This window comes from Myroides odoratimimus (assembly GCF_004337635.1).
Classification (GTDB): domain Bacteria; phylum Bacteroidota; class Bacteroidia; order Flavobacteriales; family Flavobacteriaceae; genus Flavobacterium; species Flavobacterium odoratimimum.
Window position 1 is genome coordinate 1,741,273 of the sequence record NZ_CP037427.1, and the last position, 115,343, is coordinate 1,856,615.

Sequence of the window (115,343 nt, forward strand, 5' to 3'; positions counted from 1 at the left end):
ACAATACGTTTCTAGGTTAATCTTTACCTTCCAAGTGGAACAAAAGTTAAAATACTTCGGAGCGATATTCGGAGGAGTAGCTATTACTGCTATTACTTTCTTTATCTTGGTAAAAGGATTAAAAGGTGCAAGTTTTATTACAAAAGAAACTAGTAACTGGATTGGAGATAATCAGTTAACTATTATAGGGATTAGTTTAGTGTTTTGGACTATATTCTCTCAATTACTGATGAGTATCTTTAAGTTAAATATACTTAGAGTAATTATCGTTATCGGAACATTTGCATTAGCATTGGCTTTTGCAGGTAATGACTTAGTGAACTTTATAGGTGTGCCTATTGCCGCATTCCAGTCATTTGAATTCTTTATGGCATCAGGTCAGTCTCCAGATACTTATATGATGAATAAGTTAGCGGAAGAGAGTGTAGTAGCTCCTTTCTATTTCTTAGCTATCGCAGGTATTATCATGGTGTATACTTTATGGACATCGAAGAAAGCGAAGAATGTAATCGAGACAGAGATGAGCTTAGCAAGACAAGATACAGGGAGTACTGAGGAGAAATTTTCACCTAATATTCTGTCTAAAGTTATTGTAAGAGGTATGGTGTTAATCGGTATGGGAGTGAATTACTTCTTACCAAAATCACTACAGCTTAAAATGGATAAGCGCTTTGAGATTCCTAAGAAACCAAAGAGTAAGACTCCAAAAGACGAACCAGCATTCGATATGGTACGTGCTTCAGTAAACCTTATTGTGGCGAGTATCTTGATCTCTATTGGTACTTCTATGAAATTACCACTATCAACTACTTATGTGACTTTCATGGTGGCGATGGGTACATCATTTGCGGATAGAGCATGGGATAGAGACTCAGCAGTGTATCGTGTAGCAGGGGTGTTTAATGTGATAGGTGGTTGGTTCGTAACTGCTATTGTAGCATTTATCGCTTCTTTTGTAATCGCTTATGTATTAAAAATAGGAGAAATCTATGCTTTAGTAGGGATGTTAATTCTAGTGGGAATTTTATTATACAGAAGTAATAAAATGTATAATAAGAAGACAAAAGAAAAAGCAGATAATGAGGCAAAGTTAGATAGTGTTGATATTATGACTATCCAAGGGGTAGCTTCAGAAAGTTCTTCTCAAATCGCTAATGTGATTACAAGAGCGAATGAATTATATACTTCGGTGATAGATGGTGTGGCTCTACAAGAATTGACAGAATTAAAGAAAAGTAGAAAGCAGCTTAAGAAGCTAGAGAAAGAAGTGGATAACTTACGTGGTAATGTGTACTTCTTTATTAAAAATCTAGATGAAACTTCTGTAGAAGCTAGTAAATTCTATGTATTGACACTGGGATATCTACAAGATATGATTAAGTCTATCAATTTTATTGCTCAGAATAGTTATACGCATATTGACAATAACCATAAGAAACTGAAGTTTAATCAAATTAGAGATTTAAAACTAATAGATAAAAAGCTTCAAGTATTATTCGATAAAGTAATCATATTATTTACAGAAGAAAAATTCTCTGAGATAGAAGAAATCCTACAGGAAAAAGATGATTTAATCGCTACTGTAGATAAGTTAATCCAGAAACAAATCATTCGTATACGTACGACAGAGACAAGTCCTAAAAATAGTAAGTTATACTTCTCTATTTTATTTGAGACTGATGATCTAATCAAGTCTACAATTGGATTGTTAGAATTGTTTCGAGATTTCGAAATTGATGTTAAGAGGAAGTCATTCAAAAGAATGAGCTAATCTATATTTAATTTAAGTGAAGAAATGAGGTTGCCTAGGCAACCTCATTTTGTTTTTATGATATTTAGGAGTGTAATGAAGTAGATTTCTGATTTTCTACCTTCTACTTAGATAATAAAGCACAAAAAAGGTAGCATTTATAATGCTACCTTTTTCTTTATATCTAGTTGTTTACTATCCGTTATAAGCTTCTACAATGATTTTCTCATCGTTAAGCATATGTCTTAGCATTCCTTCTATACCATTCTTTAAAGTGAATGTAGAAGAAGGACATCCGCTACATGCTCCTTGTAAAAGTACATGTACAATATTAGACTCCTGGTCATATTTTTGGAAAGCGATATTACCACCATCAGCTTGTACAGCAGGTTTTACGTTTTCTTCAAGGATATTAATGATGCGTTGAGACTTTTCATCTAAAGAGTCAAAGTGTTCGTCAGCTGCCGCCTCAATTGCTTTAACATCATGAATAAGCGATTCGTCTACTGCTAGATTACCATTTTCTAAGAACTCTTTGATAAAGGCACGAGTAACCTGTACTAATTGATCCCATTCGAAAGAGTCATATTTAGAAATAGAAACATAGTTCTCATCAATGAATACTTCTTTAACGAAAGATTGTTTAAAAAGCTCTTTAGCAAGAGGAGAAGCACTAGCTTCATCTATATTTTTAAACTCTACACCTTTTTTTGTTAATAATTTATTGGCAACGAATTTAATTACTGAAGGATTTGGTGTTGATTCAGCGTAAATAGTAATTGGTTGCTTTTTTATTTCTTTTTTAGAATCTATTAAGATTTTCTTACCTTTAGCCAAGAATAGTTCTATCTGATCTGCAACGGTTTCTTTTACATCATCCCACTCGACAATTGAAAATTTTTCGATGGCGATAAAATTATTTGAGATATAAACCGTTTTAACAAAAGGAAGATAGAATAATTCCTTCGCTAAAGGTGATTCTGCAGTCTCATCAATATTTTTGAACTCGTGGTTTTCCCCCTTAGCTATAAAATCTGGTAAAACAAATTTTATAATTGTTGGGTTTGACGTATTTTGAATTTGTATTTTTGACATGTTAATTTAGTTTTTTTCAAAATTAGCAAAGAAAAATGCTAAGCGTCACGAAGATAAGATTTTTAAACAATTAATTAACATTAGTAAGCACTAACAATTTAATATAGCGATAAAATGGGCAAAAGAATGTGGCTTTCATTATTTGTATTTTCAGGAGTTCTGTCAGTAGGAGCTGTAGCTGGAGGTATAAACCCTTTTGAATATCTAGTTAATAGAGAGATAGTTGAGGTATATAATGACCAAGATGAGCCAAAACCTGAGGTGAAAGTTGGGAAACCTCATGATATAGAACAGGCTCTTCCAAAGAATAGCACATCAGGGAATTTTAGAGTATTCTTAGGTGAGGCAATAAAAAACAAAACAACTGGATTAGTTGTAGATGCTGAAGGAAATGCTATTGTTCCTGAAGGATATATCTATAGTTTTCACAACACTCAAGATGAAGCTAATCGCAATACTAATAAGCAAAAAGAAATCCTTTATGTAGATAAGTTTAATCCTACTACAGCACCATTGACTAGGTTTCTTAGAGTGCAATCTGTAGTAGATGCTACTAAAGTAACGGTTAGCCCATTTTTAATTAAAGTGAAGCCAGAAGAAGGAGCTACATTAAATGATAGAGTTACAGGACGTCCTGATCAGTATCAAAATGCTGATAAAGAAGGTAATGCTACATTTGTTTTGTTAGAGGATAAAAACCAGTTGTACTACGGAAATTCTAATACAGAGCTTTTCAAAGTAGATGGTACTAGTAAAACTAAGCTAACAGATGCTGAGATTAATAAGTTTACTACAAATAAGAACCAATTAATTGAAGCGAAGATCGTTCTTGATGGAGAGACTGCTACACGTCAGTTCACACTTTTTGTAGAGAAGTTAAAGGTGAGTGGCGTTAACCCAGTATTAGAATCTGTAGAAACAAGAAAAGACGATACAAATAGATATGGTAATTACGACTTGAAAAAGACAATACCTGCTTTATTAGGCACTGGTGAAAATCCAGACTATTATACGATTACTTTTCACAAGACTGCTTATGATGCTCAGAGAAATGAGAATCCAATAGATATTTCTAAACCTTATGAGGGAGCGCATGGGACAGATGCTACTGCACGCATTTCTTATAAGTTGGCTAAATCAGCTAATCCTCTTGTATCAACAAGTCAGAAAGTAGTGTTTAAAGTAATAGATAAACCAATTATTCCTCCTCTTCAGAATGTTTCTTATTGTGATAGTAAGATTGCTTCATACAGTTTGACTATAGATGGTCAAACAAAAGTAATAGCTGATGGGCGTACCATAGCTACAGATGAAGAACAAGCAGCAGAAGGATTTGATCCTAAGGGAAAATATTCTATAGGATATTTTAATTCAGAGGAAGACGCAATCGCGAATACAAATAAAATAGTAGGAGTAGAGATAACAGTGAAGTTAAATGAGACTCGCAAGATATGGGCTCGTTTAACGAATTTAGAAGATAAGAATTTCAATACTGCTTTTTTCTACGCTTCTTTAGGATATGATAATTTAAAGACAGCAGAAGTGTCAACTCAAGTTTTTCATTACTGTCAAGTAGAAAATAATACAGGAGAATCTACTGTGAATTTAAGAAGATATGAGGGGACTGTAATGGGGAAAACTTCTATTACAAATACACCAAACTTAAATCCTACAGATAAAATAACAACTGTATATTATGAAAATGAAAAGGATGCAGAAGCTGATGTAAACCGTATGCCTGAGAGTAAAGTAACGGCTTACCCTATTAAGATGGGAGAAGTAAAAGGACCGATTTATACTAGAGTGATCATGACGGAAGGTTTCGATTGTAAGGCGGATAATTACTCTTCTTTTAAAGTTTCTCTTGGGGTAGAATTAGCTATAGATTATTTCCCTAAAGAAAGCACTCAACAACTTTGTATTAATACAGAGACGAATGAAATAGCTCCTGTCGTATTAAGTGTGGAGAATAAGGATGTAAAAGGTAGACCTATTGTTATAACATGGCAATATGAAGTAAGTCGAGAGAATGGGTGGATAGTGTATAATACAGTACCTGGAAGTGGGAACCAGACTTCGATTAAGATAGATAAATCTGGTAATTATAGAGCAATAGCAAGCTATGCTACTTCTCCTTATCCTGGAGTACAGTCTTGTTCAACAGAGACGATAGTATGGACAGTAAAAGCACCACCAGTAGCGGTAGTGGAAGGAGTAGATGCAACAGGAATGCTGAACAGTATGGAGATTGATGAAAAAGGAGAGACGATGGTGCGCTTAGGTGTATTAGATGGAGGAACAAGTCCTATTACAGATGGTTATGATTTTGCTATTGATAATAGTGCATTCCAACCTTCAAGTCAGTTTTATAATATACCAATCGGAGAACATATTGCTTATGCAAGAAATAGAGTAACAGGATGTTCTACATCAGTTAAATTCTCAGTGTTTGGTTATCCTAAGTATTTTACTCCTAATGGAGATGGATATAATGATACATGGAATATACCAGGTCTAAAAGGACACAATGAGGCTCGTATTTATATCTATGATCGTTCAGGTAGATTGTTAAAACAGTTAAGCCCACATACAGAGGGATGGGATGGAACATGGAATGGAAAACCGATGCCGTCTACAGATTATTGGTTCACTGTGGAGTTTGTAAATGATTTTAAAGCTCCGAATGATATGAATGGACGTAAGGTAAGTTATAAAGGACACTTTTCTTTAAAAAGATAATTAAGTTATGAATATAATAAAGAAGCGCTATTTAGCTATAGCATTATTGATTTCTCAAATTGGTTTTGCACAAGAAGGACTAACGGTAAATTCTGAATATTTAGCAGATAACTATTATCTTTTACATCCTGCTATGGCAGGTATTAAGAATAGTACGAATGTTAGATTGACTGTAAGACAGCAGTGGAGTGGTGTAGATGACGCTCCTCGTCTTATGACGATGAATGCTAGTACTCGTCTAACTGATCAATCAGCTATCGGAATTATCGGATTCAATGATAAGAATGGTTATCACTCACAGACTGGTTTTAAAGCGACGTATGCTCACCATATTACCTTTAGTGAATCACGTTATGATTTAAACCAATTGTCATTTGGATTGAGTGCAGGTTTTGCTCAGACGAAGTTAGATGAGAGTGAGTTTGGAGGATTTGACCCTAATGTAGCAGGAGGATTAGAATTAAAAGATTCTTATTTTTCAGTTGATTTTGGTGCAGCTTATCACTATCAGAATTTCTTCTCTATGTTTACAGTGAAGAATGCGGTAACGAGTTCTAGTAAATTATACTCGGATACAGAGAGCAATAACTTTAGAAAATATATTTTAGGTGCAGGGTATGCATTTGGAAATACGAGATATGGAACAGGTTGGATCTATGAGCCATCTATATTAGCTCAGTATACTGAAGAGCGTGAGGATTTTGCACTAGATGTTAATATGAAGGTTTATAGACAGTTTGATTTTGGTAAGATTTGGGCTGGAGCGTCTTTTAGATCTAACTTTAATGGAACAGATTATTTCGAGAATGGGAAGTCTAAAACACAACGTTATCAGTATATCTCTCCAATGCTAGGAGGAAACTATAAGAATGTTAGTTTTGCATACTCTTATACTAAACTAATGGGAGATCTTACTTTCGGTGATGGTGCTTTCCATCAGTTTACAGTAGGGTTTAATATATTTCCTAAACGTACAAGTTTAGAGTGTAATTGTCCAACTGCAAAAGATTAAATAATAAAAAAATCCCGATATTTATCGGGATTTTTTATTGCTATATATTATGATTATAAAAGAAATAAGAGGAAAATATCCTCAAATACCTGAGGACTGCTATGTGGCAGAGAATGCAACTATAGTAGGTGATGTTACATTCGGAGAGAAGTGTAGTGTATGGTTCAATGCTGTCATTCGCGGTGATGTGAATTCTATTACGATAGGCGATAAGGTGAATATACAAGATGGGGCTATTGTCCATTGTACCTACTTAAAGCATCCGACTGTGATCGGTAATAATGTTTCTATAGGGCATAATGCTATGGTGCATGGATGTACAATACATGATAATGTATTAATTGGTATGGGAGCTATTGTAATGGATAATTGTGTTGTACACAGCAATACAATAATTGCTGCTGGCGCTGTTGTCACTCAGAATACGGTAGTAGAGGCAGGTTCTATATATGCTGGTATGCCTGCTAAAAAGGTAAAAGATATAAGTGCGTCAGACTTTGGGGGTGAGGTAGAGCGTATAGCAGATAATTATGTGATGTATTCTAGTTGGTACAAATGATTAATTAAGAATTAAGAATTTGTACAATTAATATACAAGCTAGAGGTACTATAAATAATTGTTGGGAGTATAAATACGAGAAAGTAGTTGTTATAAAAAAATAAGTAGTATATTACAGTATATTAACTAAATAGTACTGTTTATGAAAAGAGAATATTCTAGATTTGAAATTTTTTGTTATCTATTTTGTGTGCTAACGATATTTACTTTCTTTGTTTATCATGTGTCTTATTCAATAGGTAAATTTGTAGCGTTTAATTTATAATTATATACTCTATGTTTACAAAAAGTATTATAGATTATAAGTCATGTAATGAAGAACCAATGCGTTTTAGAACTATATTTTATATATAAATAAAGGTCTAATGCTTTATAAGTATTAGACCTTTATTATAAATGATATTTTTGTGTTTATCCTAGGAACTCTTTAACGATATCGAAGAACATTTGTGGGTTCTCTGCATGTAACCAATGTCCTGTATTTGGAATCGTTTTAATGATTGCATTAGGGAAGTGTTCTTGGATAAGAACTTCATCCTTTTCTTGAATGTACTTAGAGTTTCCCCCTCTAATGAATAACGTGTCTCCTGTGTATTCAGCACCTTCTTCTACACCTTCACCTACTACATCTTCATTTTGATTAAAAGCATTCAGATTGAATCTGAAACCTAGTTGTCCTGGTTCTACCCAGTATAAACTTTTTAATAAGAATAGTCGTGTACCGATTTCGGGAATATGAGAAGCGATGATTTCTTCTACTTCTTTTCGACTTGGTTTAGTAGAAAAGTCAACAGCATTAAGCGCTGCTAATATATCCTGATGATGTGGGGCGTAGCTGCGTGGTGAAATATCTGCTACAATTAGTTTTTCTACTTTAGCGGGGTAACGAGTGGCTAACTTCATTGCTACTTTTCCTCCCATAGAGTGTCCTAATATGATAGCATCACATATAGCGTGATAATCCATATAACGAACGATATCCTCTACCATAAAGTCATAAGACCAATCGTCAGAATGAAAACTACGACCATGATTTCTAAGATCTAATAGGTGTACTTCGTAACCTATTTCGGCCATTTGTTTACCAAAAGTATTCCAGTTGTCAGACATTCCCATATATCCATGCATAACAATTAAAGGGATACCTTCGCCTTCTATTTTAGAGTATAATATATCTGCCATTATTGTAATTTTCTGATGTACATATTTACTACATTTTCTAATCCTAGGTAAAGAGATTCAGATATTAAGGCATGACCTATAGAAACCTCTAGTAGGTTAGGAATATTGTTTTTAAAGAATTCAATGTTGTCAAGACTTAAATCGTGTCCTGCATTAATTCCTAATCCAAGTTGGTTTGCTAATTCAGCAGCTTGAGTATAAGGTATGATAGCGTTTTCATTTCCTTTTGCATATTCAGCAGCAAAGTTTTCAGTATATAACTCAATGCGGTCAGCACCTACAACTTTAGCACCTTCTACCATTTCTAATACTGGATCTACGAAAATAGAAGTACGAATATTACGTGATTTACACTCTTGAATTACTTCTTGTAAGAATGCTTTGTGTTTAATGGTATCCCATCCAGCATTAGAAGTAAGTGCATCTACAGCATCGGGAACTAATGTTACTTGGGTAGGTTTGCACTCATATACTAAGTTTAAGAAGTTATCCATAGGATTACCTTCTATATTATATTCAGTGTAGACTACGTCTACTAAATCACGTGCATCTTGATAACGAATATGTCTTTCGTCAGGTCTAGGGTGTATAGTTACTCCTTGAGCTCCGAATTTTTGTACATCTTTGGCTACTTGCAATAAATTAGGAACATCTCCTCCTCTTGAGTTTCTTAGAGTAGCAATTTTGTTGATATTAACAGATAGCTTAGTCATAAAATTAAGTTTTAAAGACAAAAATACAAACTATAATTAACGTCTATTGTTTTATTTTTGATTATTTTGCACTTCTAAATAATAACCTTGAATTATGTTATCTCCTGACTTCTTTCTACTAACAGATTATCCGATCTGTAAATTGAATACACTGATTAAAGATATTCTGCCTTATCTAGAAAAAAGTAATTATTCTCATCTTCCTGTGGTGAATAAAGATGAAATCTGGATTGGCAATATCAATACAGAGGATATTTATACAGCTGATCTCGATAGCACTATTCAGGATGTTATGTATGATTTAGATAAGTTCTACCTTTTAGAGTCTTCGAATTTGAATCCTTTTGATTTTTTTGATTTGTTTAGTCAGTGTGATACGAATACTATTCCGCTATTAGACGAAGAAGGTAAAATAAAAGGAATATATTCTAAAGAATATTTGTTAAATGAATGGAGTAAAACAATGTTTTTTGATGAAAAGGGTACTACTTTTGTCATCGAAAAAGGACATTTAGATTACAGCTTCTCAGAAATAACACAAATAGTAGAAGGTAACAATGCTAAAATGATAGGCCTATTACTATTGTCTAACAATAATCATAATACTCAACTATTAGTTAAAACTAATAGTGTCAATACAAAGGTTATTTTAGATGACTTAAGACGTTATGGTTATGAGATAGTCAGTACACTTTCTGAAGATACGCATATTAATGATCTAAAGGAAAGAACAGAATACCTTAATAAATATCTAAACATATAATATGAAGTTTGCGATTTATGGACAGACTGCCAAACCTATAGTACAAAATATAGTACGTAGGTTATTTAACTTATTTCAAAAATACGAAAACACAGAGGTCGTATTTGAAGAAAAGTTTTACAGTCTATTGAATGAACAAGATATTCTTGATAAAGAATACCAAACGTTTGGAACGAATAATCCATTGACTAGTGAAGTGGATTTTTTTATTAGCGTGGGAGGTGATGGGACAATGCTACGCGCCGCTAATTTTATTAAAAATACGGATATCCCAATTGTGGGAATTAATGCAGGTAGATTAGGTTTTTTAGCTAATGTACAACACGATAATTTAGAGGAGCATATTCCTTTGTTGTTTGAAAATAAATTTAAGAGATCAAAAAGATCTTTGTTGAGCTTAAATTGTTTACCTGAAGAAAATAATGCTTTTGATATTCAGTATGCTTTAAACGAGGTGACTGTATCAAGAAAGAATACAACCTCTATGATTACAGTAGAAACTTATTTAGATGATGAGTTTTTAGCTACTTATTGGGCAGATGGATTGATTATATCTACACCTTCAGGGTCTACTGGTTATTCATTAAGCTGTGGAGGGCCGATAATAGAACCTGAGACGGGATGTTTTGTGTTAACTCCGTTGGCACCGCATAATTTAAATGTGAGACCGTTGGTTATCCGAGATAATTTGACAATTAAGCTAAAAGTTAGTTCTAGAGAGAAACAGTTCTTAGTGTCACTTGACACGACTACAAAAGCTGTGGACAACGATACAGAATTAATTATTACTAAAGCTCCTTTCACAGTAGATTTAGTGGAGTTTCCTACTCAAAGTTTTATTAAGACATTGAGAAATAAATTACTGTGGGGAGAGGATAAGAGAAATTAAAAAAGTCAACAAACTATATACTTTTTAAGGGTTTTCTACGTTTAGAACAAAATAGCTTAACCTCATTTGGGCAATCCGTGAGAAAAAAATAGATTTTGAAAGGTCTATATTACTATATTTGTAAATTATTTTAACAGAATGAATAAAATTCTTATATCTCTATTACTGCTACTTACAACAGTTATAGCTAAAGCTCAGATTCACGAATTCGGTGTAGGGCTTGGTGGTTCTAATTATGTAGGAGATATTGGTTCTACTCAATATATAGCACCAAAGGATATGGGGTACAATGTTTTTTATCGTTGGAATAGAAGCCCTAGGCACTCTTTTAGAGTTAGTTATTCTCACCATAAAATAGGAGGAGATGATGCTAAATCTGATATGGGAAGCCGAAAAGAAAGAGGATATAGTTTTACAAATACTGTTCAACAATTGTCGGTAGGTATTGAATTTAATTTTTTTGAATTCGATTTACACCAAGAGAATTTTGGTTTTACACCATACCTTTTTGTTGGCGTATCAGGTATAAGATATAACGATATTTACTTTAGACCAAGTACACCTGTAGAAGGATTTGAGTCGACAAGTGTAGATTTAGTAAAAGGAGGTAAGAAAAATTCAATGACTATACCTTTTGCGGGTGGGTTAAAATTAAGACTTACGCCTAAGATAAATCTGAATGCTGAAGTAGCTGCACATTATACTTTCACTAATAATTTAGATGGAAGTAGTCCTACAGAAGCAAATAAAAAGTCTTATGGTTTTGGTAAAAACGGAAATGATTGGTTTTTTTACTCAGGTATATCGATAAGTTATACTTTTGGAAATAACCCATGTTATTGTGCAGATTAAATGAATTTGAAAGAACAGATTAACACAGACAACTTACCTAATCACTTAGCCATCATTATGGATGGTAACGGTAGATGGGCAAAACAAAAAGGATTTCTAAGAACGCTAGGCCATGAGAATGGTGTTAAGTCCGTGCGTACTACTATTAGTACATGCGTTACGTTAGGAATTAAGCATTTAACTTTATATGCGTTTTCTACTGAGAATTGGAATCGTCCCAAATTGGAAGTAGATATGTTAATGAAATTATTAGTGAAGTCACTAAAAAAGGAACTCCCTACTTTTACGAAAAATAATATTAAACTTAATGCTATTGGTGATTTATCTTTATTGCCAGAAAAAGTACAAGCTCAATTAAGAGACGTATTGGATCAGACTAAAGACAATACTCAAATGACTTTAACATTAGCGTTGAGCTATGGTTCTAGAGCTGAACTAATAAAAGCTGTAAAAGAAATTTCATTTAAAGTTAAAAATAACTTAATTTCGGAGGCTGATATAGATGAATCAGTTATAAATAATCATCTTTACACGAGTGATCTACCTGATGTTGACCTATTAGTTAGAACAAGTGGAGAGCAACGAATAAGTAACTTTTTGTTATGGCAAATCGCTTATTCTGAGCTTTATTTTACAGAGGTACTCTGGCCGGACTTTACGGAAGAGGAACTTTATAAAGCCCTTCTTACTTATCAGAATAGAGAAAGAAGGTTTGGAAAAACAAGTGAACAAATAAAATAAAAAACGAATCTAATGTTTCAAAAAGGTACATCTCTTTTTGCACTGTTTATTGCTGGTCTAGTATACTCTCATGTGCATGCACAGGACAGTATAAAAGCTCCTTCTTTTGAAGCTCCTAAAATCTATACCTTAGGAGATATAACAGTGACAGGAAAATATAGCTTAAACCCACAAACGATAGTTACTTTTACAGGGCTTTCTAAAGGCCAAAAAATAGCTGTGCCTGGAGAAGAGCTTTCGCATGCTCTTACAAAGTTATGGAAGGTTGGTTCATTTACTGATATTAACTTCTACGAAACATCTGTTGTAAATGACACTATTAATCTAGAACTAACTTTAAATGAGCTGCCTCGTTTAAAAAGTGTAAAGATTAAAGGTTTTAAAAAGGCAAAGTCTGAAGCTCTTATCAAAGAAGCAAAACTGAATAGAGGTAAAATTGTTAATGATAACTTTCTGTCTACTACTAAGTATTTCTTACTAAATAAGTATAAGAAAGATGGTTATTATAATACAAAAGTAACGTTAAATACTATTCCAGCTGACTCGACAGGCCGAACAGTAGAACTATTAGTTGGAATAGATAAGGGGAAGAAAGTTCGTATAGAAGAGATAGCTTTTAGTGGTAATACGCAATTAAGTGATAAGAAATTGAAAAAAGCAATGAAGGAGACTAAGCAACGTAGTCCTTTCAATCCATTGCGCATTTTCAAACCTTCTAAGTTTATCAAAGCTAAATATGAAGAGGATTTAGATAAGCTTGTTAGTAAATATAAAGAGAATGGTTATAGAGATGCTCGTATAATTGCTGATACAACAAGTTATAATCCTGAAACCAATAGAATAAGTATAAATATTGATGTTACTGAGGGGAATAAGTATTACTTCGGTGATATTCGTTTTATTGGTAATACTGTTTATACAAATAGCCAATTAAAACAGGTATTGGGTATCGAAAAAGGAGATGTTTATAACGGAGTCTTACTGGATAAACGTATAGATGATAAGACTGATCCTGATGGGTATTATATATCAAATGTGTATCAGAATAATGGATATTTATTCTCTAACGTAAACCCAGTTGAGGTTAGAACAGCTAATGATACAATCGATTTCGAGGTAAGAATTGTGGAAGGACCTATCGCAAGGTTTAATAATATTACTGTTTCTGGTAATGATAATACACATGACCACGTAGTTCATAGAGATATAAGAACTCGTCCAGGGGAGATATGGAGTAAATCTTTAGTGATGGAAACAATCCGACGATTAGGAGGATTAAATATTTTTGATGCACAAGCTATTATTCCAGATGTGAAAAATGCTGATCCAAACTCTGGAACAGTTGATATCGATTGGCAAGTAACTGAAAAAGGATCAAGCCAGGTTGAGTTACAAGGAGGATACGGTGGTGGAGGATTCATCGGTACATTAGGACTATCATTTAATAACTTCTCGTTGAGAAATATATTTAATAAGAAGTCTTATAAGCCTTTCCCAATGGGAGATGGACAATCTTTATCACTACGTCTACAAGGAAGTACTTACTATCAAACCTATAGTATAAGTTTCTCTGAGCCATGGTTCGGAGGACGTAAGCCTATTAACTTCTTTGGTACAGTAGCATATAGTACACAGAATCTTTATGATTATGTGAATCGTCGTACAGATAGAAGTAGAGGATTTGATATTACAACATTGCAATTTGGTATTGCTAAACAATTAAGTGTGCCAGATGATAACTTTGTATTATCTCATACTTTGAGTTTTCAATATTATAATATGAAAAATTATAATACAGGATTATTTACATTCGGAGATGGAGACTCTCGTAACTTAGCTTATCAGATTGAATTAAGACGTGATAATCGTGGTAATGACCCGATTTTCCCAACGTTTGGTTCATTCTTTAGTGTTAGTGGTAAGTTTACTGCTCCATATTCGTTGTTTAACAATGTGGATTATAAAAATCTTGGTGATCAACAAGAATATAAATTAAGAGCAAAAGCAGGAGCGATAGATCCAGTAACTGGAGCGACTATCCCTGTAGGAACTTATTTAGATTCTAGCTATAGACCAGTTAATAATTGGGAAGATGCTACAGCAGATGTGGCTAAAGTAGACCAAAAGAAATTTAATTGGTTAGAATACTATAAATTAAAATTCAAAGGAGATTGGTATACAACTATCTATGATAAATTAGTAGTTCGTGCACTAGGAGAATTTGGATATATGGGAGCTTATAACAATAATAGAGGAGTAGTTCCGTTTGAAAGATTCTATGTAGGTGGTGACGGACTAGCAAATTATTCATTAGATGGTCGTGAGGTAATTCAGTTAAGAGGATACCAAAATCAGACATTAACTCCATATAATGATAGAGGAGAACAAATCGGAGGTACTATTTATAATAAATTTTCGTTAGAATTACGTTACCCTATTACATTAAAGCCAAGTGCATCAGTTTATGTGTTGACTTTCGCAGAAGCAGGGAACTCATTTGCATCGTTTAAAGACTATAGTCCGTTTGAATTAAAACGTTCTGCTGGTTTTGGTGTTCGTGTGTTCATGCCAATGTTCGGATTGTTAGGTATTGACTTTGGATACGGATTCGATTCTGTACCAGGTACTACTCAGAAGAGTGGATTCCAAACACACTTTATTCTTGGGCAATCGTTTTAATGTACTAGTTACATCATAAAACTTGATTTAGAATGAAAACGTATTTAACTTTATTATTTAGTATTTTTGGATTAGTATCGGTAGTGGCTCAAGGTGGTAGTGCTCGTGTAGCCTACATTGATATGGAGTATATCTTAAGTCAGACACCTGAGTATCTACAGGCTACTACCCAGTTAGATGAAAGAGCGAATACGTGGAAAGGTGATGTTGATAAAAAGAAGGCTGAAATCAAAAAGCTAAAAGATAACTTAGCTGCTGAGCGAATTCTTCTAACTAGAGATTTGATAGAAGAGAAAGAAGAAGAGATATCAATATTAGAGGAAGAACTTTTTCAATATCAACAAAAAAGATTTGGAACGTCAGGTGATTTGATAACACAGAAAATCATGTTGGCTAAGCCAATACAAGATCAAGTTTTTGCTGTAGTGGAAGATATTGCTGAAGCTCGTAAATTTGATTACGTTTTAGATAAAAATTCTGAAGCTACTATGGTGATTGCTACAAAAAAACACGATATTAGCGACTTAGTTTTACGTAGACTAGCTACTGCCCGTAGAAAGCAAGGTATGACTAAATCAGAAGCACAAGCTGTCGAAGAAGAAGAACAGAAAGAGGATGCAATGTCTCTAAGGCAGAGTAGACGTGAAGAGCAACAGAGACGTAAAGAAGAAGCTGAACGTATCATGCGAATTGAAGAGAAGAAGAGAAAAGAAGAGCTAGCAAACGATGTTAACTATCAGAAAGAGCAAGAACTTAAGAGAAGAAAAGAGGAACAAATCAAACAGCAGATAGAGAAGCAAGAGAAGCTGAAACAAGAAAAAGCGGATAAGATCGAAGCTCAGAAGAAGTTGATTCAAGAGCGTCAACAGCAAGCAGAGGATAAACGTCTTCAAAATGAGAAGAACAGAGAGCAGGTAACTCAAGAGCGTCTAAAAATGATGGAGGAGCAACAAGCTGAGTCAGATAGACGTAAAGCAGAAAGAGATAGACTGATACAAGAGGAGTTAGAGAGAAGAAAACAACAAGCTTTAGATCAACAGTCGAAAAAATCTTCTGTGGATATCGAGAAATTACAAGAAGAACGTAGAATAGCTCAAGAAAAAAGAGAAGCAGAGCAAAAGCGTAAGCAGGAAGAGGCGTTGAAAAGGAGACAAGAGTTAATAGATGAGTCTCTACGTAAGCAAGAAGAGCGAAGACAGCGTATCTTAAAGGAACAAGAGGACCGAAAGTTATTAATCTTGCAAAAGCAAGAAGAAGCGAGAAAGAAAGCTGAAGAAGCTAATAAAAAGTAGAATAACAATAAAATATAAATCAAAAATCGAGAAAGATGAGAAAAATGAAATCTTTATTAATTGCAGCTACAATGTTTTTCGGAGTTAGTACTACAGCGGTAATGGCTCAATCTAAAGTAGCACATATCGACGTAAGAGCTTTAATGACAGAATTACCAGCGATGAAAAATGCTAATGCTGAATTAAAGAAAATAGGTGAGGGATACGAGAAAGAAATTTCTACAATGATGTCTACTTACCAAACTAAGATTCAACAATACCAAGCAGAAGCTGCTACTGCAGGAGATGCTAAAAATGAAGAAAGAGCTAAAGAAATCGATGAATTACAACAAAGAATTCAACAATTCCAAACAACAGCTCAACAAGATTACGGTAAGAAAGAATTAGAGTTAACTCAACCTATCGTAGAAAAAGCTTTGGCAGCTATTCAGAAAGTAGGAAAATCTAAAGGATTTGACTATGTATTAGATTCTTCTAATGGTTCTGGAGTTTTATTAGCTGGAGGTGCAGACCTTTTAGCTGATGTAAAAAAAGAATTAGGAGCTAATTAATTTTAGTTTAACTAGATAATCATAATCAAAACCGCTCTTGTTAAAGAGTGGTTTTTTTTATATTTGTATATGACTAAGAACAACCCTATAGGTTTATTTGACTCTGGAATAGGAGGAACAACTATCTGGCAAGAGATTAATCTCTTAATGCCAAACGAAGACACCATCTTTATAGGTGATCAGCTTTATGCTCCTTATGGAATCAAAACAAAACAAGAAATAATAGATTTATCTCTTAAAAATGTTGAGTATTTAGTCTCTCTGAATTGTAAGATTGTAGTAGTAGCATGTAATACGGCAACGACCAATGCAATAAGCGAGATGAGAGCTAGATGTCATATTCCTATTATAGGAATTGAGCCTGCTATAAAACCAGCTACTATCTTAACGAAGACTTCTAAAATAGGTATATTGGCCACTAAAGGAACAATTACAAGCGACTTCTTTACTTCTAAGGTTAAGATGTATCCTGATATAGAGATCATTGAGCAAATAGGTTATAATCTAGTTAATTTGATAGAAAATGGAGGAATTCATTCTCAAGAGATGAAGGATTTACTTCGTTCTTATTTAGAACCAATGGTAGAGAAAGGAATAGATACTCTAGTTTTAGGTTGTACACATTATCCTTATCTAATTCCTATTATAGAAACTATTATTCCTAAAGAAATAAAGATTATAGATTCTGGTAAAGCAGTTGCTAAACAAACGAAAAAAATACTTGAAGAATTAGACTTACTTACAACACGAGAAAGTAAAGGAACTAATTACTTTTTTAGTAATACAGATACCTCTATTCTTAAAACATTTGTTCCTAGTAATGGGATAGTGGAATATAGAAGTTTTTAGTCTATGTAGATTAAGAAATATTGTAAAAAGAGATATACCGAGTGTATATCTCTTTTTTATTGACTGTTTTTGTTGTTAGATAATCAGTGGTTTAATAAAAATGCAAGATGTTGTTGATTTTTAAATATATGTGCTGTTAATGTATGCATGCATAATTCTTTTAATTTGTTAATTGTATTGTATTAAAATGAGTTTATTTGAGTTATATTTTAATAATAATTAAAAAGTAAAAATATGAATGTTAAAAATAGGCTTAAATATTTGTAAAACTAATAGAACTGTATATATTTGAGATAAACGAATTATAAATAACAGTTAATTATGATAAGAAAAATATTATCACTGTCTCTACTTACTTTGATATCGACTTCAGCCTTTGCTGGAGGATATAGAGTTGCAATGCAAGGAAATAAACAACTTGCAATGGGACATACGGGAGTAGCAGTCATAAGTAGTGGTGCGGAATCTTTATTCTTTAACCCTGCTGCATCTGTTTATTTGGAAGATAAGTTTAATTTTTCAGGAGGTGTTAGCGTTTTAGTCGCTGATACTAAATTTCAGAATAAAACTTATGGATGGGAGAATGAAACTCGTAATCCAGGAACACCATTCTACGCATACGGTACTTATAAGGCTACTGATTGGATGACAGTTGGTCTAGCTATCTATTCGCCATATGGTAGTAAAGTGGAATGGGATAAAGATTGGCAAGGTTCACACTTAGTTAATAATATTGATTTAAAAGCAATCTATTTTCAACCAACGGTAGCTATTAAAGTTAGTAAACACTTCAGTTTTGGTGGAGGACCTATTTTCGTAAATGGTGGAGTGACATTTAATAAAAACTTGTCTCGTAGCATGACTGATGAGCAAGGGAATAGAACGAATGTAACAGTAGAAGCTAAGAACGTTACTGCTTGGGGATGGACAGCTGGATATATGGTGAATGTAGATGATCATCTAAGATTAGGATTAAACTATCGTTCTAAAATTGTCATGGATGAAAAGAGTGGTAAGTCAAAATTCTATGATGTACCAGGATATGGTCAAGGATTGTTTAAAAACGGTAAAATTAAAGCAGAAATGCCTTTGCCAGCAGAATTGGCAGTAGGAGCGTCTTATACTTGGAATAAGTGGTTATTTGCTTTTGATTATAATAGAACATTCTGGAATGCCTATAAAGCATTAGAGATAGAATTTGTGGATAACCCTACAATTGGAACATCTGTAAATCCACGTAACTATAAAGATTCAAGTACATATCGTTTAGGATTACAGTATACAATGAATGATCAGTTAACACTTAGAGCTGGTTGGTATTATGACGAAAGTCCTGTACAAGAGGGATACTTTGCTCCAGAAACACCACGTAATGATTCTCGTGCTTATACAGGAGGATTTAGTTATAAGTTTAAGAATGGTATAGCAATCGATATGTCATTGACTTATTTACACTTTAGTGATACAAATAGTTCTTATGATTATTTTATGGAAGATGGTCAGAATGTGTCTTTTGGAGGAACTTATAAGTCTTCTGTGATTAGTGGAGGCCTTGGTGTGAGCTATAGTTTTTAATTTAATTAAAAAGAAATCATGAAAAAAAGATATTTATTATTATTACCTGCCATTGCTTTATTAGCATCATGTGAGCCTTCTATCAAAGATGAAATAGATGGAGGAACATATTATGCAGGAGAAGCTGACTTTAGTTCGTATGTAGCTGTTGGAAACTCTCTTACTGCTGGATTTATGGACGGTACTGTTTTCAAATCAGGACAGAAGAACTCATTTCCAAATATATTAGCAACCCAATTTAAAATAGTAGGTGGTGGCGAGTTTACTCAACCATTATTTGAAGATGATATGAATGATGTCGGAGGTTTATTATTTGCAGGGCAAGAGAATCCGGGCTTTCCAACAAGAATGATTGTTAATATGATGCCTGGAGCAGATGGACAAGCTATAGGGCCTCAGAATATTGATAGAGCAGTAACTATAGAAGCAACTAAGCAACAGAAAAAAGCATATCACAATGCTGGTGTACCTGGTGCTAAGACTTTCCATTTAATAGCGCCTGGTTATGGTAATCCATCAGGGTTATTAACTACTCCTGCTACCGCTAACCCATACTTTGTACGTACGGCTACAGCTGATAATGCGACAGTATTAGGTGATGCGATGAGCCTAAAACCGACATTCTTTACGAACTGGATTGGAGCTAATGATGTATTAGCATATGCTACTTCAGGAGGAGAAGGTGTGGATCAAAATAAAGCAGGGGGAACTAATCCTGCTATGTATGGTTCAAATGATATTACTCATGCAGGAGTGTTTAAGCAAGTATACGAGCAAATTACAAATACACTAACTTCTGAAGGTGCAAAAGGTATAGTAGCTACTATTCCTGATGTGACCGCTATTCCATTTTTCACTACAGTACCTTATAATCCATTATCTCCTAAACTTATCGGTGAAGGGAATATAGATCAACTAAATAGTCTAATAGGATTATTAAAGCAAATTTTAGCAAAAGGAGGTCAAGGGGATAGACTTCAGTTGATATCTAAAACTTCAGCTAACCCACTTTTGATTCAAGATAAAACTTTGGCAGATATGTCTGCTTTATTAGAAGGAGGGGTAACACAAGTAGTAGGGGCAGGTTTGTTTCCTGTAAAATTAACACCTGAGCAAATCAAGTTTATCGCGATGTCTTATGGACAAGCTAGACATGCTACTGCAAAAGACTTAATGCTGTTAACAAGTAAGGCACAGATTGGAGCTTCATTACCTCAATCAACGGGAAATCCTACAATGGATGCTATGCTGAAAAAAGGAGTTAGTTTCCCTATCAGTGATTCTTTTGTACTTAACCCTACAGAACAAGCAAATATCAAAGAAGCTACAGTTCAATTTAATAGTATTATTAAAGCAACAGCTACTAGTAAAGGATTAGCTGTAGCTGATATGAATGATATCTTAAATAAAGCAGTTTCTGGACTTAGAGTAGAAGATGGTCAAATCTATACAGCTAATTATTTCCAAGGAATGGGGAATTTAAATACGGTTATGTTTTCATTAGATGGAGTACATTTAAATGGAAGAGGATATGCATTTATAGCTTCAGAGATTTTAAGATCTATTAATAAACATTATAAGGCTAGTATACCATTAGTTAATCCTGCTGTATACCCTGGGCCAACATTAATGGTTGGTAATAAGTAAAATTCTTTTTAATTTTAAACAAAAAATTAAATATGGGATTTATCATTAGATTATTAATTACTACTGGTTTAGTTGTTTTATTAGCAAATATTTTACCAGGAGTTTTTGTAGAGAGTTTTACTACTGGACTATGGGTGGCAGTAGCGCTAGGGATATTAAATATGTTTTTAAGACCTATTTTAGTGTTTATGACATTACCTGCGACTATTGTTACTATGGGATTGTTCTTACTTGTAATTAACGCAGTTATCATACAGTTAGCAGCCTATTTTGTCAATGGATTTACGGTAAGTGGATTTTGGACTGCATTACTATTTAGTGTTGTCTTGACATTTTGTCAATCTGTAGTAAATGGGTTTTTACAAAAAGATGAGCCTAGAAGAGGATAAAAAAATTAATAGTTGAAATACAATTACTTAAAAAGTTGTTTGGGTTGTAAAAATAATATATTTTTGCAACCCAATTTTATATGTAAATACATCAAAAATGAATATTACAAGAAATAATGTAGATGCTCTTAATGCAATCGTAACTATTGAGCTTGCAAAAGAAGATTACCAAGGTAATGTAGATAACGTTTTATCTAACTACAAAAAGAACGCAAACGTTCCTGGATTTAGAAAAGGTGCAGTTCCAATGAGTTTAATCGTAAAACAATATGGTAAAGCTGTATTGTTCGAAGAAGTAAACAAAATTTTGCAAGAAAAATTAAGTAACTATCTTGTAGAAGAAAAATTAGATATTTTAGGAAATCCATTACCAGTAGCTAATGATATTAACTGGGATGCAGATGTATTAAAATTTGATTTTGAATTAGGATTAGCTCCTGAGTTTTCTTTAGACTTAGAAGGTAAAAATAAAATCAAGAAGTTCAAAGTTGTAGCTGATGATGCTATGCTTGACGAGCAAGTTGAGTTTATTCAAAAACAATACGGAAAAATGATCTCTAAAGAGGTAGTAGAAGAAACATCAGAAATGGTAGGTACTTTCGCTAACGAAGAAGAGGGAATCAATAATGAAGTTAAGATTGCTGTAAGCGATATCAGAACTAAAACAAACCAAAAGAAATTTATTGGTAAAAAAGTAGGTGACCAAGTTACTGTAAGTACTAAAGGTTTATTCGAAGATGACCATAAATTAATGGAAGTTTTAGCTGTTGATCATGATAAAGTTCACGGATTAGAAATTGATGTAGTATTTACTATCAACGAAATCAATGAAACAGAGAAAGCCGAATTAAACCAAGAGTTATTCGATAAATTGTTTGGAGAAGGAGTTGTTACTTCTGTTGAGCAATTAAAAGAAAAAATCAAAGAAGATGCTGAAAAGCAATTTGCTAGTCAAGCAGATCAAAAATTCTTAAACGATGTTTACGAACATTTATTAGAGAATACTTCATTTGAATTACCAGCTGCTTTCTTAACTAAATGGTTAATGGATGCAGGTGAGACTCCAATGACTGCTGAAGAAGCTGCTGCTGAGTACACAAAATCAGAAAAAGGTTTACGTTACCAATTAGTAGAAGGAAAAGTAATGTCTCAATATGACTTACAATTAAACTTCGAAGAAATTAAAGAATATACTACTAAGTTGATTAAAGATCAAATGGCTCAGTTTGGACAAATGGATCCTGAAGCTAAAGTAGTTGAAGATATTGTTGCTAGAGTAATGACTAACCAAGATGAAGTTAGACGTATTTCTGAGCAAGTAATGAATGAAAAAGTATTAGCTTTATTTAACGATAAAGTAAAAGCTGAAGTAAAAGAAGTATCTTACAAAGATTTCGTTAAGGAAATGTACGGAGAATAATATCCGGAAAAAAATAAGTATATTTGAGCGTCTTTCTGTTAAAGAGAGGCGCTTATTTTTTTATATAGTATTTAAAATAAATTGAAGAAGAATATGGATTTTGGTAAAGAGTTTCAAAAATTTGCTACAAAGCACCAAGGAATAAATAGTATGTACTACGATAAAATCGTTAGTAGTATGACTCCTTACATTATAGAAGAAAGACAGATGAACGTTGCTTCTATGGATGTGTTCTCACGTTTAATGATGGATAGAATCATCTTTATGGGAACAGCTATTGATGATTATGTAGCGAATATTATACAGGCGCAGTTATTATTCTTAGAAAGTGTAGATAACGAGAAAGACATTAGTATCTATGTGAACTCTCCTGGAGGAGGTGTTTATGCTGGATTAGGTATCTATGATACAATGCAGTTAATCAAACCTGATGTAGCAACGATTTGTACAGGTATGGCAGCATCAATGGGAGCTGTGTTATTATGTGCTGGAGCTGCAGGAAAACGTTCTGCATTACCACATTCACGAGTGATGATTCACCAACCATTAGGAGGAGCACAAGGACAAGCTTCTGATATCGAAATTACAGCTCGTGAGATATTAAAATTAAAAGATGAATTATACGAAATCATCTCTAAGCACTCTGGACAATCTATGGAGAAAGTACATCATGATAGTGATCGTGACTACTGGATGATTGCACAAGAGGCTAAAGAATATGGAATGATTGATGAGGTTTTAATTAGAAAATAATTTATGGCTAAAGAAGAAATGTCATGTTCATTCTGTGGGCGTGCTAAATCTGATACAAATATTCTAATTGCTGGTATAGATGCTCATATTTGTGACCGTTGTGTAGAGCAAGCTTATGGTATAGTATTAGAAGAACAACAGTCAAAACATTTAAGTGATTTGTCAAGTGATTTATTACTTAAGAAACCAATGGAAATAAGAGCGTTCTTAGATGAGTATGTCATAGGACAAGATCAAACTAAGAAAGTAATGTCTGTAGCTGTTTATAATCACTATAAACGTCTTCTACAAGAAATGAATGGCGATGATCAAGATATCGAAATCGAAAAGAGTAATATCTTGATGGTGGGACAGACAGGTACAGGTAAAACATTAGTAGCAAAAACAATTGCTAGAATGTTGAACGTACCATTAGCTATTGTAGATGCGACAGTATTAACAGAGGCTGGTTATGTAGGAGAAGACGTAGAAGGTATTCTTACTAAACTTTTACAAGCTGCAGATTACGATGTAGAAAAAGCAGAACGTGGTATCATCTTTATAGATGAGATAGATAAAATCGCGCGTAAGAGTGATAACCCATCTATAACACGTGATGTATCAGGAGAAGGAGTTCAGCAGGCTTTATTAAAGCTTCTAGAAGGAAGTATAGTAAATGTACCACCTAAAGGAGGAAGAAAGCATCCAGATCAGAAGTTTATTGAAGTAAACACAAAGAATATTCTTTTCGTAGCAGGAGGAGCTTTTGACGGAATTGAAAGACTTATTTCTAAACGATTAAATATGCAAGCTGTAGGATATAAGTCTACAGTAGAAGGAGATCAAGTAGATCGTACTAACCTAATGCAGTATATTATTCCAAAGGATATTAAGGACTATGGATTAATCCCTGAGATTATTGGAAGGTTGCCTGTATTAACGCATATGGATCCATTAGATAAGACGACATTGCGTGCAATTCTTACGGAACCTAAAAATGCTCTAATAAAACAATATGAAAAGCTATTCGAAATGGATGGTATTAAGTTCTCTATTACTGATGAGGCATTAGATTATATTGTGGATAAAGCACTAGAGTATAAGTTAGGTGCTAGAGGATTGAGATCGTTATGTGAAGCTATTCTAACAGACGCTATGTACGAGTTACCTAGCCAAGATGGAGTAAAAGAGTTAAATGTAGATAAAGACTACACGGCTCAGGCATTAAATAAAAACTTATTGCAACGATTAGAAGTTGCATCATAATAAAAAAGCAGGAAAGATCTTCCTGCTTTTTTTTATTGAGTAAATTGTTTTCTCAATTTCATATATTTCTTAAGTTGGTTGGATGTTATTCTGTTCTGATTAATTAATAGATTTAATTTATTATCTAATACATTAATATCTAACATGAGATCAGAGTATCTTTTTAAGGCCTCTTTATTACCATATAGCGCTTTCGGGTATATTTCTGAGTAGATAGAAGCATGTTGACTGTAAATAGTCAATATAGAGTCTATTTCTACTTGGTAAGCTTTATCTTCTTCTGTAGGCTCCATTACTGTATATCGCCCTTCATTACAACCAGAAAAAAGAAGAAAGAAAGAGATAACTAATAGATAAACATATTTTTGCATAATACAGCATGATTTATGGAAGGTAAAAGTACTGGCTAAAAATGACAGTGTTTTACGGAAAACCTCATTTAGTGAATATTTATGTCAAAATGATTGATGAGTATTAGAGTTTACTGTAGTATTTAGCTAATGGAGGAGAGTCCGGGTTTAAATGATTCCCATATCTTTTACAATACCAATAAGGTGTGTTGTGTTTTTAGCATTAAAAGAAACTCTTAAACGGCTTATTCTCTTTTCGATACTACTTGTACTTGCTATCGATAAATTATCTTCTTTAAACTTATGGCTCATTTCACTTTGAGAGTACCCTTCTGCTAGTAGACGGAGAATAGTTAAATCTTCCTCTTGAAGTACTAGTGTGACAGGATTATCTTTTACATCCTTGATATCTGGTGATAGATAAGGTTTTTCCTCTTGTTGGATATAGGTGATAGCCGCTAGTAGTTCTTTAATACTATTTCTCCCTTTGCTGATATAAGCATTGACTTTTAAATCATCTATTAATTCACTTACTTCTATAAATCTGTTTTCTATAGAATAGACAATGATTTTAAGATTGTCATCTTGTTCACGTATTAATTTGATTAAGTCTGCTCCTCCCTTTAGTTTAGTTTCTCTATAGTCTTCTTGAAAAGACAAGTCAGAGATGATTAAATCAAACGGTGAGTTATTGTTCTTAGCACCTTGAATTTTTAGCCAAGCATCATCACAGTATTTAGTACTGTATACTTCGACCTGCGGAATGTTGTCACTTAGGGCTTGTACAATACCAATATTGATACTATCATAATCCTCGACAACTAATATCTTTTTAAACATAATTTTTTTTCGGTAATTGGATATTATACTTTACACCCAGTTTATTAGTTGAATCAAATATAAATGTTCCTCCAATATTAGTAATACGGTTTTCCACATTTGAAAGCCCATTTTTTGATTTAATATCCTCCTGTATGATTCCTACACCGTTATCAGAATAGAATATTTTAAAGTGTTTTTTATCTTCACTGAATTTGAACACTACTATAGTAGCCATACTATGTTTCTTCATATTGACTAATAATTCTTGTATTACTCGATAGATGGTTATCTTTTGATTCTTATCAAGTAAAGAAAAATCAAAGTTGTCAAGCCCTGAGATGATAATCTGGCAGTTAGCAGTAGTGTATTCATTGAATAAATTAGTCAAATGGGTAACAAAGGTTTCATCCGTTGCAATAGAGCTATGTTGCAGAGAAATATTTCTTGCTTTTTTATAGATAGACTCCAGATCAGATAGTAAATGATTCTTTGTTTCTGGAGTTTGAAGATTAAAGTTCTGTGTATACGTTAATGCATTGAATACATCATTCGCTAATTCGTCATGTATCTTTTTAGCAATTTTAGTTTCTGTTAAGTAAGACTGTTGAATCTTATCTAGTCTATGACGATGTTTTATTCTTCTGTAAATAAAAGATGTAATCACTCCACCTGCCAATAAACAAAGAAGACTCACATAAAGAGCATTTTTACTTCTAGCAGATACTAGTTCACTGTGTTGTAAATCAAGTTTTAGCTTAATGTTCTCTTGTTCATGTTGTTCAAAGTCATAACGTATTTTAGCGAATTGATTCTTCGCTTGTTGAGTCTCCGTAGCGATTTCTTTAGAAAGGTCTATATAATCTGCATAATACTTAGAGGGACTGTCTGTACTTGACTTGATGAGGTATTCAAGTGCTTGTAGTTTGTCTTTTTTATTTTTATTAGTTGTAGTGATTTCATAAGCCTTTAAGGCATAGTCATGTGCAGAGTGATAATCTTTATTTAAGGTATAATATTCTGCTAGGTTGATATAGCTTCTATAGATGTCATTTTGATTGATATCGTTTAGTCTTATAGCTAAGGCTTCTTCTAATTCTTTTAATCCTTGTGATTTGTCTTGTAAGTAAAGGGCTTTTCCTAAGTTGTTCAAACATCTTGCTTGTTCTAGAGGCATTTCTTTAAATACATTAGAAGAAAGAATGTCTTGTAAAATATCAATTGCTTTAGTGTATTCTTTTAAACTAATATAATTAGAAGCTATATTGTTATTTATTATAGCTTTGGCTTCAACTGATATATTGGAAATTCTAAGTGACTTATAAGCATATTTATTGGATAAATCATAATCAATTAGCTCTGAGTAGCAGGTTGCTAAAATTGAATATATATAGTTTTTAAAAGTAGGAGATATATTATTAGTTTGGGAAATTTCATTAACAAGTATTTCTTGAGCACTATTGGGATCCCCTGCTATCAAGTATATAGTTGAGATCCTTAAATTATTATAAGTAATACTTTCTGTTTTAGCAAGATGTTTAAATAACTGATTTGATTTTAAATAATTATTAAAAGCGCTGTCTAGTTGATTTAAGTGATAAAGGCTATCAGCTTTTTGCTGATAGTGATATGCACTGTCTAATTTCTTTAAATCAATCACTTTAGTATCATCACTCTTATTACAAGAGCATACTAAAAAGGATAAAATTATTATCCATAAAAAATTCGAGGAATAAGAAGTGAGTAAAGTTCTTTTCATTCTTCGAATTTATAGTTTTTATTTGATGCTTATGGTATTATTTTAGTCTTTTAATTGGTGTACTTCTCCAATCAATACATTCTTGTTCATTCATCCCTTTCGTTTTAACCTCTTTCTTCATCTGAAGTTGATTATCATCTTCATCAATATGCTTGTATCCAATAGTATTACTACTTTTACTGATGTATCATAAATTGGTGCTAATCATATAGTATAAACTATGTTTTAAAAATAAAGTTTAGAGAATAAAAGTTATTCTCTAAACTTGGTAAAATCATTACTGTTTTATAATATATTATAATTGTTTATTTTTCAGTTCATAATTTATTAAATAGTTATATTATTTATTATTTTCTTACAGGTGGTTTAATAGGTGGAACGCCCCAATCATCTTTTTCTATTTCTTGGTCGTTTATATTATTCATTGTTTTTCTTACAGGTGGCTTAATAGGTGGAACGCCCCAATCATCTTTTTCTATTTCTTGGTCGTTTATATTATTCATTATTTTTCTTACAGGTGGTTTAATAGGTGGAACGCCCCAATCATCTTTTTCCATCTCCTGATCCATTCCATTCACTTTAACCTCTTTCTTCATTTGAAGTTGGTTGTCATCTTTATCACAGCTTACCATTGATAATGTGATTACGCCTAATAGCATTGCTACTTTTACTGTTTTTTTCATCTTGTTTAATTATTAAGTTAGATGCGAAAAGCAGTAATACATGCTGAGGGAAGCGAGTTGTTTAAGTGACATAAAATGGCTTCCTTGTTATTTTAGTATCACGAGTAAACAACCCATATAAATGTTTCGTACTTTTGAAACATCACAACACGTATCTGATTTTCGACACAGCAAAGGAAAGGCGACTTTTAGAGTGCAATGTGTTGTAAATCTGATGATTCCGATGATTCTGATAATTCCGTTTTACATTGAATTATAATTATGACCTTACTAACGATTAATGACTATACAGATAGTTTAAAAAAACATATTAATAAAGTTCAAGATTTACCTCAGTACACAGTTCTGTTATCTCCATCACCTGCACAATTGAGAAATTATTGTATTGGACTGTGTAGAGAAGATTTATCTCCTGACGATAAAATAATTCTTAAAGATTTTTTTAGAGGTGATAGCACAGAGCTAAATGATATTGTTAATAGTATTAATAGATTTGAACTAGGATGGTTTAAACCTATTCAGAGTTTTTTAGGCAAAAAAACTGATACATCTAAGAACCATGCTGTACTAGAAATGGTGGCCTTAATGTATGATTATGAACCTAGACCGTATGGTAAGTTTAGAAAAAGTAGTGTAGAGATAGAAGAGGGGAGTGTAGCTGATAATCAAGCTGATTCAATTATTGTTGAAGAGAAAAGAGAAGCAGTAGAAGAGAAAACTATTGAAGATAATATACCACCTGTTCAATCATTTGCAGAATCTCTGCCTACTACTACACCGAAGAATAAATTTAAGCGCAATCTAGTAATTTTCACAGTGATTATAATAGGCTTATTAGGTGTTGGTAGTTTAGTGAGTAGTATGTTATCAAATGATCAATGTATGAAGTGGGAAGGAGATAGATATGTGGCTTATGACTGTGGTGAGGCTACAATAAAGAGTTTTGCAGGGGTAAGTAATGAGCCTGTCCCTTATGATAAAAGCATACTGAAGAATTTTAAACAAATAAGTGTTGATTGTGATACCGAGTTTTTTAGGAAAGGAAAACCGAAGGTATGGTTTGTCAAGACTGGAGAGGGAAAACATGATTATTTTAATAACCCAGGAACAGGGGTACATCCTATCTCTGGTAAGTCTTTAAGACCAATCACGCAATATCATCTAAATAAATACATCTACTCTAAGTGTAAATAAAAAAGAGGTTAGACATCACTAAAGACTGTCTAACCTCTTTTTATTGTAGATTCCGATTATTCCGATACATAATCACCTAAGTTTGATTAATAATTAGCTTTTTGTAAGTACAGAAGAAGTGAAATAAAAGTATTTTAAACAACGGAATAATAAAATCTCTCATTACCGAATTTAAAATAAAGTACTTAAAATTCTATTTCTGATCAGTGTTTATTGATGAGTTAAAGATAGTTTTGTTTTGATCTGCTAGGGGATTGCTTGAGGGGTTCTTGCACATTCCTTCGACAAAAGCACCTTCTAGGTAAGGAAACCCCTAGGAATGTGCTAGCAATCCCCTAAGAAGTGCAAGCGAAACGCTCTTTTCCTATTCATTAACAACGAAATTAAAACGTGTGTATTTATTTAAAGAATTTAATTTTTATTTCTGCTTTAACCTATTCATAAGGATTGAATACTCTAAAGTAAGTAAAAACACAGTATAGTAGAATCACTATTTATTCTTTCTCATCTCTAATGGACGTGTTCCTGTAAACTCACAGAACGCATTGCTAAATGCTCCTAGCGTAACATATCCTACTGTATTGGCTATTTCGCTGACAGAGTGCTCAGTCTTCATCAGTAGTTCTATGGCTTTCACGATACGCAATGCTTTTAAGTATTGTAAGAAGGAGATTTGTAATTCAGCTTGGAAGAGGCGTGATACAGAGCGTTCACTCATATTAAACTTGTTACTGATATCAGTCAATGTTAATGGAAGTCCAAAACTACTGTCTAGATAGTCTGTTATCTTAGTAATGCGTGGATTATCACTAAATGGAAGTTGTAACTGTATATTCTTATTGATAAAAGTGGGTAGAATATTTTTTAAAGCTTGTAGAAAAACAAAATTAGGCGTGTCTTGATTGACCATCTTATCATGCCAACACACCGTATAAGCTATCATCTCTATTAATAGATCTGAAGCGGCATATATCCCTAGTGTAGTATAAAAAGGATCTTTATCATCATCAGAGATATAAAAATACAAGGAGTGAAGAACAGTAGCAGAGTTACTTAATCTCAATATATGTGGTACTCCCTCAGGGATCCAAAAGAAGTACTTCGCTGGTACAACATAAGTGACATTGTCTACAGTCACATAAGTTATCCCTCCTTCTACATATGTGAGTTGTCCTTTTTGATGTTGATGTAAAGGATATCTTTTTGTCGATTTCTCATGATTGATAAATACGCCTTCTTCTATACTATCGATAAACTCTAAGGAATCGATGATCTTCATTGTAGTGTTTCTTTTTAATGAGCGCAAAAGTATATAATGATTTTGTCTGTTTTGAATAAAAAAATGACTATTTAAGAAATACAAGATATATCGTACTCATTTTACTTTTGTCCGATTTTAAAAACAACGTATGAAACTTGGGGATTTCCACTTATTAGCTGTACTCACCAGCTGTGTTACTATGGGGTATTGTCAGAGTACTACTCTATCAATTTCCAACAAGGATACAATACAACTCAGTATTCAAGAGATTTGGGAACAAACAGATCTTGGTAGTAAAAGAAGCTTGATTCAAGCCAAAGAACTACAGATTAGAAAAGAGAATACGGATGATGCACGCATCAGTAGATACCCTGTGTTTAATGCCTTCGGTAAAGCAGAAAAGGCAAGTAATATCCCTGTTTATACAAACGGAATATTTAATAAACCTGAACAACATGATGTGATACATACGCTCTATAATACAGGAGTGTCTATGTACTTAAATCTATATAGTGGCAATAGACAAAATCTAGAAATAGAAGAGCGAAAAACTTTAGAAGCTAAAGCGAATATCGAGGCAGATATGACTAAATCAGAAGTTCGGTTAGAGGCAATCAAGAGTTATTTGGCTTTAGCGAAGCTAACTCGTTTTAAAAAAGTGATTACACAAGATATTGCCGAACATAAAGAGCAGTTAATCGAAATAGAACATTTATATAAGAATGGAGTAGTGTTAAAAAGTGATGTTCTTCGTGCGACTATGGAAATCTCGAAGAGAGAAATGACCTTAGTACAACTCCAAAATGATCTCTCTATAGAAAACCAAAAGCTGGTTATATTGACAGGGCGTAAGGATACAGATTTTATTAAACCACAAGATTCCTTCAATGAAGAGTTATTCTTAGAATCTTATGATGAGGCTTTAGATATTGCCTTAGAACATGGGTTTAAACACCTGCTGTCAGAGGAGAGCTTGGTATTAAGTGAAATCGAACAGAAAAAGGTGAAAGCTAATACTAAACCTAGTATTGGCTTAATAGGAAACTTCACTATGGCTAATCCACAGATATTCTTGTATCCGTATAATCCTAGTTGGTACAGTTTAGGGACTATTGGAGTACAGGTATCATTTCCTATTTCTAATTTATATCAGAATGTACACAAGGTTCGCAGTCGTGCTTTAGAACATGAGAAAGAGGAGTTACAACATCAATATGTACAAGATCAAATAAAAGAAGAGGTACAACAGGCATATTTAAGATATCAAGAATCATTGGTACAGATAGAGGTGTGTACAAAGAATAAAGAATATGCGGCAGAGAATGCACGTATTACTAAGAGTACTTATTTTAATAAAATTTCTTTGCTTACAGATTTATTAGATGCTGATGTACAACATTTACAAACACAATTTGAACTAGAAGCTGCCAAGTTAGACAGCATTTATAAATACTATACTCTTCAATTCGCTAAAGGCTTATTATAATGGATATTAAAACTCGTATTAAAATTACAGATCGCCTAATCACACGTATTACGCGCTATCTAGCTTCTATTATTATTTTGATAGGAAGTCTTTGGGGAATTCACACACTATGGATGTATTGGAAATATGAACAAACCAATGATGCTCAAGTACAAGAGTATATTAATCCTGTTATTTCTAGAGTAGGAGGATTCTTAACAGAAGTGCGCTTTGAGGAGAATCAAATAGTGAATAAAGGAGATACACTATTAGTGGTAGATAATCGAGAGTACACTTATGATCAAGCGACTACTTCTGCTGAGATAGCGAAACAGTATGCATTGATAAAGGAATTAGATGCGCGACAATATACATTGTCTCAAACTGCTGCTGCTGCAAAGAGCCAAATCCAAGGGAGAGAATCTAAATATCATCAACAGGAGTTGGATTATCAGCGATATAAGAAACTCTATGAAGAAGATGCAGCTACTGCACAAATGCTAGAGGAGAAGCAGGCACAATTAAATATAGGACAGAGTGATTATAATACTAGTGTAGAGCACGCTCGAGCTGCTACAGCTAGTATAGCAGATATTGAAGCACAGAAACAAGTTTTATTAAAAGAGATTACTCGATTACAAGAACTTGAGAAGTATAAGAATCTGACTGTAGGTTATACCGTTATCACCGCACCTTATAGAGGGAGAATGGGGAAGAGGAGCATAGACTTAGGTCAGATGATTTCTGTAGGGCAGGTGCTTACCTATATCGTTAATGACGAAACACCGAAGTGGATTATTGCTAATTTTAAAGAAACACAAATACGCAATATACAGATAGGGCATCAGGTAGAGGTAGTCGCAGATGCCTATCCTGATAGGCAGTTTATAGGAAAGGTTATTTCTATAGCCCCAGCTACAGGTTCTAGTTTTTCTTTATTACCACCAGATAATGCCACAGGTAACTTTGTAAAGATTGTACAGCGTATTCCTGTACGTATAGAAATAATATCACCTGCTGATTCGGAAGAATTATTAAAAGCGGGGATGAATGTCAATGTTTTTATAGCTAAAAAACAATCTAATGCAAAATAACGAAGCGTCTCAGTTATTCGTTGATTGGATTCCAGAGTGGATGATACACGTCATTCTTTTTGTACTTTTAATGCCGAGTATTGTCTTGTTTTTTCTGCCAGCTGCTAATGCTACAGCAGCTGCAGGATACTTTGGATGTGATCCACGAGACATTCAGTTTTCTGTATCTCTATTGTATGCAGGTTTTGTCTCTTTTTATAGTTTAGAACGACGTTTCTTTACGTATTTAGCGACTAAAGAATACTTTATTCTATTTAATGTATTACAGATAGTAGGCTGTATAGTACTGTATAATGTACAAGCGCTATGCATTGTTTTTCCTGTTCGCTTTTTACAAGGAATGTTATTTGCTAGTACAGTTAATCTATCTATTTCTACATTATATGTCCGTTTAGATAGTTCTAAAGCTAGGGAGATTAGCTTCTCGTGCTTCTACGGTATTTTGATTTGTGCAACACCCTTTAATCAATTAATTACTTCAGATTTAGTTGATCAGTACGATTATTCCTTTTTGTATAAGATAGCTTCTTTTTCTTTTATACCAGGGTTAATATTAATTATGCTGACTATGCGCTTTGTACGTCTCCAGCGTAAGTTGCCATTGTATAGCTTAGATTGGGAGAGCTTTGTGTTATTTGCTGTAGTGGTAGTACTGTTCGGATATCTTACTATTTATGGGCAACAGTATTATTGGTTTGCTGATCGCGATATTCGTTTAATAGGATTGACGATCTTGATTACCTTATTCTTCTTTGTATGGAGACAAAAGCATCTGAAGAGACCTTATATTAATTGGCATGTATGGAAGTACCGCAACTTTAAGATAGGGTTATTCTTATTGTTTATTCTTTATATCTGTCGTTTTGCATCAGGGATTACAAATACACATTTTATTAACTCACTTCATTTAGACCCGAGACACCTTTCTTATCTAAATAGCTTTAATCTAATAGGACTTGTGACAGGAGTGATACTTGCATGTGTTTGGTTGATTAATCGTCGCCCTATGCGCTTTATATGGAGTCTAGGATTTATTGCGCTGTTTTTGTTTCACGTGGGGATGTATATGCAGTTTGCCCCTAGTGCTAATCCAGATGATTATTATCTTCTTTTGTTTTGTCAAGGTTTAGGAGTAGGAGTGTTAATGGTGCCTATTATAGTTTATTGTGTTACTTCAGTACCTGTATCACTTAGTGCTTCTGCAGCAGCTGTATGTTTAGGTGTACGCTACTTTGGTTATACATGTAGTATAGCGATTATGAATTATTATAGTTTGTACAGTTCTAATCGTCATTTAAGTCGTTTCTCAGATTATTTAAATATAGCTAATCCTATACTAGAGACTAAGCTTACTCAGAATACTATGAAGTTAAAAAGTAGAGGTATGCCCAGTTCTATAGCTGAGAAAGCAAGTGAAAAGATAATGTTATCTGATCTTAGCAAACAAATAGAGTTGAGGTATGCAATGGATTATTTCGAGATACTTAGTTTACTTTTATTAGTGATTATAATCTTAGTACTCTTCACGCCTTATTTAAGTAAAACATGGGTTTACTTAAAATCAAAAAGTGTTTCACCCTTTTAGTTTTATATTTTTTTTCAAAAAAGTAGGAGAGTCGTCTAGTACTCTTCTGCTTTTTAGTTATGGTCAAAAAAAAAATCCTAAGCGTTAACTTAGGATTTTTTTGTACTCGAGGCGGGACTTGAACCCGCACGGGCATTACTACCCACTGGATTTTAAGTCCAGCGTGTCTACCACTTCCACCACTCGAGCGTCTTCTGTAGACTGCAATACTACTTCTGTATTGCGAGTGCAAATGTAGAATATTATTTTTTACTATACAACTAATAAAAGATGTTTTTATAAATAAAAAAGATTAAAATATTCTTATTTGTTGATTAATAGATGGTTATTAAGTGTTCTTTTTGAAAATAATTTAATAAACAGAAATTGAATTCTAATCATGATTACTGATGTATTGGAATTAGTAAGGCGAAAGAGTGTTCGCTCTATGAAATCAATACTATTGTAGTATTGCGTTTTCTATCGGATGTCGATATTGAGATCAGGGTATATAAAATAAAAAATCCCAAGCGTTAGCTTGGGATTCTCTGTACTCGAGGCGGGACTTGAACCCGCACGGGCATTACTACCCACTGGATTTTAAGTCCAGCGTGTCTACCACTTCCACCACTCGAGCGTCTTCTGTAGACTGCGATACTATTTCTGTATTGCGAGTGCAAAAATAGAGTATTGTTTTTTAGTGTGCAAGAAAAATAGAGTGTTTTTTACTGAAAATTATTCTACTTTGTTTTTCCATTCTTCTAACTCATTTACTGTAAGTTTAATGAGTTTTTAATATATGTATTTTGCTAATGCCTTTTCGCAACTTGAATGACTAGTTTGATTTGAAATGATGTCTACAATTTTTTCTTTTTCATTAAAAATATTACTTGGGCTATATTTCACATAAGCAGAGTAACAACTTTTAGATTGATGCTAGTAGAAGGGAGGTTATAAGATGATCTAGGGATCAACGTTAAAAGTTGGGGAGGAAAGTGTAAAATAATATCTTTGTGCTATGATGGATAGCCAAGAAATACTAAAACTAATCTTACCTACTTACTTAGTAGAACACTTCAATATTACCAAAATAGAAGAATTAGAGACCAAACTACATATCTACTTTGAAGAGAAGAATGATTACGGAAATCAATGTGCTGAAAGACAGCTTATTTCTAAAGGTTTCCATAGTATGATTACTATTGAAGACTTCCCGTTACGAGGTAAATCAGTTAAACTACACGTACAACGTCGTCGTTGGACAGATAAACAAACAGGAGAAATTATATCACGTGATTGGAATATCATCGCAGAAGGAACACGAATGACTACAGAGTTCTCGGAGTTCTTAAAAAAAATTGGCCGATACTAAAGTACTTAGCTGTAAGGCTATTGGTGAATTATTTGGAGTTAAAGGTGAAAAGTTTCAACGCCAATACAAACATAAAACTAGTGGTTTCAAACAATGGGATCAACAAGAACATGCACAAGACTGGCTACTCTACCCAGAAAATATAACTGAACAACTCTCCATAGATGAAGTATGTTTATCTATGGGAGAATTGTACACTATACTGACTTCTAAAGCAGGTAAAGGTCAGAAAAAGACCATTGTAGCGATAGTTAAAGGAACAAAATCAGATACTGTAATAAAGCATCTATCTAAACTACCTAAAAAACTTAGAGATAAAGTTACCGAGATTACTTTAGATATGGCAGGGGCTATGAAACAGATAGCTAAGAAGTGCTTCCCTAAAGCTGTGCAAGTAATTGATCGTTTTCATGTACAAAAGCTTGTAAGTGAAGCTGTACAAGATATTAGAATAAAATATAGATGGGCTGAGCTTGACGCTGAGAACACTGCTGTTTTAAAGGCTAAGGAAGAAGGCATTATATATAATCCTGAAATACTTAGTAATGGAGATACTAAGAAGCAACTTTTAGTTCGCTCACGTTCTCTACTTTATAAAAACCAAATTAATTGGACATCTGACCAACAAGAAAGAGCTAAGATACTATTTGAATTATACCCAGAGATTAAACAAGCCTATCTACTTGCTAATAACCTTAGACAGATATATAATCTACAAATAGATAAAGAAATAGCTATGACTAAGCTAGCTCATTGGTTTAATGATATTGAAAAAGCTTCACTCAAACACTTTAGTACTGTTTTAAAGACGTTTAATGTACACTATAACGAAATCATCAATTACTTTATTAATAGAAGTACAAATGCTTCTGCGGAATCATTTAATGCCAAAATTAAATACTTCCGTATGATGTATAGAGGTGTTAGAGATAAGAAGTTTTTCCTTTTTAGATTAACTAGACTTTTTGGAATCAACGTTAAAAGTTGGGGAGGAAAGTGTAAAATAATATCTTTGTGCTATGATGGATAGCCAAGAAATACTAAAACTAATCTTACCTACTTACTTAGTAGAACACTTCAATATTACCAAAATAGAAGAATTAGAAACAAAACTACATATCTACTTTGAAGAGAAGAATGATTACGCAAATCAATGTACTGAAAGACAGCTTATTTCTAAAGGTTTCCATAGTATGATTACTATTGAAGACTTCCCATTACGAGGTAAATCAGTTAAACTACACGTACAACGTCGTCGTTGGACAGATAAACAAACAGGAGAAATTATATCACGTGATTGGAATATCATCGCAGAAGGAACACGAATGACTACAGAGTTTTCGGAGTTCTTAAAAAAAATTGGCCGATACTAAAGTACTTAGCTGTAAGGCTATTGGTGAATTATTTGGGGTTAAAGGAGAGAAGTTTCAACGCCAATACAAACATAAAACTAGTGGTTTCAAACAATGGGATCAACAAGAACATGCACAAGACTGGCTACTCTACCCAGAAAATATAACTGAACAACTGTCCATAGATGAAGTATGTTTATCTATGGGAGAATTGTACACTATACTGACTTCTAAAGCAGGTAAAGGTCAGAAAAAGACCATTGTAGCGATAGTTAAAGGAACAAAATCAGATACTGTAATAAAGCATCTATCTAAACTACCTAAAAAACTTAGAGATAAAGTTACCGAGATTACTTTAGATATGGCAGGGGCTATGAAACAGATAGCTAAGAAGTGCTTCCCTAAAGCTGTGCAAGTAATTGATCGTTTTCATGTACAAAAGCTTGTAAGTGAAGCTGTACAAGATATTAGAATAAAATATAGATGGGCTGAGCTTGACGCTGAGAACACTGCTGTTTTAAAGGCTAAGGAACAAGGCACTATATATAATCCTGAAATACTTAGTAATGGAGATACTAAGAAGCAACTTTTAGTTCGCTCACGTTCTCTACTTTATAAAAACCAAATTAATTGGACATCTGACCAACAAGAAAGAGCTAAGATACTATTTGAATTATACCCAGAGATTAAACAAGCCTATCTACTTGCTAATAACCTTAGACAGATATATAATCTACAAATAGATAAAGAAATAGCTATGACTAAGCTTGCTCATTGGTTTAATGATATTGAAAAAGCTTCACTCAAACACTTTAGTATTGTTTTAAAGACTTTTAATGTACACTATAACGAAATCATCAATTACTTTATTAATAGAAGTACAAATGCTTCTGCGGAATCATTTAATGCCAAAATTAAATACTTCCGTATGATGTATAGAGGTGTTAGGGATAAGAAGTTTTTTCTTTTTAGATTAACTAGACTTTTTGCCTAGTCCCCAACTTTTGTCACTGATCCACTTTTTGCCTAGTCCCCAACTTTTGTCACTGATCCTGATCTAGTTGATAAATATAACTTTAATAACAAAAAAAATCCCAAGCGTTAACTTGGGATTCTCTGTACTCGAGGCGGGACTTGAACCCGCACGGGCATTACTACCCACTGGATTTTAAGTCCAGCGTGTCTACCACTTCCACCACTCGAGCTCAATTGGCATTGACTGCACACGTTTTTTCGTGATTGCGATGGCAAATATAGAATGTTTTTCCATTAAATAAAAAGACTTTTTTAGTTTTTTTAAAACTATTCTATGGAGTCTTGTAAATCAGTTTTTTATAATAACTAGATTATACTTACTCTGCGTCAAATATATCTTCTGAAGGAAAATTTCCAAAGATATCTAGAGATAAATCTAGTATTTCAGCGTTAGCAAAGTTTGACTTAATCTCCTCCATTGCCTTTTCGAATCTTAGTTCGGTATTAAATCTTCTACTGTTGGCATAGATCTTTTTGTCTATTGCGAGTCTGAAGTAAGACTTACCTGATGGGGTTTTAAACTTAATGAAGTTTAGAGAATCATAGTTGGTTCTAAGGAACGATATAGTAGAATGAATAGCTTCTACACTAGGATACTCTACACTTGTCATTAATGTTTTACCTCTTCTGTGTTCAAAAGTGTACTTATACTTTCCGTTATCTTTTAAACTAATTACGAATGCACTCATATCAATTAAGAAACAAAATTAAAGAAATTTACTTTTTGTAGAAATATCTAAGGGGATGACATTTCTAAAGGGGCAAAAAAAAATCCCAAGCGTTAACTTGGGATTATGTACTCGAGGCGGGACTTGAACCCGCACGGGCATTACTACCCACTGGATTTTAAGTCCAGCGTGTCTACCACTTCCACCACTCGAGCGTGATATAGAGCGAAAAACGGGGTTCGAACCCGCGACCTCAACCTTGGCAAGGTTGCGCTCTACCAACTGAGCTATTTTCGCATAATGTTTTTTAAGAACTTCGCTTTACTTCTGTATTGCGAGTGCAAATATAGAACGTTTTTTTGTTTATCCAAATAAAAAGTAGCTAAAAAACAAAGATATTTTTTAACTCCTTGATTTACAAAGTCTGTGTTCATGCCTTTTTACAAAGGTTTTTACCAAAAAAGAGAAAGGAAGCTCATTCGAGCTTCCTTCTTTATATTATTTTAGTTTTTTCTTTAATTCATTTATCTTCATAATCGCTTCTATTGGCGTGATATTATTGACATCTATAGCAAGGATATCTTCTTTTAATTCTTCTAATAGAGGATCATCTAGATTAAAGAAACTTAGCTGTAGATCATTTTCTACTGCTTTCAGTGGTTGTTGATCTTTAGCATGTCCTTTTTCTAGTTGTTTTAGCATCTTTTCAGCGCGTTTTAGAACTGTAGTAGGCATACCTGCCATCTTCGCCACATGAATACCGAAACTGTGTGCACTACCACCAGGAACTAGTTTTCTCAAAAATAGCACATTGTCTTTAAGTTCTTTGACAGAGACGTTATAGTTCTTTATTCCGTCGAAGTTCTGAGACATATCATTGAGCTCGTGATAGTGAGTAGCGAATAATGTCTTAGGCTTACCTGGATGCTGATGTAGGTACTCTGCGATAGCCCAGGCTATAGAGATACCATCGTAGGTACTCGTACCTCGTCCGATCTCGTCTAATAGGACTAAGCTTCTATCAGAGATATTATTTAAGATAGAGGCTGTCTCGTTCATCTCCACCATGAAAGTTGATTCTCCCATAGAGATGTTATCTGATGCTCCCACACGTGTGAATATCTTATCTACTGGCCCCATACGTACTTCTCTAGCTGGAACGAAACTTCCCATCTGAGCTAACAATACAATAAGTGCTGTCTGTCTAAGAATAGCAGACTTACCAGACATATTAGGTCCAGTGATCATGATGATTTGTTGTTCCTTATTGTTTAGATAGACATCATTCGTGATATAAGGTGTGTCATACGCTAGTTGTTTCTCGATTACAGGGTGACGACCATCTTTTATATCTAGTTCATAAGAGTCATCTATCAGTGGTCTTACATAGTTATTCTCAAGAGCCTGTTGAGCGAAAGAGCTCAGACAGTCTAGCTGTGCGATAAGATTAGCATTTAGCTGTACAGGTTTGATATATTGAGCACACCAAGCTACGAACTGTTCAAACAATTCGTTCTCTAGCTTATAGATTTTCTCTTCTGCACCTAGTATCTTGGTTTCGTATTCTTTTAACTCCTCCGTGATATAACGTTCTGCATTCACTAGCGTCTGCTTTCTAATCCACTCTGCAGGCACTTTGTTTTTATGCGTATTACGAACCTCTATATAGTACCCGAATACGTTGTTAAACGATATTTTAAGCGATGGAATACCTATCTTCTCACTCTCTCTGATCTCCATAGCCTCTAGCAGTTCTTTACCAGAAGTAGAGATCTTGCGCAGTTCGTCTAACTCTGGGTGTACACCCTCTGCTATTGCATTTCCTTTTGCTATCGCTACAGGAGCATCCTCACTGATGGTACCTCTGATCTTTTCTCTAAGTAGCTCGCATCCATGTAGCTTATTTCCCATTTGTTTTAGAGAATCATTACTACTTTTTTGGGCAGTCTCCTTGATCGGAATAATAGCATCTAGAGAATCGTTCAGATAGATTAGCTCTCTAGGAGATACCTTACCAGTAGCGATCTTAGAGATTAATCGTTCTAAGTCAGATATCTTCTTTATTTGGGTTTGGAAGAGTGTTAGGAGTTCACTGTTCTCTTTTAGTATCTCTACGATATTATGTCTATCCGTAATCTTCTTGGTATCCTTAAGTGGTAACGCTAGCCAACGCTTCAGTAGACGACCTCCCATAGGAGATAAGGTCTTATCTATCACGTCTAATAGCGTTATCGCATTCAGGTTAGCACTGTTGTATAGCTCTAAGTTTCTGATCGTAAAACGATCCATCCACACATACGCATCTTCAGCGATACGCTGTATATTAGAGATATGCTCTAGTCTAGTGTGCTGTGTCTCTGATAGGTAATATAGTATCGCTCCACAGGCTATCGTCCCTTCTACTAAATCTTCTACCCCAAAACCTTTTAGGGAATTAGTTTTAAAATGAGTAGTCAAAGACTCAAATGCAAAGTCAGTCTTGAATACCCAGTCATCTAGTAAGAATAGATTATAAGTAGTCCCGTAGTTCTGTAAGAAGTGTGTCTTATTACTCTTCTGTACTAGAATCTCACTAGGGGCAAAGTTCTGTAGTAGTTTATCTATATAATCTTGATCTCCTTCAGTGGTCAAAAACTCTCCTGTAGAAACATCTAAGAATGATATACCGATTGTCTTTTTAGCAAAGTGTATTGCACATAAGAAGTTGTTAGATTTAGAATGTAACACTTCATCGTTTAAGGCAACACCAGGTGTTACTAACTCAGTAACGCCTCTTTTGACAATAGTTTTAGTTGTTTTAGGGTCTTCTAGCTGGTCACAGATAGCTACTCTTAGTCCAGCTTTGACTAACTTAGGTAGGTAAACATTAATCGAGTGATGAGGAAAACCTGCTAATTCTGTTTCACTAGCTGTACCTGCACTTCGTTTGGTTAATGTAATGCCCAATATTTTAGATGCTCTGACAGCGTCTTCACCGAATGTCTCGTAAAAATCTCCTACGCGAAATAATAGACAAGCATCAGGATACTTGGCTTTTATATCGTTGTATTGTTTCATTAATGGAGTTTCCTTAGGTGCTTTCGCTTTAGCAGTCATAATGTAGTTTTGTGTTTCAAATTACAAATATAACAGATACATTTTACAAACGCTATTTGCTTAATGAACTTCTAAGAGAGTGGTATTCCATAATACCTTTTTAGTCTGCGTATGATCATAGAGGTAAGTACTGTTATCGTCAGACCTATCACACACCCTAAGGTCACTGCTAAGCATCTAAACAGCGGAGTAGCCTCTACTGAGCTAGCAGTATGCGGCTGTACAAGGATAATGATAAGAGCTACTAAGGCTACGCGAGCCATATTTAATATCTTGAATAGATAACAGGTCATGATCGTTAGAAATACACCTAATAAACTAATGTAGAAATCAGGGCTAGGATGAATCTCTAAACAAACTAAACCAACAGCAGACCCCACTAGATTTGACTTAAATCGTTCTACAGATAGCTTTTTAGAATTCTGACCTTCTGGTGAGATAACTAGCATAATCGAGATTAAAGTCCACAGGATTTCATAGTTCGGATATTTTAAGAATAGTAGGTATCCGATGTAAAACCCGATAAAGCATCTGGTTGTATAGATAATGACTGGGGATGTTATAATTCTAGTTATGAGAGTTCTTACCATAGATTTTTTTTGAGTATGCAAAGGTAGGAACTCTCATTTGATATTGCAATAATATCTTATTTCTGTTTTTTATATAGCTAAAAAGAATGAAATAGTGTTAAAAAATAGTAAAAAAACAGGTAAAGAAGACGTATGTCGTTTTAGGTCTATATCAAGCTGAAAATTATGGAATACTAGCAAATGCAAAAAATATAACAGAGATAAAGGATAGAGCAATAGCTAATATTGGGAATTTTTGAACACTGATTTGTTTAGATTCTAATAACGTACAGATAATCGTAGGGAAGATAATGAGTCCTGTTAGACATAGTATCCATGCCAATTCGACCAAATGTATGTATTGAGGGCTCTGAGCAAAGTCAGCAATAAGGGACCCTTGATATATCACCACAAAGACAATATTGTTTAGTATGGTGAGCAGAGCCAGCTGATTGAGTAGTTTTTTAGTCATGGTGGTGTGGCTTTGTTGGTTTATAACAAAGTTAGCTATTGTATAGGAAGAAAGGGAGCACTACTTGGTGCAATCTTTGTTTTAAAAGTGTAATATCGAGTGTGTTATATTTGAATACTATTGCTTTTTTATTGTGTGTAATAATATTGCTTTTTTATTGTGTGTAATAATATTGCTTTTTTATTGTGTGTAATAATATTGATTAAGGTATAATTAGTTAAAAATAAAACCTAGATGAGAGTAATCCATTTGATAAATAGTATTTTTGCTAAAATTTTTAAGTCATGCGTAAATTAGCCAATAGCGAATTGGATCGTAAAAATGTAGAAGAGTTTAAAGCTTCTGAGAAAACACCTATTATTGTAGTTTTAGATGATGTAAGAAGTTTACATAATATTGGGTCTGTATTCAGAACGTGCGATGCTTTTTTAGTTGAGAAAGTATATCTATGTGGTATCACCGCTACCCCTCCAAATAAAGAAATACACAAAACAGCTCTAGGGGCTACCGAAACTGTAGAGTGGGAATATGCTAAGGATGTAGTAGAAGTAGTGAAGTCATTAAAAGAGAGTGGTGTATCTGTACAGTCTGTAGAGCAAGTAGAGAATAGCGTGATGCTAAATGACTTTAAGGTGACAGAAGGAGCGAAATACGCATTAGTATTCGGTAATGAGGTAAAAGGAGTTAATCAAGAGGTGGTAAACTTAAGTGATGGAGTGATCGAGATTCCACAGCTAGGTACGAAGCATTCTTTAAATATCTCTGTAAGTGCAGGAATCGTAATCTGGGACTTGTTCCAACAGATGTAATATCTTATCAATATTTATATATCAAGGAGCTACTTCTATACGAAGTAGCTTTTTTTATGTCTATGCAATAGAAATTATTGACCTATAATGCCCTCTAGTGGAGATAATGAATGATCATGGAGTTATTGCCCTTGTATGGAGAATATGATTTGTGTTAATTGGTTGATATATAGTTGTTTGTTTTGGTTTTTACTAGAATCGTTCGGGTAGTATTTGGGTAAAGCATTGGTTTTGCTCGGAAAAACACCTTTTTACCGAAGGATAGCAAAACTGTATCCGAATAACATTTGTATAAATATTGAATTTCATTGACTTAAGAATGGTAATAAGCTAGATAAAGCATGGTCATAAGTAACCAAAATAACCAAATGAGGGCAAGGTAATATGTATAATTTAATGATATTATCACGTTATAGTAATGGACTAAATAATATCTTTGAGATAAATAAAAGAGAAATAATGAAGGTATTCGAAATAGGAAGTGGACAGACCATTATAAAAGGGCCGAGTCATTATTATAGTTGTAATGATGGGGATAGTACTGTGATACTATACAGAGGCGAGCATGATGACGAGCCTCTGATTAGATTTAGTGTTATCTCTTTTACGAGAGCTGAGGGAGTGACACAGAAAGCCCTATTACAAGATTTTAAGGATAAAGCTCATCAGAGGAATACAGAGGCAGTGACGTATAAAGGAAAAAGTTATTTCTCTTATGATAATGAAGATCAGGAGGAGCTGTATATGCACATATTCGAGGTGATGTATGGTGATGATATTGTCATAGCATCATTGATTATAAATAAGGAGGATAGAGGGAGTGATGAGGTAGCTGTCTATCTAGAAGAGATAGAGGAGATGATCAGAAGTATAGATAGTCTATCTTCTCTACAGTTTCCATTACTAGAACCTAAGTATGATGACCTAGTACATCTAGAGACAGCGTCGGCTAAAGTATTAGGGATAGCGTCAGAAGACCTTCAGGCTTATCACGAGAGTGGTGACGCTATAACGAAGTTACAGGAGATACTGAATCTAAGAGAGTATGCCGTGAATGATTATGAATATCATCAGGCACTAGGTATCTTGTTCGGAGCTTGTTTTCAGTATCAGTACAGTGATTTTCATTGGATAGTAGTACATGATCAGTATGGTAGAGAGTTGGCGTTACAGTATCAAGACTACGCCTTGCAATGTTTTCCGATTTCGATGATTACTAAGCGAATTGAAGATGAGGTAGAGATCAATGTTATAGCCTTAATGGAGGAAGTGGTACAGCATATAGAGATTGGTATAGAGCGTGATAAAGGGTACACCCGACTAGAGTATAATTATTAATAAGAATAGTCATCAAGAGATTGACTTTCTTTTGACTTATATATAACTGTAACAGTCGTAGTGTGATAGCTACTAATTAATGATAATACATTAAAACGATTAGGATGAACACCAAGATACTATTATTTGTGATGATGTTATCTTCTGTTGTATTTGGACAAGAAATACAAGGATATAAGTTAGATCATTATTTAAACGAATTGTCTAAGAATAATACAGAAGCAGGCAGTCTCTCTATTTTTAAAAAGGGAGTAGAAGTCTATCATAAAAACTTTGGACAAGAGAATTTACCCGATACCTCGTCTGATGAGAATAAGATGTATCAGCTAGGATCGGTGACTAAGCTTTATACTGCTGTGATTATATTTAAGTTAATCGAAGAGGGCAAATTAGAGTTGACCACTAAGTTATCTGACTTCTATCCAGATATGCCCAATGCTGATCGTATCACGATTAAGAATCTGCTAGATCACAGTAGTGGACTAGGGAGCTATGTAGTCAAAAATGGAGAAGTGTGGGTGACAGAGAAAGTGACAGAACAGGAGATATTAAACTTGATTAAAGAACAAGGAGTGAAGTTCACTCCTGATACAGATCGAGCATATTCTAATTCGGCTTATTATCTATTGACTAAAATAATAGAAGAGGTGACTGATAAACCTTATCATTTATTAGTCAATCAGTATATCGTGAATCCATTGAGGTTAGAAAGTACATATTCTGCTAAATTGATGCCTATCTATGTACATAAACCATATCAATTCAAACACGGACAATGGGCAGAAATGATAGACATCAACCCGATGAATATTATAGGGGTGGGAGATTTGACCACGACGACTAAAGAGTTGAATATCTTTATTTATAATTTATTTCATGGTAAAGTAATTACATCAGCCTCGTTAGAATCAATGTTGCCCCAAAAGATAGAAGGTAAATTTGGTAGAGGTATAATGCATTTAGTTTATGATAATGTAAGTTTTTACGGGCATGGTGGAGACACACTAGGGACGCATACGATGCTAGTATATAATCCCGATGATGAAGTATCTATCGCTTATAGCAGTAATGCTCAGCAGGTACCTGATCAGGTGTTTAAGGGGATAGTGAATATGCTGTACCCTAACGGCTATAAAATACTGAAAGAAGAAGACTAAAATAGACAAGCTAACGTAATGGTTAGCTTTTTTTATAAGATGATAATATAACTTTTGTGACTACAATAAAAAAGGTATATTTATCTAAGGATAATAAGTAAAGCGTATGCAATATATAGATTTAGGAGTAGAGAAGTTAGTATTGGTAATACCTGATGAGTATGATGTAGAGTTAGCAGATTATGGAGGATTTATCTTGACTAAAGACGGAGTGAGCTATCTACCTTATATCTCTGTGTATGATATAAGGACAGTAGGAGGAGAGGACTTTGACTTCGAGCAGGTGTTAGAAGACTTTACTACTGAAGCGAGTCATATAGAAGAGGAGGTAAAGGAAGTAGGAGATAAGTTCTATTATATGACAGAGCTAGAGCTAGAAGATCTACATATCTATGAGTATTCTGTATTGTATAACAATGTACGCTTTGAGCTACAGTTATTCATCAGTCAGTCAGATGTAAATTCTGAGTTAGCAAGAGACTATCTAGAAGAGGCAGTACAGATGATAGAATATGTAGGAATAGTCCTTAACGAAGATCATAGTAGTCAAGCCTTGACTCCTGAAGAGCTCGAGTTTATAGAGTCTAGTGTAAGTACGCTCTTAGGAGCCAATCAATATGAGTTAAAATCCGTATTTGATTCTGGTAAGGCGTTGGACATACTTCAGTGGTTATTCGATGAGCAGTGCTTTGATCTAAAGGATAAAGAATATCTAGGTAAGTTAGGATTGTTATTCGGGGCGTTACTTCGTTATTATTATATCGATTTTGAATGGGTAGGTGTAGAAGGTGACCTAGGTTATGAGTACGCCTTACAGTATAAGGATACAGAGGTCGTTATTTTTCCGATTAGCTTAGTAGTCTCTCGTCTAGAAGCAGGAGAACATATCCAAATCCCTCGATTATTAGATAAAATATTTCAATCTGTAGAAGATCAGTTCGAGGAAGAATAAATGTAGTTATATACGTTCTTAATTTAGGTTAAGTGTATGAGGGTGTATATGGTTATACATTTGTCTCATACAAAACGCTACTGATAAGACAGTGGTTATAACCTTAAAAAATAGAATTATTATGACAAATACAGTTTGGAATATCGACCCTACACATTCTGAAATAGGATTTAAAGTAAAACACATGATGTTTACGAATGTATCAGGTAAGTTTAATGACTTCACATCAACAATTAAGAATGTAGATGCAACATTCGAAACTTCAGAAATATCATTTACAGCTAAGGTAGCTTCTATAGATACAAATAATGCAGATAGAGATACTCACCTAAAAAGTGCAGATTTCTTCGAAACAGAACTTTATCAAGATATCGTGTTTACTTCTACTTCTATTCAGAAGAAAACAGATAACTACTATGTAGTGACTGGTATGCTAACGATAAAAGGAGAGACAAAAGAGGTGGCATTTAATGCGGAATATAGTGGAGTACTAGTAGACCCATGGGGAAATACTAAGATAGGACTGTCTTTAGAATCTAAGATTAACCGTAAAGAGTTTGGACTGACTTGGAATGCTGGTTTAGAAACAGGTGGAGTGTTAGTAGGTGAGGATATTAAGTTATTCGCTGAAGTACAGTTCGCTAAAGTTTAATGATGTCTTCATAGATGTAAATTTTTAATATACAAGTGCAAAAGCCTTCAAAAGAGATCTCTTTGAAGGCTTTTTTTGTATTTGAGAATTAAGTGATTTTATTATATTTGTTTCCTTAGTCACTATGTAGTGACTATATAAAATAACTGAACTTAATATACAGAAAATCATGAGTTGTAAAACGTCTCATACAGATTTATCAACAGGATATTGTCCTGATTGTGGAGAATCAATTAAGCTAAAGAGAATAGATAGTCACTATGTTTTGCATGAGATAAGCCACGTTTTACACGTTGAGAAGGGTATATTCTATACTATAAAAGAACTATTGCTAAAACCAGGTATTACAGTTCAGAAGTATATTACTGAGGATAGAAGTAAATTAGTAAAGCCTATTATATTCATTATTATAGCTTCTCTTATTTATTCCCTTATTGCTCATTATTTTCACATAGAGAGTTTTGTTTCTTACCATCATTCAGGAGGTGGAGGAGTGGCAGATAGTATATTTCTATGGGGAGACACTCATTCAGGGTATATGAATATAATTATAGGAGTGTTTATAGCGGTATGGGCTAAGGTGTTATTTAAAAAACACTCTTTTAATTTATTTGAGATATTAATTTTATTGTGCTTTGTGACAGGAATGTCTATGTTGATATTTTCTGTATTTGCTATAATACAAGGGATAGTAAAGGTTAATTTAATGGCTATTGCAGGAGTGGTAGGAGTGCTCTATTGTACTTGGGGAATAGGTCAGTTCTTTGAAGTGAAACGTATAAAGAGTTATTTGAAAGCTTTCTTTGCTTATGTTCTAGGGATGCTCACATTCTCAGTATTAGTGATTATAATAGGAGAGCTACTTGATTATGTCATACTCCAAAGTAAGTAAATAAAGAACGTCCCATGATATACTATCATGGGACGTTCTTTATAGTTAGAAACTGCTTAGCTTCATATACCCTAGTTCTATGTGATCATCTGTTAGAGGTTCTATAGAAGGAGTTATTTTGATAGCGTATTGCTGTTTTAAATTTTCATTTAAGATTTCGTCCATCTCATAGATATCATCTACATCTAGACCATACTTATTATCTACGTGACTATATCCTCTCGGAGGCAGGTTATACTCTTCATAGAAGGCTGTACTCTTTACATACTGGATAGCTTCTTTCTGACTATTAGCGACTACTAGACACGTCTGGTGAAACTCGTCAAAAATACCTGGTTTATAACCGCCTAGATTGATAAAGAATAACTTTAGATCATTAGGTAGGTATGCTTCTCTAGAGACTACTTCTATGTGATGACCTTGTACAGACGTTACTTCTCTCCATGCATCTACGTGTAGTTTAGGTCCTGCTTCTGGCCAAAAGTCAACTATCTGTGGGATGAGGTCTTTCATCTGTGTGCCTATACCGAAGTAGATATCATGCTGTTCTATATGACGTCCTGGAGGAGTGACTCCTAGCATGGTCATAAATAGTTTATTCGTCATGCTTCACTAGTTTATGTTGAATCTTATCTAAGATGTAGATATAATCTTCTTGATTAGCTACGAAGTCTAAGTCTGATATATCGATGATCAACACTTTGTCTGCAGGCATTGTCTTGATATAGTTAAAATAACCTTGGTTCACTTGATCTAAGTAAGTACCTGGGATTTCACTTTCGTAAGAACGACCACGTTTCTGTATATTCTCTAATAAGCGATCTGTGTTCTGATATAGGTAGACATATAGATCAGGCTTAGGAGTTTCTTTATACATAATCTCAAATATCTGCTGATACAGCTTGAACTCGTCTTCTTCTAAAGTGATTTGAGCAAAGATGATAGACTTGTAGATATAATAATCAGCAATGATAAACTCTTTAAAAAGGTCAAACTGTGCTAAATCATCAGATAACTGTGAGTATCTGTCTGCTAAGAATGACATCTCTAATGGAAATGCGTATCTCGTAGCATCTTTGTAAAACTTAGGCAAGAAAGGGTTGTCCGCAAAACCTTCTAGGATATTCTTTGCATTAAAGTCCTCTGATATACGATTGGTTAAAGTTGTCTTACCAGCACCTATATTTCCTTCTATGGCGATAAAGTTTACATGAGTAAAGCCATATTGAAGAATTGGACTTTTTATCTCTCCTACTATCTTAAAAGATGTTTTATCTTTACAGCTATTCAGTAATTCTTTGAAACTTTGCTTTAGTATAGGGTGTGCCCATTCTAAGTTTAGATCTGCGCATGGCTGTAGTACGAACTGTCTGTCTTGCATCAAGGGGTGAGGTACAGATAGGTTATCAGTATTATACACTTCTTGGTTAAAAGAGATAATATCGATATCTATCAGTCTAGCACTATACCCCACTGTATGCTGTGGACGTATTCTACCTAGTACTTGTTCTATTTCGAGTACCTTTAGAATAACCGTTTCAGCTTTTAGCGTACTGTGTAATAATACAGCACAATTAAAGAAAGGATCGCTCTCAAAACCCCAAGCAGGAAATTCGTAAATAGGTGATATTTTTATGACTGTACCAATATGCTTGTTAATCAGTTCGATAGATTTCTCTATGTTAGATAATTTATCTCCTTGATTAGAACCTATTGATAATACTATTTGATTTTGCGTAAACATGGGGCAAAGTAAATAAAAGAAAATTGAATAATCGTTACTTTTGTATCAGTTAATAATGCAAATTTACGGGTATAATCTGTAACTTTTTTTATAATTTGAATACTAATAAGATAAATTGTTTTTAATATGAGGTTTTTAAGAAATGTTTTAGCTACGATAGTAGGTCTGTTTATATTCTTCGGAATATTATTTTTTGGACTGATGATCATCGGTGTAGCTATGGGAAGTAGTTCTGATACTGTTACAGTAAAAGATAGTTCAGTTATTAATTTAGATTTATCTGGTGTGAAATATGATTATGCAGGTAAATATAATATGAAGGAATTCGGCTTTAGAGAAGCTGGAAAAGATGGTGTGTCTGACGTACTAGCAGCTATAGAGTATGCGAAGACAGATGATCGTATTAAAGGGATCTCTATTCTGAATAATAACTCTATGCTAGGAGTAGTACAGAAACGCGAGATTAGAAATAAACTAGAAGAGTTTAAAGCAACAGGTAAGTTCGTATTGGCGTATGCTAATGTGTATTCACAAGGAGAATATTATTTAAACTCTATTGCAGATACTATTTATATTAATCCAGTAGGTGGGTTAGACTTTAAGGGATTGTCTACAGAGATTCTTTACTTAAAAGGATTACAAGATAAAACGGGAGTACAAATGGAAGTAATGAGACACGGTAAATATAAAAGTGCTGTAGAACCATTCTTACAAGAAAACATGAGCGAGGCGAATAGAGAGCAGACAACAGTGTTCTTAAAGTCTATTTGGGAAACATTAGTTAACGATATCTCTAAGAGCAGAAAGATATCTGTAGATAGCTTAAACGGTATAGCAAATAATCTAGGAGCTAGAACACCTAAATTAGCTTTAAAAACGGGATTAGTGGATAAAGTAGCTTATGAGGACGAGTACCATGCAGCGATTAAACATGAATTAGGAGTAGAAGGAGATAAAGATTATAATAGCGTAGATATCTTAGATTACGTTAAAGATGTGATTGTGAAAAATAGTGCAAAAACAGCTAAAGATCGTATTGCAGTAATCTATGCACAAGGGGAGATTAGAGATGGTGAAGGTAGCGTAAGCTATATCGGTGAAGGATCTATCAACCGTGCTCTAAAAGCAGCAAGAAAGGATGATAAGATAAAAGCTATCGTACTTAGAGTAAATAGCCCTGGAGGTAGTGCTCTGACTTCTGAGTTAATCTGGAGAGAGATAGAGTTGACTAAAAAAGTGAAACCAGTGATTGTTTCTATGGGAGATGTAGCTGCATCTGGAGGGTATTATATCTCTAGTAATGCAGATAGAATCTTCGCAGATCCAGGTACGATTACAGGTTCTATAGGGGTATTCGGTATGGTTCCGAACTTTAAAGCATTAGCTACAAAGTATGGAGTAAATGCAGAGCAAGTGAAGACACATGATAATGCGGCTAACTATAGTCCGTTTAGAGATGTTGATCCAGGCTTTAGAATGATGGTGACAGAAGGCATAGAGGATGTATATACGACATTCGTTCAGAGAGTAGCTGATGGAAGAAAGATGACAGTAGAACAAGTAAACGAATTAGCGCAAGGTAGAGTGTGGACTGGAAAAGATGCACTAGAAAATAAATTAGTAGATGAACTAGGAGGATTAGATACAGCTATCGCTTATGCTGCTAAAAAGGTAGAGATAGACGATTATAAAGTAGTAAACTACCCAGAGTATAAAATGAAGTTCGAAGATATGCTTAGAGGGTATCTAGGTGCTTCTGTATTTAAATCAGAAGAAGAGCTAATCAAAGAAAAGATAGGTGAAGCTAACTATGAAATGATAGAGAGACTTAACTATTTCAACAATATGAGAGGTGTACAAGCAATATTGCCTTTTGAAGTAAAAATAGAGTAGTAATAAGATAATGTTATAGTCAAATTTATGCTTTCGTTAAAGAAGACATAAATTGATTAATATCGAATAAAGAGTTATCCTTTTAGACTAGGGATAACTCTTTTTTTTTGTTATTTTGTAATAAAATGAAAAGTTATGAATAAAAAGGTTTTAAAATGGACAGGAGGTATAGTGTTGGGATTGTTTATCTTACTAATGCTAACACCTATTTTGTTTAAGGGAAAAATACAAGATTTAGTACTTAAAACTATTAATGACAACTTAAATGCGAAGGTGACATTTGAAAAAGTAGACCTGAGCTTTATACGTAACTTTCCTAAGGCAACAGTAGTGATTAAGGATTTGGCTGTTGTGAATAAGGCGCCATTCGATGGAGATACGTTAGTGTCTGCCAAAATGATAGGGCTAAAGATGTCTATTATGGAGTTATTCAATGGGGCGGATAAGCCTATGAGTATAGAAGATATCTTAGTAGAAAATGCTAAGGTTAACGTGATAGTGAATGAACAAGGGGTAGCTAACTATGATATAGCATTAAAAAAAGAGGATGAAGAGGATGAAGACTCTTCTGATAAGGATCCATTCTCTTTAGCTTTAAATCATTATAAGATAGACAATCTAAACTTAACGTATAAAGATTTAGGGAGTAAGATGATGTTTACTATTAACGAGTTTTATCACCAAGGGACAGGTAATCTATCAGATGATATACTGGATTTAGATACAGAGTCTAAAGCAAAAGTTTCGTTTGTAATGGAGGATACTAAGTTTCTGAATGAGGTAAACTTATCGCTGAAAGCTTTAATCGGAATGGATATGACGAATCAATTGTATTCATTTAAAGAGAATAAAGCATTGATTAATCAGTTGCCATTAGCATTTGATGGTTCAGTGCAGTTATTAGAAGACGGACAGCAGTTTGATTTGAGTTTTGCTACTCCTGACTCAGACTTTAAAAACTTCTTAGGATTAATACCAGAAGCTTATGCGGGTAATCTAAAAGGGGTGACTACATCAGGTGATTTTAAAGTAGAAGGAAAAGTAAAAGGTAAAATGACAGAAACGACTATTCCTACACTAGCTATTCATATGAATGCAAAGAATGCTTCCTTTAAGTATCCAGATCTTCCTAAAGCAGTTCAGAATATTCTATTAGATATTAATGTGATGAATGAGACGGGGATAATGAAAGATCTATATGTAGATATTAACCAATTGTCATTTAAGATAGATCAAGATATATTCAATGCGAAAGCAAAGATTAAGAACATTAGCGAGAATGCATTAGTAGATGCGAATTTTGATGGAGTTATTAATTTGGCAAATGTATCTAAAGCATATCCTGTGAAACTAGATACACCACTGACAGGGATATTAAAAGCGAAAGTAGCTACTAATTTTGATATGAACTCTGTAGAGAAAGAACAATATCAAAATATAAAAAACAGTGGTAGTGTATCTTTGACAGGCTTTAATTTTAGTACAGATGCGATGGCTAAGCCAATGCAGATACAAGAGGCAGCTCTTACTTTTAATACAAGTAATGTTACGCTAAATAAACTTGCTATAAAAACAGGTACTTCAGATCTAAATGCAGACGGAAGGTTAGATAATCTATATGGGTTCTTATTTAAGAAGCAGACCTTAAAAGGAAACTTTAATTTAAACTCTAATAATTTTGTATTAGCTGATTTATTAAAAGAAGATACTGCGAAAGTAGAAGAGAAGAAAGAGAAAACAACTGCTGCAAAAGCGTCAGATCCATTAAAGATTTCAGGTTTCTTAGATTGTACGATTAATGCAAATGCAAAGACAGTAGTATACGATGATCTAACACTTAAGAATGTAAAAGGAACATTAGTGATCAAAGATGAAGCAGCACGTCTTCAAAATATGTCAACAGATCTTTTTGGTGGGAAAATAGCATTCGGAGGGAATGTATCTACAAAAGAAGCTATACCTACATTTGATATGAACTTAGGACTACAAAGTTTAGATATCAAACAGACTTTTACTGATTTAGGGTTTTTAAAAGCTGTAGCACCTATTGCTAATGTGATGTCAGGGAAGGTAAATGCAGCTGTAGTGATGAAAGGAAAGTTAAATGCAGCAGATTTATCACCAGACTTAAATACAATGTCAGGTGATATAAAAGGTGATTTAGCGAATGCTAGTATTACTGCTCAGAATTCTAAACTATTATCTTCATTAGATGGAGCGTTGAACTTCATTGATTTGAAGAATCTAGATTTGAGTAATAAAAAGATGCACATTGTCTTTAATAATGGACGTGTACAGTTCAAGCCTTTTGATATAAAAACAAAAGACTTAGCGGTGACTGTATCAGGAGAACATGGCTTTGATCAAAGCCTTAATTATGCTTTGGACTTTAAAGTACCAGCTAAATTATTAGGTAATGATGTTGCTAATGCACTGACTGCTCTTGGACCTAAATCTAGTAATAAGTTTGATGCAATACCTGTGAAAGTAGGTGTGACAGGAGACTTTACCAACCCAAAGGTGTCTGCTAATATGGCTGATGTAGTAAAGAATATTACAAATGAAATCTTAGAAGAACAGAAGAATCAATTAGTAGGAAAAGGTAAAGATGCACTACTAGATATCTTAGGTGGTAAAAAGGAAAACAATACTTCAAATGAGGAGGATGTGACAAAGAAAAATGAAACTGAAGAAACAGTCAACAAAATTGGCGAAGGCTTAAAAGGGCTGTTCGGTAAAAAGAAAAAGACAGAAGAAACAGAATAGTATAAAAAAAAACGAGCTCCAATTAAAGGAGCTCGTTTTTTTATATATGTTATTAGATCACTTCGATATTAACCATATATCCTTCATAAGTACGGATATTAAATACAGTACCATCTTCGAATAGTAGATATTGTCCTTTGACACCTTTTAACTTACCTTCATAAGAAGGAGTCTTGTCAAGGTTAAGGCTTTTTATCTTTGTTGGGAATTGTATGACAGGGTAATCTAGATTAAAGATAGAAGAGTCAGTTTGGTCAAAGTAAGGTCTTACTTCTTCTGGTAGTTTCTCTTTTAGAGAATTTCTTATTTCTTCTAAGTTTGTTTCTAGTACTTCATTCTGTAGCATCTTTCTCCAATTCGTTTTGTCTGTAAACATATCTTTTAGAGCTACCTCAGTGATTCCTGCTAAGTATCTATTAGGTACTTCTACTATCTCTATTGCTTTAGAAGCCCCCTGATCTATCCATCTGGTAGGTACTTGTGTTTTTCTAGTTACCCCTACTTTTACATCACTAGCTACAGCTAGATATACGATATGAGGCTGTATCTGTACCTTTGTTTCATACTCTAAGTCTCTATCTTCTATCCCTAGGTGCGCTGTACTTAACTCAGGTCTCATGATCCAATCACCTACTTGTGCACTAGAGTAAAAACACTCATAACAAAAGCCTTGTCTAAATATTTTTTTGTGCTGTCCACAGTTTAAACATTCATATCCTGTAAACTCAATCTTTATGTTTCTGTCAAGAATCTGATTTATATTGATGAAGTTGCTTTTAAATACTAAATAGTATTCAATAGGGGTGTTAAATTCCGTCTGCATTTTGTTTAAAACTCCTTCGTATTGCATAGATAAAATTGTTATTTTTGGGTAAGTCGTAAAAGTACGAAAAAACATTTACCACTGTAATTACTAACTTTTCATAATGAAAAGATTAGATACTTGACTAATTAATAAGATATGGCATTCACAATTATTAATTCTATCGCTTCTTGGATATTGAAGAAGAGAATTCACCAGATAGATCTATTTAGAAAATATCCAAATGAAGTACAAAATGACTTGTTTTTGAATTTAATGAAGACAAATGAGAAGACAATCTTAGGAAAGCAGTTTGGCTACGATAGTATAAAGAGCTATGGAGACTTCGCAGAGAGAGTGCCTTTATTTAAATACGAAGAGTTTGAGCCTTATATAGAGCGTGCTCGTCAAGGAGAGAATAATATCTTTTGGCCAGAGCCTATCCGTTGGTTTGCTAAGTCAAGTGGAACTACTAATGCAAAAAGTAAGTTTATACCTGTGAGTAATGAAGCATTAGAGAACTGTCATTATAAAGCAGCAAAAGACTTACTGTGTTTATACTTAAATAACAATGAAGATTCACAGTTATTTACAGGGAAGAGCTTAAGGCTAGGAGGAAGTAAACAACTTTATGAAGACAAGAATACTTTCTTTGGAGATTTATCGGCTATCTTAATTGATAATATGCCTTTTTGGGCAGAGTTAAGCAGTACTCCTAGTAACAAGACATCACTGATGTCTGAGTGGGAGAGTAAGATGAATGCAATTATTAAGGAAGTAAGGAATGAGAATGTAACTAGTTTTGCAGGAGTACCTTCGTGGATGTTGGTGTTATTAAACCGCATTATACAAGAGACAGGTAGGGGAGATTTATTAGAACTATGGCCTAATGCTGAGGTTTATTTCCATGGAGGAGTTAGTTTTGAGCCTTATAAGGATCAATATAAAAAGCTACTACCTAGTGATCGATTTAGATATTATGAGATCTATAATGCTTCTGAAGGTTTCTTTGCTATCCAAGATCAGAATGACTGTAATGAACTGTTGTTAATGTTAGATTACGGAATATTCTATGAGTTTATTCCTATGGATACTTTCGGAACTTCTAATCAAAAGATAATTCCATTATCAGAAGTGGAGATAGGTAAGAATTATGCGCTAGTGATCACTACTAATGCTGGATTAGTAAGATACTTAATCGGAGATACTGTGCGCTTTACTAGTCTATTACCTTATCGTATTAAAATAACAGGCCGTACTAAACATTTTATCAATGTATTCGGTGAAGAGCTGATGATAGAGAATACAGACAGAGCACTAGCAAAGACCTGTATTGAATTGAATGCTGAGGTAGCTGAGTACACGGTAGCACCTATATTTATGGAAGGAAAAGAGAAAGGTGCTCACGAATGGGTAGTAGAGTTCAGTAAAGCTCCAGACAATCTACAATTGTTCAGTGAAGTACTAGATAAGAATCTACAAGCTCTCAACTCAGATTATGAGGCGAAGCGTACGAATAATATGACTTTAAATCCATTAGTATTCCACAGTGCTCGTAAGAATCTATTCTATGATTGGCTAAAGAATAACAATAAACTTGGAGGACAGCATAAGATACCACGCTTATCTAATGAGCGTACACTACTAGAAGAACTATTATCAATGCAACGTATATTAGTATAATATTGTGTAGTTATTATAATTCATCAAAGCATTCATTTTAATGGATGCTTTTTTTATATCTAATAGCTAAACTAATGAAGTAAGAAGGATAGTAATTGTAGGTGATACAGTGATGTATGATATATGGGATAGATGGTAACTTAGAAAAGTATAGATATAAAAAAACCCTGCCTAGCAGGGTCTTTTTTATGAACAGTTTTGCTAAAATTATTTAGCAGCTTCTTCTGTAGCTGGAGCTTCCTCAGTAGCTGGAGCTTCTTCAGTAGTAGCCTCTTCTGTAGCTTCTGGAGCAACTTCTTCAGTAGCTGGAGCTTCCTCAGTTACTACTTCTTCAGTTGTTGTTTCTTCTACAGCTGGTTCTTTTGCAGTTTCTTTACAAGAAACGAAAGATACTCCCATCATTGCTACTAAAGCGATGCTTAATGCGATTTTTTTCATCTTACTAAATTATAAAAGTTAATTATTAATTCGTGACAAATATATGAATTTTTTGGTTCGCAAAACTTTTTTTGAATATTTTTTTTTAATCAATAAGTTGTTGTAAGCCAGTGTTTTAATTACTTGTTTTTCTTAGGTTCTACTAATTTCATCTCCTCAATTAGATGTTTTGCATCTGCAAACTTATCTATAATGAATAAAATGTATCTAGCATCTACCATAATGTTACGACAAATAGATGGATCATAGTATATATCACTCATCGTTCCTTCCCAAACACGGTCAAAGTTTAACCCTATTAGATTACCCTCTGCATCGATAGCTGGACTTCCAGAGTTTCCTCCAGTTGTATGGTTAGTAGCGATGAAGTTCACAGGTAATTTACCATTATCTGCATACTGTCCGTAGTCTTTCTTATTATATAGATCTACTAATTTTGCAGGTACGTCGAATTCATAGTCACCAGGTACATATTTCTCCATAATACCTTCTAAGTGAGTTACAGGTTCGTAGTACGTAGCGTCTTTAGGGAAGTACCCATCTACTTTACCATAAGTAACACGTAGTGTACTATTAGCATCAGGGAATATTCTAGCATCAGGATATAAGTCTAACTGAGCTTTCATAAATGTACGTTGTAAAGCAGCTATTTCTCTTTCTAATTCTTCGTATTTAGGTAATACATTCTGAATATAGTTTTCGATTAGTGCTTTAGCAAAAGCGTATCCTTTATCGTTGTTGATATTTTTCACTACTTGATCAGCATTACCTTTTAATAATTCTTGTAGTCCTGCGTAAGTAGTTAATTTACTATTCGCATAGATATCTTTAGTGATAGCTGAGATGTTAGCTCCGTTTAATTCTTTAGGTAAGAATTGTTTAGGCGCATCTTTTGCATACATTTCTACGATAGCCTCGAATACTTTTTCGTCAACTGCCTTGCTATAGTTTTTGTAGAATTTGTCTTGACCTTTGATTAAGTTCTCACGTCTGCTGTTGAATGCTTGTTCATTAGACGCATAAGTCTCTAAAGCATATACTCTCCAAGCCGCAGCTAGAAGTTCAGCATTGCGTTGTACTACTTCAGCGAAGTAATCTTTGCTAATAGCATAAGGTTTAATATCTCCATAAAGTTTTTCGAACTTAGCAGGGATATCAGCATAAGCTTTAGTGTTTTTATTTTTCTTAGCTCTTGCGATGAAGTCTTTTTCGAAATCTTGTTTAGCTTGTACAGCGTTCGTCTTTTTTAAACCTTGGCTTTCTCCGATCCATTTTTTCCAATAGTTAGCTGTGCTAGCATATTTAGATGCATATTGGATCTTGATTGCTTGGTCTGCACGCATAAACTCGTCAGTGATCTTAAGTGCTTTATCACGGATACCGATTCTTACAGGGTTTAGATCGTTTACGATTTGTTCTACTGCATAAGATGGTAAGTACTCTTGTGTTCTACCTGGGTAACCAAATACCATAGTGAAGTCACCTTCTTCTACACCACTAAGTGAGATAGGGAAGAAGTGCTTAGGACGGTAAGGTACATTATCTTTTGAGTATGCTGCTGGTTTATTGTCTTTGTCAGCGTATATTCTGAATAGAGAGAAGTCACCTGTGTGACGTGGCCATACCCAGTTATCTGTATCAGAACCAAACTTACCAATAGATGATGGTGGTGCACCTACTAGACGTACATCTTTAAAAGTCTCTGTTACGAATAAGATGTATTGGTTTCCTTCATAAAAAGATTTAATCTTATTGTCTTGCCATTTTTCTTTAGGAAATTTAGCTACAGTTGTAGTAATGTTTTTTTGGATCTTAGCTTGTTTTTCTATTTCAGAATCTTTAGCTACTACACCAGCCATTACTTCTTTAGTCACGTCCTCTATGCGAACGATGAAAGTAACTTCTAAGTTTTCGTTAGGTAGCTCTTCAGCCATAGATTTAGCCCAGAACCCGTTAGCTAAGTAATCATTCTCTACAGAAGAGTGTGCTTGGATCTGTCCATACCCACAGTGGTGATTAGTTAGTAAAAGACCTTGTGAAGAGATAACTTCAGAAGTACACCCACCATTGAAGTGAGGGACAGCATCTTTCATACTAGATTGGTTCACATCGTAGATATCTTCGATAGACATCTTCATTCCAAGGCTTTTCATTTCTGTTTCATTCATTCCCTTTAGCAGAGAAGGAATCCACATCCCACCTTGTTGTGCATAGATAGGTAAAGCTACCAATACTACAAGTGCCTTAAATAGATTTTTAATCTTTTTATTCATAAAAGTGTTAGTTAGAATTGAATTCGCTGGCAAGATACAATATTACATGGGAACGCTAAAATCGAAATATGTTAATACGCGATAGTACTGTTGGAGTATAGTGGTTCGTAATATTAGTATACTAAGAAAGTAATCTGTCTGTATTGACTCCGTTAAAACGGTCAAAAAAACGGACTCACTACGGACTCATAACGGACTCACTACGGACTCATTTCTATTGAAACTCATTATAAGTACCTATGTGATAGAATGTAAGTAAGGAGTGGAGTTACCTTATCTTATAGATAGAGAGGTGTGTTTAGAGGGAGAAATAAGATAACTATACTACTGTGTATATATAAGGAGTAGAATTTGTAGTGATGTATCTAAGTGTTGCTGGAATTATGTCTATATAGCACCATTTTGGTATGAGACTGTACCCTGTCTTGTGTGAGGTGTTATCTTTTCAAAAAAGTAGTTTCTAATGCGAAAAAAAGGTGTGTGAGAACACAAAAAAGAGAATTAGTGTGTTGAAAAAATCATAATTAGTGATTGTGGTGTTGCAGTAATCAATATTTTGTCTTATATTGGTACATCGGGATTAAAATCCGATCGAGTAGACTTTTAATATAAAAGTTCACGACTAGTATAATTATTAATTCATATAAAAAAGGTAAGTAACCACTTTGATTACTTACCTTTTTACTTTTAGTGTATATGCTTCATTATTTTTTCTGTAGCATTCTTATTTTTAAGGATAAAATGATTGCTTGTTTTACCTAATTCGATTCTTTTAGCGTCATTGTATAATAATTCATCAAAGATTTGGTCTAATTCTGATTGTGAATTTACTACTATACAGCTACCTAATGTTATCAAATCCTTAGCTTCTTGGAACTTTTTATAATTTGGACCAATAATAACAGGCACTCCATAGGTCGCGGCTTCTAGGATATTGTGAATACCTGCTCCAAAACCTCCTCCTATATAGGCAATATCTGCATAACTATAAGCTTTAGTCAATATAGAGTAGGCATCTATTATATAGACAGAGTACTGGCTAAGATCTTTCTCTTGATGTTGGCTATGCAGTACAGTTGGTTTCTTTATGTTTTGAACGAGATTATCTATCTGATCCTTTTTGATATTATGTGGCGCAAAGATAAACTTGATAGAATTATCTTGTGTATTGTTGATATAATTGGCTAGAATCTTTTCATCTTCTGGCCATGAACTACCGATGACGATAGTCTTCGCCATTTTATTTAAGGTAAAGGCTTCTAGAAATGCCAATTCATTGTGCTGTTCTAATATCTGAGATACTCTATCGAATCTCGTATCACCTACTATCTCTACATTGTTATATTGCAATTGATTTAGAAGTATCTTAGATACTTCATTCTGAACAAAGAAGTATGTAAATGCCTTTAATGCTGTTCTGTAGAATCCTCCATACCATTTAAAGAATACTTGATCTGGTCTTAGTATCCCTGATACTAAATAGGTAGGGATATTCTGTTGACGCAATTGATTTAAATAATTAGGCCAATATTCATATTTCACAAAGAATACTTGTTCTGGATGACACAAGGCTAAGAACTTTTTAGCATTCGCTAGTGTGTCCATAGGTAAGTATAATGTGGCATCAGCGATAGTATTGTTTTTCTTCACTTCATATCCAGAAGGAGAGAAGAAGGTAAGCACTATCTTATGCGTAGGGTACTTCTGTTTTAGTTGCTCCATGACAGGAAGCCCCTGTTCATATTCGCCTAACGAAGCTACATGTATCCAGAACACTTTATCAGTAGAAAGTATATTGTCTTTTAAGATTTGAAAAGATTGTTTTCTCCCTGCAACGAATAAGCCTAACTTTTTGTTGAACAGCGCGATAATACGGATGAAGAATATAGAAATATAGGTCAGTATATTATATAGGAAAAACATAGGTAAATCTTTATTGAGCGAAATTACGTTTCTTTTGATAAAGTTTGAGCTTTGGCGCAAAGAATTTATTATTTTTGTAGTGATAACTAATATCGAAATTAAGTGCTATTTATATAGGTAACTTGTTGGTAATTATATGAATAGTTCAAAAGATATAAAAGACAATTAGAATGAAAAAAATTCAAATGGTTGACTTGAAAGGTCAATATGAAGGAATTAAAGAAGAAGTGAATCAATCGATTCAAGAAATATTAGAATCTTCTGCTTTTATCAACGGACCACAAGTACACGCATTTCAGGCAAACTTAGAGCAATATTTAGGAGTTAAACACGTGATACCATGTGCTAATGGAACTGATGCTCTTCAGATCGCTATGATGGGATTAGGTTTAAAACCAGGTGATGAAGTAATCACGGCTGACTTTACTTTTGCAGCTACTGTAGAGGTAATCGCTTTATTACAATTAACTCCTGTATTAGTAGATGTATGTCCTGATACATTCAATATTTCGATAGAAGCAATCGAAAAAGCGATTACTCCTAAAACTAAAGCTATCGTACCAGTACACTTATTCGGACAGTCTGCTGATATGGACGCTATCATGAAGTTAGCTGAGAAACATAACTTATATGTGATCGAAGATAACGCACAAGGTATCGGAGCAGATTATACTTATCCTGATGGAAAAGTGGTAAAAACAGGTGCTATCGGACATGTAGCTGCTACTTCATTCTTCCCATCTAAAAACTTAGGATGTTATGGTGATGGTGGAGCTATCTTCACTAACGATGATGCATTAGCACATACGTTAAGAGGAATAGTGAATCACGGTATGTATGAGCGTTACCACCACGATGTAGTAGGAGTGAACTCTCGTCTAGATAGTATCCAAGCTGCTGTGTTAAATGCTAAGTTACCTAATCTAGATGCTTATAATGTAGCTAGACGTACTGCTGCTCAGATGTATTCTGCTGCTTTAGCTAATCATCCTAATATCGTTACTCCAGTAGTAGTAGGAGATGAGAATAGCCACGTGTTCCACCAGTATACATTGCGTATCGTGAATGCTGATAGAAATGCATTATTAGCACACTTACAAGGTAAAGGTATCCCATGTGCTATCTATTACCCAATACCATTACACAATCAGAAAGCATATTTAGATCCTCGTTATAATGAGGCTGATTTCCCAGTGACTAATCAGTTGGTACAAGAGGTTCTTTCTTTACCTATGCATACTGAGTTAGACGAAGAGCAAATCAAGTTTATCACAGATGAGATTAAGGCATTCTTAGGATAGTCTTATAGTACTATAAAACGAAAGCAGACCCGATAAGGTCTGCTTTTTTTATGTATTGATGTTATTCTTTTGTCGTAGATATTAATGTGAACGAAACGAGTGCACATGCTACTAATGAGAGCGCTACGATGCTCATAGAGCCATTATTCAAACTATTTAATAAGATAGAGGTCATGAAGGTAAAGGCTAGTTGAGAAGCTCCGAAAAGAGCTGACGCTATACCTGACTCTGCTTTATAGGGTGCTAATGCTAAAGTAGTCGTAGTAGGGAATAGTAGTCCTAATGGCATCACAAAGAAGAAAAGAGGTACTAACTGTATATATATGCTCAAATCTAACTGTATGAATAACCATAATAGTGAAGCAGCTATAAACTGTGTACTCGCTCCTAGCTTAATAATATTTTTAGGAGATAGTCTTTTTCTCAAAATAGAAGAGGTTAAGAACGATCCTAACATTAGACCACATGAGTTAGCCATGAATACAAAGCTAAAGTGTGTACTCGATAGTCCTCCTACTTCCATTACTAGAACAGGAGAGTTAGAGATATAGATCATTAGACAGCTATAGGCTATACTTCCGATAATAGTATATCTTATAAACAGTTTGTTCTTAAAGAGCTTAAAATAATTCGTTAGTATACCTCCTACATTTAAAGTTGGTATTCTATTAGTATAGTCTTCTTTTAGACAGAATACTGTCATACCAATACTCAGTGTAGCAAACAAGGCCATCGTAGTAAATACATGAGTCCAATCTAGATACTTTAAGACTATATTACCTAATATAGGAGCGATGATGGGAGCTATTCCTCCGATCACGGCTAGTATACTAAATATCTTAAGTGTCTGATCTTTATCAAACCTTTTATTGACAATGGCTCTTGCGATAACTACTCCACCACTACTACCGAAGGCCTGTAAAAAACGATATAGCCACATGACTTCAATGTTCTTTACAAATACTACAGCTAGAGATGAAAGTATAAAAATAGACAGACACAGTATGATTGGTTTTTTACTACCATACTTATCTGATATAGGTCCCCAAAAGAGTTGCCCGATTGCTAATCCTCCTAAGAATGTAGAAAGTGATATCTGAACTCTATTAATCTCAGTATTTAGATCGTGTGCTATCTTCGGGAATGCAGGAAGGTACATATCTATAGCTAAAGGGCCTAATGCAGTAAGGCTCACTAGAGTGAAGATAAGGATCCATTCTTGTGCTGAAAGTTTATCCACTATATAGGTTTTAAAAAAAAATCCTTGGAAGTGTACAACCAAGGATTTTTGTTATTATATAATTGTTGTATGTTTTACCAATTTGTTATGCAGAGTGAGTTTCTGCTTCTTTATTGATTTTTTTGATTAGTCCAACTAATACTTTACCTGGTCCAACTTCTGTAAATAAAGAAGCTCCATCTGCGATCATTTGTTCTACAGACTGAGTCCATTTTACAGGAGCAGTTAACTGTAGGATAAGGTTCTTCTTAATCTCTTCAGGATTGCTCACTGCACTAGCAGTTACGTTTTGATACACTGGACAGATAGGAGTGTTAAAAGTAGTTGCTTCGATAGCAGCAGCTAGTTCTTCTCTAGCAGGTTCCATCATAGGAGAGTGGAATGCTCCACCTACAGGAAGTAATAAGGCTCTCTTCGCTCCAGCTTCTTTTAGTGCTTCACACGCTTTCTCTACAGCTGTAGTTTCACCAGAGATTACTAATTGTCCAGGGCAGTTATAGTTAGCAGCTACTACTACACCATCTATACCAGCACATACTTGTTCTACGATGCTATCTTCTAAACCTAGTACAGCAGCCATAGTAGAAGGTGTGATTTCACATGCTTTTTGCATAGCCATCGCTCTTTGAGAAACTAGTTTAAGTGCATCTTCAAAAGCTAAAGTACCATTAGCTACTAATGCTGAAAATTCTCCTAGTGAGTGTCCAGCTACCATCTCAGGTGTAAAGTTTTCTAATGTTTTAGCTAATACAACTGAATGTAAGAATACCGCTGGTTGAGTTACTTTAGTTTCTTTTAGTTCTTCAGCAGTACCTTCGAACATGATATCTGTAATTCTAAATCCAAGGATTTCATTTGCTTTCTCGAACATCTCTTTAGCTATAGGTGAGTTTTCGTATAAGTCTTTCCCCATTCCTGTGAATTGAGCTCCTTGACCTGGAAATACGTATGCTTTCATAAGTTTAGTTTTAAATTTTGTAAGGCAAAAATAAGGTATTTTTATTAGTAAACCATATAGACATAAAAAAAGCCATCTGATATACAGATGGCTTCGTTATGATATGTTTTTGTATTATTGGATAACACCTACACGATTATCTTTAATCTTAGCATTGTCTTTTAATACTTTCAGTACTTGCATTTGTGCCATACCTCTAACGCTGTTTTCTACTCTAGCTTTATAACTAGCGTAACCAGCAGTTAATTCAGGTGCTTTAGTTACATTTTTAGTTTGGATCATATACACACCTTGTAAACCGTCGATTAACTTAGAATCTTTGTTTACTGCAGTTGCGAAAGCTGTTCCTACTACTAATGGCTCATTACCAATATTAGTGATCAGTGGAGCTCCTGTAGTTACATCAGTTATAGATGCGATAGAAGCTTTAGAACTGTTAGATACTTCTTGAATAGTATTTCCAGTCATTTTCTTTCTGATTACAACTGCTTTTTTCTCGTTCATTAAGATTGGCTCAACGATTGATTTCACTTCTTCTACTGGTGCAAGACCTGTATCATTTTTAGAAGTTACTTTAACGATGATGTGTCCGTCAGCATTGTCAAATCTCTTAATAGCACTCTCTTTAGTCTCTTTATTGAAAGCCCAAGAGATAATACTTCTTTGGTTACCTACTCCAGGTAAGAACTCTTCGAATGGACGAATAGTTACTTCTTTCTGAGCATTGAAACCTAATCCTTCAGCAGTAGCGATAAAGTCTTTAGCTGTAGGAGCGTCTTGTTCTAATTGAGTAGCTTTAGTGAATAAGTCATCAGCAGTTACGTCTGATACTTCTATTTTACGAGCTACAGTTGCTAATTTAGCACCTTCTTTCTTTTCGTTTACTTGGATAATGTGGTATCCAAAGTCAGTTTCTACTAAACCGATAGTTCCAGCAGCATTGTTAAAGATAAAGTTGTCAAAAGGTTTAACCATTTGTCCTCTTGGGATATCTTCGTATTTACCACCGTTGTTTTTAGAACCTGGGTCTTCTGTTTGCGTCATTGCTTCCATGGCGAATGAAGAAGGATTAGCTTTTACTTTAGCTAAGATTTCTTCTGCTTTTGCTTTTGCTTCTTCCTTGGTTCTTGTTGCTCCAGGAGCTGCAGAACCTGCAAAACCGATTAAGATATGAGAAGCATCAACTCTCTGACCTGCTTTTTTATCAATCATTCTAGAGATACAATAGTAGTCACCCATAATGTATGGACCAAAAGTTTGACCAGGTTGTAAGTTGAATAATTCTTCTTGGTATTCTAAAGGAAGGTCTTTCTTCGCGTAGTATAAACTGTCAAATTTGATATCTGAATTTGTGTTTACAAATGTTTCGATATCTTTTACAGTTTTAAAACCAGGGATAGTATCGTTCTTTTTAGTTGTAGCATTGTATTGTACAGTTGGCTTTAAGTAACCTTCTATAACTTCTTTTACAGCTTCTTTATCAGCAGCAGATGGCTGACTAGGAAGGAAAGCATATTGTAATACACGAGTAGGCTCAGATTTAAATCTGTTAGCATGTTTTTTCATGTAATCTAATATCTCTGTATTAGAAACAGCAGCTTCTTCGTTATTCACAGTAGAATAAGGAACAGTAACATAGTCAAAAGAAACTTTGTCATTCTCATTAGAGTATGCTGCTTTAGCATCAACATTAGTAGTATAAATACCACCTTGAACTAATGAAAAATACATTTGCTCTAAACCAACTTTCTCTAATTCTTTTTCATAAGCTAACCATTGGTTCCATTGCTCTTGACCAGCACCTTTCATCATAGCAACAAATTGGTTGAATTTGTTGATGTCGAATTGCCCAACAGCGTTTTGGAATTCTGGATTGTTAGCGAATGTAGGGTTGTTTTTAACAACGTTTACTAATTGGTCTTTACCAAGTCTTAAACCTAACTTTTCAAATTCGTTAGTAAGTAAAATATTATTTACTTCGCTGTTCCACACCATTACTCCTGCTTGAGTATTGCTCATCTGTCCTTGCTTTTCGGCTTGAGCTACTTTATGTAGGAATTCTTGGGTATTAATTTCTTCACCATCTACACTACCAATGTTTCTTGATAGTCCACCTCCCGTGCTTCTTACTACGTCGCCAATAACGAATGCTAATAATGCAATACCAATTACGGCAATTAACAGAGCGGATTTTTGTCTAATTTTTGATAAAACTGCCATGCTTTTTTATTATGTGTAATTTTTTTCAGTGAGCGAAAATACAATTATCTATTTAATAATAAAAGGGGTAGTGCTATTATTTTAGTGCTTTCGTTAAGTTTTTATTTAGATTTCAGAATAATTAATTTGTTTTTTTATAATTAATGTTGAAATAGAGTAGATAAGAGAGGATTGTTATCGTGGTTTTATTAAAAAAATAAAGGCGAGATATTTAGTATCTCGCCTCTAGTAGTGTATTATTTTTTGTTATACCCGTCCATCTTTTTTAAGAATTTTCTTCGGAAGAAGAACATGAATATCGCTACTGCTGCTATCAAGAAACTCAACCAAGATCCTGTGTCACCAGCTACTATTTTAGATACACCGTCGTATATAAATAGTACTGCGATAAATAAGTAGAAGAAAGGTATTATGCGTAATGCTTTCATTTTATTCGTTGTTTTTTACGCTTTCGGCGTAACTGTTAGTTGCTTTTACCTTGCTCATTTTACTGTCAAAGTCTATTCCTATTCCTCTAGTGAAGTTTTCGCTATCAGTAGAGGCTCTGTATTTGCCTTCTGTAAAGAACCATTCGTTTTTTTGATCATAGTAAAGTTGATCAGAAACAAGCTTCTTACCATCATGTGTTGTTATCACCACATTTCCTTGTAGGTCTATTAGGTCTGTCTTAGTATAGCGAATAGCGTAATCGGCTATTACAGTATTTTTATTTTTATCCTTGTCATATATTGTTAAGTGAATTCCAACTGGAAATTCGGTAAAGGGATATTTGACATTGCTGTAATCTAGCATTTTTGGACTTACTAAAATAGCTTTGACTCTTCCAGAATCTATGTATTGACCACGCATATTTTCTACTTCACTGGCTGGAAAGAAACTTACTTTGTTGAAGTTTTGTATTTCTTTAAAGTTACTTTCACAAGAAAATAAACTTACAGCAATCGTGAAAAAGAATAGTATGCTTAAGAATTTAGAAAGTAATTTCATTTGTTAGCTTACTACAAATTAATCAAAACGACGTTTTTGGAACCAAAGGTCATTTAATGAGAATCCTACATAAACACTGAAATAGTTCTCTTTAACTAATCCGTTGTTTTTAGTTCCTCTGCTACCGTATTCAAAACCAATATTTAGGTTAGTGAATTTACGACGCTCTCCTATAGGTAAACCTACACCAAGATTAACAGCCATATCGTTGATAGCTTTGTCATGTAAGATAAGTCCAGTATTTTCATATCTGAAACCAGCTCTATAGACAACGCGATCTAGATAACTGCTAAATGAGTTGTACTTCGGAATATAGAATCCTCCAAGAGAAAAACGATTAGAGTTTTCAAAGTTAGAAATATTCGTTTTATTCCAAGAGTCAGTTAATTTACTTGTTTGTGTAAATGTATATTGACCACCAATGAACCATTTAAATTCTTTACCAAAGCCTAGCCCCATAGAAAGAGCTTGTGGATTAGTAATTTTTCTAGAATCATCAATCACAGTTTTTTGATCTGCGATTTGATTTCCTTTTAAAACTTGCAGTTTCGTAAGGTTGTCGTTTGTCCATTTTGTTTCAGGACTATAAGTTACATTAGCTTGCCAATCGTACCCTTTAAACTTACCTGTATATTGTGCTGAGAAATTAAAAGAGAATCCTTTGTAGTCTAATCTTCTCAATTCTCTAGTAATATTCTGAAGTGATGTTCCGTCTCCGATATCTGTGATGTTCTCATACAGATCATTGTTGGTATGACCAAAGTGGTATCCAGCATCAACTCCAACAGCAAAGTTTTTGTTGATTTCATATCCAGTACCTAAAAATACTCTGTTCACTCCACCATCACCTTCATATCTAGAGTTTATCTTTTGTCCTTGAGGATTTGTTCTTTCTCCATTGATTTTATAACCAACATTAGAGTAAGGTAACAACCCAAACACAACACCAAACTTCTTTGCAATAGGTAACCCTACAGCAACATAGTCTATCGTTTGTCTATTTGCATTTTCTGAACCAGCATCAGTCTTAAAATTATAAGAAGTACCTGTAGCTCCTAATGAAAAAGTAGTAAGCTTAAGCTTACCAAATGAAGCTGGGTTTTTTAAATTTATATGAATACTATCTGCGTAAACATTTGTTCCCCCCATAGCTTTGTATTCATTCGTACCGTTGTAATTAATATTACCTACGCCATAATAAGAGTAAGGAGACGCATTGCCTTGTTGAGCTAGAGCAGCTGTACCGCATAGTAAACTCAGGCTAAAGAAGATTTTTTTTATCATTTTCAATTGTGTATTGATATAAATTGTTCAGACTCTCTAGTAGAAAGTTTGAATTAGCAAATATGACATTTTTTAATCTTTTGACCAAAAAAAGTGTATCTCCACCAGTCAAAATTATTTTTAAATCAGGATACAAGGATTTGTATTGGTTAATGATGCCATCTATTTCAAGGGTTATTCCATTAATTACGCCAGAGTGAATGGACTGATTTGTTTGATTTCCGATTAAATAATCTATATCAGTTGGTTCTAATAATGGAAGCTTTGCGGTATAATGATTTAAAGCCTTATAGCGCATACTTAAACCTGGAGAAATAGCTCCGCCTAGATATTCATCCTTGTCATTAATAAATTCGTAGGTTATACAAGTACCTGTATCAATAACTAAACGATTAGAATTTGGATATAGTATAGTAGCTCCTGCAGCTAGAACCATTCTATCTATGCCAAGAGTAGCTGGAGTTGCATACTTATTCATAAAAGGGAAAGCACTTTTATGACTAATTTCGATTACTTCTGTGTTTTCTAGTAACCAATTGTAAGTTGTAGATTCTAATTTTCCTACCGAAGAGAGTATAACTTTAGGCTTTACGTCATTTATTTTTAAAATATTTTTAATTTTTTTTTCTAATAAATTTATTTCAAAAAAATGAGTTTCTAAAAGCGTATCTTTTTCAAAGATAGCTAATTTGGTTCTTGTGTTGCCTATATCAATTGCTAGAATCATAGTGTGTTTCTTGTGTTAGGCAAAGGTAGTAAATGATTTTTTTTCTAAAAAGTTTTGGAAGAACGAAAATCTGTTCTATATTTGCAACCGCTTAACAGAACAAGATTGTTCAATACTAAAAGCCAATTGGTGCCTTAGCTCAGTTGGTAGAGCAATGGACTGAAAATCCATGTGTCCCTGGTTCGATTCCTGGAGGCACCACTAATTTAGCTTTTAGTTGTTATAGTTTAAAAAAAGGTGCCTTAGCTCAGTTGGTAGAGCAATGGACTGAAAATCCATGTGTCCCTGGTTCGATTCCTGGAGGCACCACTAATTTAAACTTAAGCGAAACATAAGGTGCCTTAGCTCAGTTGGTAGAGCAATGGACTGAAAATCCATGTGTCCCTGGTTCGATTCCTGGAGGCACCACAAAAAACCACTACTCATCAGTAGTGGTTTTTTTTATTTTGCGCCCTGATGTAAAAGAAATGGATCAGTGACAAAAGTTGGGATCAGTGACAAAAGTTGGGGACTAGGCAAAAAGTCGGATCAGTGACAAAAGTTGGGGACTAGGCAAAAAGTCTAGTTAATCTAAAAAGGAAAAACTTCTTATCCCTAACACCTCTATACATCATACGGAAGTATTTAATTTTGGCATTAAATGATTCCGCAGAAGCATTTGTACTTCTATTAATAAAGTAATTGATGATTTCGTTATAGTGTACATTAAAAGTCTTTAAAACAGTACTAAAGTGTTTGAGTGAAGCTTTTTCAATATCATTAAACCAATGAGCTAGCTTAGTCATAGCTATTTCTTTATCTATTTGTAGATTATATATCTGTCTAAGGTTATTAGCAAGTAGATAGGCTTGTTTGATCTCTGGGTATAATTCAAATAGTACCTTAGCTCTTTCTTGTTGGTCAGATGTCCAATTAATTTGGTTTTTATAAAGTAGAGAACGTGAGCGAACTAAAAGTTGTTTCTTAGTATCTCCATTACTAAGTATTTCAGGATTATATATAATGCCTTCTTCCTTAGCCTTTAAAACAGCAGTGTTCTCAGCGTCAAGCTCAGCCCATCTATATTTTATTCTAATATCTTGTACAGCTTCACTTACAAGCTTTTGTACATGAAAACGATCAATTACTTGCACAGCTTTAGGGAAGCACTTCTTAGCTATCTGTTTCATAGCCCCTGCCATATCTAAAGTAATCTCGGTAACTTTATCTCTAAGTTTTTTAGGTAGTTTAGATAGATGCTTTATTACAGTATCTGATTTTGTTCCTTTAACTATCGCTACAATGGTCTTTTTCTGACCTTTACCTGCTTTAGAAGTCAGTATAGTGTACAATTCTCCCATAGATAAACATACTTCGTCTATGGACAACTGATTAGTTATATTTTCTGGGTAGAGTAGCCAGTCTTGTGCATGTTCTTGTTGATCCCATTGTTTGAAACCACTAGTTTTATGTTTGTATTGGCGTTGAAACTTCTCTCCTTTAACCCCAAATAATTCACCAATAGCCTTACAGCTAAGTACTTTAGTATCGGCCAATTTTTTTTAAGAACTCCGAAAACTCTGTAGTCATTCGTGTTCCTTCTGCGATGATATTCCAATCACGTGATATAATTTCTCCTGTTTGTTTATCTGTCCAACGACGACGTTGTACGTGTAGTTTAACTGATTTACCTCGTAACGGGAAGTCTTCAATAGTAATCATACTATGGAAACCTTTAGAAATAAGCTGTCTTTCAGCACATTGATTTCCGTAATCATTCTTCTCTTCAAAGTAGATATGTAGTTTGGTCTCTAATTCTTCTACTTTAGTAATATTGAAGTGTTCTACTAAGTAAGTAGGTAAGATTAGTTTTAGTATTTCTTGGCTATCCATCATAGCACAAAGATATTATTTTACACTTTCCTCCCCAACTTTTAACGTTGATCCAAAAAGTCTAGTTAATCTAAAAAGTAAAATACATTTGAAAATAATGCTCACTGCTAAAATAAAGAGTTTTAAGAGAAGTATTTAATCATTGATTAATCATGTATAAGTGTATAAAGAACGTTCTTAAGGGGGCTTGTGTGTCTTTGTGTTGGTGATTGAGGAGAGGATAGGAAGAAAATAAAAAGCCCACTTCATAGAAGTGAGCTTTATGTATTATTTGTTGATTGCCTCAAACTCCATTGTTAGTTTTTTTAGTTCTAACTCTTGGGTTTTAATGTTAGTTTGCAAATCAAGTAATTGCTTTTTGAATTTTAAATCTTCTATTGGAGTAAGCCTACCTGAAGCATTTAGTTGAACATATTTGCTATTTCTAGCATTGTATTTATCTTCTGCTTTTTGAAGTTTTAATGTTTGTTTGCTTACTTTTTTCTGACTTTTGATAATACTCTTTTGTCTTTTAAGTTCAGCTTTATGTTCTTTTTCTAATTGCTTTTGGGCTTTTAGTTCTTCTTTTTGTTGTTGTTTAGCTATTTCTTTTTCTTGTTCTAATCTTTTAGCAGCATCCTTTTCATTTTGAAGTTTAATCTCTTCAAGTTTTAAGCTTTCTTCAACTAGTTTCTTTTCATCAATTAAGGACTCAAGTGAAGTGTGTTCTGTAGGGATTTCTTTTACATCAGTAGTTTTAATTTCTTGAGCTTTAACCACAGATGTTGTTGCTACAAATATTGCAGCAGCACATAGCATTTTGTTTTTCATTGTTTTGTTTGTGTGAATTGTATTAAATATTTGTTTCGTGAGTATGTATTTACCATTCATTAATTCTATTAGCATCTAGCTTTAGAAAGATGAAAAGTAATACAGTAAATGCCATTAAACTAGAACCTCCATATGAAAAGAATGGTAGGGGTACACCAATGGTAGGGAATAGTCCAATAAGCATTGTAATATTAAAGGCGAAATGTATAAACAGAAAACAGATAACACAATAACCATAAACACGGTTAAATATTTTTTTCTGTCTTTCTGCTAAGTGTATTAATCTGAAAAATAGGCAGACAAATAGAATGATTACAAAAGAAGCACCAGCAAACCCCCATTCTTCTCCTACTGTAGTGAAGATGTAGTCTGTGTGTTGTTCTGGTACGAATCCTCCCTTTGTTTGAGTTCCTTCTAAGAATCCTGTTCCTGTCCAGCCTCCTGATCCAATGGCTATTTTGGATTGATTAAGGTTGTACCCTTCAGCTTGTAAGTTAACGTCTTCTCCTATTAATACATTAATCCTGTCTTTTTGGTGTGGTTCTAGTACTTCATCATAAACGTAATCTACAGAGAATACGAAGGCTGACATGATTACAACTAGTATAATATATATTAAAGGGTTACGAGTAATCTTTTTGTTTAAATAGAAGTGTAATGCCGCTATTGCAAGTATAGAAGCTATGATGATACCTGGTTTTACTACAAGTGCTGCGACAAATAGAATAATTGTTATAAATCCAGTCCATAAGTACCAACTAGGCAGTCCTTCTCTGTACAAAACAAATACAAGAGAAACGAATAACATAGCACTACCAGTATCGTGCTTTAATATAAATAGGGTAGGTACACCGATGATAACTAAAGCTATAATTTGTTCTTTAAAAGAACTTAGATGGGATTGACTATCTGATAAAAATTTAGCGAGTAGCAGGGCAGTAGTAGTTTTTACAAACTCTGAGGGCTGTATACCGAAACCAGCTATTTGATACCAGTTCGTTTGACCTTTTACTGACTTACCAAATACAAATAAACCAAGTATGGAAAGCAGCCCAATGATATAGAAAACCATAGCATACTTCTCATAGAACTTAGTGTCTATGGATACAATCAATATAATAAGTGGAATACAAAAAATAATAAACATTAGTTGTCTACCATAGATTTGGCTTAAGTCAAAAATAGATGTGGTTTCTGCAGGTAGAGAAGCCGAATAGATATTAATCCACCCAGCTATGACTAAAAGCATATACAGAAGTATTGATATCCAATCTATGTTTTTTTGAACACTAACGTTTTTCATTTTTGATTTAATCTAAAGCTATATATTAATTCTATGTGTTTTTTTAGGTTTATCTGACGTGTCATAAAGATGAAGCACTTTGTCATATTCATTTTTCAAACTTCCTTCTAACATTCGTTTTTCTAAGTCAGTTCTTACTATTTCTGGTAGAAGATATTTCTGAACCATTAAGCTAGTAATAGGAGCCGCCCATCTACCTCCCCAATATCCGTTTTCAATAAATACAGCAATTGCTATTTTAGGGTCATCTTTAGGGGCGAATGCTACGAATACAGAGTGATCGGTTAATTGGTAACGTTTACCATTGATTCTAGTAAAGTTCTCTACAGTACCTGTTTTACCACACATTTCTAAGCCATCTACTCTCACAGAACGACCAGTACCAATATTAAATACATCATTCATACCTTTTATAATAGGCTCAAAATGGCGTGGATCTATTGATGTGATATTTTTAGTAGTGAACTTTTTATCTATGTCGTGATGTTCTATATTCTTAATGATATGAGGTGTATAGTAATAACCTTTATTAGCTACAGCAGCCATTACATTGGCTAATTGCATTGGAGTCATAATAACTTCTCCTTGACCAATAGAGTTAGAAATAGTAGTCGTACTTTTCCATCCTCCATTTGGATACCATCTGTTGTAATAGTCGGCATCAGGGATATGTCCTTTTCTTCCTTCAGGTAGATCATATCCTAAGAATTGACCTAATCCAAATGAATGTAAATGTTCACTCCATTTATTGATTCCTTCAGCAGGTGATTTATATTTCTCTATTACTCTTTTATAAGTATTAGCGAAGTACGTATTACAAGATTTTGCAATAGCAATGTTTAAATTCCAATGACCAGAATCATGACATCCCATCCAAGCACCTTTACCATAATAGAAACCTCTATTACAGGCAAAAGTAGTATGTTCATTAATAACACCTTCTTGTAAACCTATTAAACCAGTAAGTATTTTGAATGGGGATCCTGGAGAATATTCTCCAGAAAGAACACGGTTGTATAAAGGTTTGGCTAGTGAATCATTATATAGTGCAGTATAGTTTTTAGAGCGTTCTCTTCCAACGAGTAGAGCAGGATCATAACTAGGAGCATTAATTAAAGCTAGTATTTCTCCTGTTTTAGGTTCGATTGCAACGATACCCCCTCTTTTATTCTGCATTAATAACTCTCCATAAGCCTGTAGTTCACTATCTATTGTAAGAATAATGTCATCTCCTTTTACGGCTAAAGTGTCATATATTCCATTTTTAAAAGAACCTATTTCTCTATTAAAACGGTCTCTTTGAATATATTTTACACCTTTAGTACCTCTTAATGTTTCTTCATATTCTTGTTCGATACCTTGTATACCGATTAAGTCTCCTGATTTATAATATGAATTAGACTTTATATTCTGTTCATTTACTTGACGTATGTAACCGAAAAGGTTTGCTCCTGAAGATACTTGATAGTCTCTTAGAGATCTTTTTTGAATATAAAACCCATTGAAGTGTCTTATTTTCTCTTGAAAGGCAGCATATTCAGCTTTACTTAATTGAGGTAAGAAAATAGAAGGTAGTCTAGGACTATATACCTTTGCTTTTTCTAATTTAGAAACAAACTGGTCATAAGTAACATCTAGTAAACTGCATAAAGCTAGAGTATCAATATTCTTAACTTCTCTAGGAACAACCATAATATCATAAGAAGGTTGGTTCGCTATAAGCAATTTATTGTTTCTGTCAAAGACATATCCTCTTTCAGGATATTCGTAAACAATTTTTAAGGCGTTATTCTCTGACTTTTTAATATAAGTATCGTCTATTATCTGTAAAAAAAACAATCTAGCTAGTACTACAATAGTAACTACTATAATGATTAAGGGTAATAAAAGCTTTCTCATTTTTTCGACGGTTTAATCAGGAATAATATCAAAATACACGCTAGTAGTGTAGTTATAGTTGTTAATACAGTTCTTAGAAGTATTTCCCAGATAAAGTTAAATCTAAAGAATTCTAGTCCAAAGAGTATAATGTGATGTATAACAACGGATATTGAAATATAACCAAAAACCTCCAGAGATTTAAAAATATCTTTAGTGATTTTTTTGATGATATTTAAATTGTGATATTGATAGCTGATCCCGAAGGAGAACTTTAGTATAGATGGTCTAGCAAAGGCTAGAATTAAACTAGCAGCTGCGTGCATTCCACCAGAGTTCTCAAACATATCTACAATAAGACCTAAAAAAAAGCTTGTTAAGTAAAATACAGCCTTATTGTTGTCTGTAGGGTATAGGATAATAAATAATATATATGGAAATGGGTTTATAAAACCAAATAGATCTATATTATTGAAAATAAGAATCTGTGCGATTAGTAACGCAATAAAACGAGCAATATTTGAAAATGCAACACTATTCATCTTTTGTTTCAGCTTCTAGTTGGTTAATTTCTTCAATATCTTTGTTCTTAATTACGTATATATAACCAAGGTTCGTCATGTCATTGAACAAGCGAACAGAAATTGTAAAGTAATTTGAAGTTTCATTAGTATATGCTTTCTCGATTACTCCAATAGGAATATTTTCAGGGAATATCGTAGATATACCTCCTGTAACAATAGTATCTCCTTTGTAAATCTCAGCTAGCCTTGGTATATCAGATAAATTAACATATCCAGTGTTTTTTCCATCCCATTCTAGAGGACCGAAGTGATTCGTACCTTTTATTTTAGCATTGATCTTAGATTTAACGTTCAAGATGCTTTGTACTGTAGAGTAGTTTTTAGATGTTTTTTCTATAACTCCAATCACTCCATTACTATTAATCACTCCCATATCTTTTTCGATACCTTGTTTAGAACCACCTTTTATGGTAAGGTAGTTTTCTTTAGTATTAAAAGTATTACGGATTACTTTAGCGACTATGATAGAGTACTCTTGTCTTTCTTCTGGCATTAAGTTTCTAATTTCTATAGAATCTTGTGCAGTAGTATTGTTGAAAGCGATGGCCTTTAGGTGTGCATTTTCTAAAACAAGAGCATCATTCTCTGTTTTTAAATGCATATACTCCTTAAAGTTGTTTACATTTTCATAGACATAACCAGTCACACCATTCGCAGAGCTAATAAACGAACTTTGATGAAAAGTATGCGTTTGTATTATTAGCCCGAATGATATGACTAAAAGCAGCAAAAACAGTAGCTTAGTACTGTTTTTTATAAAGAAATTGATTATCTGCTGCATAAGTTATTTTTATTTGATCAATACACTTTTGTATTTGTCAATGTTCTTGATTGCTAGGCCAGTACCTCTTACAACTGCTCTTAACGGATCTTCTGCGATGTATACAGGAAGGTCTGTTTTTTGAGAAATACGTTTGTCTAAACCTCTAAGCATAGAACCTCCACCTGCTAAATAAATACCAGTATTATAGATATCAGCAGCTAGTTCTGGTGGAGTTTGAGATAATGTTTCCATTACAGCATCCTCTACACGTTGGATAGATTTATCTAAAGCTTTAGCGATCTCTCTGTAAGATACAGTTACTTGTTTTGGTTTACCAGTTAATAGGTCACGCCCTTGAACTAGCATATCTTCTGGAGGAGTTTCTAAATCTTCAGTAGCTGCTCCGATTTGAATTTTGATTTTTTCTGCAGTACTTTCTCCAACGAATAAGTTGTGTTGTGTACGCATATAATAGATGATATCATTAGTGAATACATCACCTGCAATTTTTACAGATTTATCACATACAATACCTCCTAAGGCAATAACAGCAATCTCAGTAGTACCACCTCCGATATCTACAATCATATTACCTTTTGGTTGCATAATATCTACTCCAATACCAATTGCAGCAGACATAGGTTCATGTATAAGGTAAACCTCTTTACCATTCACACGCTCACAAGATTCTTTTACAGCACGCATTTCTACCTCTGTTATTCCAGAAGGTATACATACGATCATACGTAATGCCGGTGTAAACATTTTTTTTCTTAATGCAGGAATGCTCTTGATAAAGAGGCTTATCATTTTTTCTGAAGCATCGAAATCAGCAATAACTCCGTCTTTTAATGGGCGAATTGTTTTGATATTACCATGCGTTTTTCCCTGCATCAAGCTTGCTTCTTTTCCGACAGCAATAATTTTACCCGTGGTCCTATCTCGGGCAACAATAGAAGGGTTGTCTACCACAACTTTTCCTCCATGGATGATTAGGGTATTCGCTGTTCCAAGGTCTATAGCGATATCCTCAGTCATAAAATCAAAAAATCCCATATAATTAAAAGGCTTTTATAGTTAATATTTTAATGCTTTACAAAAGTAGTAAATTAATGTTTAAAATGACGAATTCCTGTACAAACCATAGCGATATTATTTTCGTCACAATAATTGATACTTAAATCGTCTTTTATAGACCCTCCAGGTTGGATTACAGCTGTAATTCCAGCGTTGTGAGCTATTTCTACACAGTCAGGGAAAGGGAAGAATGCATCACTAGCCATAACAGCACCTTTTAGTTCTATGTTAAATGAATTAGCTTTTTCGATTGCTTGACGTAAAGCATCTACACGAGAGGTTTGTCCTGTACCAGAAGAGCACAGTTGACCATCTTTTACTAATACAATTGTATTTGACTTGGTGTGTTTACAGATTTTAGAAGCAAATAACAAATCTTCTATTTCCTTGTCTGAAGGAGATAATTTTGTAACGTTAGTTAATAGCTCTTTATTGTCTGTAATATTGTCTTTATCTTGAACTAAAATTCCGTTTAAGCAAGTACGTACTTGTTTCTTAGGAAGTTCAGTTTCTTTTATTACTAAAATAATTCTGTTTTTCTTTTCTTTTAAAATCTCAATAGCAGCTTCGTCGTATGCAGGAGCGATTACAACTTCGCAGAATAATTTGTTGATTTCTTCAGCAGTTGCTACATCTATAGTGTTATTTGCAATTAAAACACCTCCAAATGCAGAAGTAGGATCACCAGCTAGAGCATCTAAGTACGCTGCTTTCATTGTGCTTCTTTGTGCTACTCCACACGCATTATTGTGTTTTAAAATAGCGAATGTAGGAGCTTCACCTTTAAACTCATTCATTAAGTTTACAGCTGCATCTACATCTAGTAGGTTGTTGTAAGATAGTTCTTTTCCATTTAACTTGTCAAAAAGGGCATCAAAGTTTCCGAAGAAGTGACCTTTTTGGTGAGGATTCTCTCCATATCTAAGTTCATTTCCATTCGCTTGGCTAATTTTAAGCACTGTTTCGTCTGTATTGAAATAGTTAAAAATAGCTCCGTCATAATGAGAAGAAACATGGAAAGCTTTTGTAGCTAATAATCTTCTGTTTTCTAAAGTAGTCGCCCCATTATTCTCTTGAATCATCTGTAAGAATAGTTCGTATTCGTTTACAGAAGGTACGATTACTGTATCTTTAAAGTTTTTAGCAGCAGCTCTGATTAAAGAAATACCTCCAATGTCTATTTTTTCAATAATATCAGCTTCAGGTGCTCCAGATGCTACAGTGTTTTCGAATGGATATAAATCCACAATTACTAAATCAATTTGTGGGATTTCATATTCTTTCATTTGAGCAATATCTCCTTCGTGATCTTGTCTATTAAGAATCCCTCCGAAGATCTTAGGATGTAATGTTTTTACTCTTCCTCCTAGGATAGAAGGGTAAGAAGTAACGTCTTCTACAGGTACTACAGGTATGTTTAACTCTTTGATAAATGTTTCTGTACCACCAGTAGAATAGATAGTTACATTGTGCTTGTGTAACTCTTTTACGATTGGCTCTAATCCATTTTTATCAAAAACAGAAATTAGGGCTGATTGAATTTTTTTAGTTGTGCTCATGTTGTGTTTTTTGTCAATGCGCAAAAGTAACTATTGTCTAGGTATTAATAAAGTTTAATGAAGAAGTTTTTTAACTTTCTTTTTATTTTATTTCTAATATTGATTAATTTAGAAAAATATCTCTCTGTTTTTTGTGTTGTTGACAAGATTAGGGGAGTTATGTTATATCTATAAAGAAAAGCGATTAGCCTTATGAGAGTGTATTTAAGACTTTTATCCACGAGTTTTAGTTTTGCAATTAATGCGTTACGTATTAATAAGCTTCGTACTGCACTTTCTTTTCTAGGTGTTACTATTGGGATTTTTTCGATTATAGCTGTTTTAGCAGCAGTAGATTCGATGGATAGGAATATTAAAAGTGAATTGAGTGGTTTTGATCGAAATATGATTTATGTTTTCGATCGTTCTTTTGGGCCAACCGAAGTTCCTAAATGGAAGTATGAGCAGTATCCAAAGATGAAGTATGACGAATACGATTATCTTAAACGAAATCTAGCCAATGTAGAGTATGCATCGTTTAATTATTTTACTAAGTCTGAACAGATGAAGTTTGGTGCGAACTATGCAGAAGTTATTATGAGACCATGTTCTTCTGATATGCAGTTTTTGGATAATGTGAAAGTGGTTAACGGGCGTTTTTTTAATGAATCAGAGGCAACAAATGGTGTTCCTGTGGTAGTGATAGGGCATGAAGTAGCTAATACATTATTTGAGGATTTTGATCCAGTAGGACAGTATGTTCGACTCTATGGTAAGCGTTTTACAGTTATTGGTGTTATTGAAAAGCAAGGATCTATAAGCGTTGGAGGGAGTCAAGATGAGAGTGTTTATATGCCAGTGAATATTATGAGACAAATGTTTGGCGATAATAGTTTAGCATCTACTACCGTAGTGATTCTTAAACCTAGTAAAGATGTAGATATTAAACAGTTTGAAGATGAAATAGCAGCGAAATTAAGATTGTATAGGGGATTGAAAGAAGGAGAGGATGATAATTTCTTTATCAATGTATTCGGAGGGATGTTAGATATGATAGAGAAGATTATAGGTCAAATGAATGTTGTAGGATGGATAATTAGTGGTTTTTCTTTATTAGTGGGAGGTTTTGGTATAGCTAATATTATGTTTGTATCTGTTAAAGAACGTACTCATCTTATTGGTATTCAAAAAGCGATTGGAGCGAAGAGACATTTTATATTGTTTCAGTTTTTATTTGAAGCAGTTGTATTATCACTTATTGGAGGACTAGTTGGAATATTCATGGTGTGGGGCATAGGTCTCTTAGTGACTAGTTTATTAGACTTTGCATTTGTATTAAGTCTTTCTAATATTTTTGTAGGACTAGTTTTATCTGGTTTTATAGGAGTATTGTCAGGATATTTACCTGCGAGATCAGCAGCTAAGTTAGATCCTGTAGAAGCCATTAGAATGGGAGGATAGAAACCAACATAGATAAAAAAAAGGATACTAATTATAGAACTAGTATCCTTTTTTATATTAAACCTGAGAATTATCTCATTGGTCTATTTAGTATCAAATCTAAGTATTGATTTACATTCTTTTTCAGGTCTCTTCTGTGTGTAATGAAATCAAGGAATCCGTGTTCTAATAAAAATTCAGAAGTTTGGAAGCCTTCAGGTAAGTCTTTACCTGTTGTATCTTTTACAATACGTGGACCTGCGAAACCAATTAATGCACCTGGTTCAGCTATATTGATATCACCTAACATAGCGAAAGAAGCTGATATACCTCCTGTTGTAGGATCTGTACATAATGAAATGTATGGAATTTTAGCATCGCTTAGCATCGCTAATTTAGCAGATGTTTTTGCCATTTGCATTAATGAAAAACCTGCTTCCATCATACGAGCTCCTCCTGATTTTGAAATCATTAAGAACGGTATCTTATTTTTTAATGAGTAGTCTATACCACGTGCTATTTTTTCTCCTACTACAGATCCCATAGAACCCCCAATAAAAGCAAAGTCCATTGCAGCAACTACTAATTTTTCTCCTTTTGATTGACCAACAGCGACTTTAACAGCATCTTTTAATTGTGTTTTAGTCATTGCTTCTTTTAAACGATCTACATACTTTTTAGTATCTTCAAATTTCAAAATATCTTTTGAAGAAAGGCTTTTGGCTATTTCTTTGTAGTCGTTGTTGTCAAAAAGAATTTCAAAATATTCTTTACTACCAATACGAACGTGATATCCATCTTCTGGACTCACCCATAAATTTTGTTCTAACTGATCTTGATCAATTATCTTTCCAGTCGGAGATTTATACCATAATCCTTTTGGAATATCTTTTTTGTCTTCTGTTGGCGTCTGAATACCTTTTTCTTTCCTTTTAAACCAAGCCATAAAATGTTTCTTTTGTTTATACTAATTTGAAAGCAAGGGGGGAATTATAACGTATTTACGTTATTTAAATCTTCAAAAGCTTGCTCTAAGCGAGCGATTAAAGTCAATTCTCCTTGTCTAACCCACGCTCTTGGATCATAATATTTCTTGTTAGGAATATCTGAACCGTCAGGGTTACCTATTTGAGTTTTTAAATAGTCTATTTTTGAAGACATATAGTCTCTAATTCCTTCTGTGTAGGCAAACTGAGTATCTGTATCGATATTCATTTTGATAACACCATAGCCAATAGCTTCTCTGATTTCTTCTACAGAAGAACCTGATCCACCATGGAAAACGAAGTCTACAGGATTGTGTCCTAAGTTGTGTTTCTTCGCTACGTATTCTTGAGAGTTTTTAAGAATGATAGGAGTCAGTTTTACGTTACCTGGTTTATATACCCCGTGTACGTTTCCGAAAGAAGCAGCGATTGTAAATCTAGGGCTTACTTTAGATAGTTCTTCATAAGCGTAATCTACTTCATCAGGTTGAGTATATAATCTAGATGAATCTACATCCGTATTATCTACTCCATCTTCTTCTCCTCCTGTGATTCCTAATTCTATTTCTAATGTCATACCTAGTTTGTCCATGCGCTCTAAGTATTGTTTAGAAATCTCAATATTTTCTTTAATAGGCTCCTCTGATAAGTCAATCATGTGTGAACTAAATAGAGGTTTACCATATTGTTTCATATGTTCTTCACCAGCTTCTAATAAGCCATCTATCCAAGGTAATAGTTTTTTTGCACAGTGATCTGTATGTAGAATAACAGCTACTCCATAAGCTTCTGCTAATGCATGTACATGTTTTGCTCCTGCAACAGCTCCTATGATAGCTGATTTTTGATTGTCATTAGACAACCCTTTACCTGCCATAAAAGATGCTCCTCCATTTGAAAACTGAATAATCACTGGAGAATTTAATTTAGCAGCAGTTTCTAATACAGCATTGATAGTACTTGAACTAGTTACATTTACTGCTGGTAGTGCAAAACCTTTTTCTTTTGCATATCTAAAAATCTCTTGAACTTGGTCGCCAAAAGCAACTCCTGGTTTAATATTATGAGCCATAGTTGTGTGTTTAAATTTTGTACAAAAATACTAATTATTATTTGAATTAGAATGGATAATTAATTCCAACGTTTAAGACTGATTCTTTTAAGCTAAACTCCTTGAACCATTTTTGTCCTTTATCTTGTGCAGGATTATATGTTTTGAATCCCATATCTAATCTGAATACAAAGAAACTAAAATCATATCTCAATCCTAATCCCGATGCTACTGCCATATCTTTTAATGAAGAAATGCCGTTAAAGGTATAGGTATTATCTTTAATATCATCAAATACGTTCCAAATATTTGAGGCATCTACGAAAAGTGCTCCATACCATTTCCCTCCTATGTTAAAACGATACTCAGTACTGAAGAACAATTTCATATTCGCTTCGTTAAAGTCATTGATACCTCCACTTTGCCCAGGTCCTAATCGGTAAGATTGCCATCCTCTATTGTCATTTGATCCTCCTGAATAATAACTCCTTGTGAATGGAATGGAATTGGAGTTGCCATAAGGTACTGCTAGACCAGCGAAAGCACGCATTGCAACAACACGTTTTTTGCCTAGATCAAAGTATTTAACGAAGTCTACCTCTGTTTTTACATATTGAGAAAACTCTACATCCATTATTGTTTTTTTTCCTGTTGGTCCTATTTTAGAACTTGTATTTTGCATTAATAAGTTCATAAGACCACCTGCAGACTCTACTTTAGCTTTTAGCGTATAGAAGCTGTTATCTAATAGATTAGTTCTAGTCGTATTCGTAAAAGTGATATTACTCGCTATAATTAAGTTGTTTTCAGATAGGCGTATACGTCTTTCTTCTATACTTCTTATCTCTTGATGATCTTGAGCAGAGATACCTAGAGGATTATTTGTATCTAGAGCATCTTTTATAAATAGATTACTTCCTCCTTCAGCTATTGTTAGATTACCGTTCTGATCATAATAGTCTGGATTGATAGTCGTATAGTTTTTAGACAGGTCATTTAGTCTAGTATAAGATGATTTATAAACACTGAAGTAATTACTAGGGTTGGTGTTTCTAATGTATTGTATATTAGCTAAATCGACACTAAAGCTATTCCTTCTTGATGGTAGCCATGTATAGTTTACTATAGCAGTTAAGCTGTTTTTGTCTAGCCCAATATTTTTCTGTTTAGTATGCCCAAAGCTCATAGAAGTTGTTGGTAACATACTTTTAGGAATTAATCTATCCGTATTTATTGGAAATAATAGTCGTGGAAAAGTTAGTTTAACATCTCCACCATATTCTGTTACATTGAAGAACACATCATTAGGGTTGCTCATTTGGCGAGAAGAACCTAATGATCCTTTTAAGTTGATTTCTAATATCTCAGCTCCTCTAAAAACATTTCTGAACAGTAACCCCATACTCCCACCAATACCGAAATCTTGAATATTCGAGTGAGTAACATCAAATGATGGGTTGAAAGTCATCTTTTTACGAGATGTTAGGTAGATATTACTGATTAATGATTGTCCAGTAGTATCTCTTTTATCTTCTACATATTCTATAACAGGATAGTTAAAAGTACGTAAATTACTGATAGAGCGAGAGGTTAATACTCTTCTGAAGTCACTAAAAGTACTTCCTTTTGTTATAAATATAGCATCTGTAAGTGCCTTCGGTTTATATTGAAGCTTTGTAGAGCTATATATATTAAAGTTGTTGTAGTGAACACTATCTAAGACGTATTCTTTGTTTTTAGAACTATTATCTGTGAAGATATTTACGTCGCTAATCGTATATATTTTAAACGGAACTTCTTTTAATGAATCTCCAGACTTAACTGTTCTAGGATCAATGATTAATTCTATATTCGCTCTGTTTTTTTTATTGATAATAGTATCTACTTCATAGCGAATATTTAATTCTTGAAAATGATACGCACCATTATCTCTAAAGTCTGTAGCTAATCTTTTTCGTTCTTCTTCGAAGTTTTTAACATCAAATACAGTATTGCTCTTGATTTTTGATTTCGATAGAGACTTAATGTATAGATCTTCTAAAGCTTTCGTACTGATATTAGCGTTAATACTATCTATTACATACGGTTCTCCTGTAGTAATGCTATATGTGTTTTTTACTTTTTTTACTCCAGTGGTATCTAACTGAGTTGTAATTTTTGTATCAAAAAAACCTTTGTTGAAATAGTAGTTTTTTAGACGAATCTTAGATTTGTTTGTTCTCAGGCTATCGTATAAAGCAGGTGCTTCTCCTGTTTTTAATAGGAAGTTATTAATCCCAGATATAATAAAAGACTCTCCTAATCGGTCAACTTGTTTCTTAGAAAGAACACTCTCCATTACCTTTTCTTTACCAGGGTTTTCTTTTAACCATATTTGATATAGTGAATCAGCATTTGGCTTTGCCAGATTGTACAGATATAGTCTTAACCTCATATTAGTCATGGGAAAAGTGCTGTTCGGGTGTTGGTATAGCTGCGCCATAACCTCTTCTTTAGATATTTTTTTACCATTTTCGAGAATGGTATTATCCATTAATAGAGCACGGTCGTTTGGAACCTGCTCCGTGATAGAGCATGCAAAAAAACTTATGCTCATTAATAGAAATAGTAGTATTTTTGGTAAAAATCTGCTCAAAGTAGTATAGTCAATTTTCAGTCAAAAATACAGTTTTTTATGGTTACGAAAAACCAAATCAAATTAATTAAGAGTTTACATCAGAAAAAATATAGAAAAGAACACCAACTTTTTATTGCAGAAGGAGTTAAGGTGGTTGGAGAATTAGTGAAGTCTTCGTTGGTTTTAGAGCACATATATTGTACAGAAGAACTGAAGTTTAATGTTCCTCAGTCGAAGGTTTCTATTGTAAGTAAAGACGATTTAAAAAAGATGTCTGCGCTGAGTACGACTTCTAATTGTTTGGCTGTATTTCATTGCACGGAACAAGAGTCTGTAGATTATAGTGATCTTATCGTTGCTTTAGACGATATTAGAGATCCAGGTAATCTAGGGACTATTATACGATTATGTGATTGGTTTGGGATCAAGCATATTATTTGTACCAGTGAGACAGTAGATGTCTATAACCCTAAAGTGGTACAAGCTACAATGGGGTCAATTGCTCGTGTTAATCTTGTATATGGAGAGTTACCAGAATTAATTAGAGCAGGAGGGGAGCTTCCTATTTATGGTACTTTTATGGATGGAGATAATATCTATCAGAAAACAGTGGCGAATAAAGGAATTATCATCATGGGAAATGAAGCTAATGGTATTTCGAATGTTATTGAAAATTTAGTAACAGAAAGAGTAGCGATTCCTCGTTATGGAAATTTACAACAGACAGAAAGTTTAAATGTTGCCATGGCAGCCTCTATTGTACTAAGCGAATTTAGAAGACATAATTTTTAAGCATATAAAAAAAGGGAACTTAAGTAAGTTCCCTTTTTTTATATCTGTTTTTAATGAAAGGTAAAGTTGACAAATATCCCTCTAGATTTCATTGATTCTATATTTCCAGTCCATGGACTTTGCGCATTTTTATCTCTGATTAATTCATCATTAATTCCAAATACCCCTCTAATAGAAGGAGAAAATTTAAAATATTCAAAATAAAAGTCGATACCTACCCCTATTTCGTAGTTAGCTGTAAGCTTCTCTACTCGCCAGACTCCCTCATAGTTATCGCTATCTACTTTATTATTACTTCCTAAGTTTAAGTCCAAAGAAAAACCTCCTAAGACATAAGGACGTATATTTCCAGTTCTCAGAGCAGAGAATTTTAATAATAAAGGGAAGTGTAGGTATGTAGCACTAGTTGACTTGACCGAAGAACTGTTTAATTCATATTCAGAAGGTTCTGGATTATTGTGCTGTGTAGCATAATAATCATAGATAAGCGCTCTAGGGAAAGACAATTCTCTTTTTGCATATGTTAGTCCTGGCTCAAAGCGCAAGTCTAAATGCTCCATGATACGCAAGTTCCCAACAAGTCCTACATTAAATCCCATAGAAGACTTTACTTGTATTTCAGTATAGTCATTTGGGTATTTTTCTTTTAATGCTTGTAGCTTGTGATAATAGTCTGCATTATAATCAAACTTGTAATTGTATGAATTGACTCCTAAGTAATAGCCCCAATGGACACGCTGTTTGTCCCAATCTCTTTTGTTAAGCATCGGGTTTCTACCAAATATCCATTGCCCATAAGACTGTGAGCTAACGAATAGGATTAAAAAAAATACAATTAGTCTTTTCATATTATTTTGAAGATGAATATATCGTAGCAATTCCCATCGTTTGTGGAAGATGCTTTACATCTTTAAACCCAACTTTTCTTAAAATATTGTTTAAAGCTTCTCCAAAAGGGAAGTTTTTTGCAGAGTCAGATAAATATTTATAAGCTTTTTGGTCTTTAGAGAACAATTTACCCATGAACGGCATTACATTCTGCGTATAGAAGAAATATCCTTGTTTAAATGGGAATTTAGTAGGAACAGAAGTTTCTAGAATAACGAATATTCCTCCAGGTTTTAATACGCGAAGTATTTCTGACAATCCTTTTTCTAAGTCTTCGAAGTTTCTAATACCAAAACCTACTGTGATAGCATCAAAAGTATTGTCTGCAAATGGCAAGTTTTCTGAGTCTCCTTGTACCATTTCGATTCTATTATCTAAGTTTAACGCTTTGATCTTTTGTTTACCTACTTCTAGCATTCCAGCGGATAAATCTAGTCCAGTGATTTTAGTAGCTTCTGTTTTAGATAGCAGAATAGCTAAATCACCAGTACCAGTAGCAATGTCTAATATTGTAGTTGGTTTTTGTTCAGATACTAACTTTAATACCTTACGTCTCCATCCTTGATCAGTACCAAGAGAAATCATTCTATTTAAGTTATCATAATTGCCAGAAATAGTATCAAACATTTGTTCGACTTGTTGTTTCTTGCCTAATTCAGATCCTTCGTATGGAGTAATATTTTTTGACATTGTATTTTATTTTTGACAAATATAATTATTAAAAGCCAAATGAGAAGTTTCGTTTTGTGTCAAAATGAAGAATAAATGCTTTTTAAATAAGGAAGTAGATAAAGACAATGATCTATTGTCTAAAACAAAGAATAGGGGATCTGAAAAAAAAAGAAAACCTGAGCACATGCTCAGGTTTATCTGTATGAGGTTAGATATACATGTGGTAGTATTCACCACCTGCAAACTCTAGTTGATTTCCTTGTTTAAATCCTAGTCGAGAATAAAGTTTCATTGCACTAGGGTTTTCTAAATCTACAATTAGTCCTACTTGTTTATGACCTTGTGACTTAGCATAGTCTACAGCATGTTTCAGTAAGTGGCTACCTACTCCTTTACCTTGTACTTTAGGAGATACAGCTACAGTGTCTAAGTAATATTCTCCACCAGCGGTTTCTGGTTCAGGTATCATGTCATTATTATACTGTTGCTTCATTAGGTCTAGTACAGGCTCTCTTAACGTGATAAAGTCATCTCCGTTATAGCCAGTTATAGAACCTACGATATCACCCTCTTCATCTATCGCTACGAAAGTGTTTTCATAACTATATAAGTTCCCCGGTTTACGGAACATAATAGTTAGAAAGTTAATGGCTTCTTCGATGTCTTCTTTTTGGATAAATGTGAAGACAATATCTTCCATTGCTTGTAGCATTAATTCTGGAACTACGTCGTAATCTTCTCTTTTTGCAGGTCTAATTGTATAATGCATTTTTCTTAATTTGAATTAGTACAAAGGTAAGAAAGTTTAAGAGAACTCGTGATTATTACTGATGTGCTCTTCGTTCATTTATTTTATCCCATTCCTCAGAAGCATTCTCTATACCTATTTTACTAGGTTCGAACACAGGATCTTTTCCTTCTTTGCGTTGTGCTACATAATCTTTTAAAGCCTTTAATGCTGGTTTTCTTAGGATAAAGATAGCGATGATATTAATCCATGCCATAGCTCCTACACCGATATCACCGATTCCCCATGCTATACTTGGTTCACTAGTAGAGGCAAAGAATACAATGCTTAATATGATGATACGCATGATCCATCTTAGGATAATGTTTTTCTTTTTACTTAAGTATTCGAAGTTTGATTCAGCGATGAACACATAAGACATAGCTGTAGTGATAGCAAAGAAAGTTAGTGCTATAGCAATGAATTGAGAAGCGAATACAGGAAAGTGTGTTGCCACTGCTTTTACCGTATAAGCAGCTCCAGCTTCTACACCGGGCATATTTTCTACTATATAAGTCCCTGATTCATCTATTACGTTATACGAATTTGTAAATAAGATCATTAAGGCTGTTGCTGTACATACGAATAGGGTATCTACATAAACAGAGAAAGCTTGTACTAATCCTTGTTTTACAGGATGAGATGTCTCAGAGGCAGCTGAAGCGTGTGGTGCTGTACCTTGCCCAGCCTCATTAGAATATATACCTCTTTTTACACCCCATGCGATTGCAGCACCGAAGACTCCACTAAAAGCAGACTCTAAGTTAAAGGCAGATTTAAATATTAAAGCAAAGATGTGTGGTACCTCTTGTATGTTTAACCCTATAATAATGACAGCCATGATAATATATGCACTAGCCATAAAAGGTACAATGATCTGAGCAATTAATCCCATTTTCTTCGCTCCACCAAATACTGCAAATCCTAAGAATAAACAAATAGCAATACCACTAACCCATGTAGGGATAGAGAAAGCTGAATGCATACTTACGGCGATACTATTACTTTGGATACTCGGTAAGAATAGACCGCAACTGATTAAAGTTACGATAGAGAAGAATAGGGCAAATGCTTTACTCTTCATTCCTTTTTCGATGTAGAAGGCTGGACCTCCTACGTATTGACCATTTTTATCTACTTTGTAAATTTGTGCTAATGTAGATTCTATAAAAGCAGATGCACTTCCTAAGAAGGCAATAGCCCACATCCAGAAGATAGCTCCAGGACCTCCTGCAGCGATAGCTGTTGCTACCCCTACGATATTACCTACTCCTACACGTCCAGCGATAGCCATACTAAAGGCTTGAAATGGGCTTACCCCTTTATCGGAAGAACCTTCTGTAAAAAGTAATTTCACCATATGGCGAAAGTATCTGATCTGTATAAATCCTGTTGTAATCGTAAAATAAAGTCCTACTAATAGACAGAGTGCAATAAAAATGTTAGACCAAATTAAGTCATTTAGTAATTTAATAATTTCTTCCATTGTGTTGTTTGTGCTTTTTGTTGTGTGTGTTTGTAGTACATCTCTTTGTTATTAAGTAGAGATATGCTTGTTTTATATTTGTGGAAATTAAGAAAATTTTAAGTATTGAAAGGTGTTAAAATTATCTTTTTTTAAATTTAAAATCATTCTTTCTAAATCTTACTTTATTTATGAAGCTATTTCGGTGAAGTATTGTGTTTTTGTTTGTAAAAAATATCGATAACTAATGAAGACATTTTTTAACTTTGGATAGACAAATAACCAGACTAAACCTTATAAATAAACTCTATGTCACACACAGATTACATTCGACGTTCAGAAGGATTGCCTTTAGAAGAGATATTATTAGCTCGTATCCCTATTGTCTTAGAGGTAATGGATAAAGTAACCTTACAACATAAATGGGATTATGCTTATGCAGAAGGGAAGTGGACGGTAAAGGAACTGATACAGCATCTGATAGACTGTGAACGTATATTTAGTTATCGTGCCTTGCATATCGCACGTCAGGACACAAGTGTCTTAAGTGGATTTGATGAGAATCTGTATGTAGATAATTCAAAAGGGGAATGTAAAGAACCTCAAGATTTAAGAGAAGAATATATCACACTGATGAAGAGTGTGTATTATCAGTTTAAAGGTTTTACAACAGAAGCTTTAGCTTTAAAAAACCAAATGGCTCATTATGTACTCTCTGTAGAAGAGATTGGTAGGCTTAACTATGGTCATACTTTACACCATATAGATATCTTATTAGAAAGATATTTAGATAAAAAATAATTAAGTAGTAGATATAAAAGAAGAGAGCCACTCATTTGAGTGGCTCTCTTACTATATTTTATTAGTAACGGATGCTGAATAAACCTTCAGCTTTGTTTTCTAATTTTTCAAAACGCTCAGTACATTCTTTGATTAGTTGAACAGCAGCTGCTTTATCTCCAAAACCATCAGTTGTAACTGTTTTGTTTTCTAAGTCTTTGTATACTTTGAAGAAGTGTTCTACTTCTTTTTTGAAGTGCTCGTTTACATCTTGAATATCGTTTAGTTTATTCATGATTGGATCAGATACAGGTACACATAAGATTTTTTCATCTTGTCCTTTATCATCAGCCATATAGAAAACACCTACAGGTTTTACCTCTACTACCATTCCTGGAAGAGATGGCTCAGTGAACATTACAAGTACGTCTAGAGGATCTCCATCTAAAGCTAATGTTTCTGGAATGAATCCGTAATCAGCTGGATATCTCATGTTAGAATATAAAAGACGGTCAAAACGCAATCTTTTTAAATCAAAATCATACTCATATTTGTTTCTGCTGCCTGCTGGAATCTCAACAAATGCATCAAAAGTTTCGAATGTATTCATATTTTTTTATTTAAATCTTATTTCTAAAAATCGTGTGCAAAAGTACTCTAATTACTTGTTTATAACAAGTTTTAGATTAATTATTAGAAATAAATTCCGAAAGATCCTCTAATAGCAAACTTTCTAGCGTCAGGCATATCTAGGTAATTTCCTCTCCAACTTAAATCAAGTCTAAAGATTTTTAATATATTACCTACACCTATATAATATTCATAATACACATCACTAGGTGCCTTGTATTGTAGTCCTGATGCATTTAAATCTATGTTCTCTTGTGAAACCTTTCCGTATATTCCTCTAACTCCTACGATCTCACGTAAATTGAAATCTCTTAACCATGGAATACGTGAGAATAAACGACCTCCAAAATTGTGCTCTAAATGCAATGATGCATATTGATCAGTAACAAATTCGTAGTAGTTTAAGTTCGCAAACGTATTTTCGATATTAAACCACGACTGGTTACCAGGTACAACACTTAATAACCCTAGAGGTACTTCTCCGAATGTCTTCCCTGCTTCGAATGTAGGTGTCAATGTACCAAAGCCTCCTAACAATAAAGGTTTTCTAGCATAGAATTGAACTTTTTTATACTCGAAGTCACTATCTATTACACCTTTGAACCCTTGTGTATACTTTAAGAACATACGTAGGTATTTTTTATCTACATCTGTTCTATCTACACCGTATCCTATTGTTTTTCGTTTAGGTGTATATTCGGCAGTTAGGTTAAACTCAGACTGTTTTGTTTCGTTAGCGATGATATTATTCTCTTTATCCTCGTAGTAGTCTAGGTTAAATAAGTCTGATGCCGCTCTTAGTGTTCTATAATTAAACGAAGTACTAAACTTTAAGTTCTTGACAGGTTCTATTTCTAAACCTACTGTAGAAAGATTAATTTTAGTCAATTTCGTATTATCTCCACTCGCAAATAAAGAGTTCGAAGCAAAACTTCTTCCCAATACATCATTTGTCTCTGTAAGACTTACACCTATTTGCTCTATATCTCTACGGTTTCCTCCGAATAAGATTAATCTACTATCGTTGTGCAATAGTACTTTAGCACTTACGCCATATTTAAACTGATTATCTTTAAATCCGTATGCACCATATCCTTCTAATCTCCATCTGTCATTCGGACCAAAGTAAGTTCTTCCACCAGCACGCAAACGCAACCCTTCAATATCGTTATATCCAAAAGTAGAAAAGATAGGTCCGTAGTCAAATTTATACTTATCGATATTGTAGTAGTTACTCGCTATAGTAGATGATAGATCAAATAGGAACTTAAACTTAGGTACTGTTTTTAATGTATCTAGCATTTTATAGATTCCTAGTTCGTCTTTACTTAATGATTCAAAGCGATAACTTTTCCAGAAGTCTTCATCTCTTTTATAGATTCCTTCATCATATACATTCACATTCTTTTGATAGAATTCATCAGGATGCTCTATATCAAATTTGTGATGTTTATAGATAGAAGTACGCTTACCATAGACCCCTTTAGACTTCTCTCTTTTAGAAAGGGCAAAGTCAGACATGAAGTGATCTTTAGTCAATAGGAATACAGAATCATTTAGAACATCGAATTCTTGCTCTATATAAATCTCTTTAACCCAGTTAATATTTGCATCTCTACTCGCTTCCATATTAATTTTCTTGATTGCGAATGTAGAGTCGTTCACCCAGAAGTCTCCTTTGAATGTTAGTTCTCCTTTACGTCTAGGGTAGTATACGATATTAAAACACCATTTATCATCTATATAAGCACTATCTGCTAGTACATAGTTATACACATTAATACCTGTACGAGATAGTGGACTGACGAAGTCTTTATCGAATATCTTGATATAATTGTTGTAGATATTATACTCAGCGTATAGGTCTTTAACGAATTCGATAATATGTTGATTCGTATCAAAACCTGAGTTTTTGTTTCCTAAGGTTTTTTCGATTTTCTTACCGTTTCTATTATCACCATATACCTGACCTATATTTTCATTGATAAAAATAGGTAGGTATGTCTTCCCTGTAATGCGGTTGGTGTCTACTTGTTCGAAGATGAACTCCATACCTCTGAATAGTTTTTTCTTCTGGTATGCGCTATCTATACTGTTTAAGTCAAACTCTACTTTTTCGTATTTATCATACTCGTATTGAGAGAACATATATAAACCATTCTTGCGTTTACGCTCCCATATTTTACGTAGAATATCTAAGGCAGGGTTATTCTTCTTAGAAGTTTTACCAGCATAGATTTTAACTTCATCTAAGGTGTTGTCATCTTGTAGAACGACTTTTAGATCTAGATTTGTTTTTCCCTCTAACGGAATTTCAAGTGTTTTATAACCCACGAAAGATACCACTAGGGTAGTATAGGTCTTGGTAGACTCTAAGTAGAACTTACCAGATTCATTAGCAATTACCCCATCAGTAGAGTTTTTAAAGTAAACGCTAGCAAATGGCACCTCTAAGTTGTTTTCGTCAATTATTTTCCCACTTACTTTGGTTTGTCCCCAACTAAATGCTGAAACGAGTAGAAATAATAATAGAAACTTAACTTTATTTTTCATAGTAAAGTAGTATTCATAAAAAAAGACTCCATCTTAGCATAAGATGGAGTCTATCAAATATACGTTATTTTTTTTACTTGTAAAGTACTTTTTTTACAGCTTTCACTACATCGTTAGCGTTAGGTAGCCACTCTTGTAGTAATACTGGAGAATATGGTGCTGGTGTATCAGCAGTCGTGATTCTTTGGATAGGAGCGTCTAAATGATCGAATGCTTGCTCTTGTACCATATAAGTAATTTCAGAAGAAATACTTCCAAATGGCCAAGCCTCCTCTAGAATTACTAGACGATTTGTTTTCTTTACAGATTTAAGAATAGCCTCTTGATCTAATGGACGTACAGTACGCAAGTCAATAATTTCACAAGAGATACCTTCTTGAGCTAGTTCATCAGCAGCTTTATAAGCTTCTTTGATGATTTTACCAAAAGAAACGATAGTTACATCAGTACCTTCTCTCTTAATATCAGCTACTCCTAATGGGATAGTGTATTCTCCTTCTGGCACTTCACCTTTATCACCATACATTTGCTCAGATTCCATGAAGATAACAGGGTCATTATCACGGATAGCCGCTTTTAATAATCCTTTACAGTCATATACGTTAGATGGTACTACTACTTTTAATCCAGGTACATTAGCATACCAGTTTTCAAAAGCTTGTGAGTGAGTTGCACCTAATTGTCCTGCAGATGCAGTAGGTCCACGGAATACGATAGGAATATTAAATTGACCACCAGACATCTGACGCATCTTAGCAGCATTGTTTATAATTTGGTCGATTCCTACTAAAGAGAAGTTGAAAGTCATAAACTCAACGATAGGACGGTTACCATTCATTGCAGATCCAACTGCAATACCAGCAAATCCTAACTCTGCAATCGGAGCATCGATAACACGTTTTGGACCGAATTCGTCCAACATACCTTTAGAAGCTTTATAAGCACCGTTATATTCAGCTACTTCTTCACCTATTAAATATATTGATTCGTCGCGACGCATTTCTTCGCTCATCGCTTCACACACGGCCTCTCTAAATTGAATCGTTCTCATAATTTTCTATTTTGTGTAATTAATTTACGAAAGCAAAAATAGGAAAAAATATCTTTATCTTGAGTATCTGTTTTATTGTTTTATAGGTTTTAATCTTATGCGTCCTCTTTTATTATATTTTTTATAACCTACTTTATTTCTGATTTACAATTCTTTAATATTATACGCCTTTAGTTGAAGGTGTTGTAGTATTTTAGCTTTTATAGTTTATCGTTGTATCGTTGAGATTTCTTAACTCATGGTGTTACGCCATCTCTATGTGCCCAATCAAAAGAAACCCTCCTATAGAGATAGAAGGGTGAAGTGTTATTGCTGTGATTGTAACCAATCTTCATATTTAAGTCTGGTGATTACTTCGATACGGTCGTCTTTAAAGTATTTGTCGTATCTGTTTTTTGATTTATAAGCGAATGTAAATCCACACTTAGATTGTGCACGTAGTGATTTTGTGTTTTCTTCGTAGAATCCACACCAGAGGTCTACCATCTTAAGGTCTACGAATGCGTGTTTGATTAATCGCTCAAGTGCCTCTGGGATATAGCCTTTGCCCCAGTGTGGTACACCTATCCAGTAGGCTACTTCTGCTTCGTTTTCAGAAATGTCAAAGTTGCTGTTTTTTCCGATTAATAAACCAATACATCCTATCGCTTCATTAGTGTCTTTTAGAGCTACGGCGTATATCTCTGGGTGTGCAAATTCGTTGTTGATTACTGCTTTACTTTCTTCTACACTTTTATGGGCTGGCCAACCTGCTGCTGGACCTACTTGTTCGTCTTTTGCGTATAAGTATAAACTCTCTGCATCTGACTCTTCCCAAGGGCGCAAAATCAATCTTTCTGTTTCTAGTCTCATCTTCTTTTCATTTTTGTACTCTTGTTGAAAGTACTTGTTATTATTCTGATGCAAAAGTAGGGGTGTGCTTAGAATCTGGCTGTATGATTATTTTAGATAAAAATGTAATTTTAGAAATTATTTTTGTTTATTTGTATGGTGCTTTGATTTTATTCTGTATTTATGAAAAGTGTTTTGATAGATTTAAAGGAGCGTATCACTCTTAGTTTTGGGGTGGATTATGGCATTTGTACGAAAGAGAATCAGTTTGATTATCCTGTAGCTACCCCTTATTTATCGTTCTTTTTTGTAGAAGTTGGAAGGGCACTCATCAGTGTTGATTTTAAAGAGTATATACTGAGTAAGGGTAACTTTATTATCGTAGGAGAAGATAATATAGTCACCTTCAGAGAGATGTCAGAGGACTATAGGATGCATTGTTTTTTGATTCAGCGCGATTTCGCTAGTGAGATTGCTTATGTATTACCAAACGAATTGTTTAGTTACCTACATTATTTCCCAGTGCAATATTTTAGTGAAGAGAATATTAGGATTTATAATCACTGGCATTCTGTATCTCTTTATATGATAGAGCACACTTCTATACACACTAAGCGAATGCTGTGTAACCAATTTCAGATTTTGTTTTTAAATTTATCAGAACAGGTTAACTATGATGAGTTAATTATAGAGAAGCACTACAGTAGACAAGAGGAGCTATGCTGGAAGTTCTGGGATCTGATCACTCATCATGCTAAGCAGCATAGAGATGTCGCGTTCTATGCAGATACTTTATGTATTACACCTTATTATTTATCACAGATCACTCAGCAGTTCTTGAACTATAGCCCTAAAGAGCTTATTAATCGTCAAGTGGTATTAGAGATTAAAGATTACCTTCGCAATACGGATTTAAACATTAGCCAAATAGCTGAGCAGTTAAACTTTCAAGACCCTTCTTATATGGGGCGTTTCTTTAAGCGCGAGACAGGGGTAAATCCTCTGCAGTTTAGAAGATAGCTTTACTATTTTTTTGTTGGTGAAATATTAGTATCTGTGATTAAATAATCAGTAGCTATCCTAGCTATGTACTATATATAGTTGTTCGAATTTCTCTACACTTTTTTTGTTCTTGTCCTTTTTTGGGACTAATAATGATGCTAGAAGCTGTCTTTTTACATTGTTTTTTAGCCTAAATAGAGCTTTAATCCTTCTTTAAACGTTGTTTTAAGAAAAAAGTAGGTCTGCTTTTTTATTTTTATTTTATGATTTTTAAGGGTTAAGTGGTTGATTTTTAAGATGCTGTTGTGTGTTGTCCTTTTTTTGTAGTTGGGTATTGAATAGCTTTCAAGCCAGTATATATAAGGCTTTGTGCTATCTTCTTCAACAGTTCGTCAAGACTTCTCCATGATTGCTCTAGTTAAGACGTTGTTTGTTGAAGAAGTCTTGAAGAAGTGTTGTAGCGGTGTTGAAGAAGTAGAGAGAACTAGTAAATTACTTAAAAAGAAAAGAGTTTTGCTTAGATAGCTATTATAAGGAAGGTGATATTAGTACTAAAGACATAGATTAAAATCTGAATTTGTCTGTGACGATAACGTAATTCTGTTCGGGGACTAAGAGTATAAGTAAGGGGATTAAAAGATTATTTAACCAAATTCGTGTTAATTCTTTTATTAAAAAAGTTGTTATTAAAAGAGAAATAATAGGATAAGGACAGGAGTACCCTTACCATAAATAGGAAAGAAAAAGTTTGTATTTCAATATAATTAAGGGGTGTGGAGCATTATAAAAGGGTAGAGGTAAAAGTTTGTTAATTAGAATCTATTTAAATAAGACTGATAATTTTATATGCACGCATAGTAAAATATCAAAAATAAATTCTTATTTTCGTTCGGTAAGTAAATGTGAAACACAAAAAACGATATAAAAATGAAAATATTAGTTTGCATCAGTCATGTGCCTGATACTACTTCAAAAATTAACTTCACGAATGGAGATACAACATTTGATACAAATGGAGTACAGTTTGTAATCAATCCTAATGACGAGTATTCTTTAACTAGAGCTATCTGGTTCAAAGAGAAACAAGGAGCTACAGTTACTGTAGTGAATGTAGGTGGACCTGATACTGAAGCTACGTTGCGTAAAGCATTAGCTATCGGAGCAGATGAGGCTATCCGTGTGAATGCTAATCCTACTGACGGAATGTTCGTAGCAAAACAATTAGCAGAAGTAGTAAAAAATGGAGGTTTTGACTTAGTATTAGCTGGTAAGGAATCTTTAGATTATAATGGTGGAATGGTACCAGGAATGCTAGCTGCATTCTTAGGATACGATTTCGTTAACTCATGTGAGGGGTTAGAAGTAGAAGGTACTTCTGTGAAAGCGATTCGTCAGATAGACGGTGGTAAAGAGACTATCTCTGGAAAATTGCCATTAGTAATCGGAGGACAAAAAGGTATCGTAGATGAAAAAGACTTGCGCATTCCTAATATGCGTGGTATTATGTCAGCTAGAACAAAGGCTTTAGCTGTAGTAGAACCAGTAGGAGCAGAAGAAACTACTAAAGATGTGAAATTCGAAAAACCAGCTCCAAAATCAGCTTGTAAAATGATTTCACCTGATAACTTAGATGAGTTAATCAACTTGTTACACAACGAGGCAAAAGTTATCTAATTTCATTTATTTGTAAACCTTTAAAAAAGAAGAATTATGTCAGTTTTAATATATGCTGAATCAGCAGAAGGAAAATTTAAAAAAGTAGCATTAGAGTTAGCTTCTTATGCTAAAAAAGTAGCAGAGTCATTAGGAACAACTGTGACAGCTGTAACGATCAATGCTTCAGACGTAAGCGAATTAGGAAAATACGGTGTAGATAAAGTATTAAAAGTATCTAACGATAAGTTAGCTAACTTTAATGCTAAAGCTTATGCAGATGTAATCAAACAAGCAGCTGCTAAAGAAGGAGCTAAAGTAGTAGTATTATCTTCTACAACAGACAGTTTATACGCTGCTCCTTATGTAGCAGTAGCTCTAAACGCTGGATATGCTTCTAACGTGGTAGCTTTGCCAGAGAGTACTTCTCCTTTCGTAGTGAAGAGAAACTCTTTCTCTACTAAAGCATTTACACATACAGAATTAACTACAGATGTAAAAGTATTAGCATTAGCTAAGAACTCTTACGGACTAGTAGAGGCTTCTGGAGCTGCTGCAGCTGAGGATTTTGCACCATCGTTAAACGATGCTGACTTCAGCCTAAAAGTAGAAGGAGTAGAAAAAGTATCTGGAAAAGTAACTATCGCTGATGCTGATGTAGTAGTATCAGGAGGACGTGGATTAAAAGGACCAGAGAACTGGAAGATGATCGAAGACTTAGCAGAAGTATTAGGTGGAGCATTAGCTTGTTCTAAGCCTGTATCTGACTTAGGGTGGAGATCGCATGAAGAGCACGTAGGACAAACAGGTAAGCCTGTAGCTGCGAACTTATATATCGCTGTAGGTATCTCTGGAGCTATCCAACATATCGCAGGGGTGAACTCTTCTAAAGTAAAAGTAGCTATTAATACAGATGCGGAAGCACCATTCTTTAAAGTAGCTGACTATGGTATCGTAGGAGATGCATTCCAAGTAGTACCTCAATTAGTAGAGAAATTAAAAGAGTTTAAGGCTAAGAATGCATAAGCATTTTATAAGCTTTTAAATATATAAGGCAACTAAGACGAAGAATATTTATATCTTTGTTTTAGTTGCTTTTTTTGTATAAAAAATAATTATGAGTTTAATAAAATTAACGGTAAGTGGGATCTCTTATAGTCATACACAGAATGGTGCATATGCACTTATACTAGAAGAAGAGGTAGGAAGTAGAAAATTACCTATCGTAATAGGAGCCTTTGAGGCTCAGTCTATTGCGATAGCGATAGAGGATGATATTAAACCACCTAGACCTCTGACTCATGATCTGTTTAAGACCTTAGCAGATCGATACAGTATCATAGTCAAAGAAGTTATTATTAACAGACTATTAGATGGAGTTTTTTATTCTAGCTTAGTTTGTGTAAGAGATGGTATAGAGGAGACGATAGATGCACGTACTTCAGATGCGATAGCATTAGCGATACGCTTTTATGCTCCTATTTATACTTATAAAGATATCTTAGATAGAGCTGGTATTATTCTTAATGCTGAGGAAGAACAAGAAGAAGAGGAGGTAGAAGAACAAAAGGTTCCTTATTCTGGAGAAGATATTGCTTCTCAAGTAGAGCAGTTTTTAGAAGAGGAGGCGAAGGCTAATGATTATTCTAGTTATACTAAATCTGATTTAGAAAAAATGCTAGATGATGCTCTTGTAAATGAAGATTACGAAAGAGCAGCCTTGCTAAGAGATGAATTAAATAAAAGATAATAAACCTATATAGACAACACAACAATGAAACAATACTTAGACTTAGTACAGCAAGTACTAGATAACGGAACACAAAAAGGAGATCGTACAGGGACAGGAACTAAGAGTATATTCGGTCATCAGATGCGATTTGATTTATCAGAAGGATTTCCTTTGGTTACAACTAAGAAAGTACATTTAAAGTCTATCGTATATGAGTTGTTGTGGTTCTTAAACGGAGATACGAATATTAAGTATCTTAGTGAGAATGGAGTGCGTATATGGGATGAGTGGGCTGATGAGAACGGTGATCTAGGACCTGTGTATGGATATCAATGGAGAAACTGGAATGGAGAAGGGATAGACCAGATAAAAGAGGTGATAGATACACTGAAGAACAACCCTAATAGTAGACGTATAATGGTGTCTGCATGGAATCCTAGTGTGATGCCTGATACTTCTGTTTCTTTTGCAGAGAATGTAGCTAATGGTAAGGCGGCATTACCTCCATGTCATTCATTCTTTCAGTTCTATGTAGCAGATGGTAAACTGTCATGTCAGTTATATCAGCGCAGTGCAGATGTATTCTTAGGGGTGCCTTTTAATATTGCTTCTTATGCTTTATTAACGATGATGGTCGCTCAGGTATGTGATCTAGAAGTAGGTGATTTTATCCATACATTCGGAGATGTACATATCTATAATAACCATATCGAACAGGTAACGTTACAGTTAAGTAGAGAACCAAAACCGTTGCCTCGTATGGTGATAAACAAAGAGGTGAAAGATATATTTAGTTTTAAATACGAAGATTTTACACTTGAGGGGTATGATCCTCATCCTGCTATAAAAGGACAGGTGTCTGTATAAACAGAATAATAAAAATATAGCTTATGAAAAGAGATGAATCTTACGAAATGTATGAATATGCACGCAAACGATTAAAACAAAGAAAGATGTTATTCTTTCACTTTGTAGTATTTGTTTTAGGAAGTATTGCCATGTTTTGTTTTAACGGCTTAGTTCAGGATCAGACTACAGTTACGATTTGGTGGCCGTATGCTATCGGGATATGGGCATTGTTAGTATTCTTACACGCTGTGAATGTATTAATCGTAGATCGTTTTATGGGTAAGCGATGGGAGGATAAGCAAGTAAGACGTTTAGTAGAGCTACAAGAACAACGAATCAAAGAATTAAGAGCAAAAGTAGAGAAGGATTTTCCATTAGTAGATACACAGAGAGATTTAGAGCAAATCCAACAACCAACTCCTACTAGCTCACCAGAATTAGATAAAAAATAAATATATGCTGACACTGATCGCTGCAGCTGCAGAGAATAATGCTTTAGGTAAAGACAATGATTTGTTATGGCATTTGCCAGATGACTTTAAACACTTTAAGGACTTAACGTCTCACCATTTTATTATAATGGGAAGAAAGACTTTTGAGTCATTTCCAAAACCTTTGCCTAACCGTACGCATATCATCATTACCCGTCAGGAGGACTATGATGCTCCTGCGGCATGTATCGTAGTGAATAGTTTAGAAAAGGCTTTAGATTTAGTAACAGAGCAAGAAGAAAGTTTTATTATAGGTGGAGGGGAAATCTATAATCTAGCACTTCCTTTTGCAGATAAGATAGAATTAACTCGTGTACATACAGTATTAGAGGCAGATGCTTTCTTTCCTGTTATAGATCCTAAAGAGTGGAAGTTAGTCAGAGAGGAGTTTCATGATAAAGATGCAAGACATCAGTATCCGTTTACCTTTTTGACATATATGAAAAGCTAAAAAAAGTAAGTTATGAAAAAGATATTTTCTTGTTTAATTGTTGCTCTAGTTGGATTTTTGGGATATGCTCAAGAACCTTCTAAAACAATAGATCAAAAAAAAGAAACTGTAGTGAAGGATGAGCCAATCGTCATTAAGGATACCTTACGACTAAAGTTTCAGAATAATGAAAATGTAGGTAAGGATCAGCAGTTCTTAGGTAAAGATATCTATGAAAGTACTTATCTAAAAGAAGGAGATGTTTTTAGAAAAAACACAAAATATAGTGGTACTTCTTATAAGAGTAAGAATTTTGACTCTCTTACCTTAATCGATATTACTAATCCTCTAGAGCTAATGCTTTTCTATAAAGAAAAGAAGGCTTTTGTATTAGTCAATAGAGAGTTAGCAGAACGCAATGTCATCGAACTAGGAGTTAAGTTTCCGACTATGGAGACTAGTTTTGCAGGGGTGAGTACGAAGCGTAATTATTGGTTAGTGAATGAGCGCAACAGATCAGTGAATTTATATAACAGCGTTACTTATGAGCTACACCGTGTATTTACTTTTCCAGAGGGAGTTAAGATTAAACAATATTTGACACTGCCTCATCTGTTCTTTTGGGTAGATGAAGAGAACGTATTACATGGAAATGACCTAGTCGGTAAAGAGATTGTTACGTATAATCTAGAATCGGAATACGATTTAATGCAAATATTAGAGGTAGATAAATTACTTTATTCTTATAAAGATAAATTATACTTTGTTGATTTAAAAGCGAATAAGACTTCTGTTCTAGATACAAAAGAAAAAAGCATTTCAGGCTTCTTTTATGGCAATCAAAAATTGAGTATTTTTGACGGACAGAAATTAAATAATTACTTTATAAAATTACCGTAATGCATATAGCTATTGCTGGAAATATAGGCGCAGGAAAGACTACGCTTACAAATTTATTAGCCAAACACTATGGGTGGGAACCTCATTATGAGGATGTAGTAGATAATCCTTATCTAGATGACTTCTACCACCAGATGGACAGATGGTCTTTTAACTTACAAGTGTATTTTTTAAATAGCCGTTTTCGTCAAGTTTTACAAATTAGACAAAGTGGTAAGACGATTATCCAGGATCGTACAATATATGAAGATGCACATATCTTCGCGCCGAACTTACACGCAATGGGCTTAATGTCTAATCGTGATTTTCAGAACTACTCTTCTTTATTCGAATTGATGCAAGAGTTGGTAGGGGCTCCAGATTTATTAATCTATTTAAGAAGCTCTGTACCTAATCTAGTAGGGCAAATCCAAAAGAGAGGAAGAGATTATGAAAACTCTATTTCTATCGAGTATTTAAACAAATTAAATGAACGATATGAAGAGTGGATTAAAGGGTATGACAAAGGGAAGTTACTAATTATCGATGTAGATAATTTGGATTTCGTAGAAAACCCAGAAGATTTAGGAAACGTAATTAATAAAATAGATGCTGAAATAAACGGTCTATTTTAGAGTTAATATAGAATAAAGGAAAGCCCTGATATCATTTGATTTCAGGGCTTTTTTTATAAAGGTATATTAGAAGTCTTTTTGATCGTCTGAATTACAAAAGAACTTTTGATATTAGATATAATCTCTAGTTTAGAGATTTTGTGTACTACGAATTGTTGATAGGCTTGTACGTCGTCAACTAATAACTTTAAAAAGAAGTCATAGTCCCCTGCTATATAAGAAGCTTCTAATACTTCGTCTAAGCCCTTTACATATTTCTCAAATTCTTCGAATAGACTTTCTTGATGTCTGATCAGTATGACTTGACAGTATACGATTAGTTTTTTTCCTAATAAATCGGGGTTAAGTTGGGCAGTGTACCCTTGAATAATACCTGTTGCTTCAAGCTTCTTTATTCGTTCGTGTACTGGTGTAAGTGATAAGTTCACTTTCTCTGCTAGTTGTTTTGTCGATTGTTTTCCGTCTAATTGAAGTTCGATAAGTAGTCTTTTATCAATTTCGTCTATGTGTTGCATAGTTAATTTTTCTGTTTAGTGAAGTTTAGGATATGTAAAAGTAATGGTTTTTTCTTTGAAAGATATTGATTATAGATGTTTTTTCCTTAATTATGGTTGTGTTGTAGAAAAAATATTTATGTGTATATCTTTGCACTGTTATATCAGATAAAAAATAAGTAAATGAAGATTATACAAAAAATAGTAAAACCTATTTCGAAATCATGCAGTACACCTGTTCTTGCTAAAAACTTCTCTATGTGTATGGAGAAGATGTGTGTACCCTTATGTGAAGAAAAGCTTTATTGATTTTTTGTTTTAATAACAGAAAAGGAGGCTTTGGTAGAGCCTCCTTTTTTTGTATCGTTTTTTTAAGCAGCAAAAAAACGATAGGTAATGTGTGTGCTGCTAAAAATAATAAAATTTTTAGTATAAATGAAAAGTATTAAACTTCGGCTACTAATAAGTAGCTTGCTACTGCTGTGTAATGTGGCTTTAGCACAACAAGTAACTGTGACAGGTGTGGTAAGTGAACAGGGGGGGGTCTCTCTACCTGGAGTCTCAGTTATCGTAAAGAATTCAACTAAAGGAGTACAAACAGACTTAGATGGTAAGTATGCTATCGATGTAAATGAAGGTGATGTGCTTCAGTTCGAATATGTAGGTTTTAAACCTCAGTCTATCACCGTGACTAAGCAGCGTGTAGTGAATATTAGCTTAGCAGAGGATGTAATAGGCTTAGACGATATCGTAATCGTGGCTTATGGTGCTCAAAAACAAAAAGCTGTAGTAGGTGCGATTAGTCAGATTAAGAGCGATGCTCTAGATAAGCAAGTGTCTACTTCTGTAGTGTCTGCACTACAAGGAACAGTAGCTGGAGTGAATATCATAAACTCTAACTCTCAACCTGGAGAGAGCCCTACAATACGCATTCGTGGTATCGGTTCTATCAATGCATCAGCAGATCCATTAATTATATTAGATGGAGCTCCGTATTCAGGCTATATTAGCTCGATAAGTGCAGATCAGATAGAAAGTATCAACGTGCTGAAAGATGCGTCCTCTACAGCCTTATACGGTTCTCGTGGAGCTAATGGTGTAATCCTGATTAAAACAAAAATGGGTAAGCTAAATAGCCAACCAGACGTGAATATCAAGTTGAGTTCTGGAGTAGCATTCGATGCTGTGAAAACACACAAGGTATTAGATACTCGTGGGTATACACAGTATCTGTGGGAAGCCAGAAAGAATAACTATCAGTATGTGCTAGGCCAAGATGAAGAGACAGCACGTAGAACGGCTTCAGATGGGTTAGTAAGTTATTTTGGTTATAATCCATTTGGAACAGATCAACCTGTGGATTATAATGGTAATTGGACAGTTAAGAATCCGTTGTTATGGGAGACAGACTGGAAAAAAGAATTGCAGAGAAACCAAGCGTTTAGAAATGAATACAATTTTAATGTAGCAGGTGGAGGTGATCGTACGACTTATTTCCTTTCAGGTAACTACTTAAACCAAGATGGAATGATCAAGACTTCTAACTTTGAACGTACGACTGTTCGTCTTAATATAGAAAGTCAAGTGACAGACTGGTTACAATTAGGAGCTAATACTGCGTACTCTGCTTCTAATCAAAACTTCCCTGTACAGAGTGGTACTAACCTTTATAGCCCAATGGGATGGATCTATGCTATGCCTAGTGTATATCCTGTATATAAAAGAGACTTAAATGGACAAGTAGTATATGATGCTCAAGGAAGTCTGATCTATGATTATGGTAATGCTTCTAGTAAAGATATTAATAGTGTTCGCCCTATCATGAGTGGTGAGAATGCAGCAGGGATATTACAAAACAATAGTACTGTAATTAGACGATCTACGACGAGTTGGAATGGTTTTGCTAAGTTAGATTTGGCTGAGGGGTTATATTTCAGAACTAATCTGTCTTATGAAAAGTATGACTATGACAATAAAGAGTACAACAACTCTCAGTATGGTCAGGCATCTAGTGTGAATGGTCGTGTACTTAGATTCAAGGATACGTCAGAGACATTGAACTTTATTAATGCCTTACACTACGATAAGATATTAGGAGAACACCATATCGCAGTAGATGGTATCTACGAGGCTTATAAGTTTAAGAAAGATTTCTTTAATGCTTCTACTACAGGATTCTTACCTGGTAATACAGAGATAGGGAGTGGTACCTCATTAGAGGGTATTAATGGATACGATGTAGAGGATAGATTGACTAGTTATTTAGGTAGGGTAAGTTATGACTATGCAAATAAGTATTTTATAGAAGGATCGTTTAGACGTGATGCAAGTACTCGTTTTGATAAATCTGTTCGAAAAGGAAACTTCTACTCAGTAGGAGGATCTTGGATAGTGTCATCAGAAGATTTCTTAGTAGACAATAATACTATTGACTTATTAAAATTAAGAGTTTCTTATGGTGAGCTAGGAAATAATAATATCACAGGGAAGTATTTTCCTTACTTAAGGTTATTTGATACAGGTTATAATCAGTTAGATAATCCTGGGGTTGTATTAGGTGATTTAGCTGATCCATATTTGACATGGGAGAAAACAGCTTCATTCAATGCTGGTATCGATTTTAGTTTGTTTAACAATAGAATAGAAGGATCGGTTGATTATTATAAAAAGCGTTCTATAGATTTATTATTTGCTATTCCACAAGCTCCTTCTACTGGTAACTTAGAGATATTATCTAATGCTGGAACAATAGAAAACTATGGACTAGAGGTAAGCTTGACTTCTCATAATATACGTTCTGGCGATTGGAAATGGGATACTTCACTTAATTTCTCTATTGATAGAAATAAGATTAAATCACTGACGCAAGACAGTTTTATCAGTGGGTTAAATAGATGGGCAGAAGGTCGCTCTCTTTATGATTTCTATTTAAGAGATTGGGCTGGTGTAGATCCTAATGATGGATATGGAATGTGGTATAAGGATGTAGTAGATACAGATGGTCAAGTGATAGGAAGAGAAACTACAAAGGACTATAACGAGGCAACGCGTTACTATAATAAATCTGCTCTTCCAAAACTAGTAGGAGGATTTAATACGGCTTTATCTTATAAAAACTTTGATTTTAGTGCATTCTTTAATTTTAGTTTAGGTGGTTATATTTATGATAATGATTATTCGGGATTAATGAATGGTATGTCTATAGGATATCAAAGTTCACCTGATATAGTTAATCGTTGGCAAAAGCCGGGTGATATTACGGATATCCCAGTACTTATTAACTCTACAAATAACTTTGCTGCAACATCTACTAGATTCCTGTATAAGAATGATTATTTAAGATTAAAAGCATTAACACTTGGGTATACTTTACCTATCGAAAGTTTAGGTAAGTTTAAATTAAAACAAGCAAGGGTATATGTGCAAGGAGAGAATTTATTGACTTTCCAGTCACATAAAGGTATCGATCCAGAGCAAGCAATTAACGGGGTGACTAACTATCGTGTGCCTCTATCTGCAACCCTATCTGTTGGATTAAATATTAATTTCTAAAAGAGTAAATACGTGATAAAATCAATAATAAAAAGTATCGTAGCTGTATTGTTTATTAGCACAGTTACAGGATGTTCATCAGATTTCTTAGATGATCCAAAACCAAAAGATAGTATATCTCCAGAAGTAGTATTTGGGAGTAAAGAGGGGGCGACCTCATTCTTATCGGGAATTTTGAGATTACAGAGAAGCACTTTGATTAATGATGAAGCGTCTGGATTACATAGTATTTTATTTGCTCGAAGTGTAAAAGGAGCAGATTTGATACAAAAACAGATTTGGTTTGGCTCAGATTATGACTACCAGGTGTATTTAAGTACAGGGACTAGATCTAAGTTCTCATGGCGATTGCCTTATAGAATCATAGATCAAGTAAATAACTTTATTCAAGGAGTAGAAGAGAGTACAAAGATTAGTAAAGAAGATAAAGATGAGTTAATAGGTCAGGCTCTAGCTCTTAGAGGATATTATTACTTTCAATTGGCAATAGAGTTTGGAGATGCTTATTTATCTAATCAAAACGTAACATTTCCGCCGATATATACAGAGCCGACTACTATACCTAATCCATTTTCTACTAAGGAAGAGTTCTTTACTAGAATAGTAACTGACTTAGAAGAAGCTTCGTCTAGACTAGGAGGAGGTAGAATAAATAAATCGTATATCAATAAATCAGTAGCTCAAGCATTTTTAGCTCAAGTATATCAATATATGGGTAAATGGGATCTAGCTAAGAAGAATGCGAATGAAGCTTATGGAGGAAATATACTAAAAGTATTGAATGCAGAAGATTACAACAAAGGCTTTGATACGATGAGTGCGACAGAGTGGTTATGGGCATTGCCTCAGAGTGCTGATCAGTCTGTGTATTATAAATCACATCCACACGCTATGATGGATCATATAGCGGTAGCTTATCACGGTACGTTTATCAATGATGAGTTTGTGAAATATTTTAGCCCAACAGATGTGCGAAACTTGTTTAGTAATTTTTACGAAAAGCCTAAAGGAGATTGGCAAGAGTATGTGACTTCTAAGTTTAAATTCACATTCGAAGCTGATTTACCAGTTATCAGATATCCTGAATTGGTATTAATAGAAGCTGAAGCAGAATATCATTTAGGCAATGAAAGAAAGTCAAAAGAGATATTAGATGCTATTCGTCTAAATAGAGATGCAAAAGCTAAAGCTACAAGTGCTACTGGTACAGCGTTACTAGATGTAATCTTATTAGAGAGAAGAAAAGAATTATATGGAGAATGCGGAGTAGAGTGGTTCGATGCTAAGCGATTATTAAGAGGAATCACTCGTACAGGTAATCACAGAACTGTAGTATCTCTTCCTGCACAGGATAAACGCTTCCAGTTAGTCATTCCTCAAGAAGAGTTAGATGCTCGTAATTAATTGAATATTTATTTTTAAAAAAAGTATCCATTTTAGAATGGTATTTGGTTGTTGTTTTTAGTTAGCGTAAGAGGTTGTCATTCGTGACAACCTCTTTTTTTGTGTGGGTTGAGGTATAAAAAAAACACCTCTACTAAGAGGTGTTTTTGCTTATTGTGTAATCTCTCTAAAGAGACTTTCTAGATTTTTGTTTTTTACTTGCATGGATAGTGTTTTAAGTCCATTCTCTTGAGCGAAGTCATATACAGTAGGTCTATAATCATTATCTATAGGGAACACTAATTCCCACTGTGTGTCATGAATATGATTTGCACGGATAAGGTTAGGGATTCTATCTATAAACTGAACCTCTATTTTAAAGTCAAATTCAACAGCTATTATCTGTTCATTTTGATTCTCTAACATAGATGAAAGCATTTGATCTGCTACTATTTGTCCTTTTTTGATAATAATCACACGGTCACAAATAGCTTCTACTTCTTGCATAATATGTGTAGAGAGAAATACCGTTTTATCCTTACCAATGTTTTTAATTAACTCTCTAATCTCTACTAATTGATTAGGATCTAATCCTGTGGTAGGTTCATCTAAGATAAGTACCTCTGGATCGTGAAGAAGAGCAGTGGCTAATCCTACACGCTGTCTATATCCTTTCGATAATTCACCTATTCGCTTATGCGCTTCAGGACTTAGACCTGTTAGGTTAATTACTTCGTCAATTCTACTTTTAGCTACTTTATAAATATCAGCGTTGAACTGTAAATACTCTCGCACATACATCTCTAAGTACAGCGGATTGTGCTCTGGTAAATAACCTATAGAATGCTGTACATTTCGCTGTTCTGTCTCTACGTTAAAGTCATTGACATAAGCTTGACCTTCATCACTGTGAATGTATGTCGTTAGAATCTTCATTAGTGTAGACTTACCTGCCCCATTAGGGCCTAAAAAGCCAGCTATTTGACCCTTTGGGATAGAGAAACTAATACTGTCTAAGGCTTTCTGTTCGCCATAAAACTTGCTTATATTTTTAACCTGTAGTGACATTATTTTGATTTATATGATAGTAACAAAAGTATATATTTAATGTGAAAATCCGAAAGAAACACTGAATACAATAATACCTATTACAATCAATGTGATAAATACATATAGCCAATCTTTCTCTAAGAAAAACGATAAAAGTGATAGAAATATTCTAAGCACAGGTGTTAAAAATAAAAGTAATATCCCCAAGAAGATAATAGACTCTCCATCTACCTGGGCTACTCCTGAAAAAATATTGTTTATCACGTTGATTATATTATCATCTTTTTCTATAAAATTAGTGAAGTTTACTTGTTCACTTCCTTTATTAGAAAAAAGAATAATGCCTCCTATACCAGCAACAGATAGGGCAGTCCATACTCCATATCGCAGTACATTACCAATTATAGATTGTAAGTCTGTGTCTGAAAATTTAGTTGTTCCCATAATCTTATATATTACCTGTTACTCCGTTATAAATCATATTAATCGCTAAAGCTAAGATTAGAAAAGCAAAGAATACTTTTAGTTTTTTAGGGTTGGCTTTTAGAAGTACTTTGGCTCCTACCATTGCCCCAACTAATACACCTATTATTACAGGCATGCAGATAGAGGGTTCTATATATCCTTTTTGAATATAGATAACAGAGCTAGCAATAGCTGTTACTCCCATCATAAAGTTACTTGTCGTAGTAGATACTTTAAAGGGAATCTTCATAATAGAGTCCATAGCAATTACTTTAAAGGCACCTGAGCCAATTCCTAATAGTCCAGACATCATTCCTGCAATCCCCATCATGCTAAACCCTCCAATAATATTCTTCATACCATATTTTACAGTCGTACCACTAGGGGTAGGGTATGAACTTACTAGTTTTAAGTTATGGGCAAGTTTGCTAGAGTTCTCTGGAGTGACTAAATGGTCTTCTTTTTTTCGAAGAGAATTGATAGAGGAAAAAGTAAGAGTTAATCCAAAAATAACTGCCAGAACAGAAGTATTTGCATTGGTAGAGATGATAGCTCCTATAACTGCACCTGCAGTAGTTGCTATTTCTAGAAACATTCCTAATCTCATATTGGTAATTCCTTCTTTGACATAGGCTGAAGCTGATCCTGAAGAAGTCGCTATTACAGCAACTAAGGCAGTTCCAATAGCATAATGCATATCAACACCTAAGAATACAGATAACAAAGGAATGATTATTATACCGCCTCCTAGTCCTGATAAAGAGCCTATGAAGCCTGCTGCAAATGCTCCTAAGAACATGATCAGCGTGAAAGTTAATAAGGTCATTTTTTATATTATTTTGTTCTTAAGTGGTTAAAAGTAATTATTTATCAAATAAATATCGAATAAAAGGCCAACTTTATAATTTAAAATAATATATTAGAGTCTTTTTTTGACAGTTTTGGTAAGTACAAAACCAAAGTTGTAAAAACGTCATTATATGTAAATACAAATTAATAATTAACCAATGGAAAAACTAAACATTAACAAGGATTGGTTGTCTTTATTCCAAGGACAAAATCCTGCAATAATTGCAGGTCCTTGTAGTGCGGAAACGCCAGAGCAAGTCATGAGAATCGCTAAGTCACTGCCAAAAGAGGTTAAAGTCTATCGCGCTGGGATTTGGAAACCTCGTACTCGTCCAGGTGGATTTGAAGGAGTAGGTGCCATTGGATTGAAATGGTTACAACAAGTTAAAGCTGAGACAGGAATGTTATTAGCTACTGAGGTTGCAACCGCAGAACACGTACAATTGTGCTTAGAGCACGATATTGACATCTTATGGATTGGGGCACGTACTGCCGTAAATCCTTTTGCTGTTCAAGAAATTGCAGATGTACTTAGAGGTACTGACAAAGTTGTTTTGTTAAAGAATCCAGTGAATCCGGACTTATCTTTATGGATGGGTGGAGTAGAGAGACTTGCAGAAGCAGGTATTACTAAATTAGGAGTTATTCACAGAGGGTTTAGTACTTATGAGAAAACGAAGTATCGCAATATCCCTGAGTGGCAAATCCCAATTGATCTAAAATTACATTTACCTAATATTCCTATTTTCTGTGATCCATCACATATTACAGGTAATAGAGATAAAATATTAGGTGTATCTCAGCAAGCATTAGATCTTAACTATGAAGGATTAATGATAGAGACACACTGTGATCCTGATAATGCATGGAGTGATGCTGCTCAACAAGTAACACCTGATCAACTAGGAGATATTATTTCTAAATTACAAGTGAGAAACGTAACGGATGAAACTGAAGAGTTCTTACAACAAATACAAGCTCATCGTATCCAAATCGATGATATGGATAGTAAGTTACTTGATCTATTGAGAAAACGTATGGCTATCTCTGATGCTATCGGAACATTGAAGAAAGAGAAAAACGTAGCTGTATTCCAACAAGATCGTTGGTTGAAAATTCTTGAAAAGATGCAAGAAGAAGGTAAACATATCGGATTTACAGAAGAGTTTATCACTGCTATATATACTGCTATTCACCAAGAGAGTATTCATAGACAAGATAAAATTATCAACAAATAGTAGTTGGTAATGTGAATTATAGAAGGGCTTTTACAGATGTAAAGGCCCTTTCTTTGTTTAAAGTATTGTATAGTAATGAATCAGGTTAACTAAGAATTGTCTTTAATCCTGTTTAAGGAACATATTTTTTGAAGTATATTTGCCATATGAATGGTATAGTTTACAAATCAACAGGCAGTTGGTACTCAGTGAAAGGTGAAGACGGCGTATTTTATGACTGTCGAATTAAAGGTAAGTTTAGGATTAAAGGTATTAAAAGTACTAATCCAATTGCTGTAGGTGACCATGTTCGCTTTGAACTAGAAACTACAAACGATGTTACTACGGGGGTTATTAATGATATAAAACCTCGTAAGAATTATGTCGTTCGTAAGTCTGTAAACTTATCTAAGCAAGTACATATTCTTGCTTCTAACATTGATACTCTATTCTTAATTGTAACCATAAATAATCCTGTTACGACTACAAGTTTTATTGACAGATTCTTGGTGACTGCTGAGGCTTATGGAATTAAGACAGTATTAGTATTTAATAAAATAGATACTTATTCTGAAGATGCTCTAGATGAGCAGTTGTACATGCAGTATATTTATTCTCAGATTGGTTATGAATGTTTAAGAGTATCTGCTGTCACAGGTAAAGGAATAGATGCTATTAAAGAAAGAATGGTAGGTAAGGTATCTACATTTACAGGGCATTCTGGAGTAGGGAAGTCTACTTTAATCAATGCTATAGAACCAGGATTACACTTAAAGACGGCTCAAATCTCAGAACAACATCAACAAG

Annotated in this window: 101 protein-coding genes and 8 tRNA genes (2 of these 109 only partly in view); 55 read left to right on the top strand and 54 right to left on the bottom strand. The window is 34.1% G+C overall.

Going from position 1 to position 115,343, the window contains the following annotated elements; genetic code table 11:
• Window positions 1-1,771: the 3' portion of an inorganic phosphate transporter gene (locus E0Z07_RS07985; RefSeq protein ID WP_131540554.1), read on the top strand. It extends 509 nt beyond the left edge of the window; only the last 1,771 of its 2,280 coding nucleotides appear in the window; the start codon falls outside the window, past its left edge; its stop codon occupies window positions 1,769-1,771.
• A 174-nt stretch (window positions 1,772-1,945) separates the two neighbouring features.
• Here the strand turns inward: E0Z07_RS07985 and E0Z07_RS07990 are convergent, their stop codons facing one another.
• Window positions 1,946-2,845 carry a NifU family protein gene (locus E0Z07_RS07990; RefSeq protein WP_006257335.1) on the bottom strand — a complete coding sequence of 300 codons (900 nt, stop codon included), beginning with the start codon at window positions 2,843-2,845 and terminating at the stop codon, window positions 1,946-1,948.
• A gap of 114 nt (window positions 2,846-2,959) precedes the next feature.
• Between E0Z07_RS07990 and E0Z07_RS07995 the strand changes: the two genes are divergently transcribed.
• Genes E0Z07_RS07995 through E0Z07_RS08005 form a run of 3 tightly spaced genes read left to right on the top strand, consistent with a single transcriptional unit; the run spans window position 2,960 to window position 7,155 of the window.
• Entirely contained in the window at window positions 2,960-5,584 is a 2,625-nt protein-coding gene (locus tag E0Z07_RS07995; RefSeq protein ID WP_225581559.1) for a T9SS type B sorting domain-containing protein, read from the top strand.
• Between the two features lie 7 nt (window positions 5,585-5,591).
• On the top strand, window positions 5,592-6,596 hold the full coding sequence (locus E0Z07_RS08000; RefSeq protein WP_006257333.1) for a PorP/SprF family type IX secretion system membrane protein: 1,005 nt from the start codon (window positions 5,592-5,594) through the stop codon (window positions 6,594-6,596).
• Between the two features lie 49 nt (window positions 6,597-6,645).
• Window positions 6,646-7,155, top strand: a complete 510-nt coding sequence (locus E0Z07_RS08005; RefSeq protein ID WP_006257332.1) for a gamma carbonic anhydrase family protein — start codon at window positions 6,646-6,648, stop codon at window positions 7,153-7,155.
• A gap of 411 nt (window positions 7,156-7,566) precedes the next feature.
• Here the strand turns inward: E0Z07_RS08005 and E0Z07_RS08010 are convergent, their stop codons facing one another.
• Window positions 7,567-8,337, bottom strand: a complete 771-nt coding sequence (locus E0Z07_RS08010) for an alpha/beta fold hydrolase (RefSeq protein ID WP_006262815.1) — start codon at window positions 8,335-8,337, stop codon at window positions 7,567-7,569.
• A complete protein-coding gene (locus tag E0Z07_RS08015) occupies window positions 8,337-9,050 on the bottom strand; it encodes a pyridoxine 5'-phosphate synthase (protein WP_006262816.1) in 714 nt (237 codons plus the stop codon). Before E0Z07_RS08015 ends, E0Z07_RS08010 begins: the two co-directional genes overlap by 1 nt.
• 94 nt (window positions 9,051-9,144) lie before the next feature.
• On the opposite strand from E0Z07_RS08015, the gene E0Z07_RS08020 reads away from it, so the two are divergent.
• The 14 genes from E0Z07_RS08020 (at window position 9,145) to clpX (ending at window position 24,695) form a co-directional block, all read left to right on the top strand.
• Entirely contained in the window at window positions 9,145-9,813 is a 669-nt protein-coding gene (locus E0Z07_RS08020) for a CBS domain-containing protein (RefSeq protein WP_006262818.1), read from the top strand.
• 1 nt (window position 9,814) lies between these two features.
• Window positions 9,815-10,702, top strand: a complete 888-nt coding sequence (locus E0Z07_RS08025; RefSeq protein ID WP_006257327.1) for an NAD kinase — start codon at window positions 9,815-9,817, stop codon at window positions 10,700-10,702.
• Between the two features lie 138 nt (window positions 10,703-10,840).
• Window positions 10,841-11,554: a type IX secretion system protein PorG gene (porG, locus tag E0Z07_RS08030; RefSeq protein ID WP_016650181.1), complete on the top strand. Its 714-nt coding sequence runs from the start codon at window positions 10,841-10,843 to the stop codon at window positions 11,552-11,554.
• On the top strand, window positions 11,555-12,295 hold the full coding sequence (locus E0Z07_RS08035) for an isoprenyl transferase (protein ID WP_006257324.1): 741 nt from the start codon (window positions 11,555-11,557) through the stop codon (window positions 12,293-12,295). It begins immediately after the preceding gene.
• A 12-nt stretch (window positions 12,296-12,307) separates the two neighbouring features.
• Window positions 12,308-14,974, top strand: coding sequence for a BamA/OMP85 family outer membrane protein (locus E0Z07_RS08040; RefSeq protein ID WP_006257323.1), 2,667 nt, complete (start codon window positions 12,308-12,310; stop codon window positions 14,972-14,974).
• A 32-nt stretch (window positions 14,975-15,006) separates the two neighbouring features.
• Window positions 15,007-16,266: an OmpH family outer membrane protein gene (locus E0Z07_RS08045; protein ID WP_006257322.1), complete on the top strand. Its 1,260-nt coding sequence runs from the start codon at window positions 15,007-15,009 to the stop codon at window positions 16,264-16,266.
• Between the two features lie 35 nt (window positions 16,267-16,301).
• Window positions 16,302-16,817 (top strand): OmpH family outer membrane protein, encoded by a 516-nt coding sequence (locus E0Z07_RS08050; protein WP_006257321.1) that lies wholly within the window; start codon window positions 16,302-16,304, stop codon window positions 16,815-16,817.
• Window positions 16,818-16,886: 69 nt separating this feature from the next.
• Window positions 16,887-17,666, top strand: coding sequence for a glutamate racemase (gene murI / locus E0Z07_RS08055; RefSeq protein ID WP_006257320.1), 780 nt, complete (start codon window positions 16,887-16,889; stop codon window positions 17,664-17,666).
• A 321-nt stretch (window positions 17,667-17,987) separates the two neighbouring features.
• The gene (locus E0Z07_RS08060) at window positions 17,988-19,241 is read left to right on the top strand and encodes an OmpP1/FadL family transporter (protein ID WP_006257319.1); all 1,254 of its coding nucleotides are present in this window, start codon (window positions 17,988-17,990) and stop codon (window positions 19,239-19,241) included.
• An 18-nt stretch (window positions 19,242-19,259) separates the two neighbouring features.
• Complete coding sequence (locus tag E0Z07_RS08065) at window positions 19,260-20,888, top strand: hypothetical protein (RefSeq protein WP_006257318.1); 1,629 nt, start codon at window positions 19,260-19,262, stop codon at window positions 20,886-20,888.
• Window positions 20,889-20,920: 32 nt separating this feature from the next.
• Window positions 20,921-21,277 (top strand): phage holin family protein, encoded by a 357-nt coding sequence (locus tag E0Z07_RS08070; RefSeq protein WP_006257317.1) that lies wholly within the window; start codon window positions 20,921-20,923, stop codon window positions 21,275-21,277.
• Between the two features lie 97 nt (window positions 21,278-21,374).
• Complete coding sequence (tig, locus tag E0Z07_RS08075; protein ID WP_006257316.1) at window positions 21,375-22,697, top strand: trigger factor; 1,323 nt, start codon at window positions 21,375-21,377, stop codon at window positions 22,695-22,697.
• Between the two features lie 93 nt (window positions 22,698-22,790).
• Window positions 22,791-23,450, top strand: coding sequence for an ATP-dependent Clp endopeptidase proteolytic subunit ClpP (gene clpP / locus E0Z07_RS08080; RefSeq protein ID WP_006257315.1), 660 nt, complete (start codon window positions 22,791-22,793; stop codon window positions 23,448-23,450).
• Window positions 23,451-23,453: 3 nt separating this feature from the next.
• The gene (gene clpX, locus E0Z07_RS08085) at window positions 23,454-24,695 is read left to right on the top strand and encodes an ATP-dependent Clp protease ATP-binding subunit ClpX (protein ID WP_006257314.1); all 1,242 of its coding nucleotides are present in this window, start codon (window positions 23,454-23,456) and stop codon (window positions 24,693-24,695) included.
• A 32-nt stretch (window positions 24,696-24,727) separates the two neighbouring features.
• On the opposite strand, the gene E0Z07_RS08090 is transcribed toward clpX, so the two are convergent.
• The 4 genes from E0Z07_RS08090 to E0Z07_RS08105 all read right to left on the bottom strand — a co-directional run bounded on the left by E0Z07_RS08090 (window position 24,728) and on the right by E0Z07_RS08105 (window position 28,306).
• The gene (locus E0Z07_RS08090) at window positions 24,728-25,066 is read right to left on the bottom strand and encodes a hypothetical protein (protein WP_006260559.1); all 339 of its coding nucleotides are present in this window, start codon (window positions 25,064-25,066) and stop codon (window positions 24,728-24,730) included.
• Between the two features lie 147 nt (window positions 25,067-25,213).
• Window positions 25,214-25,885, bottom strand: coding sequence for a response regulator (locus E0Z07_RS08095; RefSeq protein WP_006257311.1), 672 nt, complete (start codon window positions 25,883-25,885; stop codon window positions 25,214-25,216).
• On the bottom strand, window positions 25,878-27,623 hold the full coding sequence (locus E0Z07_RS08100) for a tetratricopeptide repeat-containing sensor histidine kinase (RefSeq protein ID WP_006257310.1): 1,746 nt from the start codon (window positions 27,621-27,623) through the stop codon (window positions 25,878-25,880). Before E0Z07_RS08100 ends, E0Z07_RS08095 begins: the two co-directional genes overlap by 8 nt.
• Before the next feature lie 347 nt (window positions 27,624-27,970).
• The gene (locus E0Z07_RS08105) at window positions 27,971-28,306 is read right to left on the bottom strand and encodes a hypothetical protein (protein ID WP_006257309.1); all 336 of its coding nucleotides are present in this window, start codon (window positions 28,304-28,306) and stop codon (window positions 27,971-27,973) included.
• A 261-nt stretch (window positions 28,307-28,567) separates the two neighbouring features.
• Between E0Z07_RS08105 and E0Z07_RS08110 the strand changes: the two genes are divergently transcribed.
• The gene (locus E0Z07_RS08110; RefSeq protein WP_006257308.1) at window positions 28,568-29,500 is read left to right on the top strand and encodes a hypothetical protein; all 933 of its coding nucleotides are present in this window, start codon (window positions 28,568-28,570) and stop codon (window positions 29,498-29,500) included.
• Window positions 29,501-29,990: 490 nt separating this feature from the next.
• Here E0Z07_RS08110 and E0Z07_RS08115 read toward each other — a convergent pair whose 3' ends face one another.
• On the bottom strand, window positions 29,991-30,779 hold the full coding sequence (locus E0Z07_RS08115) for a helix-turn-helix domain-containing protein (RefSeq protein WP_006257307.1): 789 nt from the start codon (window positions 30,777-30,779) through the stop codon (window positions 29,991-29,993).
• A gap of 130 nt (window positions 30,780-30,909) precedes the next feature.
• On the opposite strand from E0Z07_RS08115, the gene E0Z07_RS08120 reads away from it, so the two are divergent.
• From E0Z07_RS08120 to E0Z07_RS08130, 3 genes are read left to right on the top strand one after another with little or no spacing between them, the layout of a single operon-like run.
• The gene (locus E0Z07_RS08120; RefSeq protein ID WP_006257306.1) at window positions 30,910-32,247 is read left to right on the top strand and encodes a TolC family protein; all 1,338 of its coding nucleotides are present in this window, start codon (window positions 30,910-30,912) and stop codon (window positions 32,245-32,247) included.
• Entirely contained in the window at window positions 32,247-33,320 is a 1,074-nt protein-coding gene (locus E0Z07_RS08125; RefSeq protein ID WP_006257304.1) for an HlyD family secretion protein, read from the top strand. The genes E0Z07_RS08120 and E0Z07_RS08125 overlap by 1 nt, the downstream gene beginning before the upstream one ends.
• Complete coding sequence (locus E0Z07_RS08130) at window positions 33,310-34,905, top strand: efflux MFS transporter permease (protein WP_006257301.1); 1,596 nt, start codon at window positions 33,310-33,312, stop codon at window positions 34,903-34,905. Before E0Z07_RS08125 ends, E0Z07_RS08130 begins: the two co-directional genes overlap by 11 nt.
• A gap of 103 nt (window positions 34,906-35,008) precedes the next feature.
• Here the strand turns inward: E0Z07_RS08130 and E0Z07_RS08135 are convergent.
• Window positions 35,009-35,094 (bottom strand) — tRNA-Leu (locus E0Z07_RS08135).
• 341 nt (window positions 35,095-35,435) lie between these two features.
• Window positions 35,436-35,521, bottom strand: a tRNA-Leu gene (locus E0Z07_RS08140).
• Window positions 35,522-35,902: 381 nt separating this feature from the next.
• Here E0Z07_RS08140 and E0Z07_RS08150 point away from each other — a divergent pair.
• Genes E0Z07_RS08150 through E0Z07_RS08165 form a run of 4 tightly spaced genes read left to right on the top strand, consistent with a single transcriptional unit; the run spans window position 35,903 to window position 38,602 of the window.
• Window positions 35,903-36,256 (top strand): ISAon1 family transposase N-terminal region protein, encoded by a 354-nt coding sequence (locus tag E0Z07_RS08150; RefSeq protein WP_039328386.1) that lies wholly within the window; start codon window positions 35,903-35,905, stop codon window positions 36,254-36,256.
• The gene (locus tag E0Z07_RS08155) at window positions 36,243-37,286 is read left to right on the top strand and encodes an ISAon1 family transposase (protein WP_233446023.1); all 1,044 of its coding nucleotides are present in this window, start codon (window positions 36,243-36,245) and stop codon (window positions 37,284-37,286) included. The genes E0Z07_RS08150 and E0Z07_RS08155 overlap by 14 nt, the downstream gene beginning before the upstream one ends.
• Window positions 37,276-37,629, top strand: a complete 354-nt coding sequence (locus E0Z07_RS08160) for an ISAon1 family transposase N-terminal region protein (RefSeq protein ID WP_006258407.1) — start codon at window positions 37,276-37,278, stop codon at window positions 37,627-37,629. Before E0Z07_RS08155 ends, E0Z07_RS08160 begins: the two co-directional genes overlap by 11 nt.
• Window positions 37,616-38,602 (top strand): ISAon1 family transposase, encoded by a 987-nt coding sequence (locus E0Z07_RS08165; protein ID WP_039328390.1) that lies wholly within the window; start codon window positions 37,616-37,618, stop codon window positions 38,600-38,602. The genes E0Z07_RS08160 and E0Z07_RS08165 overlap by 14 nt, the downstream gene beginning before the upstream one ends.
• A gap of 125 nt (window positions 38,603-38,727) precedes the next feature.
• Here E0Z07_RS08165 and E0Z07_RS08170 read toward each other — a convergent pair.
• The 7 genes from E0Z07_RS08170 to E0Z07_RS18240 form a co-directional block, all read right to left on the bottom strand.
• Window positions 38,728-38,813: transfer RNA gene (locus E0Z07_RS08170), tRNA-Leu, on the bottom strand.
• Window positions 38,814-38,960: 147 nt separating this feature from the next.
• The gene (locus tag E0Z07_RS08175) at window positions 38,961-39,332 is read right to left on the bottom strand and encodes a hypothetical protein (RefSeq protein WP_006257300.1); all 372 of its coding nucleotides are present in this window, start codon (window positions 39,330-39,332) and stop codon (window positions 38,961-38,963) included.
• A 108-nt stretch (window positions 39,333-39,440) separates the two neighbouring features.
• Window positions 39,441-39,526, bottom strand: a tRNA-Leu gene (locus tag E0Z07_RS08180).
• A gap of 9 nt (window positions 39,527-39,535) precedes the next feature.
• Window positions 39,536-39,608: transfer RNA gene (locus E0Z07_RS08185), tRNA-Gly, on the bottom strand.
• A 201-nt stretch (window positions 39,609-39,809) separates the two neighbouring features.
• Window positions 39,810-42,407 carry a DNA mismatch repair protein MutS gene (gene mutS, locus E0Z07_RS08190; protein WP_131540555.1) on the bottom strand — a complete coding sequence of 866 codons (2,598 nt, stop codon included), beginning with the start codon at window positions 42,405-42,407 and terminating at the stop codon, window positions 39,810-39,812.
• A gap of 71 nt (window positions 42,408-42,478) precedes the next feature.
• Entirely contained in the window at window positions 42,479-42,997 is a 519-nt protein-coding gene (locus tag E0Z07_RS08195) for an FUSC family protein (protein ID WP_006257297.1), read from the bottom strand.
• Window positions 42,998-43,160: 163 nt separating this feature from the next.
• Window positions 43,161-43,319 carry a hypothetical protein gene (locus tag E0Z07_RS18240; RefSeq protein WP_225602625.1) on the bottom strand — a complete coding sequence of 53 codons (159 nt, stop codon included), beginning with the start codon at window positions 43,317-43,319 and terminating at the stop codon, window positions 43,161-43,163.
• A gap of 413 nt (window positions 43,320-43,732) precedes the next feature.
• On the opposite strand from E0Z07_RS18240, the gene E0Z07_RS08205 reads away from it, so the two are divergent.
• From E0Z07_RS08205 to E0Z07_RS08230, 6 genes are all read left to right on the top strand, one after another.
• On the top strand, window positions 43,733-44,257 hold the full coding sequence (locus E0Z07_RS08205) for an RNA methyltransferase (protein WP_006257295.1): 525 nt from the start codon (window positions 43,733-43,735) through the stop codon (window positions 44,255-44,257).
• Window positions 44,258-44,653: 396 nt separating this feature from the next.
• Window positions 44,654-45,595 carry a DUF3806 domain-containing protein gene (locus E0Z07_RS08210; protein ID WP_006257294.1) on the top strand — a complete coding sequence of 314 codons (942 nt, stop codon included), beginning with the start codon at window positions 44,654-44,656 and terminating at the stop codon, window positions 45,593-45,595.
• A gap of 104 nt (window positions 45,596-45,699) precedes the next feature.
• Window positions 45,700-46,752, top strand: a complete 1,053-nt coding sequence (locus tag E0Z07_RS08215; RefSeq protein ID WP_131540556.1) for a serine hydrolase domain-containing protein — start codon at window positions 45,700-45,702, stop codon at window positions 46,750-46,752.
• Window positions 46,753-46,858: 106 nt separating this feature from the next.
• Window positions 46,859-47,704 (top strand): DUF3806 domain-containing protein, encoded by an 846-nt coding sequence (locus E0Z07_RS08220; RefSeq protein ID WP_016650188.1) that lies wholly within the window; start codon window positions 46,859-46,861, stop codon window positions 47,702-47,704.
• Between the two features lie 121 nt (window positions 47,705-47,825).
• Entirely contained in the window at window positions 47,826-48,356 is a 531-nt protein-coding gene (locus E0Z07_RS08225) for a YceI family protein (protein WP_016650189.1), read from the top strand.
• A 169-nt stretch (window positions 48,357-48,525) separates the two neighbouring features.
• A complete protein-coding gene (locus tag E0Z07_RS08230; protein WP_016650190.1) occupies window positions 48,526-49,248 on the top strand; it encodes a DUF3667 domain-containing protein in 723 nt (240 codons plus the stop codon).
• 45 nt (window positions 49,249-49,293) lie between these two features.
• Here E0Z07_RS08230 and E0Z07_RS08235 read toward each other — a convergent pair whose 3' ends face one another.
• Window positions 49,294-49,854 carry a DUF1543 domain-containing protein gene (locus tag E0Z07_RS08235; RefSeq protein WP_006257289.1) on the bottom strand — a complete coding sequence of 187 codons (561 nt, stop codon included), beginning with the start codon at window positions 49,852-49,854 and terminating at the stop codon, window positions 49,294-49,296.
• Window positions 49,844-50,992 carry a 2-amino-4-hydroxy-6-hydroxymethyldihydropteridine diphosphokinase gene (gene folK / locus E0Z07_RS08240; RefSeq protein ID WP_006257288.1) on the bottom strand — a complete coding sequence of 383 codons (1,149 nt, stop codon included), beginning with the start codon at window positions 50,990-50,992 and terminating at the stop codon, window positions 49,844-49,846. The genes E0Z07_RS08235 and folK overlap by 11 nt, the downstream gene beginning before the upstream one ends.
• Before the next feature lie 126 nt (window positions 50,993-51,118).
• Between folK and sppA the strand changes: the two genes are divergently transcribed.
• Complete coding sequence (gene sppA, locus E0Z07_RS08245; RefSeq protein WP_041888982.1) at window positions 51,119-52,885, top strand: signal peptide peptidase SppA; 1,767 nt, start codon at window positions 51,119-51,121, stop codon at window positions 52,883-52,885.
• A 135-nt stretch (window positions 52,886-53,020) separates the two neighbouring features.
• Window positions 53,021-55,651 (top strand): AsmA-like C-terminal region-containing protein, encoded by a 2,631-nt coding sequence (locus E0Z07_RS08250; RefSeq protein WP_131540557.1) that lies wholly within the window; start codon window positions 53,021-53,023, stop codon window positions 55,649-55,651.
• A gap of 52 nt (window positions 55,652-55,703) precedes the next feature.
• Here E0Z07_RS08250 and E0Z07_RS08255 read toward each other — a convergent pair whose 3' ends face one another.
• A complete protein-coding gene (locus E0Z07_RS08255) occupies window positions 55,704-56,501 on the bottom strand; it encodes a DUF2797 domain-containing protein (protein ID WP_006262839.1) in 798 nt (265 codons plus the stop codon).
• Window positions 56,502-56,612: 111 nt separating this feature from the next.
• Here E0Z07_RS08255 and E0Z07_RS08260 point away from each other — a divergent pair, with 111 nt between their 5' ends.
• Window positions 56,613-58,136 carry a GH3 auxin-responsive promoter family protein gene (locus tag E0Z07_RS08260; RefSeq protein WP_006262840.1) on the top strand — a complete coding sequence of 508 codons (1,524 nt, stop codon included), beginning with the start codon at window positions 56,613-56,615 and terminating at the stop codon, window positions 58,134-58,136.
• Between the two features lie 207 nt (window positions 58,137-58,343).
• Here E0Z07_RS08260 and E0Z07_RS08265 read toward each other — a convergent pair whose 3' ends face one another.
• From E0Z07_RS08265 to E0Z07_RS08275, 3 genes are all read right to left on the bottom strand, one after another.
• The gene (locus tag E0Z07_RS08265) at window positions 58,344-58,574 is read right to left on the bottom strand and encodes a hypothetical protein (RefSeq protein WP_006257283.1); all 231 of its coding nucleotides are present in this window, start codon (window positions 58,572-58,574) and stop codon (window positions 58,344-58,346) included.
• Window positions 58,575-58,693: 119 nt separating this feature from the next.
• Entirely contained in the window at window positions 58,694-60,847 is a 2,154-nt protein-coding gene (locus E0Z07_RS08270; protein ID WP_006262841.1) for a S46 family peptidase, read from the bottom strand.
• 687 nt (window positions 60,848-61,534) lie between these two features.
• Window positions 61,535-62,770, bottom strand: coding sequence for a 3-deoxy-D-manno-octulosonic acid transferase (locus E0Z07_RS08275; RefSeq protein WP_006257281.1), 1,236 nt, complete (start codon window positions 62,768-62,770; stop codon window positions 61,535-61,537).
• Window positions 62,771-62,940: 170 nt separating this feature from the next.
• Here E0Z07_RS08275 and E0Z07_RS08280 point away from each other — a divergent pair, with 170 nt between their 5' ends.
• Window positions 62,941-64,071, top strand: coding sequence for a DegT/DnrJ/EryC1/StrS family aminotransferase (locus E0Z07_RS08280; protein WP_006257280.1), 1,131 nt, complete (start codon window positions 62,941-62,943; stop codon window positions 64,069-64,071).
• Between the two features lie 61 nt (window positions 64,072-64,132).
• Here E0Z07_RS08280 and E0Z07_RS08285 read toward each other — a convergent pair whose 3' ends face one another.
• From E0Z07_RS08285 to E0Z07_RS08315, 7 genes are all read right to left on the bottom strand, one after another.
• Entirely contained in the window at window positions 64,133-65,311 is a 1,179-nt protein-coding gene (locus E0Z07_RS08285; protein ID WP_036471117.1) for a multidrug effflux MFS transporter, read from the bottom strand.
• Window positions 65,312-65,396: 85 nt separating this feature from the next.
• Entirely contained in the window at window positions 65,397-66,269 is an 873-nt protein-coding gene (fabD, locus tag E0Z07_RS08290) for an ACP S-malonyltransferase (RefSeq protein WP_006257278.1), read from the bottom strand.
• A 114-nt stretch (window positions 66,270-66,383) separates the two neighbouring features.
• Window positions 66,384-68,489 carry a peptidylprolyl isomerase gene (locus E0Z07_RS08295; RefSeq protein ID WP_006257277.1) on the bottom strand — a complete coding sequence of 702 codons (2,106 nt, stop codon included), beginning with the start codon at window positions 68,487-68,489 and terminating at the stop codon, window positions 66,384-66,386.
• A 236-nt stretch (window positions 68,490-68,725) separates the two neighbouring features.
• Window positions 68,726-68,917 carry a hypothetical protein gene (locus E0Z07_RS08300; protein ID WP_006257276.1) on the bottom strand — a complete coding sequence of 64 codons (192 nt, stop codon included), beginning with the start codon at window positions 68,915-68,917 and terminating at the stop codon, window positions 68,726-68,728.
• Between the two features lies 1 nt (window position 68,918).
• The gene (gene lptC, locus E0Z07_RS08305) at window positions 68,919-69,476 is read right to left on the bottom strand and encodes an LPS export ABC transporter periplasmic protein LptC (RefSeq protein WP_006257275.1); all 558 of its coding nucleotides are present in this window, start codon (window positions 69,474-69,476) and stop codon (window positions 68,919-68,921) included.
• A gap of 18 nt (window positions 69,477-69,494) precedes the next feature.
• Window positions 69,495-70,760: a hypothetical protein gene (locus E0Z07_RS08310; RefSeq protein ID WP_006257274.1), complete on the bottom strand. Its 1,266-nt coding sequence runs from the start codon at window positions 70,758-70,760 to the stop codon at window positions 69,495-69,497.
• Entirely contained in the window at window positions 70,738-71,487 is a 750-nt protein-coding gene (locus E0Z07_RS08315; RefSeq protein ID WP_006257273.1) for a type III pantothenate kinase, read from the bottom strand. The genes E0Z07_RS08310 and E0Z07_RS08315 overlap by 23 nt, the downstream gene beginning before the upstream one ends.
• Before the next feature lie 128 nt (window positions 71,488-71,615).
• On the opposite strand from E0Z07_RS08315, the gene E0Z07_RS08320 reads away from it, so the two are divergent.
• The 3 genes from E0Z07_RS08320 (at window position 71,616) to E0Z07_RS08330 (ending at window position 71,895) form a co-directional block, all read left to right on the top strand.
• Window positions 71,616-71,688 (top strand) — tRNA-Phe (locus tag E0Z07_RS08320).
• Between the two features lie 35 nt (window positions 71,689-71,723).
• A tRNA-Phe gene (locus E0Z07_RS08325) sits at window positions 71,724-71,796 on the top strand.
• 26 nt (window positions 71,797-71,822) lie between these two features.
• A tRNA-Phe gene (locus tag E0Z07_RS08330) sits at window positions 71,823-71,895 on the top strand.
• A 140-nt stretch (window positions 71,896-72,035) separates the two neighbouring features.
• Here the strand turns inward: E0Z07_RS08330 and E0Z07_RS08335 are convergent.
• The 9 genes from E0Z07_RS08335 to purH form a co-directional block, all read right to left on the bottom strand.
• A complete protein-coding gene (locus E0Z07_RS08335; RefSeq protein ID WP_006260369.1) occupies window positions 72,036-73,022 on the bottom strand; it encodes an ISAon1 family transposase in 987 nt (328 codons plus the stop codon).
• Window positions 73,009-73,362, bottom strand: a complete 354-nt coding sequence (locus E0Z07_RS08340; RefSeq protein ID WP_006260368.1) for an ISAon1 family transposase N-terminal region protein — start codon at window positions 73,360-73,362, stop codon at window positions 73,009-73,011. Before E0Z07_RS08340 ends, E0Z07_RS08335 begins: the two co-directional genes overlap by 14 nt.
• A gap of 264 nt (window positions 73,363-73,626) precedes the next feature.
• Complete coding sequence (locus E0Z07_RS08345) at window positions 73,627-74,169, bottom strand: hypothetical protein (protein WP_225600875.1); 543 nt, start codon at window positions 74,167-74,169, stop codon at window positions 73,627-73,629.
• Window positions 74,170-74,218: 49 nt separating this feature from the next.
• Window positions 74,219-75,472 (bottom strand): rod shape-determining protein RodA, encoded by a 1,254-nt coding sequence (gene rodA, locus E0Z07_RS08350; protein WP_006257271.1) that lies wholly within the window; start codon window positions 75,470-75,472, stop codon window positions 74,219-74,221.
• An 18-nt stretch (window positions 75,473-75,490) separates the two neighbouring features.
• Window positions 75,491-77,371 (bottom strand): penicillin-binding protein 2, encoded by a 1,881-nt coding sequence (mrdA, locus tag E0Z07_RS08355; protein ID WP_006257270.1) that lies wholly within the window; start codon window positions 77,369-77,371, stop codon window positions 75,491-75,493.
• Window positions 77,368-77,892 (bottom strand): hypothetical protein, encoded by a 525-nt coding sequence (locus E0Z07_RS08360; RefSeq protein WP_006257269.1) that lies wholly within the window; start codon window positions 77,890-77,892, stop codon window positions 77,368-77,370. Before E0Z07_RS08360 ends, mrdA begins: the two co-directional genes overlap by 4 nt.
• Window positions 77,885-78,715, bottom strand: a complete 831-nt coding sequence (gene mreC, locus E0Z07_RS08365) for a rod shape-determining protein MreC (protein ID WP_006257268.1) — start codon at window positions 78,713-78,715, stop codon at window positions 77,885-77,887. Before mreC ends, E0Z07_RS08360 begins: the two co-directional genes overlap by 8 nt.
• A gap of 9 nt (window positions 78,716-78,724) precedes the next feature.
• Complete coding sequence (locus E0Z07_RS08370) at window positions 78,725-79,753, bottom strand: rod shape-determining protein (RefSeq protein ID WP_006257267.1); 1,029 nt, start codon at window positions 79,751-79,753, stop codon at window positions 78,725-78,727.
• Window positions 79,754-79,806: 53 nt separating this feature from the next.
• Window positions 79,807-81,333, bottom strand: coding sequence for a bifunctional phosphoribosylaminoimidazolecarboxamide formyltransferase/IMP cyclohydrolase (gene purH / locus E0Z07_RS08375; RefSeq protein ID WP_006262848.1), 1,527 nt, complete (start codon window positions 81,331-81,333; stop codon window positions 79,807-79,809).
• A gap of 192 nt (window positions 81,334-81,525) precedes the next feature.
• On the opposite strand from purH, the gene E0Z07_RS08380 reads away from it, so the two are divergent.
• A complete protein-coding gene (locus E0Z07_RS08380) occupies window positions 81,526-82,773 on the top strand; it encodes an ABC transporter permease (protein WP_131540559.1) in 1,248 nt (415 codons plus the stop codon).
• A gap of 70 nt (window positions 82,774-82,843) precedes the next feature.
• Here the strand turns inward: E0Z07_RS08380 and accD are convergent, their stop codons facing one another.
• The 3 genes from accD to tamL are packed head-to-tail and all read right to left on the bottom strand — an operon-like array spanning window position 82,844 to window position 87,385.
• Window positions 82,844-83,698 (bottom strand): acetyl-CoA carboxylase, carboxyltransferase subunit beta, encoded by an 855-nt coding sequence (gene accD, locus E0Z07_RS08385; RefSeq protein ID WP_006257264.1) that lies wholly within the window; start codon window positions 83,696-83,698, stop codon window positions 82,844-82,846.
• Between the two features lie 44 nt (window positions 83,699-83,742).
• On the bottom strand, window positions 83,743-84,810 hold the full coding sequence (gene fbaA, locus E0Z07_RS08390; RefSeq protein ID WP_131540560.1) for a class II fructose-bisphosphate aldolase: 1,068 nt from the start codon (window positions 84,808-84,810) through the stop codon (window positions 83,743-83,745).
• A 46-nt stretch (window positions 84,811-84,856) separates the two neighbouring features.
• Window positions 84,857-87,385: a translocation and assembly module lipoprotein TamL gene (gene tamL / locus E0Z07_RS08395; RefSeq protein WP_131540561.1), complete on the bottom strand. Its 2,529-nt coding sequence runs from the start codon at window positions 87,383-87,385 to the stop codon at window positions 84,857-84,859.
• Window positions 87,386-87,463: 78 nt separating this feature from the next.
• Here tamL and E0Z07_RS08400 point away from each other — a divergent pair, with 78 nt between their 5' ends.
• On the top strand, window positions 87,464-88,198 hold the full coding sequence (locus E0Z07_RS08400; RefSeq protein WP_131540562.1) for a TrmH family RNA methyltransferase: 735 nt from the start codon (window positions 87,464-87,466) through the stop codon (window positions 88,196-88,198).
• 50 nt (window positions 88,199-88,248) lie between these two features.
• Here E0Z07_RS08400 and porT read toward each other — a convergent pair whose 3' ends face one another.
• The 4 genes from porT to E0Z07_RS08420 form a co-directional block, all read right to left on the bottom strand.
• Window positions 88,249-89,046 (bottom strand): type IX secretion/gliding motility protein PorT/SprT, encoded by a 798-nt coding sequence (gene porT, locus E0Z07_RS08405; RefSeq protein ID WP_006257259.1) that lies wholly within the window; start codon window positions 89,044-89,046, stop codon window positions 88,249-88,251.
• Window position 89,047: 1 nt separating this feature from the next.
• Window positions 89,048-89,776 carry a bifunctional demethylmenaquinone methyltransferase/2-methoxy-6-polyprenyl-1,4-benzoquinol methylase UbiE gene (gene ubiE, locus E0Z07_RS08410; protein WP_006257258.1) on the bottom strand — a complete coding sequence of 243 codons (729 nt, stop codon included), beginning with the start codon at window positions 89,774-89,776 and terminating at the stop codon, window positions 89,048-89,050.
• Window positions 89,777-89,966: 190 nt separating this feature from the next.
• Window positions 89,967-90,527, bottom strand: coding sequence for a GNAT family N-acetyltransferase (locus E0Z07_RS08415; RefSeq protein ID WP_016650201.1), 561 nt, complete (start codon window positions 90,525-90,527; stop codon window positions 89,967-89,969).
• Window positions 90,528-90,582: 55 nt separating this feature from the next.
• The gene (locus tag E0Z07_RS08420; protein ID WP_006262853.1) at window positions 90,583-92,031 is read right to left on the bottom strand and encodes an alanine/glycine:cation symporter family protein; all 1,449 of its coding nucleotides are present in this window, start codon (window positions 92,029-92,031) and stop codon (window positions 90,583-90,585) included.
• Window positions 92,032-92,319: 288 nt separating this feature from the next.
• Here E0Z07_RS08420 and E0Z07_RS08425 point away from each other — a divergent pair, with 288 nt between their 5' ends.
• Window positions 92,320-92,811: a DinB family protein gene (locus E0Z07_RS08425; protein WP_006257255.1), complete on the top strand. Its 492-nt coding sequence runs from the start codon at window positions 92,320-92,322 to the stop codon at window positions 92,809-92,811.
• A gap of 61 nt (window positions 92,812-92,872) precedes the next feature.
• On the opposite strand, the gene E0Z07_RS08430 is transcribed toward E0Z07_RS08425, so the two are convergent.
• The 4 genes from E0Z07_RS08430 to E0Z07_RS08445 all read right to left on the bottom strand — a co-directional run bounded on the left by E0Z07_RS08430 (window position 92,873) and on the right by E0Z07_RS08445 (window position 97,876).
• On the bottom strand, window positions 92,873-93,400 hold the full coding sequence (locus E0Z07_RS08430) for an inorganic diphosphatase (protein ID WP_006257253.1): 528 nt from the start codon (window positions 93,398-93,400) through the stop codon (window positions 92,873-92,875).
• 83 nt (window positions 93,401-93,483) lie between these two features.
• A complete protein-coding gene (locus E0Z07_RS08435; protein WP_131540563.1) occupies window positions 93,484-95,973 on the bottom strand; it encodes a DUF5686 and carboxypeptidase-like regulatory domain-containing protein in 2,490 nt (829 codons plus the stop codon).
• Between the two features lie 73 nt (window positions 95,974-96,046).
• Window positions 96,047-97,024, bottom strand: coding sequence for a pyruvate dehydrogenase complex E1 component subunit beta (locus tag E0Z07_RS08440; protein WP_006257250.1), 978 nt, complete (start codon window positions 97,022-97,024; stop codon window positions 96,047-96,049).
• Window positions 97,025-97,330: 306 nt separating this feature from the next.
• Window positions 97,331-97,876 (bottom strand): GNAT family N-acetyltransferase, encoded by a 546-nt coding sequence (locus E0Z07_RS08445; RefSeq protein ID WP_006257249.1) that lies wholly within the window; start codon window positions 97,874-97,876, stop codon window positions 97,331-97,333.
• 162 nt (window positions 97,877-98,038) lie between these two features.
• Here E0Z07_RS08445 and E0Z07_RS08450 point away from each other — a divergent pair, with 162 nt between their 5' ends.
• The 9 genes from E0Z07_RS08450 (at window position 98,039) to E0Z07_RS08490 (ending at window position 105,526) form a co-directional block, all read left to right on the top strand.
• Entirely contained in the window at window positions 98,039-98,875 is an 837-nt protein-coding gene (locus tag E0Z07_RS08450; protein WP_131540564.1) for an AraC family transcriptional regulator, read from the top strand.
• Window positions 98,876-99,784: 909 nt separating this feature from the next.
• Entirely contained in the window at window positions 99,785-100,531 is a 747-nt protein-coding gene (locus E0Z07_RS08455; RefSeq protein WP_006257247.1) for an electron transfer flavoprotein subunit beta/FixA family protein, read from the top strand.
• Window positions 100,532-100,567: 36 nt separating this feature from the next.
• The gene (locus tag E0Z07_RS08460) at window positions 100,568-101,536 is read left to right on the top strand and encodes an electron transfer flavoprotein subunit alpha/FixB family protein (RefSeq protein WP_006257246.1); all 969 of its coding nucleotides are present in this window, start codon (window positions 100,568-100,570) and stop codon (window positions 101,534-101,536) included.
• Between the two features lie 91 nt (window positions 101,537-101,627).
• Window positions 101,628-102,260 carry a bifunctional nuclease family protein gene (locus tag E0Z07_RS08465; RefSeq protein ID WP_006257245.1) on the top strand — a complete coding sequence of 211 codons (633 nt, stop codon included), beginning with the start codon at window positions 101,628-101,630 and terminating at the stop codon, window positions 102,258-102,260.
• A 24-nt stretch (window positions 102,261-102,284) separates the two neighbouring features.
• Complete coding sequence (locus tag E0Z07_RS08470; protein WP_006257244.1) at window positions 102,285-103,109, top strand: thymidylate synthase; 825 nt, start codon at window positions 102,285-102,287, stop codon at window positions 103,107-103,109.
• A 23-nt stretch (window positions 103,110-103,132) separates the two neighbouring features.
• Complete coding sequence (locus E0Z07_RS08475; protein ID WP_006257243.1) at window positions 103,133-103,543, top strand: 2TM domain-containing protein; 411 nt, start codon at window positions 103,133-103,135, stop codon at window positions 103,541-103,543.
• Between the two features lie 4 nt (window positions 103,544-103,547).
• Entirely contained in the window at window positions 103,548-104,033 is a 486-nt protein-coding gene (locus E0Z07_RS08480) for a dihydrofolate reductase (protein ID WP_006257242.1), read from the top strand.
• Between the two features lie 12 nt (window positions 104,034-104,045).
• On the top strand, window positions 104,046-104,912 hold the full coding sequence (locus tag E0Z07_RS08485) for a hypothetical protein (RefSeq protein ID WP_006257241.1): 867 nt from the start codon (window positions 104,046-104,048) through the stop codon (window positions 104,910-104,912).
• On the top strand, window positions 104,912-105,526 hold the full coding sequence (locus E0Z07_RS08490; RefSeq protein WP_006257240.1) for a deoxynucleoside kinase: 615 nt from the start codon (window positions 104,912-104,914) through the stop codon (window positions 105,524-105,526). The genes E0Z07_RS08485 and E0Z07_RS08490 overlap by 1 nt, the downstream gene beginning before the upstream one ends.
• A 53-nt stretch (window positions 105,527-105,579) precedes the next feature.
• Here E0Z07_RS08490 and E0Z07_RS08495 read toward each other — a convergent pair whose 3' ends face one another.
• Window positions 105,580-106,041 (bottom strand): Lrp/AsnC family transcriptional regulator, encoded by a 462-nt coding sequence (locus E0Z07_RS08495; RefSeq protein WP_006260563.1) that lies wholly within the window; start codon window positions 106,039-106,041, stop codon window positions 105,580-105,582.
• Between the two features lie 414 nt (window positions 106,042-106,455).
• Between E0Z07_RS08495 and E0Z07_RS08500 the strand changes: the two genes are divergently transcribed.
• Both E0Z07_RS08500 and E0Z07_RS08505 read left to right on the top strand, forming a co-directional pair.
• Window positions 106,456-109,572, top strand: a complete 3,117-nt coding sequence (locus E0Z07_RS08500) for a SusC/RagA family TonB-linked outer membrane protein (protein WP_059051046.1) — start codon at window positions 106,456-106,458, stop codon at window positions 109,570-109,572.
• Between the two features lie 12 nt (window positions 109,573-109,584).
• On the top strand, window positions 109,585-110,976 hold the full coding sequence (locus tag E0Z07_RS08505; protein WP_016650211.1) for a RagB/SusD family nutrient uptake outer membrane protein: 1,392 nt from the start codon (window positions 109,585-109,587) through the stop codon (window positions 110,974-110,976).
• Between the two features lie 150 nt (window positions 110,977-111,126).
• Here the strand turns inward: E0Z07_RS08505 and gldA are convergent, their stop codons facing one another.
• Genes gldA through E0Z07_RS08520 form a run of 3 tightly spaced genes read right to left on the bottom strand, consistent with a single transcriptional unit; the run spans window position 111,127 to window position 113,296 of the window.
• Window positions 111,127-112,023: a gliding motility-associated ABC transporter ATP-binding subunit GldA gene (gene gldA, locus E0Z07_RS08510; RefSeq protein ID WP_006257236.1), complete on the bottom strand. Its 897-nt coding sequence runs from the start codon at window positions 112,021-112,023 to the stop codon at window positions 111,127-111,129.
• A 36-nt stretch (window positions 112,024-112,059) separates the two neighbouring features.
• Window positions 112,060-112,449, bottom strand: coding sequence for a DUF1634 domain-containing protein (locus tag E0Z07_RS08515; protein ID WP_006257235.1), 390 nt, complete (start codon window positions 112,447-112,449; stop codon window positions 112,060-112,062).
• Between the two features lie 4 nt (window positions 112,450-112,453).
• Window positions 112,454-113,296, bottom strand: a complete 843-nt coding sequence (locus E0Z07_RS08520) for a sulfite exporter TauE/SafE family protein (protein ID WP_006257234.1) — start codon at window positions 113,294-113,296, stop codon at window positions 112,454-112,456.
• Between the two features lie 181 nt (window positions 113,297-113,477).
• On the opposite strand from E0Z07_RS08520, the gene E0Z07_RS08525 reads away from it, so the two are divergent.
• Both E0Z07_RS08525 and rsgA read left to right on the top strand, forming a co-directional pair.
• Window positions 113,478-114,557, top strand: a complete 1,080-nt coding sequence (locus tag E0Z07_RS08525; protein WP_006257233.1) for a chorismate mutase — start codon at window positions 113,478-113,480, stop codon at window positions 114,555-114,557.
• Between the two features lie 146 nt (window positions 114,558-114,703).
• Window positions 114,704-115,343: the 5' portion of a ribosome small subunit-dependent GTPase A gene (gene rsgA, locus E0Z07_RS08530; protein ID WP_006257232.1), read on the top strand. It continues 326 nt past the right edge of the window; the window shows 640 of its 966 coding nt (coding positions 1-640); its start codon is at window positions 114,704-114,706; the stop codon falls past the right edge of the window.

What these genes read in the sequence shown, in the direction of transcription:
- E0Z07_RS08525 (WP_006257233.1), top strand. Translation starts at nt 113,478, where the DNA reads ATGGAAAAACTAAACATTAACAAGGATTGGTTGTCTTTATTCCAAGGA.
- clpP (WP_006257315.1), top strand. Translation starts at nt 22,791, where the DNA reads ATGGATTTTGGTAAAGAGTTTCAAAAATTTGCTACAAAGCACCAAGGA.
- rodA (WP_006257271.1), bottom strand. Translation starts at nt 75,472, where the DNA reads ATGAAAAACGTTAGTGTTCAAAAAAACATAGATTGGATATCAATACTT.
- tamL (WP_131540561.1), bottom strand. Translation starts at nt 87,385, where the DNA reads ATGAGCATAAGTTTTTTTGCATGCTCTATCACGGAGCAGGTTCCAAAC.
- E0Z07_RS08050 (WP_006257321.1), top strand. Translation starts at nt 16,302, where the DNA reads ATGAGAAAAATGAAATCTTTATTAATTGCAGCTACAATGTTTTTCGGA.
- E0Z07_RS08340 (WP_006260368.1), bottom strand. Translation starts at nt 73,362, where the DNA reads ATGATGGATAGCCAAGAAATACTAAAACTAATCTTACCTACTTACTTA.
- E0Z07_RS08100 (WP_006257310.1), bottom strand. Translation starts at nt 27,623, where the DNA reads ATGAAAAGAACTTTACTCACTTCTTATTCCTCGAATTTTTTATGGATA.
- gldA (WP_006257236.1), bottom strand. Translation starts at nt 112,023, where the DNA reads ATGTCACTACAGGTTAAAAATATAAGCAAGTTTTATGGCGAACAGAAA.
- E0Z07_RS08360 (WP_006257269.1), bottom strand. Translation starts at nt 77,892, where the DNA reads ATGAATAGTGTTGCATTTTCAAATATTGCTCGTTTTATTGCGTTACTA.
- E0Z07_RS08015 (WP_006262816.1), bottom strand. Translation starts at nt 9,050, where the DNA reads ATGACTAAGCTATCTGTTAATATCAACAAAATTGCTACTCTAAGAAAC.
- E0Z07_RS08090 (WP_006260559.1), bottom strand. Translation starts at nt 25,066, where the DNA reads ATGCAAAAATATGTTTATCTATTAGTTATCTCTTTCTTTCTTCTTTTT.
- E0Z07_RS08215 (WP_131540556.1), top strand. Translation starts at nt 45,700, where the DNA reads ATGAACACCAAGATACTATTATTTGTGATGATGTTATCTTCTGTTGTA.
- E0Z07_RS08400 (WP_131540562.1), top strand. Translation starts at nt 87,464, where the DNA reads ATGGTTACGAAAAACCAAATCAAATTAATTAAGAGTTTACATCAGAAA.
- E0Z07_RS08260 (WP_006262840.1), top strand. Translation starts at nt 56,613, where the DNA reads ATGGCATTCACAATTATTAATTCTATCGCTTCTTGGATATTGAAGAAG.
- murI (WP_006257320.1), top strand. Translation starts at nt 16,887, where the DNA reads ATGACTAAGAACAACCCTATAGGTTTATTTGACTCTGGAATAGGAGGA.
- E0Z07_RS08110 (WP_006257308.1), top strand. Translation starts at nt 28,568, where the DNA reads ATGACCTTACTAACGATTAATGACTATACAGATAGTTTAAAAAAACAT.
- E0Z07_RS08225 (WP_016650189.1), top strand. Translation starts at nt 47,826, where the DNA reads ATGACAAATACAGTTTGGAATATCGACCCTACACATTCTGAAATAGGA.
- purH (WP_006262848.1), bottom strand. Translation starts at nt 81,333, where the DNA reads ATGAGCACAACTAAAAAAATTCAATCAGCCCTAATTTCTGTTTTTGAT.
- E0Z07_RS08270 (WP_006262841.1), bottom strand. Translation starts at nt 60,847, where the DNA reads ATGAATAAAAAGATTAAAAATCTATTTAAGGCACTTGTAGTATTGGTA.
- E0Z07_RS08475 (WP_006257243.1), top strand. Translation starts at nt 103,133, where the DNA reads ATGAAAAGAGATGAATCTTACGAAATGTATGAATATGCACGCAAACGA.
- E0Z07_RS08095 (WP_006257311.1), bottom strand. Translation starts at nt 25,885, where the DNA reads ATGTTTAAAAAGATATTAGTTGTCGAGGATTATGATAGTATCAATATT.
- accD (WP_006257264.1), bottom strand. Translation starts at nt 83,698, where the DNA reads ATGGCTTGGTTTAAAAGGAAAGAAAAAGGTATTCAGACGCCAACAGAA.
- E0Z07_RS08485 (WP_006257241.1), top strand. Translation starts at nt 104,046, where the DNA reads ATGAAAAAGATATTTTCTTGTTTAATTGTTGCTCTAGTTGGATTTTTG.
- clpX (WP_006257314.1), top strand. Translation starts at nt 23,454, where the DNA reads ATGGCTAAAGAAGAAATGTCATGTTCATTCTGTGGGCGTGCTAAATCT.
- E0Z07_RS08490 (WP_006257240.1), top strand. Translation starts at nt 104,912, where the DNA reads ATGCATATAGCTATTGCTGGAAATATAGGCGCAGGAAAGACTACGCTT.
- E0Z07_RS08255 (WP_006262839.1), bottom strand. Translation starts at nt 56,501, where the DNA reads ATGCAATACGAAGGAGTTTTAAACAAAATGCAGACGGAATTTAACACC.
- E0Z07_RS08125 (WP_006257304.1), top strand. Translation starts at nt 32,247, where the DNA reads ATGGATATTAAAACTCGTATTAAAATTACAGATCGCCTAATCACACGT.
- E0Z07_RS08150 (WP_039328386.1), top strand. Translation starts at nt 35,903, where the DNA reads ATGATGGATAGCCAAGAAATACTAAAACTAATCTTACCTACTTACTTA.
- E0Z07_RS08035 (WP_006257324.1), top strand. Translation starts at nt 11,555, where the DNA reads ATGAATTTGAAAGAACAGATTAACACAGACAACTTACCTAATCACTTA.
- E0Z07_RS08465 (WP_006257245.1), top strand. Translation starts at nt 101,628, where the DNA reads ATGAGTTTAATAAAATTAACGGTAAGTGGGATCTCTTATAGTCATACA.
- E0Z07_RS08025 (WP_006257327.1), top strand. Translation starts at nt 9,815, where the DNA reads ATGAAGTTTGCGATTTATGGACAGACTGCCAAACCTATAGTACAAAAT.
- E0Z07_RS08295 (WP_006257277.1), bottom strand. Translation starts at nt 68,489, where the DNA reads ATGGCAGTTTTATCAAAAATTAGACAAAAATCCGCTCTGTTAATTGCC.
- mreC (WP_006257268.1), bottom strand. Translation starts at nt 78,715, where the DNA reads ATGCAGCAGATAATCAATTTCTTTATAAAAAACAGTACTAAGCTACTG.
- E0Z07_RS08010 (WP_006262815.1), bottom strand. Translation starts at nt 8,337, where the DNA reads ATGGCAGATATATTATACTCTAAAATAGAAGGCGAAGGTATCCCTTTA.
- E0Z07_RS08435 (WP_131540563.1), bottom strand. Translation starts at nt 95,973, where the DNA reads ATGAAAAATAAAGTTAAGTTTCTATTATTATTTCTACTCGTTTCAGCA.
- E0Z07_RS08175 (WP_006257300.1), bottom strand. Translation starts at nt 39,332, where the DNA reads ATGAGTGCATTCGTAATTAGTTTAAAAGATAACGGAAAGTATAAGTAC.
- tig (WP_006257316.1), top strand. Translation starts at nt 21,375, where the DNA reads ATGAATATTACAAGAAATAATGTAGATGCTCTTAATGCAATCGTAACT.
- E0Z07_RS08060 (WP_006257319.1), top strand. Translation starts at nt 17,988, where the DNA reads ATGATAAGAAAAATATTATCACTGTCTCTACTTACTTTGATATCGACT.
- E0Z07_RS08430 (WP_006257253.1), bottom strand. Translation starts at nt 93,400, where the DNA reads ATGAATACATTCGAAACTTTTGATGCATTTGTTGAGATTCCAGCAGGC.
- E0Z07_RS08000 (WP_006257333.1), top strand. Translation starts at nt 5,592, where the DNA reads ATGAATATAATAAAGAAGCGCTATTTAGCTATAGCATTATTGATTTCT.
- E0Z07_RS08470 (WP_006257244.1), top strand. Translation starts at nt 102,285, where the DNA reads ATGAAACAATACTTAGACTTAGTACAGCAAGTACTAGATAACGGAACA.
- fbaA (WP_131540560.1), bottom strand. Translation starts at nt 84,810, where the DNA reads ATGGCTCATAATATTAAACCAGGAGTTGCTTTTGGCGACCAAGTTCAA.
- E0Z07_RS08495 (WP_006260563.1), bottom strand. Translation starts at nt 106,041, where the DNA reads ATGCAACACATAGACGAAATTGATAAAAGACTACTTATCGAACTTCAA.
- E0Z07_RS08425 (WP_006257255.1), top strand. Translation starts at nt 92,320, where the DNA reads ATGTCACACACAGATTACATTCGACGTTCAGAAGGATTGCCTTTAGAA.
- E0Z07_RS08280 (WP_006257280.1), top strand. Translation starts at nt 62,941, where the DNA reads ATGAAAAAAATTCAAATGGTTGACTTGAAAGGTCAATATGAAGGAATT.
- E0Z07_RS07995 (WP_225581559.1), top strand. Translation starts at nt 2,960, where the DNA reads ATGGGCAAAAGAATGTGGCTTTCATTATTTGTATTTTCAGGAGTTCTG.
- E0Z07_RS08500 (WP_059051046.1), top strand. Translation starts at nt 106,456, where the DNA reads ATGAAAAGTATTAAACTTCGGCTACTAATAAGTAGCTTGCTACTGCTG.
- E0Z07_RS08380 (WP_131540559.1), top strand. Translation starts at nt 81,526, where the DNA reads ATGAGAGTGTATTTAAGACTTTTATCCACGAGTTTTAGTTTTGCAATT.
- porT (WP_006257259.1), bottom strand. Translation starts at nt 89,046, where the DNA reads ATGAAAAGACTAATTGTATTTTTTTTAATCCTATTCGTTAGCTCACAG.
- E0Z07_RS08520 (WP_006257234.1), bottom strand. Translation starts at nt 113,296, where the DNA reads ATGACCTTATTAACTTTCACGCTGATCATGTTCTTAGGAGCATTTGCA.
- E0Z07_RS08220 (WP_016650188.1), top strand. Translation starts at nt 46,859, where the DNA reads ATGCAATATATAGATTTAGGAGTAGAGAAGTTAGTATTGGTAATACCT.
- E0Z07_RS08230 (WP_016650190.1), top strand. Translation starts at nt 48,526, where the DNA reads ATGAGTTGTAAAACGTCTCATACAGATTTATCAACAGGATATTGTCCT.
- E0Z07_RS08275 (WP_006257281.1), bottom strand. Translation starts at nt 62,770, where the DNA reads ATGTTTTTCCTATATAATATACTGACCTATATTTCTATATTCTTCATC.
- E0Z07_RS08345 (WP_225600875.1), bottom strand. Translation starts at nt 74,169, where the DNA reads ATGAAAAACAAAATGCTATGTGCTGCTGCAATATTTGTAGCAACAACA.
- E0Z07_RS08310 (WP_006257274.1), bottom strand. Translation starts at nt 70,760, where the DNA reads ATGATAAAAAAAATCTTCTTTAGCCTGAGTTTACTATGCGGTACAGCT.
- porG (WP_016650181.1), top strand. Translation starts at nt 10,841, where the DNA reads ATGAATAAAATTCTTATATCTCTATTACTGCTACTTACAACAGTTATA.
- E0Z07_RS08515 (WP_006257235.1), bottom strand. Translation starts at nt 112,449, where the DNA reads ATGGGAACAACTAAATTTTCAGACACAGACTTACAATCTATAATTGGT.
- E0Z07_RS08130 (WP_006257301.1), top strand. Translation starts at nt 33,310, where the DNA reads ATGCAAAATAACGAAGCGTCTCAGTTATTCGTTGATTGGATTCCAGAG.
- E0Z07_RS08040 (WP_006257323.1), top strand. Translation starts at nt 12,308, where the DNA reads ATGTTTCAAAAAGGTACATCTCTTTTTGCACTGTTTATTGCTGGTCTA.
- E0Z07_RS08235 (WP_006257289.1), bottom strand. Translation starts at nt 49,854, where the DNA reads ATGACGAATAAACTATTTATGACCATGCTAGGAGTCACTCCTCCAGGA.
- E0Z07_RS08480 (WP_006257242.1), top strand. Translation starts at nt 103,548, where the DNA reads ATGCTGACACTGATCGCTGCAGCTGCAGAGAATAATGCTTTAGGTAAA.
- E0Z07_RS08205 (WP_006257295.1), top strand. Translation starts at nt 43,733, where the DNA reads ATGCGTAAATTAGCCAATAGCGAATTGGATCGTAAAAATGTAGAAGAG.
- E0Z07_RS08210 (WP_006257294.1), top strand. Translation starts at nt 44,654, where the DNA reads ATGATATTATCACGTTATAGTAATGGACTAAATAATATCTTTGAGATA.
- E0Z07_RS08455 (WP_006257247.1), top strand. Translation starts at nt 99,785, where the DNA reads ATGAAAATATTAGTTTGCATCAGTCATGTGCCTGATACTACTTCAAAA.
- E0Z07_RS08415 (WP_016650201.1), bottom strand. Translation starts at nt 90,527, where the DNA reads ATGCATTATACAATTAGACCTGCAAAAAGAGAAGATTACGACGTAGTT.
- mrdA (WP_006257270.1), bottom strand. Translation starts at nt 77,371, where the DNA reads ATGAGAAAGCTTTTATTACCCTTAATCATTATAGTAGTTACTATTGTA.
- E0Z07_RS08160 (WP_006258407.1), top strand. Translation starts at nt 37,276, where the DNA reads ATGATGGATAGCCAAGAAATACTAAAACTAATCTTACCTACTTACTTA.
- E0Z07_RS08460 (WP_006257246.1), top strand. Translation starts at nt 100,568, where the DNA reads ATGTCAGTTTTAATATATGCTGAATCAGCAGAAGGAAAATTTAAAAAA.
- E0Z07_RS08120 (WP_006257306.1), top strand. Translation starts at nt 30,910, where the DNA reads ATGAAACTTGGGGATTTCCACTTATTAGCTGTACTCACCAGCTGTGTT.
- E0Z07_RS08420 (WP_006262853.1), bottom strand. Translation starts at nt 92,031, where the DNA reads ATGGAAGAAATTATTAAATTACTAAATGACTTAATTTGGTCTAACATT.
- E0Z07_RS08115 (WP_006257307.1), bottom strand. Translation starts at nt 30,779, where the DNA reads ATGAAGATCATCGATTCCTTAGAGTTTATCGATAGTATAGAAGAAGGC.
- E0Z07_RS08445 (WP_006257249.1), bottom strand. Translation starts at nt 97,876, where the DNA reads ATGAGACTAGAAACAGAAAGATTGATTTTGCGCCCTTGGGAAGAGTCA.
- E0Z07_RS08450 (WP_131540564.1), top strand. Translation starts at nt 98,039, where the DNA reads ATGAAAAGTGTTTTGATAGATTTAAAGGAGCGTATCACTCTTAGTTTT.
- E0Z07_RS08005 (WP_006257332.1), top strand. Translation starts at nt 6,646, where the DNA reads ATGATTATAAAAGAAATAAGAGGAAAATATCCTCAAATACCTGAGGAC.
- E0Z07_RS08070 (WP_006257317.1), top strand. Translation starts at nt 20,921, where the DNA reads ATGGGATTTATCATTAGATTATTAATTACTACTGGTTTAGTTGTTTTA.
- E0Z07_RS08250 (WP_131540557.1), top strand. Translation starts at nt 53,021, where the DNA reads ATGAATAAAAAGGTTTTAAAATGGACAGGAGGTATAGTGTTGGGATTG.
- E0Z07_RS08265 (WP_006257283.1), bottom strand. Translation starts at nt 58,574, where the DNA reads ATGAAAAAAATCGCATTAAGCATCGCTTTAGTAGCAATGATGGGAGTA.
- E0Z07_RS08195 (WP_006257297.1), bottom strand. Translation starts at nt 42,997, where the DNA reads ATGGTAAGAACTCTCATAACTAGAATTATAACATCCCCAGTCATTATC.
- E0Z07_RS08065 (WP_006257318.1), top strand. Translation starts at nt 19,260, where the DNA reads ATGAAAAAAAGATATTTATTATTATTACCTGCCATTGCTTTATTAGCA.
- E0Z07_RS08300 (WP_006257276.1), bottom strand. Translation starts at nt 68,917, where the DNA reads ATGAAAGCATTACGCATAATACCTTTCTTCTACTTATTTATCGCAGTA.
- E0Z07_RS08020 (WP_006262818.1), top strand. Translation starts at nt 9,145, where the DNA reads ATGTTATCTCCTGACTTCTTTCTACTAACAGATTATCCGATCTGTAAA.
- mutS (WP_131540555.1), bottom strand. Translation starts at nt 42,407, where the DNA reads ATGACTGCTAAAGCGAAAGCACCTAAGGAAACTCCATTAATGAAACAA.
- E0Z07_RS08105 (WP_006257309.1), bottom strand. Translation starts at nt 28,306, where the DNA reads ATGAAAAAAACAGTAAAAGTAGCAATGCTATTAGGCGTAATCACATTA.
- E0Z07_RS08440 (WP_006257250.1), bottom strand. Translation starts at nt 97,024, where the DNA reads ATGAGAACGATTCAATTTAGAGAGGCCGTGTGTGAAGCGATGAGCGAA.
- fabD (WP_006257278.1), bottom strand. Translation starts at nt 66,269, where the DNA reads ATGAAAGCATACGTATTTCCAGGTCAAGGAGCTCAATTCACAGGAATG.
- E0Z07_RS08315 (WP_006257273.1), bottom strand. Translation starts at nt 71,487, where the DNA reads ATGATTCTAGCAATTGATATAGGCAACACAAGAACCAAATTAGCTATC.
- lptC (WP_006257275.1), bottom strand. Translation starts at nt 69,476, where the DNA reads ATGAAATTACTTTCTAAATTCTTAAGCATACTATTCTTTTTCACGATT.
- E0Z07_RS07990 (WP_006257335.1), bottom strand. Translation starts at nt 2,845, where the DNA reads ATGTCAAAAATACAAATTCAAAATACGTCAAACCCAACAATTATAAAA.
- E0Z07_RS08045 (WP_006257322.1), top strand. Translation starts at nt 15,007, where the DNA reads ATGAAAACGTATTTAACTTTATTATTTAGTATTTTTGGATTAGTATCG.
- ubiE (WP_006257258.1), bottom strand. Translation starts at nt 89,776, where the DNA reads ATGTCAAAAAATATTACTCCATACGAAGGATCTGAATTAGGCAAGAAA.
- E0Z07_RS08370 (WP_006257267.1), bottom strand. Translation starts at nt 79,753, where the DNA reads ATGGGATTTTTTGATTTTATGACTGAGGATATCGCTATAGACCTTGGA.
- sppA (WP_041888982.1), top strand. Translation starts at nt 51,119, where the DNA reads ATGAGGTTTTTAAGAAATGTTTTAGCTACGATAGTAGGTCTGTTTATA.
- folK (WP_006257288.1), bottom strand. Translation starts at nt 50,992, where the DNA reads ATGTTTACGCAAAATCAAATAGTATTATCAATAGGTTCTAATCAAGGA.